Below are 115,343 nucleotides of genomic sequence, written 5' to 3'. Positions count from 1 at the left end.
TGGATGGCGGCGGACAGGACTGCCACGTCGCTGGTCGGCGACAAGCTCGCTCAGAGCGTTGACGCGGGGCAAATGGTGGCCGACCGCGTCGCCGACGGCATGATTCACGCCATCAACACGGATCTGGCGATGGTGCGCGCCATCCCCGCCACGTTGGCGGAAGTCGGTTTGCTGCGTGACGTGCTGCGAGCGACGGGGGGCGACGCCCCGGCGCCCGAGACCGTGGATCGTGCCAACGAATTTCTGCAAGGCGCTCAGGGATACTTCGGCGTTGACCGGGTGTGGCTGATCGACGCTCATGGCGTGTGCGTGGCCGCAAGCAATTTCCGCGATGAGCCGTCGCCGATCGGGCAGTCCGTGGCCAACATGCCCTATGTCACGAATGCCCTGTTGGGCGGACGTTTCGAGAGTTATGCCGCAGGCTGGGAGCATCAGGCGCCCGGCCTTTATTTCAGCGCCCCGGTGTATCGCAAGGGCGCGCTGATCGGTGTCGTGATGACCAAGATCGGACTCACGCGATTGCGTCATTGGGTGGGTAGCGGAGAGTCGTTCATCGTTGACGGCAATGGCGTGGTCATCATGGCGAACGACCCTCGTTTCGAGGATCGTTTCATGCTCGATGGCAAGCTGGGCAAGCTGTCCGAGGCCGAGCGCATGGCGCTGTACCAGCACGACGACTTCGCGCGCATGCCCATCTCCCCGTTCAAGCGCGCCCCCGGTCGTTCGAACGCCTGGGTGCCTCAGGAATTGCTCGACCGGATGTCGGCATTCGACGAGTCCCGGAAGCCGTTCGTGATCACGTCGCGTCCGAGTTCGAGCAATGACCTGACCGTCTACGCGGTGGAGGGTGTCGACGCCTGGGAGGCACTCACGCGCGAGCATGCCAAGGACCTGGTGTTGTGTTTCTTGCTGTATCTGGGCGGCGTCATCATCGTAACGCTCGCCGGCTGGACTTATTGGCGTGAGCGTGTGAAGCATCGCGAAGCCCGTCAGTCGAACGAGGTGCTGCGCGCGGCCAATCATCAACTGGCGTTCGAAGCCAGTTATGACGAATTGACGGGCAGCCTGACGCGACGCTACTTCTTCCATCGCTTCGAGCGGTTGCTGGAGAGCACGCAACGCAAGAACGAGCCGATGAGTCTTATCGTGGCCGATCTCGATCTCTTCAAGTCCATCAACGACACTTACGGGCATGCCATCGGCGATCAGGTGCTGTGCCGATTCGTGCTGGTGTGCTCGTCGACATTGCGCGGCGACGACCTGATCGGCCGCATTGGTGGCGAGGAGTTCGCGATTCTGCTGCCGGGGGCGAGCGAGCGCGATGCACTGCGCGTGGCGGATCGCATTCGTGAGCGCTGCAAGCGCGAATCGTTGGAAGGCAGTGAGCCGCCGCTGCGTTTCTCGGCGAGTTTCGGCATCACGGAGTGGCAGGACGGCGACTCGCCGATGACCATGGTCGAACGAGCCGACATGGCGTTGTACCGCGCCAAACGTGCCGGTCGCGACCGCTGCTGGGTTTTCTGATCGCACGGTTACCGATGTCACATTTGGTAACCAAAGATGATGTGCCCCATCACGCATTTCGCGGGAACATACCTGTCTAACGAGTCAAACGGGTGCTGCGAAAATCGATGAGCCGCTGACGGGCTGGCGTCGATCCGTTTCGCGCACGACTCGAACAGCTCATGCGGGAGACTTCATCGTGAAACGCTTACTTTGGCTGGCGGGCGGCGCTGCCGTCGCCCTGATGATGGCCGGTTGCGTGGCCGTGCCTTATGGCGCGCCGGCGTACGGCAACGCCTATTACGACGGTTATGGCTATGCGCCGGGCTACGCGGTTGCCCCCGCACCGGTCGTGACGTTCGGGATATCGGGCGGCTATTACGACGGTGGCTATGATCGCGGATGGCACGGCCGGGGCCGCGGATGGGGCTGGCATCACTGAGCCTGCACCGATCGGGCGGGCGCTATCGCACTCAGAACTCGGACAGCGCGAAATCCGCCTTCGCCACATCGCATTCCGGGCAACGCCAGTCGGCGGGCACGTCGGCCCAGCGCGTACCGGCCGCAAGGCCGTCGTTCGGTGCGCCTTCGGCTTCGTTGTAAATCCATCCGCAGATCAGGCAGATCCAGTTCTTGAAGTCGGTCGAGGTGTTCAGCGTGGTCGTCATGGTGTCGGGTCAACAGGAAGCGCTTAAGCGACCCGCATTGTAAGGCACACGCGGCGCAAGGTCCCGCTCACCCACCAAGGTGTCCGCACGCAACGTTAATCCAGATCCATGGATCGGCGCGGCAAGCGTGCAAATCAGGATTGAAGCGAAAGAAGGCGCATCGCGCCGGCGACGGCCGGCGCGACAAGCATCACCAGTGAATCTGGTTCAGAAAGATCGGTGCCATCTGCGCGAGCGAATTGATCAGCGAAATGGCGGTGTCGCGGTGCGACACTTCCCGCCACAAGCGGCTTTCCTTGACGACCCGATCACGGTCTTCCGCCGTTTTCACTTCAGGCGAGCGCAACTCGTTGATCAAGTCGATGACGGACGCGCGGTCGACCGTTTCCGTGACCGAGTGACGCGCGAGCAGATCGTCCAGATGGACGCGCTCCGCTTCGGTCGTGGACGCGTCGACAGGTGATGAGGCGGAGGTAACGGACGGCTTGTCGGATTGGGTCATACGAGACGTTCTCCCGGGGTTACTGGAAAGCGAAGCGGCCACTGACGTGCGGATCCGGCGAGGATCCCAAGTCATGCATGGCGAGGTATCGCGCAATTCCATCATAGGCCGATTCGCTTGTGCTGCGAACCCTTCCATGCGTGCGGGGACCCCGCTTTTCACACGAATTGCGGCGGGATTTTCCGCAGGCTTGCTTCACGTCAAAGGGTTTTGCCTGCGCACAGATGCGCGGTGAAACGTCAAGCTTAAAAAATTTATCCAATGCTGACGCTGAAACGGGCAATCCTCTTGACAGCGTGTAACGGCGGGCGTCTCGGCGGGCGAGTGCCCAGTTATCCAGTGGGTTATCCACAGAAGCTGTGGGTAACTCATCGGTCGTTGAGTGCGTAACGAGAAGGGCTCGCCGGTCATGGCTTGCAAGCCACACGAACACTTGACGAGGCGTCGTCAACGAAGCAGCGGGCGCAACATCAGCAACGCGAAGAACAGCGCGACGCCGACGGGGAGCAGACCGGTGAAGAAGGCGGGCCATGCCCTGCGTCCGCGGCGACGTGCGCCGAACGATGAGATCAGGCCGGCGCAAAGACACATCACACCGACGGCCCACGTGGGGTGTGGGCTTTTGAGTACCCAGGCGGCAGCGGCCAGCAAGCCGATCCAGGCGAGCGGCAGCGCGCCCGGTGGAGGCATGCCGTCGGCGGGCGAGCGGAGGGTGCCGCGCGACTTGTCAGAAGTGTTGGGCGTGTCGGGCCTGTTGGGCGTGTTGGCGGGCATTGAGGTTCCGGAAACTCTGGGGGCGCAACGACGTGGGCGTGCGAAAGACGCAGGATAGCAAACGTCGTGCGCCGCCGCTCAGGACGCGAGACCGCGCAAGGCGTGTGTCCCGGAAGGCTTGGCGGCCGCGTGCATGTCGCCTGCCGGCGCGTCCACATGCCAGGTGGAGGTCGCGTCGACATCGCGCGTCGGCGCGAACGCGGGCGGTGTTGCGCAGCGGTTGTCGAGGTCGACGTATTGCTTGCGTACCACGCGTCCTGCAGCCGGTGTCGTCGCGACGGTCCGAAGGGCAGCGACGCCGTGGCGCATACCGCGTGCTCCCGGGGCGGACGCTTCCGGCGAGGCGCGCACGGCGACACACGGTTGATGAAAGGGATCGGTGGGTGCGGCGCCGGCGGGCGGCACCGATTGCGCATGGACCCGTGGTGCGCCGGATGCGATCAGCACGCAGAGTGCGACGATGCCAAACCGAAGCAGCATCACGCGGCGCACGGCGGACGGGAAAACCGGTAGAACCGGTGGCGTAGCGTGTCTCGGCGGCATGGGTCGGCTCCGTCGGGGCGATCGTTGGGGACGCGAGCAGGGCGAGCATGGCAAGCGGCTGCACGGCGTTTTCACGAAGCTGAAGCCAATATCGTGCCGGAACTGGTAAGTGGTTGATTTTGTGAAGAATGTCGAGGTATGCGGGACCGTTTTTGGCGATGCCCCGGCATCAAGTGTTGCAGTTCCGAAACGCGCGCCTGAGAATCGACGCATGCGCGGACCCGAATCGATCTGGATCGATGCCGGTCATGACATGGGCAACTTACCGATTTCTTGTCTGCTGTATATAATCACAGTATTCCACTCCGCGGCGAGACAGAACCTCTCATGAAAGCCAACTATTCCATCGCCGAAATCGAGCAGGCGATCAACTACTGGACGGGCCGTCAGGCCGCCGACAGCCACTGGTCGCTGTGCCAGTCGGCGCGCGCGCTGGCCAACATTTATGGCCAGATGATCTACCGCCGTGAGACGAGCATTGGCGCCGATGCGCTCGACGCCGAGCAAAGCCAGGCCATCGAGACGGCCCTGCATCAGATGGAACTCGGGCTCGCGCCGTGATTCCCGATGTTTCAGGCGGGGACGGGGTTCGGTGAGGGAGCGCGTGCCGACCATTGTTCGAGCCAGCGTTCGACGTCGACGGCCGACAGGGCGGGGGAGAACAGATACCCTTGCGCGACACGATACCCTTGCGCGAAGAGCAGCGCTCGCTGGGCTTCGTCCTCGACGCCTTCCGCCACGACCGTGAGGCGCAGATTGCGACCGATGCTGATGATGGCATTGGTCAGTGCCTGCACCGTTTCGTCGCGGGTAATGTCATGGACGAAGCTGCGGTCGAGTTTCAACTCCGAGACCGGCAGGCGGCGCAGATAACCCAGACTCGAGTAGCCGGTGCCAAAGTCGTCCATCGACAGGCGCACGCCCATGCCGTGGACTTCGTCGATGATGCGCAGCGTGGTCGGATTGTGGTCCATCAACACGCTTTCCGTGATCTCGATGGCGAGGCACGATGGTGGCAGATCGTGATCGGCCAGCGCGTCGGCAATCGTACGCGGCAGGTTGTGATCGTGGAAGTTGGTGGGCGACAGGTTGACCGACACATTGCCGATGCCTACGCCTCGCCGGCGCCAATCCGCCAACTGGCGACACGACTCGCGCAGCGTCCAGGTGCCGAGTTCCCCGATCAGGCCGCACTCCTCGGCCAGTGAAATGAAGCGCGACGGCGACACGTCGCCGTACTGCGGATGCGTCCAGCGCGTCAGGGCCTCGGCGCCGTAGACCGAGTCGTCGGACAGATCGATCTGCGGCTGATAGAAAAGCGCGAGCTTGCCGTGCCGCAGGGCGTCGCGCAGGGCGGTCTCCAGCTCGAGCCGCTCCTGCGCGTGGATGTTCATGTCTTCGTGATAGACGCGTACGCTGCCCGGGCTGGTCATCTTCGCCTGATACATCGCCATGTCTGCACGCTGCAAAAGCATGTCGAATTCCTTGCCGTGATTCGGATACAGACTGATGCCGAAGCTGCCCGACGGTGCGAGCGTCACGCCATCGATCTGGCATGGCGCGCGCAACGCGCTGCGCATGCGCTCGAGCGCAATATCGAGTCGCTCGGGATCGCACTCGGTGAGCATGGCCACGAACTCGTCGCCTGACAGACGCGCAACGATATCGGCGCCGCGCAGCGAGCGTCTCAAGCGCTGGGCGATCGTGCGCAGCAGGGCGTCGCCTGCCTGGTGGCCGAGCGAGTCGTTGACCTGCTTGAAGCGATCCAGGTCGATGAAGATGACGGCCATGCGCGCGTTCAGCTCCGCCGCGCTGGCAATGGCTTGTGCCGCGAGCACGCCGAGCATGCTTCGATTGGGCAGGCCGGTGAGGTTGTCCGAGAACGCCAGTTGGCGGATGCGCGTGCGCGACTCGTCGCGCTCGAAGGCCAGCTTGCACAGATGCACGCAGACGTCGACGAGTCGTTCATGCAGGGCGTCGGGGCTGCGCGGCGTGCGGTAATAGAAACCGAGCACCCCGAGGACCCGCCCGTCGTTCGCGATGATGGGCATGGCCCACGACGCGGCCAATCCGAATTCGGCCGCCATGTCGCGGAAATCGGCCCAGCGCGGGTCGTTCGCAATGTCGGTCACGATCACCGGGCGCGCATGAAACGCCGCCGAGCCGCAGGTGCCTACGTTCGGTCCAATGGCCAGGCCTTCGATGTTCTTGTGATACTGCGCGGGCAGGCTTGGCCCCGCTTGCGGGCGCAACCGGCCTTCCGAATCGACCCGCACCACCGAGGCCACGACCTCGGGCGCGATCTGCTCCAGTTCGCGGCAGATGAGCGTGAGCACTTCGACGAGGGGCGCATCGCGCACCATCGCGGCGAGCGCCTTGTGTTGCAGCACTTCCTGAATCTTCGATTGCGTGATGTCGGTGAAAAGCACCACGGCGTTGAGGAGTTTGCCGTTCGCGTCGAGCATCGGGTTCGTCACGACGGAGACCCACAGCGGCTGGCGCTGCAGCGTGCGCACGAGCACTTCGCTGTGGCAACTGCGGCCGTCGCGGGCGGCGACGAGGCAATGCGCAAGGGCCTCCTTGATATCGACGGCCGATGCACTGTCGGCGACGTCGCCCGTCGCGGTTTCCCCCAACGGCAGCCGGGTGGACTGGCCGACGACCTCATTCGCAGCGTAGCCGAACATGCGCGTGAACCCGGCGTTGACGTAGCACACGCAACCCTGTGCGTCGGTGATGAGCACGGCGTTGTCGGTCTCGTCGACGCCGAGCGAGAGCAGGTGCAGGCGGGCGTCGTCGGCCGCCTGGCGCTCCACGCGCGCGGTCACGTCGACGGCGAGCTTGATCACGAAGGCGAGATTACCGTCGTCGTCGATGACGGGGTTGTAAGTGGCTTCGAGCCAGATCGGGCGACCGTCGCGGCGGCGACGGCGAACTTGTCCGGTGTGCGAGCGCCGGGTGCTGGCGACGTGGGCCAGGGCATTGCCGCATGTGGGATCGCCGGGTTCGCACAGTAGTGCGTGCGGCTGGCCAAGCAGGTCGGCGCGCGCGTAACCGAACATGCCGAGCAGCTTGTCGTTGACATCGACGACGATGCCATCCGGCGTGAGCGTGAGCATGCCCAACGAGTGGTCGAGCGCCGCGAGCAGCGCCTCGCGCCCCGGCGCGGTGCCGGCGACGGACGGTGAACGGGGCACGACCATCGCAACGGCCTCCTCGGACGTCCTGTGGACATTGTCGGGTGTGACTTGGGCTGACACGCCAAAAACCGCTTTTAAGTATAGCGGCCTGCGGGGGCAGGCTCACATGGGGGAAACCGGGTATCAAGCCGCCTTGACGCGAATGCGAACACCGTCGACCGAAACGGTCTGACCGGCGCGGATCTTGCAGGTCTTGCGGGTCTCCTGCCGTCCGTCGACGCTGACCGCGCCGCTGGCTACCATCACTTTGCCCGCGCCGCCCGAATCCACGAGGCCGGCGAGCTTGAGCAAGTCGTTCAGGGCGACGAATTCGCCCGTCAGTTCAAAGGTTACGTTTTGCATGATGGACCGGATACTACGTAAAAACGCGATGCGCGTCGACTGCCACCGTGCTTGCGAGTCCGCAGCCCTATGACTCGATTACCTGTTCGATCCGGCGATCCGGGATCAGCCAGACGGCGGCGACCACGGCATAGAGCACGAGCGAGAGTGCCGGCATCACGAATGCCAGTCCGATGGCCAGGGCGTAGGCCACGACCGACAGCTTGCCCTTGACGTCGCGCCCCACGGCGGCGGCGAGCTTTGCATTTCCTCCTGCGCCATGCACGGCGAGCAATGCTCGCGTGAGGAGGTAGTACGCCACGGCCGCCATGAACAGCACCACGCCGTAGAGCGCCGTCGGCCAGGCGGTGAAATGGTTCTCCCCGAGCCAGCGCGTGACGAACGGCACCAGCGACAGCCAGAACAGCAGATGCAGGTTGGCCCACAGTACGCTGCCCGAGACTCGCTGAACCACATGGAAAAGGTGGTGATGGTTGTTCCAGTACAGGCCGACGTAGATGTAGCTCAGGATGTAGGTGAGGAACGTTGGGGCGACCGGCAGGAGATCGGACAGCTCGCTGCCGTGCGGTGCTCTCATCTCCAGCACCATGATCGTGATGATGATGGCGATCACGCCATCGCTGAAGGCTTCCAGTCGGCTCTTGCCCATTGTGTTCGTTGTTGTTGTCGGTCGCGGGTGGGGGTCACATCACGGCCAGGCGGTTGCGCCCGGACTGTTTGGCCGCATACAGCGCGCGGTCGGCACGTTGCAGCAAGGTGCCGAATTCGGCGTCGTCCGGGGTGAGGCTGCCGATACCGATGCTGGCGGAAAAGCGGATGGGTCCGCTGGCGCCGCTACTGGGTCCGGGCACGCTGGCGTTGCCGATCGCGACGAGCAGGCGTTCGGCGGCCTGCATGGCGCGTTGGGCGTCGGCCTCGGGCAGTAGCACCGCGAACTCCTCGCCGCCCAGACGGCCGATCGGCGTGCCCTTGCGCAGCGTGGCGCGCAACACCTGCGTCAACTCCACGATGACGCGATCGCCGATGGCATGGCCCCACGCGTCGTTGATCCGCTTGAAATGGTCGAGGTCGAGCATCAGCACGGATAAGCGGCGTTGCTGAGCGCGTGCGGTGGAAAACAGGCGTTCGGCCTGCATCAGGAAGGCGCGGCGGTTGAGTGCGCCGGTCAGCGCGTCGCGCATGGCCATCTCGCCAAGCACTCGATTGACGCGACGCAGCTCGAGCGCGTCGACGACGAGCGCCGACAGATCCGCGAGCAGCGCGCGCTTCTCGTCGTCGAGCATGCGGGGGCGGCGGTCCATCACGCACAGGGTGCCCAAGCGATGCCCTTCGGGCGTGCGCAGCGGCGCGCCCGCGTAGAACCGGATGTTGGGTTCTCCCGTGACCAGCGGGTTGTCGGCGAAGCGCCGGTCGGCACGGGCGTCGGTCACGACGAGCACATCGTCGCCGAGAATCGCGTGCGCGCAGAAGGCCATCGAGCGCGGGGTCTGCGGCGTGTCGATGCCCTGGCGCGCCTTGAACCACTGGCGCGACTCGTCGATCAGCGAGACGAGCGACATCGGTGCGCCGAACAAATAAGACGCAAGACGCACGATGCGATCGAACGCGGGCTCGGGGGGCGTGTCGAGAATTTCGTAACGACGCAGCGCCGCGAGGCGTTCGGCCTCGTCAACGGGCGTGTCGGGTATCGGCCCATGCCGCGGCGTGGAAGCGGGGGCATGCGATGCGTGGAGGTCGGCTTCGGATGCGGTCATGTCGCGATGGGTGGACGCCAAAGGCGACTCTCGATCGATGATGTCGGTGACGGCGTCAATTCTGCCCCGCCTGTCGTCACTTGGCAAATGCGACGACGTGGAACCCGTCGTGCCGTGTGTGCGCCAGAGCGCGTGGGCGGTCTGCGCGATCGCTTGAGTGACCTCGTCGGCGCTGCGATGGGCGCTGTCGTGCGCACTTCCCACGGGAACGGTCGGGCCGTGATTGAGCGGACGATAAGCTTTTGAGCGTTCGACGGGCAGGCGTTCGGTCATGGCGGGCACTCGGCGGGCGTAACGGGATGACAGGCGTGATGGCAATTGGCCCATGATAGCGTGGCCGAGAACCTGCCGATGGCACCGGTGACGAAAACGGGGATCCGAAAAAGGCGACCCGCAGGGTGAGCTGCGGGCCGCATAAACGGCACGGTGCGGGGAACGCGTGCCGGATCAGATCAGCGCGCAGTATGGCAGTCGTTCGTCCCAGTCCAGTCCCCATCCCCGACATGCGCGCTAGCCCTATACTGGCGCGACGCAACCCAACGAACGCGACGCTTGCCGCCACGGGAGGATTTGGCATGAGCCGAGTGAAATCGCACACTGCGGGGCAGGCTGATTGGCTGACGCCCGACGCCTCCGACGCCTCGACAAGCGTCGCGACGGCTGGCCAGAATGTGTACATCGGCACGGCGTCGTGGACGGACAAGTCGCTGATTGCGTGCAAGCGGTTCTATCCGCCGGGGCATGCGTCGGCCGAGGCGCGGCTTCGCTATTACGCGAGCCAGTTTCCGATGGTCGAGGTCGATAGCAGCTACTACGCCATGCCGTCGGCATCGAACACGCAGCTTTGGGCCGAGCGCACGCCGCGCGCGTTCGTCTTCAACATCAAGGCATTCCGCCTGCTCACGGGGCACCAGACGCCCCGCATTGCGCTGCCCAGGGATTTGCAGGCCGAGCTACCGCCGGGCCCGCGCGCGAACGTGTATTACAAGGACATTCCCGACGCGCTCAGAGACGAGATCTGGCGGCGCTATCTCGAAGCGCTCGCGCCGTTGCGGCAGGCGGGCAAGCTGGGGCTGGTGCATTTTCAGTTTCCGCCCTGGCTGACGGGGAATCGCGAGAGCCGCGCGCACGTCGAGGCGTGCGCGCAACGGATGCGGGGTTACGGTGTGGCGGCAGAGTTTCGTCACCGCGGCTGGTTCGACGGGGCGCACGGCGAGGCCACACTGGCGTGGCTGCGCGAGTTGGGCTGGGTCAACACCGTGGTCGACGAGCCGCAGGGTTTCGCCAACAGCATCCCGATGGTCTGGGCGACGACCACGCCGCTCGCCGCTGTCGTGCGCCTGCACGGGCGCAATCAGGCGACATGGAATGTGCGGGATAGCACCGCCGCGTCGGACCGCTTCAACTACGATTATCGCGACGCGGAACTGGTGGCGCTGGTTGATCCGATTCGCGTCATCGCCAAGGAAGTCGCCCGCGTGTATGTAGTGTTCAACAACAATTACGAGGATCAGGGGCAGCGCAATGCCAGGTCGTTGATGAGCATCCTCGGCTCTGATGCCGTCGCGCCGTGAGGGTGTCAGTCAGAGATGGGTCATGAGCGCCCCCGATGGCGCTTTGCTTGCTTGCTGAATAACGCAGCCAATAACGCGACGAACTCCTATCCTTGAAGCGTCCTTTCGGACACATTCAAGGAGAACGACGATGCGAATGCTTCTCAACATACGAATACCTCACGAGCCATTCAACAGTTTTGTGCGCGATGGCTCCATCGGAGAATTAATAGAGAGGGTTCTCGCAGAGATGAAACCGGAAGCAGCCTACTTCACCGAGCAGAACGGTACACGCGGAGCAATCCTCGTCGTGAACCTTGAGGAGCCGTCGCAGATTCCAAAATTCGCGGAGCCGTGGTTTCTTACGTTCAATGCCGACTGTGAGTTTCGCGTGGTGATGGTGGCAGATGACCTCAAGAAAGCTGGACTCGAAACGCTTGGCTCGAAGTGGAAATAGGGCGCGCGGCACGGCGTGCGAGCGAGGCTAACCGCTCCCATGCCGTGGTGTGCTAACCCGGGACAGGCACATCACGCTGCCGCACAGCAGGAGCGCCGTGAGTACTGCGTTCAAAAGAAGGCGCCGATAGTCGACGTTGCCATGCCGGCGGCGCGACTTCCCATAGAATGGAACGTCACCGTCCACAACGAGGCGCTACTGCAATGAGCACGTACCTGATCAAAAGCGAAGACATCGCCGGGATGGATGGCGTCACGAAAACGCATTTCCGGAACCCGAATGCAATACGTACCAACAAATCGCTGGGCGACGCGACCGGGCTTAGCGGGTTCGGATTCCACATTGTTGAAGTCGAGCCGGGCCGTGAAACGACGGAGTACCACCTCCATCATCACGAAGACGAGTGCGTCTATGTGTTGAGTGGAACGGCAACCGCCGTGATCGGGGATGAGGCATTCGCCATTGGCCCGGGGGATTTCATCGGTTACCGGAAGGGCGGTCTGGCGCATTCGATCCGAAATACCGGTTCCGAGACCTTGCGTTGCATCGTCGTCGGCGAGAGACTTCCCCACGATGTTTGCGACTATCCCCGCCAGAACAAACGGATGTTCCGCAATCCCGGTATCGGGATGCCCTCGAATCTCGTGGATCTTTCAGCGATTGAGGTGGTGGGCGGTAGCGTCGGCAAGAAATGACGCCGTCCGCCGGTCACCCCAGGTTGGAGACCGGCCGATGCGAGGGCGGCTAGCGCCCCGCATGCGCCGGAGAAACGCTACACAATACTCTGCATTGCCTTGGCGAACCGGGCCACCGCGCCGTCGATGTCGTGCAGTTTGTCCAGACCGAACAATCCGATACGGAAGGTCTTGAAGTCGTCGGGCTCGTCGCATCGCAGCGGCACGCCGGGGGCGATCTGCAAACCGGCATCGGCGAATTTCTTGCCGGATCGAATGCCGTCGTCATCGGTGTAGCTGACCACGACCCCCGGCGCCTGAAAACCTTCGGCCGCCACGCTCTTGAATCCGTGCTCCGTCAGGAGCGCGCGAATGCGCGCACCGAGTTCAAGCTGTTCCGCTTTCACTTTGTCGAAGCCGTACGCCTCGGTCTCTTTCATGACGTCGCGCAATGTCGCAAGACTGTCCGTGGGCATCGTGGCGTGATACGCGAATCCACCGTTCTCATAAGCTTCCATGATCTGCAGCCATTGCCGAAGATCGCAGGCGAAACTGGTGCTCGTGGTGGTGTCGATCCGTTCGCGGGCAAGCGCACTGAGCATGACCATGGCGCAGCAGGGCGGCGCACTCCACCCCTTTTGCGGGGCGCTGATCAGCACGTCGACGCCGCACGCCTGCATGTCGACCCAGACCGTGCCGGACGCGATGCAATCCAGGACCAACATACCGCCGACGGCATGAATCGCGTCGGACACCGCGCGCAAATAGGCATCGGGCAACATCATGCCGGAGGCAGTTTCGACATGCGGGGCAAAGACCAGATCCGGCTTGTGTTCCCGGATTGCCGCGACCACCTCGTCGATCGGGGCCGGTGCGTAGGCCGCTTGCCTTCCCGGTTCGACGGGACGCGCCTTCAAGACCGTCGATTCCGACGGTATGCCGCCCATGTCGAAAATCTGCGACCAGCGGAAGCTGAACCATCCGTTACGAATGACGAGGCACTTCTTGTTCGTTGCAAACTGCCGGGCCACGGCCTCCATGCCGAACGTCCCGCTTCCCGGGACGATGACCGCCGACTTCGCGTGATAGACGCTTTTCAGCGTATCGGAAATATCGCGCATCACGCCTTGAAAGCGCCGCGACATGTGATTGATGGAACGGTCGGTATACACGACCGAATATTCGAGGAGTCCCTCGCGGTCGACATCGGGAAGTAGTCCTGGCACGTCCGCCTCCGACAATAGACGAGTATGAAAATCAAGAACAGGGGCTCACAAAAGCCACCTGCAGGTGAGCGGGAAGCCGATTTGCGTCGCTTCAGCGGTATCAAATCATAAATGCGGCTCGCCCGGGGAACAGTTTCGTTCGTTATCTTCGCACGCGGGCGCCGGACCTGTCGGCCAGCGCCCGACGCGATGCAGTAAGATTTCCCGAAATCCGACGGCGGTCGCCTGGGCCCCTTGCCGACCCGGACATGCCGCTCCCCCTGGCGCTGGACTGGAGACAAGCCCATGACGACTGATCGACGCATCACGTTCTATCACGCCCCCAACACGCGCTCGTCAGGCGTTTTGGTGCTGCTCGACGAACTGCAGGCCGAGCACGATCTTCATCTGCTGCGTTTCGCCACCGGCGAGCAACGTGGCTCGGAGTATCTGGACGTCAATCCGATGGGCAAGGTGCCGGCCATCCGTCATGGCGATGCGATCGTCACCGAACAGGCGGCGGTCTACATGTATCTCGCCGAACTGTATCCAGAGAAAGGACTCGCGCCGATGCCGGGCGATCCGCGCCGCGGCGCCTATCTGCGCTGGATGGTGTTCTATGGTTCGTGTGTCGAGCCGGCGGTGGTCGACAAGTCGCTGGGGCGCGACGGCGCCGAGCGCTCGCGCTCGCCGTATGGCGACTACGATGCCGTTATGTGGACGCTGGAGCGGCATCTGGCGCAGAACGACGGTCCGTGGTGGTTGGGCGAGTCGTTCACGGCGGCCGATGCGTTGTGGGGCAACGCCATGCACTTCCTCACGCAATTCAAGCTCGTGCCGCCGACCCCGGCCGTGATGAGCTACGTGGAACGCTTTCGCGCCCGCGACTCGTTCGTGCGCGCGCAGCAGCGCGATGCCGAACTGGCGAAACAACTCGCGGCGTAATGACCGGCCGAACCGGGGGCGGGCAACCCGCCACCCCGCTCATCCGCATCACGCCATCACGCCATCACTCAGGCAACACGTCGATGCGTGGCTCGCACTCGATGGGGAAGTTGACCGAATTGGCGATGTAGCACTTCGCGTGGGCCTGATGATGCAGTTCGGCCGCCAGCGCGGCGTTACTGCCCGCCCGGAGCGTTACGTGCGGGCGCAGCGCGATCCGCGCGAAACGGCCTTCCTGCGCGGTGTCGATCATCGTGCCCAGGGCGTGGTCGGCGTATCGCTCGACGATCACACCCGCTTCGGCACACAGGTGCAGATACCAGAGCTTGTGGCAGGCGCTCGCGGACGCGACCAGCAAGTCCTCGGGGTTCCAGCGCGCGGCGTCGCCACGGAAGGCGGGGTCGGCGGAGCCGGGGATCGTCGGCTTTCCATCGGCGCGAATGTCGTGATTGCGCCCGTACGCGCGGTAGCCCGACGTACCGCTGCCCTGATTGCCGGTCCACTCGACGTCGACCTGATATTGATGTTCGCCTGATGCCACGAAGTATCTCCCTGGTAGGCCAGCGTGAGTTACGCCAGCGGTTCTGTCGTCAGCGCCCGTGTAAGGCCATGCATCGGGCGGCGCATCGCGACGTCGAAAGGGTTCGTCTGCGGGCCGATCAACTCGGCCTGACGCCGCAGCAATTCCACCACCATCGGCAGACGATCCTGCGACAGCCGGGCGGCGAGCGTGCCCACGCTCAGCGCGGCCACCGCGTGCCCGGTGCGGTCGAACACAGGAACCGCCACCCCGGCCATGCCGTCGAGCACGCCGCTGTTGCTGCCCGCATAGCCCAATTGACGCACACGCTCGATTTCGGTGCGCAAATAGACCTCGTCGAGCACTCCATACCCGCGCAAACGCGGCACGTTAAAACGAATGATCTCTTCGCGCTCGGCCTCCGGCAGGAAGGCGAGAATCGCCAGACTCCCCTGGCCGACGCCCAGCGCCACGCGACCGCCGATGTCGCCGGTGAACGAGCGGATCGGGAAGGGCCCTTCGCACATATCGAGGCACACGGCATCGAAGCTGCTGCGCACCAGCAGGAAGATGGTGTCGCCGAGGCTCGCGCAAAGCCGCAGCAGCGACGGACGGCACAGCGTGCGCATGCCGCTCGGGTTGCCGGCCTGCGCCGCCATCGCGAAGAAGTCGATGCTGAGCCGGTAGAGCTTGGAGGTCTCGTCCTGTTCCACGACCTGCTCGGCGATGAGCGCATGCAGAATTCGGTGCACCGTCGCCTGACTGAGGCCCACTGCCTTGGCTAGGTGGGTCACACGCTCGCCCTCGGGCTTGGCGTCGCCCAATGCGCGGATGACGGCAAAGGTGCGTTGCAGAATGCCCGCGCCAGCCGCGTCCGACGACGGCGACGTCGGCGTGCGGGGTGAATCGATGGTGTTCATTACTGTCTCGAATATTCCGTCAAACGGAATACTAGCGTAAGCCGATACCTCTTGAAAACAGGTGCGATCCGCCGAAACTGTAAAAAACATCCAATATTCGCGGTAAGTTAGGGATTGTACCGAGGTGGTGACGCGAAATGAATTCATGTGTTCATTCGTCAAATATTCCGTCAAACAAAATAATCTGAATATTTATCTCATTTCACGGAATCGTTATCTTGCGGCGGGCAATTTGGCTCGCTACTGTTCGATGCAATTGCATTTCTTGCGGCGCGCAAGTGCCCGAAGGTCGTAACCATGTCTTTTCTGACTTTGACGGATGTTTCCAAGACGTTTGGCGAGCTGAACGCCGTCTCGAATGTCAACCTCTCGGTGGAGAAGGGCGAGTTCGTCTCGCTGCTTGGCCCCTCGGGCTGCGGCAAGACCACCACCTTGCAGATGATCGCGGGCTTTGTGGAAACCACCACCGGGCGCATTACCCTCGATGGGCGCGACATCACGCACATGCGTCCGAACAAGCGCGGCCTGGGCATTGTGTTCCAGAGCTACGCACTGTTCCCGCATATGACCGTGGCGGATAACGTCGGCTTCGGCCTGGAGATGCGCGGTATCGACAAGGCCGAGCGTCAGGCGCGCATTCGCGAGGCGCTGGCCCTCGTGCGCCTCGATGCGCTCGGTCATCGCTTCCCGCGCGAACTCTCCGGCGGTCAGCGCCAGCGCGTGGCAATCGCGCGCGCGGTCGTGATCGCGCCGCCCGTGCTGCTGCTCGACGAGCCCATGTCGAACCTCGACGCCAAGCTGCGCGAAGACATGCAGTTCGAGCTGCGCGCGATTCAGCGCAAGATCGGCACGACCACGATCATGGTCACGCACGATCAATCGGAAGCGCTGTCGATCAGCGACCGGGTCGTGGTGATGGAGGCCGGGCGCATCACCCAGGTCGACACGCCGTATCGTGCCTACGAGCGTCCGCAAACGCCGTTCGTCTCGAAGTTCATCGGCAAGGCCAACATGCTGGCCGGCCGTGTGGCGGCGCGCGACGACGAGCACCTGCATGTCGAGATAGGCGCGCAACTGACCCAGCGCGCGCGGCTGTCCGACCTCTCGCCGCGTGAGCGCGTGATGGCCGTGGGGGACGCAATCACGCTGTGTCTGCGTCCCGAAAAGGTTCGTCTGTGCGCACCCGCCGACGGCCGGATGGCGGCCACGGTCACGAGCCGCTTCTTCCTCGGCAGCCAATGGCTGTACCGCGTGGACAGTCCGCTGGGCGAAGTGCTCGTGTGTTGTCAGAACGAAGGCGGCGAGCCGCTCGCCGAAGGCGCGCCGGTCGGCCTTGACTGGCAGGCCGAGGCCGTGCGCTTCATTACGCCGAACGCGGGAGAGCACGCTCATGGCTGAGACATTGCAGGTGGCTAGCCCCGAGACGGCGCCGGCGACGCGTGCACCCTGGCATGCGTATCTGCCGATGTGGTTGATGAGCGCTCCGGCCATGCTGCTGTTCGTGGCGCTGGTGCTCATTCCGCTGCTCATGACGCTCGCGCTCACGTTCTATCAGTTCGATCCGTCGAGCGGCCCGATCGCGGCGTTCCAGTTCGGTAACTACGCCGAGGTACTGTCCGACGCGTACTTCCACACGATCTTTCTGCGCACGTTCGGCATCTCGCTCACCGTCACGGCGGTGTGCGCCGTGGTGGGCACGTTCGAAGCCTATGTGCTTTCGCGCATGGGCGACCCGTGGCGTTCGCTCTTCTTGCTGGTGATTCTCTCGCCGCTGCTCGTGTCGATCGTGGTGCGGGCGTTCGGCTGGAGCATGCTGCTTGGCTCGGGCGGCCTGATCAATCAGACGTTCGGCCTCCTGGGCATGGGCCCGTACAAGCTGGAATACACCCACTTCGCGATCATCGTCGCGCTGGTACATGTGATGCTGCCGTTCATGGTGATTCCTGTGTGGACGTCGCTGCAACGGCTCGACCCTCAGACCGAGAACGCCGCGCTGTCGCTGATGGCATCACCGGCCACGACGCTGCGCCGCATTGTGTTGCCGCAACTGGTGCCGGGCATTCTGTCGGGCAGTCTGATGGTGTTCGGCCTGTCGGCGAGTGCATTCGCGATTCCGAGCCTGCTAGGCGGACGCCGCCTCAAGGTCGCCGCGACCGCCGTATACGACCAGTTCCTGAGTTCGCTGAACTGGCCGCTGGGCGCGACCATCGCCGTGCTGCTGCTCGTAGCGAACCTGATCGTGATGCTGACGTATTACCGCCTGCTCGATCGCCGCTATTCGCGCAGCATGGGCTAAGGCCAGGACACGGTCTCCCGCAGAACAGAACCCACTCGCCATCATGCGTAAAAACAGCCCCCTGGCGCTCGCGTTCCATACGCTCGTCATTCTCTTCGTCCTCGCGCCGATGATCATCGTCGTGCTGGTCGCGTTCACGCCCGAGCAAACGCTCTCGCTGCCCACGCGCGGCGTGTCGCTGCGCTGGTTCCGCGCGATTCTCGACTACCCCGACTTCATCGCGTCGTTCTTCACTAGCCTGAAGCTGGCGTTCCTGTCGGCAACGCTCTCGCTGGCGATTGCGTTGCCCGCCGCCCTGGCCATCGGCCGCGCGCGCTTTCCGGGACGCAACTTCCTCAACGGTTTGCTGCTGTCGCCGCTGGTGATTCCGGGCCTCGTGCTCGGCATTGCGCTGCTGCGCTTCTTCGCCATGCTGGGCGTGAGCGGCTCGTTCGCGGCGCTGACCTTCGCGCACATGATCGTCGTGACGCCGTTCATCATGCGCCTCGTGCTGGCGTCGATCAGCGGACTCGACCGCAGTGTCGAGCATGCGGCAGCGTCGCTCGGCGCGGGCGCATGGACGACCTTCCGCCGTGTGACCATGCCGATGATCCTGCCGGGCATTACCGGCGGCTGGCTACTCGCCTTCATCAACAGCTTCGACGAGCTGACGATGTCGGTCTTCATCACCTCGCCGCAGACGGTCACGCTCCCCGTGCGCATGTACATGTATGCGACCGAGTCGATCGATCCGATGATGGCGTCCGTCTCCGCGCTTGTCATTGCAGTGACGCTGGGCGCGATGTTGCTGCTCGACCGTGTCTACGGCCTGAACCGCATCCTGATCGGTCAGCATTGAACGTGCGCTCCAAGAAGAATCTCATGTCTCACGCTTCCCATGCTTCCCGCGCGTCGCAAGACACCTGCGCGCCGGGACATCCGCAACTGGCGCGCCTGGTCGAGACGGCGCGCGCGCCCGTCACGTTTTATCTCGACGGCGCCCCGGTGCAGGCACTCGCTGGCGACACGCTGCTCACGGCCATCCTCATGCACCAGCGCCATGTCCGGATAAGTGAATTCGGCGGCGCACCGCGCGCGGGTTTTTGCCTGATCGGTGCATGCCAGGATTGCTGGGTGCGCTGCGAGACGGCGTCTGGCACCGGTGGCGATGCCCAACTGACGCGTCTGCGCGCCTGTTCGACACCGGTGCAAGCCGGCATGCGGATTCTCACGCGGGCGCCCGATGCCGACGAAGCGCACGGAGGCTCGCATGTTTGAGCACGCTGAGATCGTGATCGTCGGCGCCGGTCCTGCGGGCATTCGCGCTGCGCAGACGCTGGTGGCAGCGGGGCAGCGTCCGGTGGTGCTCGACGAAAACATGCGCTGGGGCGGACAGATCTACCGACAGCCGCCGGCCGGCGCGGGCTTCACACGGACCAAGCAGGCGCTGTACGGCTTCGAAGCGGCCAAGGCCGACGCCATCCACGGCGTCATGGCCGCGCTCTTGCTTCAGGTCGACTATCGACCCGCGACCCTCGTGTGGGCTTGTGATCCGGCGCGGCTCCATACGATCCACGACGGCCGGGAAAAACCCGTGCCGTTCACGCATTTGATCATTGCCAGCGGTGCGACCGATCGCGTCTTGCCGCTGCCGGGCTGGACGCTGCCGGGCGTGTACACGCTGGGCGGCGCGCAAGTCGCGCTCAAGGCACAGGGGTGTGCGATTGGCGAGCAGGTGGTGTTCGCGGGCACGGGGCCGTTGCTGTATCTCGTGGCCTACCAGTACGCGAAAGCGGGCGCGAACGTGGCCGCGGTGCTCGACACGAGCGCGTTTGCCGGTCAGGTCAAGGCCACGCCGCGGCTGCTGAATCAGCCCGCCACCCTCGCCAAGGGGCTCTATTACGTGGGATGGCTGCGCGCGCATGGGGTGCGCATCGAGCATGGCGTCACGCTCGACGGCATTGACGGCGCCGCCGGGGTGCGCGCGATTCGCTGGCGGCGCGACGGCCGCGAACACACGTTGGCGTGCAGCGCCGTGGGGCTGGGCTTCGGCCTGCGTCCCGAGACGCAACTGGCCGATTTGGCCGGGTGCCGTTTCGTCTTCGACGACCTCAATCGTTGCTGGCTACCTGAGCGCGACGCCGCCGGTCGCAGTTCGCAACCCGGCATCTATGTGGCGGGAGACGGCGCGGGTATCGCCGGCGCCGACGCGGCGGAACTCGCCGGCCGTCGTGCGGCGCTGGCTTTGCTCGAGGATCTCGGCATCGCCGCTCCGGCAATGCCCGACGTGCCCGACGCCGACGCCATCGAACGCAAGCTCGCGAGCATTGGGCGCTTTCGTGTGGGGATCGAGCAGGCGTTTGCGGCGCCCGACGATCCGTCGGCGCGTTGGCCCGACGACATGATCGTGTGTCGATGCGAGGAAGTCGATGCGCGCACGCTGCGCGACTGCGTGCGGGAGGACGGTGTGACCGACATCAATCGGCTCAAGGCGCTCACGCGTGTCGGCATGGGGCGCTGCCAGGGCCGCATGTGCGGCGAGGCGGCCTGCCATCTGCTCGCGCGCGAGAGCGGCCAGACGCTGGCACAAGCGGGGCGTCTGCGGGCGCAGGCCCCGATCAAACCGATTCCGATCGCGCCGATGTTGTTCGATGAAAACGTTGCGGCCATTCCCGAGGAGGCGCGCGATGAGTGAGACCCTGCATTACGACGTTGTCGTCGCCGGTGGTGGGCTGGTCGGCGCCTCGGCGGCGCGTGCGCTGGCCGAGCGTGGTTTGCGTGTGGCGTTGTTCGAGCGGCGTTATTGCGGCGCGCAGGCCAGCGGCGTGAACTACGGCGGCGTACGCTGCCAGGGCCGCCCGGAAGAACAACTGCCGCTCGCCATGCGCGCGCGCAAGTTATGGGATCGCCTGCCCGAATTGATCGGGATCGACGGCGAATTCGTGCGCTCGGGACACTTGCGTCTCGCTCGTCGCGAGAGCGATCTCGAACCGCTCGACGCCTGGTCGGCCATGGCCAGCCGCTACGGTCTCGCCTCGACTGTGCTGCGTGGGGCGGCGTTTCGCGAGCGTTTTCCGTGGCTGGGCGACGGCGCCGTCGGCGGCTCGCTGTGTCTGAGCGACGGCCACGCGAACCCGCGTCTCGTATCGCCCGCGTTTGCGCGCGCCGCCCGCGCGCTCGGCGCGCACGTGCGCGAACGTACGCCGATCACCTCGGTGGCGCACGATGGCGTGCGCTTCCAGCTTGCGGCAAAGCCAGTCGACGGCGAGCCATTGCACCTGAGCGCCGACTGGCTGCTCAATACCTCCGGCGCGTGGGCGAATCACATCGCGGGCACGTTCGGCGAGCGGGTGCCGATGCATGCCATCTATCCGAACATGTGGGTCACCGAACCGCTGCCGAAGTTCATTGGCCATAACCTCGGCGTGTACGGCGGCGGCGTGTATGCGCGGCAAGTCGAGCGCGGCAACTGTGTGATCGGCGGCGGACGCGGCACCGGCGACGGCGAGTACGCCCAGCCGTCGGCCGATACCACGCGCGCCGTGATGCGCGAGGCCTGTGCATTGCTGCCGGCGCTGCGCCATGCGTTGCTCATTCGCACCTGGAGCGGCGTGGAGGGCGAGACGCCCGATAACAATCCGATCATCGGCATGAGTCGCACCACGCCGCATCTGGTGCATGCCTTCGGCTTCTCGGGGGGCGGCTTTCTGCTGGCCCCTGGCGTAGGCGAAGTGCTGGCGGATCTGGTCACGCACGGCGAGACGGCGACACCGATCGAGGCGTTTGCCGTCGACCGGTTCGCGCCGGTCGCGGCCGATGCGTGATCGGCAAATGCATCCCGTACGTCCCGAGTTCGTCACAACACTACCTTCCTCACACCCAGGAAACACAAGGAGAACCACGATGAAGCTATCCCGAAAGGTCGTCATGTGCGCTGCGGCGCTGGCATTGGGCGCGAGCAGCGCGGCCTGGTCGCAGTCCAAAACGTTGTACGTCGGCATGAATGGCGGCTCGATGGAAAAGGCCTATACGACGCAGGTCTTCCCCGAGTTCGAAAAGGCCAACAATGTGAAGGTCGTGGTGGTGCCGGGAACGTCGTCCGACGTGCTGGCCAAGCTGCTCGCGAATCGAAACAGCCCGCAGATGCACGTGGTGTTCCTGGACGATGGCGTGATGGCGCGCGCGATCAGCATGGGGGTGTGCCAGAAGCTCGACGATTCGCCCACGCTCAAGGAGCTGTATCCGTTCGCGCGCGTGAAGGACGACATGGCCGCTGGCGTGCAGCTGGGCATGACCGGTATCGGCTACAACACCAAGATCTTCAAGGAAAAGGGCTGGGCCGCGCCGACGTCGTGGAGCGATTTCGCCGATCCCAAGTACAAGGGCAAGGTGGTGTTCCAGTCGGCGTCGAGCAGCACGTTCGGCTTGCATGGTTTCCTGGCCCTGAACCGCATCTGGGGCGGTAGCGAGACCAACGTCGAGCCGGGCTTCAGCAAGTGGGCGACCACCGTGGGCCCGAATGTCGTCGAGTACATTCCGAATTCGGCCAAGCTCTCGGAAATGATCCAGACCGGCGAAGCCGCGATCTTCCCGCTGACGCCGACGGCCGTGAGCGAGCTGCAGGACAAGGGCATTCCGGTGGCGTACGTGGCCCCCAAGGAAGGTGCCGTGCAGTTGCTGGTCGACCTGTGTGTCGTGAAGAACAGCCCGGATAACGCCATGGCGCAGAAGCTCGCGCAATTCCTGCTCTCGGCCAAGGGGCAGACGCTTGCCGCCGCGGCGGGTGCGTACATCCCGACCAATCCGCACGCCACCGTGCCGCCCGCGATGCAGAAGCGTCTGGGCAAGATCGACGAACTGGTGAAGAACATCACGACCGTGGATTGGGACGCCATCAATCAGCGTCGCGCCCAGTGGGATCAGCGCTGGAACCGTCAGATCGAGCAGTAATCTCGATGCCATGCCCCTGGCGCATGTCCAGCATGCGCCGGGAAGACGGAAAACGCCGGGCCGCTCATGAAAGGCACCCCGAAAGTTGGATGGATGTCCGACGTTTGGGGGGGGGGCATCAGGGCGCCCGGCGTTTTTTGCTCGGGTGCCAGATGAGTCACATCGCGTCTGACTTGGCAGCGAGTGCGGCAAAGGCGCCGACAAGGTCGGCGTGGTCGGCGGGGATCATCAGGGCCTGCAGCGCGTGGGCGGGCTGGTCGAGCATCAGGTAGCCCAGGCTCCACGTCGGAAATGCGCCGGGCGTGTGCGGCGTGCCATCGAGCAACACCTGGATGTCGCGATGGTGACGCGATGCCTCGATGCGCTGGCGTGCATCGGCAAGCGGTTCGCTCGGTCCTTCGATGTATTGATAGAACATCGTGCCATCGTAGAGCAGCACGCCGGTGATGCCGTAGGTGGCGTTGAACCCGCGTGAGTTGACGATGATCTTGGCGAGCTCCCGCAGATCGAGATCGGGCAAGGCTCGGCTCAAGTACGCGTAACACTCGATCATGCTTCGTTGTCTCCGTCATACAGGCTGGGCGTCGGCGCGCGATATTGGCGTGGACGCTGCGTCAGCGCGCATTAGAATACCGCATGTGCGAAGCCTGAGACTCACGCGTCATGCCGATTAAATTTCTACGTGGATTCACCCAGCCGGTGCGCACCGATGCCGCGAACCGGCGTCTGGGCTGCTCGCTGGCTTTCGTGGCGGGCGGCGCCAACGCGGGCGGCTTTCTTGCCGTCGGTCAGTACACGTCGCACATGTCGGGCATTGTCGCCTCGCTCTCCGACAATCTGGCGCTCGGGCAGCTCGTGCTCGTGTTGGCCGGATTCAGCGCCTTGCTGGCGTTCCTGCTCGGTGCCGCAACCTCGTCCATCCTCATTCATTGGGGGCGGCGCCATCAGACGCACAGCGAATATGCGGTACCGCTCATGCTCGAAGCGTTGCTCCTGCTGGCGTTCGGCGTGATGGGGGCCAATCTTGAAAATCGGCGGCTGTTATACGTGCCGGGCACCGTCGGGTTGCTGTGTTACGTGATGGGGCTGCAGAATGCCATCATCACCAAGATCTCCCGGGCCGAGATTCGCACGACACACGTTACCGGTCTGGTCACGGACATCGGCATCGAACTGGGCAAAATGAGCTACTGGAATCGGCCCGGGGTGGCGCGTCATCTGCCGCGCGTGGCCGGGGACCATCAGAAGCTGCGTTTGCTGTGCGCGTTGCTGGGCATGTTCTTCCTGGGCGGGCTGGCCGGGGCGCTGGGTTTCAAGCACCTCGGCTTCGTCGCGACGGTTCCGCTCGCAGGGATACTGATCGTGCTGGCCATCGTGCCGCTGCTCGACGATCTCGCACGAAGCCCCCACTGAACCCTGCACCGACGAACCCTGACGCCAGTCAGCGCTCAGTCGGCCATGGCGGGAATGGCCCCGTCCTGGAAAAGCACGCGCGGTGCATCCATCGTGCCGTCTTCCTCGTCGACCAGCACTTCGTAGGCGGCAATGCCCGCGAAGCCGGAGGCCATCGATTGCGCGATGCGCACGGCGCCGAATTCGGTGCTCGCCTGGCGCAACTCGCCGGGCTGCAAGACGCCGTCTTTGTTCTTGCGATAGGGCACGACGATGAACTTGATGGATTTGGCGTCGCTCATGGTGTCACTCAAGATGAAATGGCATGATCGGAAATGTAGCATGAGTACTGTATAAAAATACAGTGTATTTTTGAAGTCATTCCAGCGCTCTTGGCCCTTGGGGGCGTGCATGCCTAGGCGGGCTGTCGTCGGCCCGGTCAGGTCCGGCGGGGCGGCCGAGTCCAAACAACATCCCGTAATGTCTACATAACTAGTAAATGGTCGTATCTTCGCGCGCGGCTTGATAGCCTGCGGGTCGAATCGCGAGTTGCGACCAAATGATGACAAGCATTGAGAGCGTTGAATGAATGCAGGCAATCTGATTTCGGCAAACCGGCTGCAAGACGGCCTGGTCGTTTGGCTGGACAAGCAGCATAACTGGGTCGATGACCTGGCGCAGGCACACGTGTTCGACGCGCAGGAACTCGAGCCGGCGCAAGCGGCTGCGAAAAGCGCGCTGGCCGCCAATCTGATCGTCGATCCCATGCCGCGCCCGGCGCAACTGAGCGACGCCGGCCCGGTGCCGGAAGATTTCCGGGAACAACTGCGCTCGCGCGGGCCGTCGGTGCGTGAAGATTTGGGCAAGCAGGCCGAGCAGGGCGGTGAGCCGGCGGCGCTGGTGCATGCGCCGGCATTGACCGTTGCCCCGGAGCACGCCGGCATCTATCGCTACGACCCGTCCGAGCGCGAGTTCCTCAAGGACCGCGCCAACGAGTTCGGTCAGAAGGTGGCGCGACGCCTGTCCGGCGAACTCAGCGAAGACGATTTCAAGGTCTATCGCCTGATGAACGGTCTGTACCTGCAACTGCACGGCTACATGTTGCGCGTTGCGATTCCGTACGGAACGCTGAGCGGCATTCAGATGCGTCAGCTCGCCTATGTGGCGACCCGCTACGACAAGGGCTACGGCCACTTCACCACGCGCCAGAACCTTCAGTTCAACTGGCCGACGCTCTCCGACTCGCCCGAAATCCTGTCGGCGTTGGCCGACGTGGACCTGCACGCCATCCAGACGAGCGGCAACTGCATTCGCAACGTGACGACCGACCAGTTCGCCGGCGCCGCGAAGGACGAAGTCCTCGACCCGCGCGTGTATGCCGAGATCTTGCGTCAATGGTCGACCGACCATCCGGAATTCACCTATCTGCCGCGCAAGTTCAAGATCGCGATCACGGGTGGCCAGGCCGACCGTGCCGCCGTGCGCTTTCACGACATTGGCATTCTGGCGCGTACCAACGATCGTGGCGAAGTGGGGTTCCAGATTTATGCGGGCGGTGGCTTGGGACGCACGCCGATCGTCGGCACGCTCGTGCGCGAGTGGTTGCCCGAAGCAGATCTGCTGCGTTTCGTCGAGGCGATCCTGCGGGTGTACAACGCGCTGGGTCGACGTGACAACATCTATAAGGCGCGCATCAAGATCCTCATCAAGGAAATGCAGCCCGCGAAGTTCATCGAGATGATCGAGGAAGAGTTCGCGCGCATTGCGCTCACGCATCGGCCGTTGGGCGATGCCGTCGTCGAGGGGATTCGCGAGCGTTTCATCGTGCCCGAGTTCGAGACGCTGCCGAGCGAGTCGACGGCGTTTGCGCAATCGTACGAGCGCGATATCGCGTTCCGTCACTGGGTCGATACCTGCACGCACGAGCACAAGGTGCCCGGCTATATCAGTGCGGTCGTCTCGCTCAAGCCGGCCGGCGGTATTCCGGGTGACGCCAGTGCGCAGGAGATGCTGGTGCTGGCCGATCTGGCGGAGCAATATTCGTTCAACGAATTGCGCGTGACGCATGAGCAGAACCTGGTGTTGCCGCACGTCAAGCGTGACGAACTGCATGCGCTGTGGTCGCGCCTGAAGGCGGCCGGTCTGGCGACGGCCAACATCGGCCTGATTTCGGATGCGATCGCTTGCCCGGGCCTGGATTACTGCGCGCTCGCCAATGCGCGTTCGGTACCGGTGGCGCAACGCATTGCGCTGCGATTCTCCGAGGCGCAGCAACGCGATATCGGGCCGGTGACGCTCAATGTATCCGGCTGCATCAACGCCTGCGCGCATCACCACGTCGCGCACATCGGTATTCTCGGTGTCGACAAGGCGGGCAAGGAGAACTATCAGATCACGCTGGGCGGCTCGGCCGACGAGAATGCCGCGGTCGGCAAGATTCTCGGCCCGGGCGTCAGCTATGAGGACGTGCCGCAGGTGATCGAGAACATTCTCGGACGATATCTCTCGTTGCGAAACGAGGGCGAGCGCTTCATCGATACGCTCGGACGCGTTGGGGCAGAAGAATTCAAGGGAGCTTTGAATGTTGATTGATCGAAACGGACTGCCGGCGGCAGACGTCTGGACTTATCACGGCGCCGACGCGTCGGCCACGGCGGCGCTGCCGGGCAACAAGGACGTGTTGCCGCTCGACGCCTGGCTTGCCGCGAACGAGAAGGGCGTGGCGCCGGCCGGTGTGCGCGTGCAGGGGCACGACGATGCGGCACGTATTGCGCCGCTGTTGCCGCAACTCGACCTGATCGTGATCGAATTCCCGAAGACGCGCGACGGGCGGGGATTCACGCTGGCGAAGCTGCTGCGGGACAAGTGGCAATTCGAAGGGGCGATTCGCGCGGCGGGTCCGTTGCTGCCGGATCAACTGGCGATGTTGTGGGCGTGCGGCTTCGATAGCCTGCTGTCGCCGTCGGACGTGCCCACGGCACGCTGGCATGAGGCCGCCCAGGCGGCAGTGGGTCGCGCCTCGCGTCCCCGCACGCTGCTCGAGCGTCTGTCGGCCTGAGGACCACGCTCTGAAGTTCCTGCGGCCGGCACCGTCCGGCCGCGGTCCTTGATGGCGGGCGTGCGCCGCCGTCGGACACCGCAAAATTCACCCCTGCGTAGAACTCCTACGAGACACGCCAAGTCAGATATCGGGCGTCGTCGACTGTCCGGGTGTGCTACACCATCATCGGGTGTCCAAATGACAAAACCCGCACAGTCAATGACTGTGCGGGTTTTAATCTGGTCGGGGCGAGAGGATTTGAACCTCCGACCACCTGCACCCCATGCAGGTACGCTACCAGGCTGCGCTACGCCCCGTGAGAAATGCGTCGTCTAGATGCATTGCTCGAAAGAAGGCGAGTATAGCAGAGCTTCGCTCGGGAAAGAAAGAGGACGTGCGTGTCGTGCGCATATTTTTTTGCATCCGGCACGCGCAGCGCGACGTCTACCGTTGGCGAAACCCCATGATGGTTATCCCGAATGTTGCATTCGGAGGGCCACACGATAATGGAATTCTGCCTAATCCTGCCCTTGGGGGCTCGGAGACAAGCGATGCCGCAAATCCTGGGATTCGAGGCCGCGCGCGACCTGCTGCTCGCCCAGCGCGCCCACTACGACGTGGCGTACCGTGATTTCCGTTGGCCCGTCCTCTCGCATTTCAATTGGGCGCTGGATTTCTTCGACCCCCAAGCCCAGGGCAACGACCGTCCGGCCCTCTGGGTCGTCGAAGAAGACGGACGCGAGGCACGGCTGTCATTTGCCGAAATGTCGCGGCGCTCCAATCGCGTCGCCAATTTCCTGCGAGCGCAAGGCGTGTCGCGCGGTGACCGCGTGTTGCTCATGCTACCCAATCAGGTCGAACTCTGGGACCTCATGCTCGCCTGCATGAAACTCGGCGCCGTCATGATTCCCGCGACAACGCTGCTCGCCGCGGGCGACCTTGTCGACCGGCTCGAACGGGGCCGTGTGCGTCACGTCGTCACCACCGCACGCGATGCCGTCAAGTTCGCCGCCTTGCCCGGCGACTATCGGCGCATCGCCGTTGGCGCCAACCCGCCCGAAGGATGGACGCCCCTCGCGCCCGCCTATCAAGCCTCAGACCACTTCACCCCCGACGGTGCCACGCTCGCGACCGATCCATTGCTGCTCTACTTCACGTCCGGGACCACGTCGCGCCCGAAGCTCGTGCTTCACACGCACCAGAGCTATCCGGTCGGCCATCTCGCCACGATGTACTGGCTTGGCCTGCAACCCGGCGATATCCACTGGAACATCAGCTCGCCAGGCTGGGCGAAACACGCGTGGAGCTGCTTTTTCGCGCCGTGGAACGCGGGCGCCACCATCTTCGTCTACAACTTCTCGCGCTTCGATGCGCGTGCCGCGCTCGAGACGGCCACGCGTTGCGGCGTCACGACGTTGTGCGCGCCGCCCACCGTCTGGCGCATGATGATTCAGGAAGATCTCACTCGCCATGCGGTGAAATTCCGTGAACTGATCGGCGCGGGCGAGCCGCTCAATCCCGAAGTGATCGACCAGGTCAAACGCGCCTGGCACATCACGATTCGCGACGGCTATGGTCAGACCGAAACCTGTTGCCAGATCGGCAACTCGCCGGGGCAGCCCGTCAAGGCGGGGTCGATGGGGCGCCCCATGCCAGGCTATCGCGTCGTACTGCTCGATCACGACGGCGCCGAAGCCGACGAAGGCGAAATCGCGCTCGTGTTGTCGTCACGCCCGACGGGTTTGATGCAAGGCTACGAGGACGACAGCGAGAAGACCGCCGACGCCATGCGCGAGGGCTACTACCACACGGGCGACGTGGCGATGCGCGACGAGCACGGCTACTTCACGTACATCGGACGCGCGGACGATGTCTTCAAGGCGTCCGACTATCGCATCAGCCCGTTCGAGCTGGAAAGCGAACTCATCAAGCACCCGGCCGTCGCCGAAGCCGGCGTGGTGCCGAGTCCCGATCCGGTGCGGCTTGCCGTGCCGAAAGCCTTCATCACGCTGCGCACCGGTTTTCACGCCGACGAAAAGCTCGCCCTCGACATCCTGCGTTTCTGCCGCGATCACCTCGCCCCCTACAAACGCATCCGACGCATCGAGTTCTGCGATCTGCCGAAGACCATTTCCGGAAAGATTCGCCGCGTCGAATTGCGGCGTACGGAAGCGGGGCGCACTCTGGAAAGCCGCCGCGAGATGGAGTTCTGGGACGTCGATTTCAACGATCTCAAGTGATGCCGCGTGGCCCCGGCCTGCATGACCCCGCGAGGGCCCCGCCGAGCGTTGCGCTCAGCGCAGGTGCTGAATCACCAGTTCGGCACCGAGCATGGCGAGACCCACGAAGAAGCACCGGCGGAAGACGGACGCACTGACGCGCCCTCGCACCCACTGCCCGAAGTACATGCCGCCCAGTGCGGGCGCCAACGCCAGCAGCGACACGCCGATCGCATGGCCGTGGAAGATGCCGTCGCGCGCCAGCCCGGCGGCGAGCGCCACGGTCGACACGGTAAACGACAGGCCGAGCGCCTGCACGAGATCGTCGCGCTCGAGATCAAGTGCCTGGAGGAACGGCACCGCGGGAATGACGAACACCCCGGTCGCCGCCGTGACCAGTCCGGTCACCACACCCATGCCCGCGCCGAGCGCGCTCACGCGCGCGGCGGACCAACGCTTGGGCACATGCAGCCGCACCGCCGCCAGCCCCAATGCCGCATAAACGAGAAGCGCGATGCCCAGCGCCATGCCCGCAACGTTGCCGCCGTTGGCCAGCCATCCGCCACCGGCCCATGTGCCGACGCAGATGCCGACCAGCATCGGCCACAGACGCCCGGCCAGCGCGGCAAAGCGCGGCCCCGCCAGCAATTGCCAAACATTGGTCACGAGCGACGGCACGATCAGGAGCGCCGCGGCCTGCGCCGTCGGCATCGCCAATCCGAGCAGCCCCACGGCCACCGTGGGCAGGCCCAGCCCGATCACGCCTTTGACGAAGCCCGCGAGCACAAAGGTGGCAAGCCCCAGGAGGAGTAGGGGGATGAGGTCGGTGAGGTGTTGAGTATTCATCATGGCGTCAGTATCGATGTGCCATGCTGGAACGCCAATGCGGCATTCGCGCAGGCGGGCTCTGGCAGGCGCTGAGGCTGCGATGTCGGGCCGAGGTGGCGTCCGGCGCGCTTTGGCGTTTTCAGTTATGCTCAGGCCAAATTCACGCCGTGCCAAAGCATCGCGCCAGTCCAGAGGGATGGAAGTTGGAAAAACAGAATCGTCAACACGAACACACCGCACACACCGGGCCGCATGCCGCTCACGCGCCGCTTGATCGGCGCCTGGCGCTCATCATGCAGCCCGATCATCTCGCGCTGCTCGGCGAAGGTCTGTCGGGCATCGAACGGGAAACCCTGCGCGTCGAAGACAACGGCGCGCTCGCGCTGACGCCGCATCCGCGTGCGCTCGGCTCGGCACTGACCAACGAAGAGATCACCACCGATTATTCGGAATCGCTGCTCGAGTTCATCACGCCGCCGCAGCGCGATGCGGCCGACGTCATCGCCCGCCTGGACGAAATTCATCAGTTCGCCTACCGCAAGCTCGGCACGGAATTGCTATGGAGCGATTCGATGCCGCCCGCGCTGCCGCCGGAAGCAGTGATTCCGATCGCCGACTACGGCACGTCGCACATCGGCAAGCTCAAGCATGTCTATCGCCGCGGCCTCGCGCTGCGCTATGGCAAGCCGATGCAGTGCATCGCAGGCATTCACTACAATTTTTCGCTGGCCGAACCGTTGTGGACATTGTTGCGCGAGCACGAGGGCGCAACGCAGTCCGCACGCGATTATCAGTCGGCGCGCTATGTCGCGCTCATCCGCAATTTTCGTCGCTACAGCTGGCTGCTGATGTACCTGTTCGGTGCGTCGCCGGTGCTGCACGCCGAATTCCTGCGCGGACGCGAGCACGGCCTCGACGCTTTCGACGAAGGCACGCTCGGGCTGCCCTATGCGACCAGCTTGCGCATGAGCGATCTGGGCTACCAGAACAGCGCGCAGTCCGAAGTCTCGCCCTGTTACGACTGCCTGCCCAGCTATATCGACGCGCTTACGCAAGCCGTCAGCCAGCCGCATCCCGCCTACGAGGCGCTCGGCACCCAACGCGATGGCGAATGGATTCAGCTCTCGACCAATCTCCTGCAAATCGAGAACGAGTTCTACGCCACGATTCGCCCGAAGCGGGTGACGTATAGCGGCGAGCGCCCGGTGCAGGCGCTCGCGCGTCGCGGGGTCCAATACGTGGAAGTCCGCTGTATCGACATCGATCCCTTCCAGCCGGTCGGTATCGACGTCGACACGGCGCGCTTCATCGACGCCTTCCTGCTGTTCTGTGCGCTCGACGACAGCCCGTCGTGTTCGGACGCCGAGAACCGCGAGAATCGCGATAACTTCGCTCACGTGGTCAAGGAAGGCCGGAAACCGGGGCTCGTGCTGCATCGCGGTGGCGAAGCGATCACGCTGTTCGATTGGGCCGAGACATTGCTCGATCGCATCGACCGAACGGCGGCGGCATTCGACCTGCAGCGTGGCGGAGCGCATTACGCGCATACGATGGCGCTGCAACGTGCCAAGGTACAGGATGTGTCGCTTACGCCGTCCGCCCGTGTGATGGTCGCGCTCGAACCACTGCGCGGCACGACGGGGGGCGCGTTCCAGGCGTTCGCGCTCGCGCAGAGCCAGCGTCATGCGCAGACGCTGCGCGACATGCCGCTCGATGCGCGCGTTGTCGAGCACTTCGAAGCACTGGCCCGGAAGTCGCTCGACGCCCAAGCCGAACTGGAACGCACGCAGGTCGGCGACTTCGATGCATTCGTCGCCGATTACCTGGCAGGCACGCTAGGGGCTGCCACCGCCTGACGGACAGTCCGCAGGTACACGAAAAAGCGCCTCATGCGAGGCGCTTTTTTCATGGACGACGCGAATGACGCGAGCGGTGCCTGTCAGCCCAATACCCCGAGCTGCCACGTAAAAAAGACGGCCAGCCCGACGCCGATGGTGAGCAACTGGTGACGCGTCGCGGCGCAGACGGCGATGGCCACGAGGGCCGCGACGAGTTGCGGATTACGCCACGTCAGCTCGAGACCGTTGCCATGCGGCGCCAGCGTCATCGGCACAATGATTGCCGTGAGTACCGTCACAGGGACGAACGACAACGCCTCGCGCAGCCACTCGGGAAACCGCACGCGGTCGCCCAGCAGGAAGATCCCGGCCTTGACGGCAAACGTGACGGCGGCCATGCCGCCAATCGCCACGACATAATTCATTGCGCACCCCCGCGACGCTTCGCGTGCAGCGCCAGCATGCCCGACGCAATGCCGAGTGCCACGGCCACCAGCAAGCCGAGCTTGTAAGGCAAGCCATGACACAGGAACGCGGCCACCCCGGCGACAATTGTCGCGATGGCCCACGGCATGCGGGCCATCTGCGGCACGATGATCGCGATGAACGTAGCGACCATCGCGAAGTCGAGGCCCAGCGTTTGCAGACGCGGAAACGCGGCGCCGAACAGCAACCCGGCAAGCGTCCACACTTGCCAATTCATGTACATCGACAGACCTGAGCCCAGGAAGTACCAGTGGCCCATCGGATCGTCGGGGTGGCGATGGAAATGGCTACTTGTCACCGCGAACGTCTCGTCCGTCAGCAGGAATCCCAGCAGGGCACGCCACCGCAAATTCAGATGCCCCACATGCGGCAACAGGTTGGCCGCATACAGCATGTGCCGCAGATTCACGATCAGCGTCGTTGCCCACAGCACGAGATAGCCCACGCCCGTCGCAAAAAGGCCGGCAGCAATGAACTGACTGGATCCAGCGAAAACGGTGAGCGACATGAGCTGGCCGTGCCACGTCGCCAGCGGTGTGGTCGCCACCAGGGCACCGAAGATCAGGCCGAACGGGGCCGCGCCAACGATCATCGGCAGGGTGTCACGGGCACCTGCGGCAAAACTAGCCGCACGGGTCGGAGCCAGCATGGAGGCGCTTTCCTGAAGGTAAAGAGTTGAAGACGGAAACGGGCGAAGGCGTGAGCATAGCCGCTATATCGGGCCGCACGCTTGTACGTTCTTGCGCTTTGGGCGTGAAGGCGGCTCGACAGTGAAAAGCGGCCACCCGTTGGGTGGCCGCGCATTGTGGCGATGCGGGCCCACGTCAGCCGCTTGCGCGGGCTGACGTGGGCCAAGCGTCACGGGTGCTTGAACATGTCGAGAATGCGCGCTTTCTCGCGAGCGTCGACACCGCCCGGCGACGGGGGCTGACCCTCGGCGGGCGGCGGGGCGGCAGGCGAGGGCGAATTGCTCCCGAAGAACGGCAACGAGAATCCGCTGCTGCTGTCGTCGATCCCGATGCTCGCGACAAACCCGTTGCCCGGCATTTTGCTGGACTCATAAAGCTCGCCGTTCACGACGCTGACCCCTTCGGGCATCGCCATTTGTTGCTCAGGCACGCCGTTGAGCGCCACGCCCATGTACTTGGTCCACACTGGCAACGCCAATTGCGCGCCGAACTCACGGCTACCGAGCGTCTTGGGTTGGTCAAAGCCGAGCCATGCCACGGCAACGAGCGAATGCTGGTAACCGGCGAACCAGCCGTCGAGGGCATCGTTGGTCGTGCCGGTCTTGCCAGCCAGGTCGGTGCGCTTGAGCACGTTCGTGCCCGCGCCGGTGCCGCGTTGCGCCACCGATTGCAGCAGGCTGTTCATGATGTACGCGTTCGGCGCGGAAATCGCGCGGGCGGCGTTTACCCCGGCGACCACCGGCGTGGCCTTGTTGAGCAAGTTGCCGCGCGCGTCGCGAATCTCGCTGATCAGGTACGGGGCGACGCGATACCCGCCGTTCGCGAACACCGCGTAGGCGCCGGCCAGTTGCAGCGGTGTGGTCTGCCCGGCGCCCAGCGCCATCGGCAGATACGGCGGCACCTTGTCGGCGTCGAAGCCGAAGCGCGTGGCGTAATCCTGGGTGTACTGCGTGCCGGCAAACTGCAGCAGACGAATCGCCACAAGGTTCTTCGAGCGTTGCAGCCCTTCGCGCACCGTCATCGGGCCGCTGAAAGCGTCGTCGTCATGCGGATCCCACGCCTGCCCGCCGGTCTGCGCGGGCGGCAGGTTGAGCGGGCCGTCCATCACCATCGTCGCCGGGCTCACGCCTTTCTCGATGGCTGCCGAGTACACCACCGGCTTGAACGTCGAGCCCGGCTGACGCCATGCCTGCGTTGCCCGGTTGAACTTGCTCTGATTGAAGTCGAAGCCGCCGACCAGCGCGCGGATGGCGCCGTCGTCCGGCGAGAGCGAGACGAGCGAGCCTTGCACTTCCGGCAACTGCGTGATGCGCCACTTGCCGCGTGCATCTTTCATTACACGGATGATCGCGCCCGGACGGATGCGGATCTTTTCGCTGGCCTTCGCCGAGAGTGCCGACGCGGCAAAGCCAATGCCGTCGCCGTTGACGACCACGGTGTCGCCCGAGAGCGGCACGGCCGTGACCTGAGACGTGCTGGCGGCCACCACCACGGCGGCGACCAGATCGCCGTTGTCGGGATGTTCGAGCAGCGTGTCTTCGATCGCCTGCTGACGATCGGGCATCGCGGCGGGCAGTTCCACGAAGCCCTCGGGGCCCCGATACGCATGACGGCGCTCGTAGTCGAGCACGCCCATGCGCACGGCTTCGTACGCGGCCTGCTGTTTCTTCGAGTCGAGCGTCGTGATGACGGTCAGGCCGCGGGTGTAGGTGTCTTCCTTGTATTCGTCGTACACGGCCTGACGCACCATTTCGGCGACGTACTCGGCATGCACGTTGTACTCGTTGCCGGACGTGCGCGTGCGGATCGACTCGTGCAGGGCATCTTCGTACTGACTGCGCGAAATGTAGCCCAGATCGAGCATGCGCTTGAGAATGTATTCTTGACGAATCTTCGCGCGTTTCGGATTGACGATCGGGTTGTAGGCCGAAGGCGCCTTGGGCAGGCCAGCCAGCATGGCCGCCTCGCCGAGCGTGATGTCCTTCAGATCCTTGCCGAAATAAATGCGTGCAGCGCTTGCGAAGCCGTAGGCGCGTTGACCCAGATAGATCTGGTTCATGTACAGCTCGAGAATCTTGTCCTTCGACAACGCCGACTCGATCTTGTACGCCAGCAGCATTTCGTAGATCTTGCGCGTGGCCGTCTTCTCGCGCGAGAGGAAGAAGTTGCGCGCGACCTGCATCGTGATCGTACTGGCGCCCTGCGCGGCTCCGCCGTGCAGTACGTCTGAAACACCGGCACGCAGAATACCGATGAAGTCGACGCCGCCGTGATCGTAGAACCGATAGTCCTCGATCGCGAGCACGGCCTTCTTCATGACGTCCGGAATCTGATCGATGGTGACCAGGCTGCGGCGCTCTTCGCCGAATTCGCCGATCAGCACGTTATCGGACGTATAGACCCGCAGCGGTACCTTCGGCCGGTAATCGGTGATGACGTCCAGCGGCGGCAGGTTCGGGCGCATGACGATCAACGCATAGCCAACGAGCAGCGCGCCCACGAGCGCCAAGCCTACCAAAGTGGTAAAGATGACGGCGAGCGTGCCGAAACCGCGTTGACGACCTGGGGCGAGCTGCGAGGCGGCGTGTGCAGACGGCGCCTGGGGCGTGACGACGGGGGACTTGGGAGGCGCCGAATGAGACGGCGCACGAGGCGGCAAACAATGCTTCAAGGACATACCCAACGAAAATTGCAGGATGGGAACAGGCCGGCCGGCCTAGCGCTGCGTGGATCCCCGCCGCGCGGCGAAATCGGAGCAGTATGCCACGCCCGGCGCGAACACGCGCGTTTCGGGCGATCACCCACTCGCCAACGACAATCACGGTGCGCTTCGGCGATCCTGTGCGGGGTCGGCGCACCCAGCGCACCACTCACCCGCCAGGCCGCACCATACCACGCTAACCGGGGACTCGCCCGATGTGTGACATCGGGCGGGCGATACAACGTCAACCCAAGCGTTTGAGAAAGACCGTCATTTCCTTTTCCGCCTGACGGTCCCCGTGCGCCTGTGCGGCGGCAATCCCACGCGTCCACGCGTCGCGGGCACCCTCGCGATCGCCCGCGCCGTGTCGCGCTTTCCCCAACAGCTTCCACGCGGCCGTGTAGGCCGGATCGAACGCCACGCAACGGGTCAGGTGATCGGCCGCGACCGGGAAGTTCTGCGCATCCAGATAGGCCTTGCCGAGCCCGAAACGCAACAGCGCGTTGTCTTTGCCGGCCGCCAACAACTTTTCGAGTCCCTCGATCATAATTCGAATATATCAGATGGATATATAAAAAATGTCATAAGATCATGCCCGGTTCCCACGCCATCGGCTTGGTGCGAAAGACTCGGAAAGAGGCTCGTATACCCGCGGGACGCTAAAGTCGGGGTCTCGCCACGCCGATGACATAAATAATACCGGCCCGACAGAGGCCGTACAGGGACCCGAACCCACGACACAAGACGGAGACGACAGTATGTTGCGTAGCTTTTCCATCAAGGCGCGCCTCGGGATGACGATGGCGCTGTTGGCGGCGTTACTGATTCTGTTGGGCGCGCTCGGCATTGCGGGCATGACGCGCACGGGCAACGCGCTTCGCGAGACGTACGCCAATCACCTCGCCGCCACGGTGGCGCTCGGCAAAGACAACGCCACGCTGGCGCGCACCCGCGCCATTCTCGATCGCGTGGTGCTGCATCCGGAATCGCCGGATGGGGACAAGATTGCCACACGTGCACGCGGCATGATCAAGGACGCGAATGCGGCATGGGCCGCCTATCAGGCGTTGCCGCGCGGCCCCGAGGAACAGCGGATGGCCGACGAGGTCGCCGCCCGGCGCGCCACCTTCTTCGAGCAGGGCATGAATCCGATGCTCACCGCCATCGACGCGCGCGATCGTACGGCCATGGACGAGATCACGATGAACGTGCTGCCCAAGCGTTACGCCGAGCTTACGAAGGCCAGTGACGCGCTGGCCGCGTACAAGCTGAAGCTCGGGCACGACACGTACGAAGCGTCGATGGCGGAGCTGGCGGCATTCCGCTGGCTGAGCATCGGCGCAACGGCGCTGGGCGTGCTCATGGCCATCGCCTGCTACTTCTCGCTGCGCGGCGCGATCATGCGGCCGCTTGGCGAAGCACTGGCACATTTCGAGCACATATCGGCAGGACAACTCGACAATCCGGTGCACGCGCGCGGCAAGGACGAAATGTCGATGCTCATGCGCGGTCTCGAGGCGATGCAGTCGCGTCTCGCGGACACGATTCGCGGCGTGCGCCGCAGTTGCGATGCGATGGCGACCGCCACGGCCGAAATCTCGGCGGGCAATACCGACCTGTCGGCGCGCACCGAAGAGCAGGCCGCCTCGCTGGAGGAGACGGCCTCGTCGATGGAGCAACTGACGGCCACGGTCAAGCAGAACGCCGACAACGCACGTCAGGCGAGCCAACTGGCGGTCAATGCGTCGGATATCGCATCGCGCGGCGGCCAGGTGGTGGCGCGGGTGGTCGACACGATGCAGGGCATCTCGACCAGTTCGTCGCAAGTGGTGGACATCATCGGCGTGATCGACGGGATTGCATTCCAGACCAACATCCTCGCGCTCAACGCTGCCGTGGAAGCGGCCCGTGCCGGCGAGCAGGGCCGCGGGTTCGCCGTGGTGGCGGGCGAGGTGCGCACGCTGGCACAGCGCAGTGCCACGGCCGCGCGCGAGATCAAGGCACTCATCGAAACGTCGGCGCAGAAGGTGGCCGACGGCTCGACGCTGGTGGCCGAAGCGGGGCGCACGATGAACGACATCCTGCAAGCCGTGCAGCGCGTGACGGACATCATGGGGGAGATCTCGGCGGCGTCCGACGAGCAGAGCAGCGGCATCGAGCAGGTGAATCGGGCGGTCACGCAAATGGATGCCGTCACGCAGCAGAATGCCGCGCTGGTGGAGCAAGCGGCGGCGGCGGCCGCGTCGCTGGAAGATCAGACACATACGCTTCGCGAGGAAATGGCGCGATTCCGATTGGGCGACGAAAGTCAGGCGAGCGGCGCGGCAAGACGTCCGGCCTTGCATGCCGTGGAAACATCGCCCCTTTCCCTGGCGGCCTGAGCGGTGTGGCCGGTCACCGCCCGTTAGCTCGATGGGGGCGTGGCGTGGGCATGGAATGGGTGTGTTCGTGGCGGCCGTGGGCCGAACCGGGTAACATTGCCCATCTTTTGCTCAGTTGAGGGTGGCGAAGTATGAAGCGAGTGGCGCTGATGGCAGCGGTGGCCGTGCTGGCCGGGGGAGTGGCAGGGTGTGGCCCGGTCAACCAGATGAGCGTGCCCGATCCGGCCGCAGGACGACTGCTCGATCAGGGGACGGGAGCCGATCGCTTCATGGTGCTCAACTGCATTTATCACGGCTGGAGCGAGTTGTCGCCGAACGTCGAATCGACGTCGTACGCCCGTCAGGGGGCCGACCGTGTGCGTGTCTATCGCGGTCAGGGCGCCGACGGCAAAGCCGTCTACAACCCGTACGTCGACGTCATGCAAGGCGGCTTCGGTGCGCGTTTGCAATACTTCGAAGTTCCCGGCAGCCACCTGCCGCGCGACTACGAAAAGACGGTCAGGCGCTGCATGGTGCCGTATTCGGGCAGCAACGACTGACGTTCGGCCGCCTGACCAGGATCGCTCAAGCGCGATCATGAAAAACGCCACGGGAGACCGTGGCGTTTTCGTTGGTGCCGGCGACGAGGCCGGCGAGTGCCTGCAACGGGGCCGCGATGACGGCGCTCAGCCGTGGAAATCCTCGCGCGCTTCGACGACTGCCTTGACCACACCCCGACGCACGAGGAAATCACCGAATTTCTCACCGGCATCGCGCATCTTCGCGTATTGCGCGAAGAGCGGCGTGAGTTCGGCCACGATCTGATCTTCGTTGAGCGATTCCTTGTACAGCTTGTTCAAACGCTGCCCGTGGAAACCCGCGCCGAGGTACAGGTTGTACTTGCCGGCCGATTTGCCAACCAGGCCGATCTCGGCGATGTAGGGACGGGCGCAGCCGTTCGGGCAGCCGGTCGTGCGAATGGTGATCGGTTCGCCTGCAAGCCCCGCATCGTCGAGCACCTTCTCGAGTCGCGTGACCAGGCCGGGCAGGGCGCGCTCGCTCTCGGCCAGCGCGAGACCACACGTCGGGAAGCCGACGCAGGCCATCGAGTGGATGCGCAGCGCACTTTGATGCTTGCCGTCGAGCAGGCCGTATTCCTTCACGAGGGCGTCGATCTGCGGCTTGGCGGCGTCGCTCACGCGTCCAATGATCAGGTTCTGGTTGCCGGTGATGCGGTAATCGCCCTGATGCACCTTCGCGATTTCGCGCAGCCCGGTCATCAGGCGGTAGTCGTCCCAATCCTTCACGCGACCGTTCTGGATGAAGAGCGTGAGATGCCAAAGATCGTCCGCGCCCTTGAGCCAGCCATACTGATCGCCGTTGGTCGTGAACGCAAACGCCCGCTCGGGCGCCAGATCCCAACCGAGATATCGGTTGAGGGTTTCCTTGAACCACGCCACGCCACGGTCGTCGAGGGTGTATTTCAGACGCGCATGCTTGCGATTGCCGCGGTCGCCGAAGTCGCGTTGCACGAGTAGCACCTTCTCGGCGACGTCGACGATGCGATCGGCCGGCGTATAGCCGATGACGGTCGCCGTGCGCGGGTACGTTGCGGCGTCGCCGTGCGTCATGCCCATGCCGCCACCGACCGTCACGTTGAAGCCTTCGAGCTTGCCGTCGTCGCCCACGATGGCGATAAAGCCCAGGTCGTTGGCGTAGAGATCGACGTCGTTGTTCGGCGGTATCGCGATGGCGATCTTGAACTTGCGTGGCAGATAGTGCTTGCCGTAGATCGGCTCGTGATCCTCCTTGCCCGCGCCCAGACGCTTGTCGCCCAGCCAGATCTCGCGATACGCCGTGGTCTGCGGCAACAGGTGCCGATCGATCTTCAGGCACCAGTCGAGCGCCTCGGCATGGGCGGGCGAATGGTGCGGATTGTTCGAGACGAGCGTGTTGCGATTGACGTCGCCGCACGCGGCAATGCTCGTCATCGCAACTTCATCGATGCCCTTGATGAGGGGGCGCAACTGGTGCTTGAGCACGTTGTGATACTGCACCGTCTGCCGCGTGGTCAGGCGAATCGTGTTGCCGCCGTACTTCTGGGCGAGATCGTCGAGCTTGAGCCATTGCTCGGGCGTGCACACGCCGCCCGGCATGCGCAGCCGGATCATGAACTGGTAGGCCGGTTCGAGTTTCTGCTTCTGCCGTTCGCTGCGCAGGTCACGGTCATCCTGCATGTAGGAGCCGTGAAACTTCAGCAATTGGGCGTCCTTCTCGAAGATCGCGCCGGTGAGCGGGTCGGCCAGACCTTCGGCGATGGTGCCGCGCAGGTAGTTGCTGGCGTCCTTGATCTTCTCGACTTCGGAGCGCGGCGCCGTCGAGGCGTCGCCGGCTTGCGTGGGTTGCGTCATGGGCTCGGCTCTATCGGTCAGCGCGGGATGCCGCGCGGGTTTTGTCGGGGTAGACGGCGAAACGCGGTCGGAATCCGCGGCATCCGCGATCAGTACACATCGCGCTGATAACGCTTTTCGCGCTGCAACGTCTTCACATACTCGGCGGCGGCGTCCGGCGTCAGCCCCCCGTGTTGCGTCACGATGTCGATGAGCGCGGTGTTCACGTCGCGCGCCATTGCGTCGGCATCGCCACATACGTACAGGTGCGCACCTTCCTGCAACCAGGCATACAGTTCCTTGCCTTGTTCACGCATGCGGTGCTGTACGTAGACCTTGTCTTGCGTGTCGCGCGAGAACGCGAGGTCGATTTTGGTGAGCGCGCCGTCCTTCACATAGCGTTGCCATTCTCGCTGATAAAGGAAGTCGGTGCGGAAGTTCCGGTCGCCGAAGAAGAGCCAGTTCTTGCCGGGGGCGTCGAGCGCCTGACGTTCCTCGACGAACGCCCGGAATGGGGCAATGCCGGTCCCGGGACCGATCATGATGACCGGTGCGTGGCTATCCTGCGGCAGCTTGAAGTTACGGTTCGCCTCGATATAGATCGGCACCGTCTGTCCTTCGCGGGCGATGTCGGCAAGGTAAGTCGACGCCACGCCGCGACGCGCGCGGCCGTGGCTGTCGTAGCGAACGGCGCCCACGGTGATGTGCACCGCGCCCGGATTGGCGGCCAGACTCGACGCAATCGAGTACAGACGCGGCTGAAGCGTGCGCAGCGTGCCGACGAACTCGGCCGCCTTCACCTTGCGGGCCGGGAACTGGCGCACGACGTCGATCACGTCGCGGCCATGGAGATAGTCGCGCAGTGCCGTTTCGTTGCCCGCGCCAAGCAGGGCCTTCAGTTCGCTGGATTCCGCCAGCGCCGCGTATTTTTCGAGGAACGCGCGCGAGAGCGTTGTGATGTCGTAGGCGCGCAGGAAGGCGTCGCGCAGCGACAGTGTGCGGTCCTGCGTCGTCGTGGTGGCCTGCGGGTCGAGCGCTAACGTGTCGATCAGCGTGTCGACGAGCGCCGCGTCGTTCTGCGCGACCACGCCCAGCGCGTCGCCCGGCTCGTACGTGAGGCCCGAGCCTTCCAGCGAGAGTTCGACGTGATGGACTTCCTTGGAGGAGCCGCGTCCGGAGAGCGTGACGTTCTCGATCACGGCGGCATCGAATGGATGCTTGCGGCTGTATTGGCTCGATGCTGCGGCCGGTGCGATGCTGCTCGCAAGCGCGGCGAGGCTGAAACCTTCCGTCACGCCGGCGCTCTTGCCCGCGGCGGCCGGGGCCGCCACCCGCGACAGCGCTTCGACGGCCTCTTCGACCCAGCGCTCGGCCGGCGCGTCGTAGTCGACGTCGCTGTCGACGCGGGGCACGAGCCGTTGCGCACCCAGCGCGGCCAGCCGTGCGTCGAAGTCCTTGCCGGCCTGGCAGAACTTCTCATAGCTCGAATCGCCCAGGCTGAGGACCGCGAAGCGGGTGCCTTCGAGTTGGGGCGCCTTCGCGCCGTGCAGGAATTCGTAGAAGTCGCGCGCATCGTCGGGCGGCTCGCCTTCGCCTTGTGTCGACACGGCAACGAGCAGCAACTTGTCGTTCTTCAGGCGCGAGGCCTTGTAATCTCCCATCGCGAACAGATCGACCTTGAAGCCTGCGGCGACGGCGCGCGCCTTGGCGTGCTCGGCGACTTCCTGGGCGTGCCCGGTCTGCGAGCCATACAGAATCGTCACCGACGGGGCGGCAGGCCCGGCCGTTGCCGCGACCGGCGCCGGCGCACCGGCGTGTCGCACAGAGTGATTGATGCCCGCGAGAAATCCTCGCACCCAGGCGAGCTGCTCGCCGGAAAGGCCCTCGACCAGTTGGCTGAGCATCTGGGCTTGCTGAGCGGAAAGCGGTGTCGTCTCTTGCATGTCGTTCATGACTCCAGGGGCCGGACCTGGACGGACGCCGTGGCGGGGCCTACCCGTCGGGCGCCCCCAGACAGACCGGCAAGGGGATACTCACCACGATATCGGCTGGCTCTTAGAAATTAAAATAATAAAATTTAATTTTTATATATCTAATTCACATATGGGCATAAGGCGCAGGCGGGCTGGCGCAGCGCGAACCTGCGACGCATGCGGCGGTTACGTCGCAAGTCCCCGTGCGACGGCTTTCCGGGTCGGTGGGCGCTGGGAAAACGTGCTATGCTCCTCGCCGTGATTTATCAGGTCCTTCCAAGCACCACTTGATTCTCGCAATCCGCTAATCGGTCAGGCCGTGTCGCGGAAGGTTTCGTAACCCGCTATTTCTCGAGACACTCGTAGAAAAGGTGAGCGCAAAATGAGTTTGATGGAACAATTCCAAACGAACTCGTACCTCTTCGGCGGCAATGCCCCCTACGTTGAAGAACTGTACGAATCGTATCTAGACAATCCGGCTTCCGTGCCGGACAACTGGCGCCAGTATTTCGACGCGCTGCAAAACGTTCCCGCTGTTGATGGTTCCAACGCCAACGACGTGGCTCACGCCCCGATCGTGGAGTCGTTCGCCCAGCGCGCCAAGGCCAATGCCTTCGTGCCGCGCGCTGGCGCCTCCGACCTGGCCGTGGCCCGCAAGCAGGTGCACGTGCAGTCGCTCGTCGCCGCCTACCGCTTCCTGGGCGCCCGCTGGGCCAATCTGGACCCGCTCAAGCGTCAGGAACGTCCGGCCATTCCGGAACTGGAACCCGCGTTCTACGACCTGACCGAAGCGGATATGGACAGCGTGTACTCGGCCGAGAACACGTACTTCGGTTTCGAACAGGCCAGCCTGCGCGACCTGCTCAAGTCGCTGCGCGACACGTACTGCGGCTCGATCGGCGCCGAGTACATGTACATCAGCGACCCGGTGCAAAAGCGCTGGTGGCAAGAGCGTCTGGAGAAGGTGCGTGCCACGCCCAACTTCACCGCTGAAAAGAAGAAGCACATCCTCGAACGCCTGACCGCCGCTGAAGGCCTCGAGCGTTACCTGCACACCAAGTTCGTCGGCCAGAAGCGCTTCTCGCTCGAAGGCGGCGAATCGTTCATCGTGGCGATGGACGAACTCGTCCACCACGCTGGTGCCAAGGGCGTGCAGGAAATCGTGATCGGCATGGCCCACCGCGGCCGTCTGAACGTGCTGGTCAACACCCTGGGCAAAATGCCGGCGGACCTGTTCGCCGAATTCGAAGGCAAGCACGTCGACGATCTGCCGGCCGGTGACGTGAAGTACCACAAGGGCTTCTCGAGCGACGTTTCGACGGGCGGTGGCCCGGTCCACCTGTCGCTGGCGTTCAACCCGTCGCACCTGGAAATCGTGAACCCGGTGGTCGAAGGCTCGGCCAAGGCACGTATGGACCGTCGTGGCGAAGCCGACGCGGCCAGCGTGCTGCCGGTGCAAGTTCACGGTGACGCCGCATTCGCGGGGCAGGGCGTCGTGATGGAAACGCTGAACCTCGCGCAGACGCGCGGTTACGGCACGCACGGCACGGTGCACATCGTCATCAACAACCAGATCGGCTTCACCACGTCGGATCCGCGTGACGCCCGTTCGACGACGTACTGTTCGGACGTGGTCAAGATGATCGAAGCGCCGGTGCTGCACGTGAACGGCGACGATCCGGAAGCGGTCGTGCTGGCCATGCAACTGGCCCTGGACTTCCGTCAGGAGTTCAAGAAAGACGCCGTCGTGGACATCGTTTGCTACCGCAAGCTGGGCCACAACGAGCAGGACACGCCGGCGGTCACGCAGCCGCTGATGTACAAGAAGATTGCCCAACACCCGGGCACGCGCGCGCTGTACGTCGAGAAGCTGGTCACGCAAGGCGTGATTACAGCCGAGGAAGGCAACGCGTTCGTCGCGGCCTACCGCAAGGCCATGGACGACGGCCACCACACCGTCGACCCGGTGCTCTCGAACTACAAGAGCAAGTACGCGGTCGACTGGGTGCCGTTCCTGAACAAGAAGTGGACCGATGCCGGCGATACGGCCGTGCCGCTGAACGAACTCAAGCGTCTGGCCGAGCGCATCACCACGATCCCGGCGAACTTCAAGGTTCACCCGCTCGTCGAGAAGGTCATCAACGACCGTCGCAAGATGGGCGCGGGCGAGCAGCCGCTCGACTGGGGCATGGGCGAGCATCTGGCCTTCGCCTCGCTGGTCTCGTCGGGCTTCGCTGTGCGCCTGACCGGTCAGGATTCGGGCCGCGGCACGTTCACGCACCGCCACTCGGTGCTGCATGACCAGAACCGCGAGCGTTGGAACGACGGCACCTACGTGCCGCTGCAACACGTGGCCGACGGTCAGGCCACCTTCACGGTGATCGACTCGGTGCTCTCCGAAGAAGCCGTGCTGGGCTTTGAGTACGGTTACTCGACGGCCGAGCCGAACACGATGGTGCTGTGGGAAGGCCAGTTCGGCGACTTCGCCAACGGTGCGCAGGTCGTGATCGACCAGTTCATCTCGAGCGGCGAAGTGAAGTGGGGCCGCGTGTCGGGCCTGACGATGCTGCTGCCGCATGGCTACGAAGGCCAGGGTCCGGAGCACTCGTCGGCGCGTATCGAACGCTACCTGCAACTGTGCGCCGACACGAACATGCAAGTGGTCCAGCCGACCACGCCGGCACAGATCTTCCACCTGCTGCGTCGTCAGATGATCCGCCAGCTGCGCAAGCCGCTGATCGTGTTCACGCCGAAGTCGCTGCTGCGCCACAAGGAAGCCGTGAGCGACCTGTCGGAACTCGCCAAGGGCGGCTTCCAGACGGTGATCGGCGAAACCGATGCTTCGATCGACGCCAAGAAGGTCAAGCGCGTCGTCGCCTGCTCGGGCCGCCTGTACTACGACCTGATCGCCCGCCGTCGTGAAGACAAGTCGACCGACGTTGCGATCGTGCGTGTGGAACAGCTCTACCCGTTCCCGCACAAGGCGTTCGAGAACGAACTGAAGAAATACGAAAACCTTACCGAAGTGGTGTGGGCCCAGGACGAGCCGCAAAATCAAGGTCCGTGGTTCTACATCGAACACCACCTGATCGAAAGCATGAGCGCCGGTCAGAAGCTGGCTTACGCGGGTCGCGCGGCTTCGGCCTCGCCTGCCGCGGGCTACTACGCCAAGCACTACGAACAGCTCAAGCAGCTGCTCGATACGGCTTTCGGTCGCCTCAAGGGCGCGACCGTGGTGCAGTAACCGGTTAGGTCTTACAGCGGTCGTCCTCCCCCTGGGGACGGCCGCTGCCGTATTTCCGAATTGAACGTTTATCGAATCCAGGATCCAGAAATGGCCATTGTTGAAATCAAAGTCCCCCAATTCTCCGAGTCGGTTTCTGAAGGCACGCTGCTCGACTGGAAGAAGAAAGTCGGCGAAGCCATCGCCCAAGATGAAACCGTGATCGAAGTCGAAACCGACAAGGTCGTGCTGGAAGTGCCGGCGCCCGCCGCCGGCGTGCTCGTCGAAGTGACCGCCGCCGCTGGCGACACCGTGACGTCCGAGCAAATCATCGCGAAGATCGACACGGACGCCAAGGCAGGCGCCGCCGCACCGGTTGCTGCCAAGCCGGCAGAAGCCGCCGCGCCGGCCGCTGCCGCCTCGAGCGCGGCGCCCGTCGCCGGTGGCGCATCGGGTGGCATCGCCAGCCCGGCCGCTGCCAAGGTGCTGGCTGAGAAGAACCTGTCGACCACGGACGTGGCCGGCTCGGGCCGCGACGGTCGCGTGACCAAGGGCGACGCCCTGGCCGCTGGCGCCAAGCCGGCTGCCGTCGCATCGTCGATCCCGGCACCGGCCCCGCGCGCCGCGCTGCCGTCGGTGGCCGCTTCGGTGGGCCGCGACACGTCGCTTGAAGGCCGTCCGGAACAGCGCGTGCCGATGTCGCGCCTGCGCGCCCGTATCGCCGAGCGCCTGCTGCAATCGCAACAGACCAACGCCATTCTGACCACGTTCAACGAGGTCAACATGAAGCCGGTGATGGATCTGCGCAACAAGTACAAGGACAAGTTCGAGAAGGAGCACGGCGTGAAGCTGGGCTTCATGTCGTTCTTCGTCAAGGCCGCGGTCCACGCGCTCAAGAAGTACCCGGCCGTGAACGCCTCGATCGACGGTAACGACATCGTCTACCACGGCTACTTCGACATCGGTATCGCGGTCGGTTCGCCGCGTGGCCTGGTGGTGCCGATTCTGCGCAATGCCGACCAGCTGAGCCTGGCCGACATCGAGAAGAAGATCGCCGAATACGGCAAGAAGGCGGCCGACGGCAAGCTGTCGATCGAAGAAATGACCGGCGGTACGTTCTCGATCTCGAACGGCGGTGTGTTCGGTTCGATGCTGTCGACCCCGATCATCAACCCGCCGCAGTCGGCCATTCTGGGCGTGCACGCCACGAAGGACCGCGCGGTCGTGGAGAACGGCGAGATCGTCATCCGCCCGATGAACTACCTGGCCATGAGCTACGACCACCGTATCATCGACGGTCGCGAAGCCGTGCTGAGCCTCGTCGCCATGAAGGAAGCGCTGGAAGATCCGGCGCGCCTGCTGCTCGACCTGTAAGCGATAGCGCGCATTGCGCGGCGCTGCCCGGCCATCTTCGCATGGCCGGCGCGCCGCGCCTCCCCCTGCCGTCTACCTTCAGTGAGTCACAATCAAAATGGCAAAAGAATTTGATGTAGTCGTAATCGGCGCCGGCCCCGGTGGTTATATTGCCGCCATCCGCGCCGCCCAACTCGGTTTCTCGGTCGCTTGCGTCGAGAAATGGACCAACCCGGCCGGCAAGATGGTGCTCGGCGGGACCTGCCTGAACGTGGGATGCATTCCGTCGAAGGCGCTGCTCGCCTCGTCGGAAGAGTTCGAGAAGATCGGTCATCACCTGGCCGATCACGGTATCACCACGTCGGACGTCAAGATCGACATCGAGAAGATGCTCTCGCGCAAGCAGGGTATCGTCGACAAGATGACGGGCGGTATCGAATACCTGTTCAAGAAGAACAAGATCACGTGGCTCAAGGGTCACGGCACGATCATTGCCAAGAACGACGGCGGCTATCAGATCGATGTGAAGGGTGCCGAGGCCGAGTCCGTCACGGCAAAGAACATCATCATCGCTACCGGTTCGAAGGCGCGTCATCTGCCGGGCATGCCGGTCGACAACAAGCTCATCTCGGATAACGAAGGTGCTCTCTCGTTCGACACTGTGCCGAAAAAGCTGGGCGTGATCGGCGCCGGCGTGATCGGTCTGGAACTGGGTTCGGTATGGCGCCGCCTGGGTGCCGAAGTCACCGTGCTCGAAGCCATGCCGGAATTCCTGGCGGCGGCCGATGCCGGCGTTGCGAAGGAAGCGGCCAAGCAGTTCAAGAAGCAGGGACTGGACATCAACGTCGGCGTGAAGGTCGGCGAGGTCAAGACCGGCAAGAACAACGTCACGATCAGCTACACGGACAAGGACGGCAACGCCAAGACGCTCGACGTCGATCGTCTGATCGTGTCGGTCGGCCGCGTGCCGAACACCGATGACCTCGGCCTGGGCAACATTGGTTTGGCGACCGATGAGCGCGGCTTCATTCCGGTGGACGACCACTGCCGTACCAAGCTGCCGAACGTGTACGCGATCGGCGACGTGGTGCGTGGCCCGATGCTCGCGCACAAGGCCGAAGACGAAGGCGTGCTGGTGGCGGAAGTCATCGCTGGCCAGAAGCCGCACATCGACTACAACTGCATTCCGTGGGTGATCTACACGTCCCCGGAAATTGCCTGGGTCGGCAAGACCGAGCAGCAATTGAAGGCCGAAGGCCGTGAGTTCAAGCCGGGTCAGTTCCCGTTCGCGGCCAACGGCCGTGCGCTGGGCATGGGCTCGTCGGACGGTTTCGTGAAGGTGCTGGCCGATGCCAAGACCGACGAGATCCTCGGCGTGCACGTGATCGGCCTGAACGCTTCGGACCTGATTGCCGAAGCCGTGGTGGCGATGGAGTTCAAGGCGGCGTCGGAAGACATCGGCCGTATCTGTCATCCGCACCCGTCGCTGTCGGAAGTGATGCGTGAAGCCGCCCTCGATGTCGAGAAGCGCGCGCTGAACAAGTAAGTCGCTTTACGCTGACAGTACGATCAAAGGCGAGGCAACTCGCCTTTGTTTTTTCCCCGATTTCCTCTGCCCCCCGGCCGGTCGCCGCACCGCATGAACGTTCGCGAATACTATCAACAGGAACTGGCCGCGCGCGGCTACGAGCCCGATGAGGCGCAGGAGCGCGCCGTCGAGCGTCTGCAACAGTGCTACGACGAATGGGCGGCATACAAGGCCAGGCGTTCGAGCACCCTCAAGAAGTGGCTCGTGCATCCCGATCTGCCCAAGGGCGTGTATCTGTGGGGCGGGGTGGGCCGTGGCAAGAGCTTCCTGATGGACAGCTTCTACTCGGTGGTGCCGCTGCAGCGCAAGACGCGTCTGCATTTCCACGAGTTCATGCGTGAGGTGCATCATCAGTTGCAGGCGCTCAAGGGGCAGCCCGATCCGCTCGACGAATTGGCCAAACGCATCGCCAAGCGGTATCGCCTGATCTGCTTCGACGAATTCCACGTCTCCGATGTGGCCGACGCCATGATCCTTCACCGCCTGCTTGCCGAGCTGTTCAAGAACGGCGTGCAGTTCGTGATGACGTCGAACTATCGTCCCGACACGCTGTACCCGGACGGCTTGCATCGTGATCGCGTGCTGCCTGCGATCCGGCTGCTTGAAGAGAAGCTTGACGTGCTCAATGTCGACGCCGGCATCGACTATCGACGCCGCACGCTGGCGCAGGTGCAGGTCTATCACTATCCCCTTGGCAACGAGGCGAATCGAGCGCTGCGTGCGGCGTTTGCCGAGATCGCCGGGGTTCCCGACGAGAGCCCGGTGCTGCATATCGAGCAGCGCGAGCTGAAGGCCCTGCGTCGCGCGGGCGGCGTGGTGTGGTTCAACTTCCATATGTTGTGCGGGGGCCCACGTTCGCAGAACGACTATCTCGAACTGGCCAACCGCTTCCACACCGTCGTGCTATCGGACGTGCCGAAGATGACGCCGCGCATGGCGTCGGAGGCGCGCCGCTTCACATGGCTCGTCGACGTTTTCTACGACCACAAGGTCAAGCTGCTGATGTCGGCGGAAGTCGCGCCCGAGGAGTTGTACGTGGAGGGCACGCTCGCTAACGAGTTTGCTCGGACGGTGTCGCGTCTGGTGGAGATGCAGTCATTGGAATATCTTGAAGCTCCGCGTCGCGTGGTGGATACGTCGCTCACCTGAGCGTTGCGCGCGGCGTGTAGACCGCTCGCGGGTTTGCGCTCAGCGTGAACGCGTGCCGCGATCGCCATGATCGCGCCCACGCGGGGCGTCGGCGGGCGGTGGCGGGGGCGCTTGCCGCTGTTCGCGCAGATGGTTGTAGATGTCGCCGCGCAAGTCGCCCTGCGGCCGTACGGCCTGAGGCGGCGGCCGTGACGGTTCAGGCCGTGCGCCGCCGCGGTGATTGCCGCGTCCGTCGGGGCGCTCGGCGCCCTGTGCAAACCAACTCTGGAAAAACCGGCTGTTCGACCACGGATGTGCCGTTGCGCCATGGGCGGTGACGGCCAGCATGACGCAACACGTCATCCGGACAAGTCGGGCGAGCCGCATGGTGCCACCTCCTTGTCGGTTGAACTGCCGCGTACCCTGCACGTACCATGCTCTGCCGAGTGGGCGAGCGCCGGAACGTGTCACGTATTTGCGGCCACGTTTCCAGAGTAAAAGGGCGCGGCGTCGCTTGCTGTAAAGATTTGTAAAGCAATGTAAGCCAGCAGGGGAGAGTTGCAGTACGTCGCCTACCATGCGCAGTTTGATTGACGGAGTTTTGCCATGCGTAAGCTGTCAAGGATCGCGATATCCCTCGGGGCACTGATTGTCGTGCTGGGTCTACTTTTCGGCACGCCGTATTACACGTTGTGGCGGGCGCGCGACGCGGCCGATGCGCGCGATGCGGCGGCGCTGTCGTCGTACGTCGACTATCCGGCCGTGCGTGAAAGCCTGAAAACGAGTCTTCACGACGAACTCTCGCGTCAGATGGACAAGCAGCGTGGCAACGCCTTCGGGGCCCTTGCCCTCGCGCTCGGTGGGTGGGTGTCGGATCGCGTTGTGGAGGCGTTGCTCACGCCGGAAGCGGTGGCGGCCATGCTGCGGGGTGACAGCACCGGATTGCCGCCAGCGCCCGGAGCGCCCGCGCCGCGCGATGCGGCACCGCAGGCGCAGGACAGCGCCCCGCTGGCGGCTCCGCCGGCCGCAGCCGACCCCTATGCCGCCAACTTGCCCGACGCGCGCTCAGGTGATGCGTCGCCGTCGTCGGGCAACACACCGCCGCGCACCACCACGCGGACCGAGTTTCAGGACTTCAATCATTTCCTTGTCCATGTGTCGCGCAGCGACCGTCCGACGCGCATCGTGACGTTCACGCTGACGCGACGCAATCTCGTGCAGTGGCGTCTGACCGCGATTGCCTTGCCGCCGTTGTAATCGTCGACGGCGGGCGGGCGCTCGGCGCGCGCGGCGATTTCGGCTAGAGGACTTCCTCAGCACGGCGTTACGCCTTTGGCGTAATCTGCAAAGCGACTCGCGCGAGTAGCGGTGCGGTGATGACGGCTATCGTGAGTCCTACGACAATCAATTCCGTATCCGGGAGGATGACAATCATGAAGCAAATTTCGAACGCGACGTCGTGGCGACGTCTGGGGGCGCACGCGCTCGTTGCAGTGGCATTGTTGGGTGGCGTTGCCAAGGCGGCAATCGCGGCCAATGACATGTCGCCGGTCGGCGTATGGAAGACCATCGACGACAACACCGGCAAGCCGAAGGCGCTTGTCACGATCTCGGAAAAGGACGGTGAATACGTGGGCGTCGTCACCAAGGGCCTTGGCGAAAACGACGATCCGGCGCGTGTGTGCACGGCCTGCACCGACGCGCGCAAGGGACAGAAGATGCTGGGCATGCAGATCATTCGCGGCATCCGCAAGGATGGCGAAGTGTATGACGGCGGCAAGATCCTCGATCCGGAAAATGGCATGGAGTACAGCTGCAAGATCACCGTGATCGACGGCGGCAAGAAACTCGACGTGCGTGGCTACCTCGGGATTTCGCTGCTCGGTCGCACGCAGACCTGGATCCGAGACCAGTAATCGGCGTCGCGTCGGGGGCGTTGCTACGATTCTTCTGCACCGCCACTGCGCGATAGGCAGATTCGGCAGGACGCCCAAGGCAAGAAGACCCGGACGAGTACTCGTCTGGGTCTTTTTTGTTGGCGTGCGAGCGCGACGCTAACGCAACACGCAACAACGTCACAGCGCGGTGGCCGCAACGTGTCATGAGATCGCCGACCTCGACGACTTCGATCACGTTCACAGCCGTCTGTCGGAATGAGCGACCGCTCGACGCCAGACACGGCAAAGCCCGGCCAGTGTCGCTTCACTGTCCGGGTTTGCCGTCGTCATTGGGCCTGCACCCCGCCGACGTTCCCCCCTCTCGCGATCTTGCGACGCTTCGGTACGTCGCGCTACTCTCCCATCCCCTGTCTCGTCACTGTCCCGCTGCCGTCTAGCTTTATTTGGCCACGCCGCCCAGCAGTCCCGTCACCGGCGCAAGGAGGCCGCTTGCGCCGCCCGTGCCGCTCGTGCTACCGGAACCGACGCTGGCCAGCGTCGCAAGCGGCGCAGTGACCGTGTTCAGCAGCGCCGTGACGGGGGCCAGCGCAGTGCCAGCACCGCCGCTGGCGCCCGAGGGACTCGTCACACCGCCCAACAGGCCCGTGACGGCCCCCAATGGATTGCTGCCGGACGCGCCCGTCGCACTCGACAGCCCGCCGAGCAAACCGGTGAGCGCGCCCAGCGGATTGTTGCCGCTCGCCGTGGTCGGCGTCACCGTGGTGTTCCCCACGTTGGCGAGCACGTTGCCGAGCGCATTCGGTTGCGTCGCGCTGGTGCTCCCTGAGAGCAGGCCGCCCGCACTCGTGACGGTGTTGCCCAGCGCCATGAGCGGATTGCCAAGGCTTGCGACAGCGGCGTTCGGTGCGGCCGCCTTGACCTGCGCGCCGGTCGAATTCAATGCGCCGCCCAGTGTGCCGAGCAGACCGGCCGCCGGAGTGCCCAGACCGGTGGTGTTGCCGAGCGTCTGCGTTGTCGTCGTGAGCGTATTGGTGATCGGTGTGATGGCCGACGAGAGGGCCGTCGTCGCTTGAACGACGGGGGCGCTCGTCAGTGCCTGAGTGAGTGCCGAACCGCCTTGCACGCCCCCCTGGCCAACGGTCGCGACGGCGGTGCCCAGCACGCCCGTGAGCGTGTCGATCGGTGTGTTCGCCAGCGGGCCACTCTTGCCGATGCCGGCAACGCCGCTGCCGAACAATACCCCGGCATTGCCGAGATCGGACACAACACCGCCCGTGCTCGCGAGCGTGGTGCCGACCGGGTTCGTGCCGGACGTGCCGAGCTGGCCCAGTCCGCTACCCACGCCTATGCCCAGGTCCGTGACGGCATTACCCGTTTGCGTGAGCGCGCCGCCGAAACCCTGCGTGGCTTGCGTGGATACACCCGGCACCGTCGTGCCGGCGACCTGATTGCCGAGCGCGCTCACCACCGAGCCGACCGAACTGACGACACCGGCGCTGCTCGTGGTCGGATTCGTGGGGTTGGTCGGCGTGACGGGATTTGTCGGGTCCGACGGGTTGGTCGGCGTGTTCGCCGTGGCGCCGCTGCCGCCGCCCGAACTGGAGCAACCGGTAACACTGACGATGCTCGCCACCAGCACGGCAAGCATCGTGGGACGCAAAAGCTTCGACATGAGTTTTCTCCTCGTTGGGGTCGTGGTCATCGAGGTGCGCTCAGACCTTGGTCGACGCACTTCGGCCATTGGCGACCAGACCGGCGATGTCCTGATCGGCCTCGAAGCGAAGACGGAAGGTTTCGCTCTTCAGGGTGCGGATGCTCTGCACCAGGAAATCGTGAATCGCGGCGAGTTCGCTCTGGTCGTATGCCGCGCTGACCGCCGTGAGTTCGCGCGAGACTGAGGACAGGAACTGTTCGATCTGAGCGCAACGCTCTTCGATGGGGTGGATCATCACCATGCGCCGGTCGTGCGGGTTCTTCTCCCGCTCGACGAAGCCCGCGCGCTCGAGCCGATCGATGACCGTGGTGATGCCGCCCGAGCTGACGCCCATGAGTTCGGCGAGCTGGCCCGCGGTAATCGACTCGATTTCAAGGATGAGATCGAGCGCGTTCAGGTCGGTGACATTCAGGCCGAGCTGCTCGGCAAGCGCTGCGTGATACAGCGCCGTGTACACGGCGAGCCGGCGTCCGAGCGAGCGGACGATGCCGGCGACGAGATCGTTACGGTTCGTGTGTCGGTCGCTCATGGTGCCGTGCGATGTGTTGAGCGGGGAGGCCGTCGACGTCGCCCCGGAGGCGGCGCCCGAATCGACGCCGTATGTGTTGTGGCGGTGGCCGGCGGCGAACCCGTTGCCGGTGTCGCGCATGGCGACGGGTTCGGAAAGTTGCGGGGCGCAATCGCCATGACCGCGCATCAGAACGCTGGTGTCGGGAATGAAGCGGGCCATGGCATCTCCTTATCGATGAATCACGTGGTGCGCGCGCGATTCGCGCGACGCACCATTGGACTGGCGATTACTTGCCGACGCTGGCCACACTGCCGAGCAGGCTGGTGACCGGTGCGAGCAGTCCCGTCAGACCGCCCGTTGCGCCGCCCGAGCTACCGCCAGCCGTGCTCGTCACACCGGAGAGCAGGCTCGTGACCGGGGCCAGCGGGCTGCTGCTGCCGCCCGACGTGGCGCCACTCACCCCGCCGAGCAGGCCGGTGACCGGCGCGAGCGGGCTGCTGCCCGAACCGCCGAGGCCGCCGAGCAATCCCGTGACCGAGCCGAGCGGGTTCGACGAACCGCCTGCGGTCGTCGTGCCCAGGTTGCCCAGCAGCGATCCGAACGGATTCGCCGAGCCGGTGGAGGTGCTGCCGTTCAGGAACGTGCCGACGCCACCCACGGTGTTGCCGGTGGCAATCACCGTGTTGCCGAGTGCGGTGACGACCGGGTTCGACGACGTACCCTGCATCGTCGTGCCGACCGTGGCGACGCCGCCGCCGACCGTCTGCAGCAAGCCCTGTACCGGACTGCCCAGGCCCGTGGTCATTCCCACGGTGCGGGTGGTGTCGGACACGACATTGGTGATCGGCGTGATGGCCGACGAGAGCGCCGTGGTGGCCTGAACCACCGGGCCGCCCGTGAAGGCCTGTTTCAGGATCGCACCGCCGGCGATGCCACCTTGGCCGACGGTCGCGACCACGTTGCCAAGTGCCCCGGTCAGCGTATCGACGGGCGTGCCTGCCAGCGGACCGCTCTTGCCGACACCGGCGACGCCGCTGCCCAGCGACACGCCCGCCTGACCGAGGTCGGTCACGACATTGCCCGTGCTCGCGAGCGTGGTGCCGACCGGATCCGCCGAGGCACCCGTTTGGCCGAGACCGCTGCTCACGCCGTTGCCGAGGGCGGTGACGGCGTTGCCGGTCTGCGTGAGCGCACCGCCGAAGCCCTGCGACGCTTGCGTGGACACGAGCGGCAATTGGGTGCTGGAAACCTGATTGCCCAAGGCGCTGACGACGTTGCCGGCGGAACTCACGACGCCGCCTGCGCCGGTGGCGGTCGTGCCGACGGCATTCGGGGTGCCCGAGGTGCCGCCCGAAGCGCCGCTCCCGCCGCCGCCGCTGGAGCAGCCGGTGAGGGCGATGAGGCCGATGGCGGCCGAAGCCAGGAGGGTGCGTTGAAGTGCGTTGGTCATGATGTCTATCTCCCTAGATCGTTCTGGATGGATGCCTGGTTACTTCTTGGCGCCGAGCAAGCCGCCGAGCAGATTGGTCACCGGCGCGAGCGGGCCGCTGCTGCTACCCGAGCCTGTGGCTCCGCCGACCGTGCCTGTCACGGAACTGAGCAGCGCCGTCACCGGGGCCAGAGCACCGCCTGCCGCCGTGCCACCCGTCCCCGTCGAAGCGCCGCCGGTGGCGGTGCCAAGGGCACCGGTCAGGCCAGAGACGAGGCTCGTGACCGGAGCCAGCGGATTGCTGCCCGAGGCGCCGCCGGTAGCACCGCCGGTAGCACCGCCGAGCGCGCCCGTCAGGCCGGAGACGAGGCTCGTGACCGGAGCCAGCGGATTGCCGCCCGAGGCGCCGCCCGTGGCACCGCCGAGCCCGCCGGTCAGGCCCGAGACGAGGCTCGTGACCGGAGCCAGCGGATTGCTGCCCGAGGCGCCGCCCGTGGCACCGCCGAGCCCGCCGGTCAGGCCCGAGACGAGGCTCGTGACCGGGGCCAGCGGGTTGCTGCCCGAGGCGCCGCCCGTGGCACCGCCGAGCGTGCCGGTCAGGCCGGAGACGAGGCTAGTGACGGGCGCCAGCGGGTTGCCACCCGAGGTGCCGCCCGTGGCACCGCCGAGCGTGCCCGTCAGGCCGGAGACGAGGTTCGTGACCGGAGCCAGCGGGCCGGCGCCAGCGCCACCACCGAGGCCACCGGGCAGCCCGCCAAGGAGCGAGGTGAGCGGGGCGAGGGGGTTGGTGCTCGTCGGGGTGCCGTGGACCGCGCCGCCCAGGCTGGCCACCGTGTTACCCACGCCCGCCACGATGCCGCCGACGTCCGTGGCCACCGGATTGTTGAGCTGACCGGCGATCTGCGTGCCGACACCGGCCAGGCCGCCGCCGATTTGCGCCAGCAGTCCGGAAACCGGCGTGCCGAGGCCTGTCGTGTTACCGACCGTTTGCGTGGTATTGGTCACGACGTTCGTGATCGGCGTGATGGCCGACGAGAGCGATGTGGTCAGTTGCTGCACCGGGCCGCTCGTGATCGTCTGCGTCAAACCGCTGCCGAGGCTTTGGCCTGCCATGCCTACCGACGTCACGACACCGCCAAGCAGCGTAGTTACGCCATTGACCGGCGTATTAGCCAGCGGACCGGTCTGCCCGAGGCCGGCGACGGCGCTACCCAGTTGCGTGCCGGCCGTGCCGAGGTCGGTGACCGCGCCGCCCACGCTGGCGAGCGTCGGATTGAGCGGATCGCTCACCGAACCCAGCTTGCCGAGACCGTTCGTGAGGCCATTGCCAAGGGTCTGCACAGCGTTGCCGGTCGAGACGGCGGCGCCGGCGAGACCACTTTGCGTTTGCGTGCTGACCAGCGGCAGTTGCGTGCCGGCCAGCGTGGTGCCCAGATCGCTAACGGTCTTGCCGACTTGCGTCACGACACCCGTGCTCGCAGTGGCGGCCACGGTGCCGATCGGGTTGGTCGCGGCGCTGCTTCCGGTGCCGCCGTTCCCGCTGCCGTCTCCATTGCCGCCGCTTCCGTTCCCACTTCCGCCGCCGCCATTGCCGCTGAGGCCCGAACCGTCGGTCACCGTGCCGGCGCCCGTTCCGCCGCCGCCGCCGCCGGTGCCGGCGCTGGTGCCGCTATCGCCGAGCGACCCGCTGGTTCCGCCGGAGCCCGAACTCGCGCAGCCGGTCATCGTGACGATCGCGAGCAGGCAGGCGGAAGCGAGAAGATGGCGTTGAATGTTTTTCATGATGATGTCCTCTGGTCTGTATCGTTGGTCAGGCGAGCGCGTCTTGCGCTGCCAATCGGCTGTTCATGCGTTGTGCGATGAGTGCGAACAGGAGCGCGTTGACGATCGCGCTATCGGGGCCCGTCATCGCGTGGGCCGAATGCGTGTGGTCGGCGCGAGCGGCGATGGGCGAATCGGTCGGTGTGGCGGTGGCGCGTACGCCACCGCCTTCTGCACCGCCCCTCCCTGGGCTTGCGCCTCTACGATCGTTCTCGGCAGCAGCGCTGCGCTGCGTTGCCGCGATGCGTTGCTGACCGCCAGACAGGGCGGCGGGGCGCGGCATCGTTTGATTGGTATTGCCAATGATCATGGTGTCCCCCGGTGATCTTCAGCGTTGCGATGCAGGGATATCCGCAAGAGCTGTGCCAATCGCCAAGGCTGGGTTTGAATAAAACTTCTAGTTTTTCCGGAGGCGGGCTGGAAAGCCTGTATTTACTTGCGTTTCGGAAAACAAGAATCTTTCGGATCGAGAGATCGACCGTCTTCGGAAGGGGGATGGGGCAGGGTTAACGCCATCGAAAAATGAGCGGTTTTCGTCGAAATGCCGTTCCCGTTACGGGGGTGTTACGGGGAACGTTACGTAACGTTCCCGGCGAGACCGGTGTCGGTGTCGTGTAGAAATACGAAGTAAATTGCCAAGCCATGCGACGCTTGAGCGTGCAAGGCGCGCAAAGGCTGGATGCTGGCGTGTCGCGGCGCTGGCGAGCCGAATCTCGTTTCTGGGCGAGGCGCGTGTCGGGGGATGTCGCGAGGCGGGGGTGTTGAACGAAGTGCAACGGTGATCAACAGCGACAACACGGGGTGAATCCGTTGAATCAGATGAATCGATATTTAGCGGCGTGCTACAGGTATTGCGCGTGCACGTGTGGCGTGACACCCATCATGGTTTTCCCTCGCGGGCGTTGGATTATCTGGATTTGGAGTATTGTTTGATCCATCGATGTAACGCTTTCTTACATTCTCCAGGGTGATTGGAAGCAAGACTCTAGTTTTTGTTTGCAGGTTTAAATTAGCATCGAAAAAAAGCGTACGCCGCGACAAAAGCGGTATCGACAAGCGTAGAAATATTGGCGTACAACGCAAAAGGGGTTCGCAAGCCTGATGGCGCAACGAATCCGAGGCCGAACTCAAGCATTGATAAGCGATATGGCGCACGTGCGTCGGCGACCGAGAGGCCGTTGATGTCCCGTTGTGTCCGAACGGGCGCTTGGCGCCTTTTTAGTGGGAGCGTGATATGAAACTCGGCAATCGCATTCGACTGTTTGCTCGCGACGAACGCGGGGTCACGGCACTGGAGTATGGCATTCTCGCCGCGATCGTGGCCGTGCTGATCGGTGGCGCGGTTTATACGAACCTGTCAGGGGTATTCACGTCGGTATTTACGAAGATCACGTCGGTCGTGACGAACGTCGGTTCGTGACGTTCCGGTATCGCGACCTGTTTGGTGCCGGCGTGAGTGTGGTGGCACGGGTGTCAAGATTATGGTTGGTAATATTGGGAAGGACACCGTAATTTTCTGGCGTCCTTCAGGGTGGCGGGCGGCAGTATTCGCGAGGACGCGAATCATGCGGGCAAAGCGAACAGGGGAGGCCGGACGGCAGCGCAGCCTGTCCCGGCAGACAGGGGTCACGGCGCTGGAGTACGGCATTCTGGCCGCCATCGTCGCCCTCTTGGTCGGCGCGACGGTGTTCACCAATTTGACGACCGTGCTCACGAATGTGTTCAGCAACCTCACGTCGGTCGCAACGTCCGCCGTGAATCACTGACGCGAGACGCAACGTGCTCACCTTGCTGTGGCTGTTGTGCCTGCCGATCGTGATCACCGATCTGGTTGCGCGCCGTATCCCGAATGTCTGGCTGTTGGGCGTGGGAGGGCTGGCACTGATCTGGATTGCATGGCGAGCGTGGCATGGCGAGCCTCGGGTCATGTGGGTTCACGGGCTCGGCGCGCTGTTGGGATTGATCGCACTGCTACCTTTCTGGTGGCGCAACGTGATGGCGGCGGGCGATGTCAAGCTTTTCGCGCTGATTGGGCTGGTGGCAGGATATTCCGCGCTGCTGCCGGTTTGGTGCCTGGCCAGCGTGGCGGCTGGGGGGCATGCGCTGGTATTGTTGACCTTGCGGTTGAAGTGGCTATCGCGATGGTGCGATGGTCTGAGCGCTTCCACCGCCTGGCAACGCGTTCTGCAGTGGCGAGCCGGACGCATCGGATTGCCCTACGGGGCCTATCTGGCAGCGGCGGCGCTTGTAGTGCGGTAAGTCCCGTAAGTGCGGTCGTAACAAAGGTTGCATTGAGTCAGGCAGCGGCAGGTCGTGCGAGTCTCCACGACACCTGCCACAGGTGAAGACAGGCAATGACGAGTGCGGCGGCAAGCGGCACCGAAATAACGAGAGGCGCGGGCGACGCCGCGCAAATTAGTATGACCAATGCGTCGCCAAACACGGCCACACAGTGCCGTGAGCGACGGGGAGCATCGTCATGAAGCGGTTTGGGGCACGGGCAGGGTCAGGGTTGCGAGGCACGCGCTCGCGTGGCGTCGCCGCGCTGGAATTCATGCTCATCCTGATGATCCTGCTGCCCGCGTTCTATGTTGCCGTCGCGTTCTCCATCACCATTCTTGCCCGGCAGATGCTGACGCAGGCCGCCTCCGAGGCTGGCCGCGCCATGCTGCGCGCCGGCACCATGGCGCAGCGCCAGGGATACGCCACGCAGGCGATCAACACCACGTTGACCTGGCCGTCGGCGTCGGCGGTGAGCACCGGTTTTACGCCCGACGCGACCTACCCGTGTCCGGCGTCGGGCACCAGCGCCAGTTCGCAATGCATCGTTCACGTCACGTTGACGCTGACCCAGCCGATGACCGTCAATTGGCCGGGGCTGGGAGCGCTCGTGCCGCAAAACATTGTCGGGACGGCCGCGATTACGCTCGACACATCGACGTTGGGCGGCAGCTAAATGAGGGACGCGAGCGTTACAGGAGAGCGGCGCGCAGGTGCCACGAACATTCACCCCGAGCGCCCAAATGAGATGTGCGGTTATGCCAGGTTGTCATGCTGCCGGTTCGCCGGCGTCCTGCAAGTTGTGACTGAACGGCCTTCAGGCCCCAAGCCATGAACAAAGCCACCAAGATTCTTGCTGCTGTGTTGGTTGTCGCCGGTGTGTTGCTCGCGCTGTTCGCGCTGCGTCTCGGCACGTCCAACGCGCCGGCGCCGGCCGCGACGCCTTCACCGGTAACCCAGACGCTCACGCAGCGCTATCCGGCCGTGGTGGCGGCCAAGGCGCTCGCGCCGGGCCAACCCATCGCAGCAGACGGCGTGAAGCTCGTCTCGTTCGATAGTCAGACCGCGGGCGGCTTCGCCAACCCGGCCGACGTCGTGGGCCGCGTGCCCCTCATTGCCCTCGCGGCCGGCGTGCCCGTTACGCAAAACGCGCTCGCTCGCGGCCTCGCCCTGCAGCTCGCGCCGGGCGAGCGGGCCGTGGCCATTCCGGTCTCCGAGACCGTCGGCGTGAGCAACCGCATCCGTCCGGGGGATTACGTCGACGTCTTCTTCACGATGAAAACCAATCGACCGGCAGGACCGGCGGTGGGCTTGGTTGATGACACGCAAGCGCGTCTGCTGGCCTCCCGTGTGCGGGTGCTGAGCTATGGCAACGCATCGCTCGACGATGTGTCGCCGCCGCCGGCCACGCCGAGCGTCGCGTCCAGCGTGCAAGCCGCCACGACCGCCGCCCCGGCGCCTGCGCAACCGGCCATCAATGCGCAGGCGCCCATGCCGGCGACTGCCGCGGTCGTGGCCGTGCCGGTGGCCGACGTCAACCGGGTGGTGCTTGGCACACAGCAGGGCAAGATCACGCTGGCGCTTCGCAACCCGGGGGACGACGCCAAACCCGACCCGTCGCTGTTCCCGGCGCCACCGCCCGTGCTCGCGGGCAAGGCCGGACTCAAGGCGGACGACAAGGCGGCGCTCGAGACGCCCGAGAACCAGGCCTATGCCGGCATTGCCGCGACGGGGCTCGCGGGTGCACCGACGCGCGCGCCGGCGGGGACCCCCCATATGGCGGGTGCACGGGGGAGCGGCGGCGCCACGATCGAAGTCGTTCGCGGCGCGCAGCAAAGCACCGCCGCTTATTGACGCCGCCGATGCCTACAGATTCGACCCGAAACGCTACGCCAGTTCACCCACACAGTGACCGATATCGCCACGCCATGATCAGAAGCCAGGTTCGCACTGCCAGACGACAGACCCGACGCGTGACGGGCATGCTGTTGTGCTTAGCCGCGCTGCTCGCGTGCGCCGCCACAGTGTCGGTGCGTCTGGCCGATGCGGCCGACACCGGATCGGGCGCCGGATCGCGCTCGCTGACGCTGGGGGTTCACGAGCAACGCGAACTGCAAGTGCCCGGCGCGCTCGAGCGCGTTGCCGTGGCCGATCCGGCGGTGGCGGATGTCGTCGTGCTCAAGGGCTCGGGCGGACGACGCGGCTCGGTGCTGGTCGTCGGCAAGCAGGCGGGCACCACGCAAATCGCCGCGTGGCCGCGTGGCGGCGAGCCGGTGCGTTGGGAAGTGCATGTAAAGGGCAGTCTGCAGGGCGCCCTGGGCGATACCGGCACGGCCAGCGTGGATGCGCGTGGTGGCGCGGCGCTCATCAAGGGGCATGCGAATACCGTCATCGAGCACAGCGCACTGCAATCGGCGGCGCTCGATGCGGCGGGCAAGGGCGGCATCGTCGTCGATCGCTCGACGGTCGGGGACACCGGGGTCGTGCAGGTCGACGTGAAGATCGTCGAGATCAATCGCAATATTCTCAATCAGTTGGGGGCGCGCTTCGGCGCGTCGAAAAAGACCGGGTCGGGCACCTTCGGCGTGAGTTCAGCGCTTAACTCCGCCTTCGGTGGCGCAGGCGGGACGAGCGCCGTGCCGAACTTCGGTTCGTTCTTCGGCTCGGTTACCCGTGGCGCGTTCAGCATGGCGGCGGAGATCGATCTGCTGCAATCGAATGGTCTCGGCCGGGTGCTTGCGGCGCCGACCCTGGTGGCTCTCTCTGGCCAGAGCGCGAGCTTCCTGGCGGGTGGCGAGATTCCGGTGCCGCAGTCGGGTGGCCTTGGCACCACCACCATCGTCTACAAGCCGTTCGGCGTCGGGCTCACGGTCACGCCGACGATTCTTGCGCCGAACCGCATTGCGCTGAAGGTGGCGCCCGAGGCGTCGGACATCGACTATACGAATGCCATCGTGACCGACTCGACGCAGATTCCCGCCATCACGACACGTCGTGCGGACACGACCGTCGAGTTGGGCGACGGCGAGAGCTTCGTCATCGGCGGCCTGATTTCGCGCACCACCACCGCCGCCGTCGACAAGGTGCCGCTGCTCGGCGACCTGCCGCTCATCGGCGCATTTTTCCGCAATCTGAAGTACAACAGCGCCGAGAAGGAGCTGGTGATCGTCGTCACGCCCCATCTGGTCAAGCCGGTGGCGAAAGGGGTGGCGATGCCGTTACCGGGCGATACGCGCGAGCGTCGCCCGGGCCCCGTGTGGGGCGCCTACTTGATGGGTGTAGCAAGCGACAGCGAACTGCCAGGTTTTTCGAAATAACGTCGATACGGGTACCAAGAGGGTACGGAGCGGCGCAGAGGCGAGAGCCCGGGGCAGGGAAGTCAGGAGTGCATAAATGAACGCACCGACGCGAATACTGGACACCATGACAGAGTTGCATCGCTTCCTCTTTTGCAGCGCGCATGCGGGCCACGGTCAGTGGCTCTCGGCGGCGTTGCGCGACGAGGGCGTGGTGTTGCAGGAGGCGGGCCGTCCGGCACAATTGCAGCAGCGCATTGGCGATCTCGATCCGCAGGTCGTGCTGCTCGATTTCTCCGGCGAACCGACCGGCCATGCCGACGACGCCGCCGACGGCGGCTTCGCCGGTGCCATCGAACTCGCGCACATGCTCAAGCGCGTGGCGCCCAAATTGCCTCTGGTGGCGGTGGGCTCGATGGTGCGGGCCGACGGCATGAAGGCGGCCATTCGCGCCGGGGTCCACGATTTTATCGATATGCACTCGACGCACGAGGAGGCGCTCGACGTCATTCGCCGGGTGGTCGATCAAACGCCACCGCCCAGTGTCGTCGCGCCTCAACGTCACGGGCGCTTCGTGGTGCTGCTCGGCGCGCGCATCGGTGTGGGGTGCAGCACGCTCGCCGCGCATCTGTCGCAACTCGGGCAGGAGATGGTCGTGGGCGCGCATCCCGACAAGGCGGTCCGGGCGGCGAAGGTGCCGGCGAACAAGGACGATAAGTTCGATGCCTCGCTACTCGGTCATGTGGCGCTGCTCGATCTCGGTTTGCCGTCCGGTGACGGCCTGCTGTATCTCAACACGCAAAGTCAGTTCAGCTTCGCCGAAGCGGTGCAGAATCTGCGTCGCTTCGATGAAACGCTCGTGCATACGGCGGTCTCGCATACGCCAAGCGGCCTTGCGGTGTTGCCGCTGCCGCTCGATCTCGGCGACATGCGTAGCGTGGCGGCGGCCGATGCGCTGGCGCTGACCGACCGTCTGCGGGCGTTCTTCGATCTGATCGTGGCCGACCTCGGCGGCTTCTCGAATCCCGCGTTCGTCGCGAGCCTCGTGCGCGCGGCCGACGAGGTCTGGCTGGTCGTCGACCAGAGCGTGGGCGCGATCGTCTCGCTCGCGTCGATGTTGCGCGATCTCGAAGAGAAGAGCGTAGAGCGCCATCACCTGCAGCTCGTGCTCAATCGCTACGACCCGCGTTACGGCATGGCGGCCGATCAGATCGCCAAGCGCTTCGAGATTCCGCTGCTCGCCACACTGCCCGATCGTCCCTTGGCCATGCTCTCGGCCACCAATCAGGGCAAGCTGATTCTCGATACCGCGCGCGGCGATCCGTACGTGCGCGCGTTGCAACCGCTCGTCGAACGACTGATCAGCGCGCAACATGCGGGGGCGGCAGCACAACGTCATTCGTCGGGCTGGCTGGGCCGATTCATGGGAAAGCACTGATATGACCGACTCCATCGAATTTGCCGACGACAAGCGCGCGTTTGCCAATTCACAGCAGTTTCAGGACATCAAGACGGCAGCGCACGAACACCTGCTCGCGCGGATCGAGGAACTCGGTGCCGAATTCGGGCGCTGGAGCCGCAGCGCGATTCAGCAGTTCGTCGATCTGGAGATGGACGGCTTCGTGCGACTGCGCCGCATCCCGATCAACGAATCGGAATTGCGCCAGATCTCCGATGCGCTCACGAAAGAGCTGGCCGGCTTCGGACCCATCGAGGATCTGCTCGCGGATCCTGCGGTGGAAGATATTCTGATCAACGGGTACAACGACGTGTATGTGTCGCGCGAGGGTGTGCTTGCGCGTGAAGCGTTGCGCTTTTCGGACAATCAGCATCTGCTGCGCATCGTGCGACGCATTCTTGCTCCCATCGGGCGCCGTCTCGACGAGTCGAACCCTATGGTCGACGCGCGCCTGCCCGACGGTGGGCGCCTGAACGTCGTGATCGAGCCGTTGGCCGTCGACGGGCCGGTGGTCTCGATTCGCAAGTTTCGCAAGGATCCGCTCAAGCCGTCCGACCTGCTCGCGCTCGGCAGCTTCAACGAAGAGATTTACGCGCTGCTCGACGCGGCAGTGCGCTCACGCTGCAACATTCTTGTCTCCGGCGGGACCAGCTCGGGCAAGACGTCGTTACTCAACGCGCTGGCCAGTTTCATTCCGGCTAACGAGCGCGTGGTGACGGTCGAGGATACGGCCGAACTCTCGCTCAACCACCCGCATGTGGTGCGGCTCGAATCGCGTCAGGGCGGCTTCGACGGCGCGGGCGAGGTGTCGATTCGCGATCTGATTCGCAACAGTTTGCGCATGCGTCCCGACCGCATCATCGTGGGCGAAGTGCGCGGGTCCGAAGTGCTGGAAATGATGCAGGCGATGAACACCGGCCACGAAGGCTCGATGGCGACGATCCACGCCAACTCGCCGCGTGAATGCCTCTATCGCCTGGAGATGCTGGCGGGCTTCGCCGGGTTTCAGGGCAGCGAGAGCAGCCTGCGCCGGCAGATCACGAGCGCGCTCGATTTCATCGTGCAGATCGGCCGTCTGTCGAGCGGGCGCCGACGCATTCTGTCGATTACCGAGGTGACCGGGGTGTCGGATACGGTGATTTCGACGCAGGAGCTGTACCGTCACGAATCGGTCGTGGGGCCCGACGGCGAAGAGAAGGATCGTTGGGTCTCGCTCGGCCTTCAGCCGCACTCGCCGAAATTGCAGCGGTTCAAGGAGCAGACGCGCCATGCGGCGGCCGCCGCAGCAGCGCAATCGCAAAGCAACACGCCGCCGGATTCGGGCGGCGGTGGTGGCTTCTTCGGACGCCGTCGATGAATGCCATCGTGCTGTGGGTCATTGGCATCGCCCTGCTGCTGATCGCCGCAGGGTTGGAGCTATGGCGCCGCACGCACCAGCGCGTGAGAGCGCAGGCGACGCGCGCGTTTCTTGAACGGCAGCTCGCCCAGAGCGCGCCGCGGTTCGCGGCGAGCGAGAGCGACGCCGCGCGCGCGCCGCGTCGCAAGTCGTTGCCGTGGGAGTTTTTCTTCGAGCGCGCGGGCGTGCAGACCGATCCGATGTTCTACACGATGCTGGTCGCGCCCGGCCTGCTGCTGGTGATGCTGTTCTGGATGTGGCACGGGCCGCTCTCGGCCATCGTCGTACTGTTGATGTACGCGGTCGGCACGGTACTGCGCTACTGGTTCAAGGCGGCGCGCCGGCATCGCAATATCGTGCGGCAGTTGCCGATCTTTCTCGACGGCATGGTGCGGATGCTGACCGTCGGCAATAGCCTGCCGGCCGCGTTCCAGACCGCCGCGGGCAATGCCGACATGCCGCTGCGCGAGCTGCTCGACCGTGCCGTGCGACAGGTGCAGGCAGGTGTGGATCTCGACGTTGCGCTCAAGCAGATCGCACGTGTCTATCACGTCGAAGAGATTTATCTGTTCGCGTCGGTGGTCGACCTCTCCACCCGGTTCGGGGGACGCGCCGACCAGATCCTGTCGCGCATGGCGGGCTTCATGCGCGATCGCGAGCAGGCGCAAGCGGAACTGTACGCGTTGTCGTCCGAGACACGGCTATCGGCATGGGTGCTGGCTGCGCTTCCGATCATCGTCAGTGCCGTGCTGATGTTGCTCAATCCGAGATTCTTCGAGCCGATGTTCCAGGAGGCGTCCGGTCAGCGGCTGCTCGCGATCGGCCTGGGACTGGAAGTCTTCGGCGGCTTCCTGTTGTACCGGCTCGCCAAGTCGCTGTGAGCGAGAGGGACTGACCGATATGCGCCTCGCCAACTCGCACCTGTGGATGATGCTGGGCCTGTTGATGGTCGCGGCCGGGCTGTTGCTGGCGGCGTCGGCGTTGCTGTTGCGTGCGATGCGTCAGGGACGCAGTGAACGGATGATCGATCAGGTGCTGGCTAGCCGCCAGCAACAGGCGCTGGCGGCACTGCGTGAGGCGAGTACGCCGGGCGGGCGTCAAGCGGGGCCTGACGACGACACGCTGGCGACCCATGAGGGCCGACGGCGCGGCTGGCGCGCGTTGTTCGACCGTGCCGCGGCGCTGGGCAAGCAGTGGTCGGAAACGCGGCTGGGTCAGCATCTGATTGCCGCCGAGGATCGCCTGCTGCTCGCGCAATGCGGCTACGACAGCGTGCGGGCCAAGTCGCTGTTCCTGTTCACACGGGTGGCGCTCGCGGCGGTGTTGCCGCTGCTCATCTGGTTGTGGTTCCCGGGCAGCGGGGGTGTTGGCACGATGCTGCGCCTGATCGGTGCGGCCGGAGCCGGACTGCTCATGCCGAAGTTCTACGTGCAACGCAAGGCGACCCAGCGCCGTCGCGAACTGATCGAGGAGCTGCCATTGCTCATCGACTTGCTGCGGTTGCTGCAGGGGGTGGGCCTGTCGATGGATCAGAGCCTGTATGTGCTGGTGTCGGATTTTCGCGAAGTGCTGCCGATCCTGTCCAAGGAATTCGACAACGCCAATCGTCAGCACGCTTCCGGGCGTGGTCGCGAGGCGTCGCTGGGCCGCTTGCGCGAGGTCTACGACAACGACGATTTGCGCGCGCTGGTGCGGCTCATCGTGCAGGTCGAGCAGCATGGCGGGGCGGTGCAGGAGCCGCTGCAACAGTTCAGCGATCGCTTGCGCGAACAGCGCCGGCAGACGATGAAAGAGCGCATCGGCAAACTCACGGTGAAGATGACGCTGGCGATGATGCTGACCCTGTTACCCGCGCTGATGCTGGTGGTGGCGGGGCCGGCGATCCTGTCGCTAACGAAATCGATGGAGGCTATGCGGTGACCCGACGAATTCAGACACGACGCCTTGCCCGGGCCGCTGCCGCGACCCGCGTCCCACCGCCACCGCGCGCCCGTCGCGCGATGGCCGGCTCGCTGATGGCCGTGCTGTGCGCGGCGGCGCTTGCCGGGTGCAGCGGGCCGCGTATCGGCGGCTACGGTGCGCCGTCGGCGGCGGCGCTCATGCAGGCCGAGCAGAACGACGAGGCCATGGCCAAGGCGGCCAAGCCCGACACACGCGGGTTGTATCTGTCGATGATTCGCCAGATGCAGGAGCAGGGCGCGTATTTTGCGTCGCTGGCGCATATCGACGAATTTCGGATGCAGTACGGCGCGGCGCCGGACATCGACATTCTCCGGGCCGATGCCTTGCGTGAGACGGGGCAGCCCAACGCCGCAGAGCAAGCCTACCGCCCGTTGCTGATCGGGAGCGAAGCGGCGGCGGCGTGGCACGGCATGGGGCTGGTGGAAGCGCAACGCAAGGATTACGCGGCGGCGGCGCGGGCGCTGCACGAGGCCGTGACGCGCGCGCCTACGCAGGCGTTCTACCTGAGCGATCTCGGTTTTGCGCTGTTGCGCAGCGGCGATACGGGGGCGGCTCGGGTTCCGCTCGCTCAGGCGGCCGAGCTGCGGCCTGACAGCCGCAAGGTGTTGAGCAATCTGGCGGTGTATCTCGTGGTGACGGGCGAGCGCTCGCGGGCCGATGAGGTGATGACGCGCGCCGACATGCCTCAGGCGACGCGCGACGCCATCGACAAACTGGCCGCCGACATCCGCGCCGAGGGACAGGCGCGCCGGGCGGCTGCCGATGCAGCGGCGGCACGCGCCGCCGCGCAGGCCGCGGCATCGATTCCGGCACCGCTGGCGCAGGCCCGGCTTGCACGTGCCGCGGTGGCGGCCGATACCACCGATGGCACCGATGGCACCGATGGCACCCGCAGCGACATGCCGATGTCGCTGATGGACCGTTTCAGCCGCTCGCAGTGATGCGGTGGCTTCCGCCTTCATGCATGGCCCAGGGCGCACGACGAGAATCACGCAATATCAGGGAGACGGGATGATGGCAGGTCAGAAACCACACGGAACATCGGGCGCCTGGCCGCGGCGGGTGGCGCAGCTCGTTGCCGCCGTGCTCACGCTTTGGGCGGGCGCGGTCGCGGCGCAACTCAATGCGCCGATCACGGGGTCGATGGGCGGCGCTGACGCACGCAATGTCGCCGCGCCGGCACCGGCACCAGCTGTCTCGGCAACCCCCGCAGCGCAAACGGCGGCAGCGCCTGTAGAACAAACGAGGCGTGTGCCGCACAACGTCGTTCGGCGCGATACGGCACTGCGTGTCGGCGAGCATGCCCGCGACGGTATGCTCGGCGACGAAACCGAAGCGTTGCTCGCGCTGCAGGCCGGCAACCTGGCCGCCGGGCCGGGGCTGCCGATGCTCGGCTCAACGGCGTCGCGTGCCTACAAGCGCTATCTGGATAGCTTCACGTATCCGATTCCTCAGTTCTATCCGGCGATCGTCCAGGGCGATACGGGGACCGGCAACAATGGCGGGGGCAGCGCGGGCGCTGCGCCTGCCACAGCGGGGGCTGGCGCGAGCCAGTAACGTGTCATGACTGTGCGTGCGCGTTTGCGCCGAACGAATCTTATGGCCTCGTCACGTGGGGCGCAGCGGGGATCGGTTCCGATTCTTGCCTTCGTCTTCGTGATCGTGGCGCTGATTCTGGCGTTCGCCATCGATGTGGGCTATGCGTTCATGCAACGACGCGATCTGCAGCGCGCGGCCGACATGGCTGCGCTCGCCGGTGCGCAGACGCTGCCGGGATGCGCCAACGCCACGTCGTATGCGAGCGTCGCACAGGCCAACGTGACATCGAACATGGGCAGCAGCGTCACCGGCTTGCAGGTGACGACGTCGTGCGGCATCTGGACATCGCCGTCGGCCTCGGCGACCGGGCCGGGCACGTTCGTCGCGACCAATGCCGGCAATGCGGCGAGTGGAAATGCAGTGTCGGTGAAGTTGTCGTTGGGGGTGCCGTCCTTCTTCCAGCTCGCCGGCACCCGAACGATCACCGCCACCGCGATTGCACGCAAGGCGCCAGCGGTGGTGACGTTCACGGTCGACTCGGGACTGCTGGCGCTTAATACGAGCAACTCGGTGCTCGCGCCGCTGCTTCAGTCGGTCGGCATCTCGCCAACGCTCTACGTCGCCGCAGCACAGCAGCTAGTCGGCGTCAATATCACGCCGCAGGGATTGTTGCAGGCGCTTGGGGTTCCGGTGACCGGCGATGTCAGCGTGGCGTCGCTTTCGGGCGTGGCCGCGGTGAAGAACCTGACCGTCGGGCAATTGCTGAGTGCGACGAATATCGCGCTGGCAACGCAGAACGGTGCGCTCTCGGCGTCGGTCACGGCGATGAACAATCTCATCAATGTGTTCGCGGGAAGCCCGGTGCTGAATCTGCCGATCAACTTGCTGGGCACGGCGACGACGCCCGGCCTCATCGCCAACATCGACGCGGCGGGGGTGAGCGCAGCGAACGCGCTCACGGCCAATATCGGTGTCGCCGATCTGATTTCCGCAGCCGTCGTCGGCGCTAACGGCAGCAACGCCGTGGCGATTCCGTCGCTACCGATTCTGGGCGGTACGGTGTCGGTCGTGGCTCGGGTCATCTCGCCGCCACAGGTTGGCGTGGGCGGTGTCGGGGCGACAGCGACGACCGCGCAATTGCGGCTGTTCGTGACTGTGAACTCGTCTGCAGGTACGCTGGGTGGGCTGCTCAATGGGCTGGGGACGCAGTTGAATTTGCCGCTCGTGCTGGAGGCGGCACAGTCGACAGCGACAGTGACGGCCTTGCAATGCGGTGCGACCCCTTCCGCGACTCTCCAAATCAATTCCGGGCTGGTGAATGCCTGTGTGGGTGGCACGGCCAGCGGCGTGAACATCGCAAACGATGCAGCGAGCTGCACCACCCTCATGACGCAGCGCACGAACATTGCGACGTTGCTGGGATTGATTAACGTGGGTGGAAACGTCAACCTTTCGCTCGTGACCAATTCGCCCGCGCCGCTGACGTTTACCGGACCGTTTCCACAAACCGTCGGGCCGGTCGGCTCGAGCGTGAATCTGAGCCAGATCGTCAGCGCGTTGGTCACTGGCCTGTCGCTCGACGTGAGTGCGTCTGGGGCGGCGTCATCCAATACGATCGGTACGGGTCTCGTTGGCAGCGTGCCAACAGCGGCCGTGGGCGCCACCGTCTCGACGGTCAACCTGTTTCTCAGTACTGCCGCCGCAGGGCTCACCACCACGACCAATGCGCTCGGCACCACGTTGGGTGGCGTCGCCACCCTCGACCTGCCCCAAGTGGTCGGTGGCGTGGACGGCCTCATCACTGGGCTGGTCAATACGCTTGGCTCAATCGTGAACGGTTTGCTGGGCGGCGTTTCGGATCTGGTGTGCAATCTGTCGGGCAGCGGGGCAAATCAGTGCCGCGTCAATGCCGTGTCGGGGTCGATCGGTAGCGCCGACGTCTCGCCCGTGCTCGGCAGTGTGGTCTATACCTTGCTCAATCCGCTGCTAGGGCCACTGAGCACGCTACTCAACACGTTACTCACGTCGCTCGGCATCACGCTCGGTACCACCACGGTGACAGTCGACAGCATCAACTGCCAGAACGGACTCGTCCAACTCGTCTATTAGCGAAGCGGCACGATCGCGCAAGCGAACCGGAACAGGAGCGCAACAGCGAGGCCCCACAGCGGGCGACGGATATCAGGACTGAAATTCACCATGACGGGCGCCTGGCGCGACCGGCAACCAGCGGACAAGCATGAAAAGCAAGCCAGTACGTGAAGATCTCGATGTGTACGTGTGGGAGGGCAAGTCGGATATTGCCGACCGCGTCGCGCATTGCCTCGCGAGCTTCGACATGGAAGTCATTCGTGCCGACGGCGTCGACCTCTCGCGCGAGCGCACCAAGGCGCGTCCATCCATCGCCGTGGTCAGCGTGTCGGTGATCGAAGGCGCATCGACCAATGCCCAGGAGTGGCAGTTGGGCCACGGCATGCCTGTCATCTGGGTCGCGACCACGCCGCGCGAGAACGATCCGCGCGTCTATCCGCCCGAGTACAGCAATATCCTCACGCTCGACTTCTCCGGCGCGGAATTGCGCACGCTCATCTTCAAACTCTCGGGCGCCATCGCGGAAGCCGACCGCGCCCCCGCGCCGGTGGACCCGCTGGTTGCGCAGTCGAGCGCCATGCTGGGCTTGCTCGCGGAGGTCGACGCCTTCGCCGATTGTGATTCGAACGTGCTCATTCACGGCGAGACTGGGGTGGGCAAAGAGCGCATCGCGCGCCTGCTGCACGACAAGCAAAGTCATTACGGGCAAGGCCCCTTCGTGGCCGTGAACTGCGGTGCGATTCCCGATGGCCTGTTCGAGTCGCATTTCTTCGGCCACGCCAAAGGTGCGTTTACGGGGGCGCTCTATTCGCACAAAGGCTATTTCGAGCAGGCCAACGACGGCACGCTCTTCCTCGACGAAATCGGCGATCTGCCGTTGTATCAGCAGGTCAAGCTGTTGCGGGTGCTGGAGGACAGCGCGGTGACGCGTCTGGGGTCGGCGCAACCCGTGAAGCTCGACTTTCGGCTCGTGGCGGCGACCAATAAGCACCTCAAGACGATGGTGCGCGACGAACTGTTCCGTGCCGACCTGTTCTACCGTCTCGCCGTGATCGAGTTGCATATCCCGAGTCTCGAGGAGCGCGGCCCCGTCGACAAGCTCGCCGTTTTCACGACCTATCTCGGCAAGGTCGTCGGCGACAGCGAGGTCGGCGCGCAAGTGCCGCCGTGGCTGCGCGAACTGGTCGAGGGCGGGGTGTTTCCCGGCAACGTGCGTGAAATGCGCAACATCGCCGAGCGTGTCGGCATCATCTATCGGCAATTGGGGGGCTGGGACGAGCGGCGCATCCGCCCGATTTTCGACGCGCTTTCCATGGGCACCCCCTCACGCAGTGATGACGGCGCACGAGGCGCGGTGCTCACCGATCGCGCCCGTTGGGATGCCACCGAACGCGCACGCATCGTCGCGTCGCTCGACGCCAACGGCTGGCGACGCCAGGACACCGCCAATGCCCTGGGCATCAGCCGCAAGGTGCTGTGGGAAAAAATGCGCAAGTATCAGATCGTTGGCAACGATTCGGAACTGGCCGGCGAGTTCGAGGCGGGCACCGGTAGCGATCGCTAGTGCGCCGTGACCGGACGGCATTCGGCGCGCCTGGTTGGCAAACCGAAGGAAACGACTGAAAAGCCAGCGGCGGTCCGAGAGATGCCATCCGCCCCTCGCCATGGGATCGTGCCCCGATATCGCCGCGTGTTGCGTGGGCAATTCCTCGATTCGTCCCTAAATGACGGGATTTGTCTGACATCGAAGTTCCGTCCAGGAGAACTCGCACGGTGTGTGGAGTTGCGCGGTATCAACAGATGAATTCAGGCGGGCACAATAACGCATTCGGCGCTTGGAAGCGGGCGCGTCAATGGATAGAATTGGCGGCTATTGCGGGCGTGCGGTTATCATTCCACAAATACGCAGGTCTCAGATCCTCGGGGCGGAGTCCGGAGGGGCGAACGAATGCGGCGAACAAGGATCGTGAAACGGTCCGGTCGATAAGAGGAAAACAGATCAGATGAAAATCAGTGATTGCCGGGGGCGGTATTGGTTGGGCGTGGGGGTGGCATGCCTGGCAGCCTGGGGAACGCCAGCGGGGGCGGCGGACGCAGTGAAGGACGTGACGGGCGCATCGCCTGCCCAACTTGCGGCGCCGACAGTGCCTGCGCAGTCGGCCAACGCGCCGGCGGCGGCCTCGGGGACGATCCAGGAACTGCGCGATCGCATTCAGAACAAGGAAGTCTCCGAACTTCGCACAACTTACAACGGCCGCTATGGCGCGAGCCTGTTGTTCTATCCGCAGACGCTGGGCTATTACGTCGCACTGTTCCATGAGGGCCAGTTCTGGCGCGTCGTGAAGCTCGGCAACGAGAAGAAGGCGGAAGCACTTTATGGCGACTTCGTGCGCCAGACGCAGGTGCTCGCCGACGTCGAAATCCGTCGCATCAAGCTCGAAGCGCAAAAGGCGCTGATGGAGCGCCAGCTCGCCGCGAGTGAAGCGCGCCTGAACGCGGTGCAGAACGACCTGACGATTCAACGCCAGCAGGAACAGGCGCTGGCCGAGAACCAGCAGGCAGTGCGCGAACAGGCCTCGGCACTGGAAACCGAACGTACCGCAGCGCGTCTGCGCCTGAACGACCTGCAAGGCCAGATCCGCTCGCTTGAAGCCGAGCAGAACAGTGCCGATTCGAGCCTCGTGCGCTCGGTCAAGAGCCCCGCCCATCGCGGCAAGGCAACGCGTCATCGTTAAGGCGATGACCTGCCGGACATCGTTCGGTCGACGGCTCAAATGCTGGGAAAACCGCCTTCGGGCGGTTTTTTTATGGGCCGCCGCGCCAGCGCTTCGCCGCCGGCGGCGGTGTCGTGCGTGGTGCACCGGTACACGCAATTGGCGGAGCTGTCGACTCGTGAATGCGCATGCCGGGCATATGTCGCGCATTTGCAACTCGAAACGCGGCGCCGCTCGCCCAATCCCAGGGTGCGCCGGGGTGGCAAAACCCTTGTCGCGCCGCACTGGTCACGGCGCACGGCTCGAATTATCCTAGCGTAGCCTGCCATGTCAGACGTCCGGCACTCAGCACCTGTCCGGACTGGCGAGGGAACCGGCGCCCAGTTAGAATAGCGCCCATTTTGTGCAGCGCAATAAAGCGATTACCCAAACCTTATGACGCAAAACATACGACACGGGCAGCGCCCTCAGGCTTTGCCCGCGCTCATGGTGGCGGCCATCGGCGTGGTCTTCGGCGATATCGGCACCAGTCCGCTCTATGCGCTCAAGGAATGTTTCGATCCGCAACACGGCATTCCGTTTACCCAGCAAGCTGTGTTCGGCATCATCTCGCTGCTGTTCTGGGCCCTGGTGATTGTCGTTTCCTTGAAGTATGTGCTGTTCGTGATGCGCGCGGACAACCGCGGCGAGGGCGGCGTGCTCGCGCTCATGGCGCTCAGCCTGCGCAGCGTGCGGAGCGGCAGCCGATGGGCGGCGGTGCTGATGATGCTGGGCATGTTCGGCGCCTGTATGTTCTATGGCGATGCGGTCATCACGCCGGCCATTTCCGTGCTGTCGGCGGTCGAGGGGCTAGAGATTGCCGCCCCGTCGCTCGCGCGCTTCGTGCTGCCGATCACCATCGTCATCCTGATCGTTCTGTTCTGGATGCAGAAGTCAGGCACGGCCAAGGTCGGACGCCTTTTCGGCCCGGTCATGGTCATCTGGTTTGTGATTCTCGGCGTGCTCGGCGTGTACAACATCATCGCCGCGCCCGAGATCGTTCAGGCGATCAACCCGTATTACGGCATCCGCTTCATCCATACGCACGCCCTGCAAGCCTATATCGTGCTCGGCTCGGTGTTCCTGGTGTTGACCGGGGCCGAGGCGCTCTATGCGGACATGGGGCATTTCGGCATTCGGCCCATCCGATTTGCGTGGTCGCTCCTCGTGTTCCCGGCGTTGACACTGAATTACTTCGGCCAGGGGGCATTGCTGCTGACGACGCCAAAGGCCATCGAAAACCCGTTCTTCCTGATGGCCCCGGACTGGGCGCTGGTGCCGTTGGTGATGGTGGCAACGGCGGCGACCGTGATCGCTTCGCAGGCGGTGATTTCCGGCGCATTCTCGCTGACCAGTCAGGCCATTCAGCTCGGCTATGTCCCGCGTATGAAGATCCTGCATACGTCAGATCGCGAAATCGGCCAGATCTACATGCCGGTGATCAACTGGGCGCTGTTGCTGGTGATCATCTGGATCGTGCTGGCCTTCAAGTCGTCGAGCAATCTCGCGGCCGCGTACGGTATTGCCGTGACCACGACGATGGTCATCACGACCATTCTGGCGTGCGTCGTCATGGTCAAGGTCTGGAACTGGAACAAGTTCCTGGTGGCGTTGATCATCACCGGCTTCCTCGTGGTTGACTTCGCCTTCTTCGGCGCGAACCTGATCAAGGTGGAAGAGGGCGGATGGCTGCCGCTAGCGCTGGGGGCTTTCCTGTTCTTCATGCTGATGACCTGGCACAAGGGGCGCCAATTGCTGCGTGAGCGCACGGCCGCCGACGGGATTCCGCTCGCGCCGTTCTTGCAGGGGTTGCTCGCGCATCCGCCGCATCGCGTGGCGGGCACCGCCATCTACCTGACGGGCGGCAACACGCAAGTGCCGGTGAGCTTGCTGCACAACCTCAAGCACAACCGCATCCTGCACGAGCGCACGATCTTCCTTACCTTCCGCACGGTCGATGTGCCGTATGTCGAAGATCTCAATCGCATCGAGGTCCAGGATCACTCCGGCGGCTTGTTCAGCGTAGTCGCAACGTTCGGTTTCAACGAGACGCCCGACGTCAAGGAAGTCCTGAATTTGCTCGAGGGCAAGACGGACATGCACTTCGAGCTGATGGACACGTCGTTCTTCCTCGCGCGCGAGACGGTGGTGCCGACCAAGTTGCCGGGCATGTCGATCTGGCGCGAACGTCTGTTCGCATGGATGCACCAGAACGCCGCCAAGCCGACCGACTTCTTCAGCATTCCCGCGAACCGCGTGGTCGAACTGGGGACCAAGATCGAAATCTGACGGCGAGTCCCGTGCCCTGAGGGGCCGGGCACGCTGCGCCGTTTGACATGGCCGTGCGTGAACTCGATGCAACGAACCCCCAAGGATTGGCGAGGCCGCCAGCCCTTGGGGGTTTGGCGTTTTGGCGGACCGAAAAAAAGCCCGCCTTCCGGAGAGGGCGGGCCGGTCGCAACGAGACGGGACGCGGCGCGAGGTAACGCTTGCGCGTGCGTCGGACTCGTGAGCGCTGGGGCTCGACTTAGCGCTTGAGCTTGGCGAACGCGGCTGCCATGGCGTTCACCGTCTCCGGTTCACGCTGACGTTGACCGCCGCCGCCACGTTGGCCGCCGCCATTGCCACCGTTGCCGCTGCGTGCGCCACCGCCGCTACTGCTCGGACGATCGGTCGCCCCCGCCACCGGCAGGTCGTCGTTCAGGCGCATCGTGAGCGAGATGCGCTGGCGGCGCGGATCGACTTCGAGCACTTTCACCTTCACGATGTCGCCGGCCTTCACGACCTCGTGCGGATCCTTGATGAACTTCGTCGACATCGCCGAGACGTGCACCAGGCCGTCCTGATGCACGCCAATGTCGATGAACGCACCGAAGGCCGCCACGTTTGTCACCACGCCTTCGAGCTGCATGCCCGGCTTGAGGTCGGTGAGCTTTTCGACCCCCTCCTGGAACGTCGCCGTCTTGAACTCCGGTCGCGGATCGCGGCCCGGCTTCTCGAGTTCGGTCAGGATATCCTTGACGGTTGGCAGACCGAAACGCTCGTCGACGAATTCGGTCGCCGAGACACTGCGCACGATCGAGCCGTTGCCCATCACGTCGCCAATGCTCTTCTTGATCTTCGCCAGAATGCGTTCGACGACCGGATACGCTTCCGGGTGGACCGACGACCGATCCAGCGGATTGTCGCCGCCGGTCACGCGCAGGAAGCCGGCGGCCTGCTCGAAGGTCTTGTCGCCCAGGCGCGGCACTTTCTTGAGCGCTTCGCGATTCGGGAACGGGCCGTTGCTGTCGCGGAAGTCCACGATGTTCTTTGCAAGCGTGCCGTTCAGGCCCGAGACGCGTGCGAGCAGCGGTGCCGAAGCGGTATTGACGTCCACGCCCACGGCGTTCACACAGTCTTCGACCACGGCGTCGAGCATGCGCGCCAGCTCGCGCTGGTTCACGTCATGCTGATACTGGCCCACGCCGATGGCCTTCGGCTCGATCTTGACGAGTTCGGCCAGCGGATCTTGCAAGCGGCGGGCGATCGACACCGCGCCGCGCAGCGACACGTCGAGGTCGGGGAATTCCTTCGCAGCGAATTCCGACGCCGAGTACACCGAGGCCCCGGCTTCCGAGACCACGATTTTCTGAAGCTTGAGCTCGGGATGGCGCTTGATCAACTCCAGCGCAAGCTTGTCCGTCTCGCGCGAGGCCGTACCGTTGCCGATACTCACGAGTTCCGCCCCGGTGGCAGCGGCGATCTTGGCGAGTCGCGAGAGCGAGCCGTCCCAATCGCGGCGCGGTTCGTGCGGGTAGATGGTGTCGGTGCCCAGCACCTTGCCGGTGCGATCGACCACGGCCACCTTCACGCCGGTCCGCAGGCCCGGGTCCAGACCGATCACGCCCTTCTGACCGGCCGGCGCGGCGAGCAACAGCGCCTTGAGGTTACGAGCGAACACGCGAATGGCTTCGCTCTCGGCACTCTCGCGAATTTGCGTGAGCAGTTCCGATTCGAGATGCGGCTGCACCTTTACGCGCCAGCACCAACGGCAGACATCGCCTAGCCACTTGTCGGCGGCGCGGTTCTGCTGGCGAATGCCGAAGTGCCCGGCAATCACGCCTTCGCACGGATGCGGGATTTGCGTGTCGAGTTCCTCGCCAAGGCCCAGCTTGACCATCAGAATGCCGAGGTTACGGCCGCGGAAGAGGGCCAGTGCGCGATGTGACGGCACGGCGGCGATCGGCTCGGCGTAGTCGTAATAGTCGCGGAATTTCTCGCCTTCCTCGCTTTCCTTGCCCTCGACGACCTTCGACGACACGACGCCCTGATGCCACAGATAGTCGCGCAGCTTGCCGAGCAACTCGGCCGTTTCGCCGAATTGTTCTGACAGGATGTCGCGGGCGCCGTCGAGCGCAGCCTTGACGTCCGCTACGCCTTTTTCGGCATCGACGAACTTTGCCGCCTCGGCCTGCGGGTCGAGTGTCGGGTCGGCAAGCAAGGCCTGCGCGAGCGGTTCGAGGCCGGCTTCGCGGGCGATTTGCGCGCGCGTGCGCCGCTTTTGCTTGTACGGGAGATAGAGGTCTTCGAGCGTCTGCTTCGTGTCGGCCGCCTCGATGGCGGTGCGCAGCTCGTCGGTCAGCTTGCCTTGCTCGTCGATGTTCGCGAGGATCGCCGCGCGGCGCTCTTCCAGCTCGCGAAGATAAAGCAGGCGTTCTTCGAGCGTACGCAACTGCGTGTCATCGAGGTTATCGGTGACTTCCTTGCGGTAGCGAGCGATGAAGGGCACGGTGGCGCCTTCGTCGAGCAGTTGCACGGCGGCGGCCACCTGACGCGGCTGCACGTTGAGTTCGTCGGCGATGCGTTGAACGATCTGAAGGGCTACGTTTTGCGTCATGAGTGTTGCGAGTTACCCAAGTGCCAGGAGCGGGGCATTTTGCCATAAACCGCGGGCGCGTCCGGGCAGGCAATGTTAAAATTTGGCATCACTCTGCTCAACCTCATGATTTCCTTCGCAAAATTGTTTTCGCGCCAGTCTTTGTGTCGCCATGCCGCGGTGGGCGCGTTCGGCATCGTGACGGCGGCCGCCGTCGTGCCGGGCACGTCGTTCGCGCAGGGGCTCTCGGCGACCGAGGCCGCAGGACGCACGACCGAACAGCTTCGCGTGCCGAAGGTGCCGTTCGATGCCACGGCCGATCGCACACCGTCGCCGGCCAGTGCGGCGAGTGCCGCCATCGCCGAAGATGACAAGCCGGTCGCGTACGACGACGCGCTCGATCTGCACCCCGCTGATGACGACTTCGCCGGCCGCCGTGCGGTGCTCGATCGGCAGCGCGCCTGGATCGACTATCGCTTCGAACAGGCGAAGTACGAGTGTGCGTCGAAGTTCTTCGTGAATTACTGCATCGACAACGCGCGTGACGATCAACGCGCGGCCCTCAAGGCCGTTCGCAGCCAACGGCTGGTGCTGGAAGACCAGGAGCGCAAGGCGCGGGCGCAGGAGCGTGACGAGCGTCTGGCGGAGAAGCGGGCGCAAACGGCGGCCGAAGCGCCGCAGCGCGCGGCGGAGCGTGCGCAGAACGTATCCAATTACCAGACCAAGCAGGCCGAGTATCAGCAGCGTGTGACCGAGCGCACAGGACAGGCGCCGCAGCGTGCCGCCAACGCCGAGCAGTACAATGCCAAGCAGTCCGGGCAGCAGCAGAAGCTCGACGACGCGAAGGCGACGGCAGCGCAAAAAGCGGCTGAGCGCGAAGACAACGTGCGCAAGTTCAATCAGAAGCAGCAGGACGCCATCGAGCGCCAGAAGAAGTCGGATGCGCGCCGCAACGAGTCGCAATCGGGCAGTTCGCCGGCACAGAAGCCGTTGCCGGGGCAGTGAACGCCAGCCCCGGAATCTTTTGAGAGTCGCAGGAGAGTGAGCACGATGCAGCAGGATCTTCACTCCGTCGGGCGCCGCATCATCGAGTTGCAGATCGAACACCGCGATCTCGACTTCCTGATCGACAAGTTGCTGACGGAACCGGCGTACGACGAACTCCGGGTCACACGGCTCAAGAAGCGCCGTTTGAAAATCAAGGACACGATCACCCTGCTGCAAGTGCAGCAAATGCCGGACCAGCCCGCCTGAGCGGGCGTCCCACGCAACGTTTGCGACACGCGTCCGACCGTCGGCGCGATTGCTTTTTTCATTGCCGGCGTCGCGAATCCACTCGATGCGATGCGCGGCACCTTTGAGTTTTCCTGCCGTTTTGACCGATTCCGCCGCCTCCAGCGATTTCCCTGACATCTCCCCGAGCCCCGCCGAGACGCCCACGTTCTATGGACTCAAGCCGCTTGCCGCCAAGCGCGAGCGCGAGTTGCAAGAGATCTTCGGCGACGGCGGGATGCTGGCGCGCACGATCGACGGTTATCGCTCGCGTGAACCGCAGACCGAGATGGCGCGCGCCGTGGCCGCCGCAATGGACACGCACGACACGCTGATTGCCGAGGCCGGTACCGGCACCGGCAAGACCTACGCGTATCTCGTGCCCGCCATGCTGTGGGGCGGCAAGACAATCATCTCGACCGGCACCAAGCACTTGCAGGATCAGATTTTCGCGCGCGACATTCCCACGGTGCGCAAGGCGCTCGCGGTGCCGGTGACGGTGGCCATGCTCAAAGGGCGCGCGAATTACCTCTGTCATTACTATCTCGAGCGCGCCCAGCAGGAAGGACGCTTCGCGTCACGTCATGAAGCGGCCCAGTTGCGCGAGATCACGACGTTCGCGCAAATCACGCACAGTGGCGACAAGGCGGAACTGGCCTCGGTGCCGGAGAATGCGCCCATCTGGGCGCAAGTCACGTCCACCCGCGACAACTGTCTGGGTCAGGAATGCCCGCGCTACAAGGATTGCTTCGTGATGCAGGCGCGCAAGGAAGCGCAGCAGGCGGATCTCGTGGTCGTCAATCATCACCTCTTTTTTGCGGACGTGATGTTGCGCGACACGGGGATGGCCGAGCTGCTGCCGAGCGCGAACACGGTCATCTTCGACGAAGCGCATCAGTTGCCCGAGACCGCCACGCTGTTCTTCGGTGAGACGGTCTCGACCGGGCAGATGCTCGAACTGGCGCGCGACTGCGTGGCTGAGGGGCTGATTCATGCGCGCGATGCGGCAGACTGGGTCAAACTCGGTGCGAACCTCGAGCGGGCGGCGCGCGATGTGCGTTTGACCTTCGGGCAGGACAATACGCGGATGTCGGTCGCACAATTGGCCGACGATCACGAGTTGTTCGGCGCGCTCGATAGCGTGGACGTCGCATTGCAAGACATGATCGAGACGCTCCAGCACCAGTCCGAGCGAGCCGAAGCCTTGGGGACTTGCTTGCGTCGCGCGCTGGAGTTGCATCAGCAGTTGGAACGTTGGCAGACCGGGGCAACGCCGCCCGTGCCAGGCGAGTCGCCGCTGCCGCTGCTGGATCCGGATGCACCGCGTGTCACCGACGGCAAACGCGAAAAGGCGGCCAAGGCGCGCGAGGCGGAAGCTGCGCGGCTGGCGGCCGACGCGAAGGCATCGGGCACTTCGACGGACGAGGGGGCGGCGGAAAAAAACTACACGCCCCCGGAGACGGTACGCTGGATCGAGGTGTTCTCTCAGGCGGTTCAGTTGCATCAGACGCCGCTTTCGATTGCGCCGATCTTCTCGAAACAGCGTGCCGGAGCGCCGCGGGCCTGGATCTTCACGTCAGCTACGTTGTCGGTGAAGGGCAATTTCATGCACTATGCGGCGCAGTTGGGGCTCGATGCGGGCAAGTCGCTCACGCTCGCTAGCCCCTTCGATTATCCGAATCAGAGTCTGCTGTACGTGCCACGCGGATTGCCACAGCCGTCAGCGCCGGGCTTCACCGACGCCGTGCTCGACGCCGCCTTGCCGGTGCTCGAAGTGAGTGGTGGCCGGGCGTTTGTCCTGTGTACGACGTTGCGCGCGGTCAACCGCGCCGCGGAACGTCTGCGTGAGGAGTTCGACCGCCGTGGCTGGCCGTATCCGCTGCTCGTGCAGGGCGAGGCGAGCCGCACCGAACTGCTCGATCGGTTTCGCGCGCTCGGCAACGCCGTGCTCATCGGCAGTCAGAGTTTCTGGGAAGGGGTCGACGTGCGCGGCGAGGCGCTCTCGCTTGTCATCATCGACAAATTGCCGTTCGCGCCGCCGGATGATCCGGTGCTGGCCGCGCGGCTCGACGCGCTCACGAAGAAGGGGCTCAGCCCGTTCGCCGTGCATCAGTTGCCGCAGGCGGTCATCACGCTCAAACAGGGCGCGGGACGGTTGATTCGTTCTGAACTCGATCGTGGCGTGTTGATGATTTGCGATCCGCGTCTGGTCGACAAGCCGTATGGCCGCCGGATCTGGCAGAGCCTGCCGCCGTTCAAGCGCACGCGCGAGCTACCCATTGTGCGCGGCTTCTTCGATGAGATCGCCGCCGACGCGGGCGACTGACTCGCCGACCCATTGCCGCGGCATTCGCCGGAATCGACCCGGCGCAGCTGCCACCAAAACAAAAAAGCCCTCGCGTGAGCGAGGGCTTTTCGATGGGGCAGACCGAAGCGACGTTTACCGCCAGAGCTGCCACCAGGACTTCTTGTCGCCGCTGTTGTCGGTGCGATGGCCGACCGTCAGATAACCGCTCTTAGGATAGGTCTTTTCCATCACGCGACGAGCGTCGTCACGCAGTTCGGTCATGCCGAGTTTGTCGTACGACTTGATCATGATGCCCAGCGCATCTTCGAGCGCCGGTGCCTGATCGTAGTCCTTCAGCGCGCTTTGTGCGCGATTCACGGCCGCCAGGTACGCACCGCGACGATAGTAGTACTCGGCGGCATGCACTTCGTGGGCGGCCATGGCGTTGACGGCGTAGCGCATGCGCAGCGCGGCGTCGTTGGCGTACTTGCTGCTCGGATAATGCTCGACCAGGTATTTGAAGCTGTCGTAAGCCGCGCGCAGTGCCTTCGGATCGCGCTCGCTGAGATCCTGTCCCGAGAAGCGGCCGAACAGGCCCAGGTCGTCATTGAAGTTGATCAGACCCTTGAGGTAATAGGCGTAATCGATCGACGGGCTGTCCGGATGCAGGCGGATGAAGCGGTCGATGGCGGTGAGGGCCTGCGCCGGCTCGTTGTCCTTGTAATAGGAGTAGGCCGTGTTGATCTGCGCTTGCTGCGCATGCGGGCCGAACGGATCGCGCCCTTCGAGCAGCTCGTAGTACTTGGCGGCCTTCGTGTAGTCGCCGCTATCGAAGCTGTCCTTGGCTTCCGAGTATAATTTGTTCGTCGACCAGCCGGCCGTTTCGTCGACCTTCTCCGGCAGAATGCCGCAGGCGGCAAGGCTGCCGACCACGATTGCGGCCAGCGTCAGGTGTTTGACAAGTTTCAGGGCTTGCATGCTCGTTAGCTTCACTTCTCGATGACCCATTCAATTCTGCCGGATTATAGCGTAACCGCCTCATTTGCCACGGAAAATGCAGAGGATTCGTCTGACGACGACCTCGATTCGCTTTCTGAGGCTTTTCCAACGGCAGCCGACGGCGCCCCTCCCGGTGCTCCCTTATCCGGTTCCGCCTTGTCGGGCGGGGCTGGCGTCAGCGCGCCGCTTGGCGCCACCTTACCCGAGTCGCTGGCCGGGGAGCGACTGGACAAGGCGCTCGCGCAATGTTTTCCCGAATACTCCCGTAGCCGGTTGCAGGCGTGGGTCGAAGACGGCCGCGTCACGCTCGACGGCGAGGCCGCCAAGGTGCGCCAGAAAGTGGCGGGCGGCGAGGCCGTCGTCATCACGCCGGCACCACTGCCCGATCAACTCGCGTTTGCCCCCGAGCCGGTGCCGCTCGACGCCGTCTACGAAGACGCAACACTGGCCGTATTCAACAAGCCGGCGGGCCTGGTCGTGCATCCGGCGGCGGGTAACTGGTCCGGCACCTTGCTCAACGGTCTGTTGTATCGCTATGGCCAAGCGGCCGCCGATCTGCCGCGCGCCGGTATCGTTCACCGGCTCGACAAGGAGACGTCGGGCCTGATGGTCGTGGCGCGCACACTGGTGGCGCAAACCGATCTGGTGCGCCAGTTGCAGGCCCGCACCGTCAAACGCCATTACGCCGCGCTGGTGTGGGGACGCCCGCCGCAGCGCACGGTTGTGGACGCTCCCATCGGTCGCGACCCGCGTGAGCGCACTCGCATGGCGGTCGTGCCCGGGCAGGGCGGTAAGCCGGCGCGCACGCGCGTCGTGACGGTCGCCAGCGCAGAATGGGAAGGTTCCCCGGTGTCGCTCGTGCTTTGCTCGCTCGATACGGGGCGCACACACCAGATCCGCGTTCATCTCTCGCACCTCGGCCATGCGCTGTTGGGCGATCCCCTCTACAAACCCCGTCACAAACGACCGGTGTTGCCGGGCGATTTTGCGCGTCAGGCGCTGCATGCCTGGCGATTGGGGTTGATTCATCCCGAGGATGGCCGTCTCGTGCACTGGCAGGCACCTTTGCCGGATGACCTGCGTGCGCTCGTGGCCGCGCTCGGGCTCGAGTTCGATTTTTCAACGCTCCCCGATTCGCTCGATGACTTCTTCCCTGCCTGAGTCAGACCTGATGCCCGCGGACTGGATCGTCCCCGACTGGCCCGCTCCGGCCAACGTTCGCGCCGTCTTCACGACGCGCGCGGGCGGCGTGAGTCAAGGGCCGCAAGCCACGTTCAACCTGGGGACCAAGGCGGACGACGAGCCGGCCGCCGTGCGGATCAATCGTGCGTTGCTCGCGTCGCGCACGGGCGTACCGTCGGCATGGGTGGCGCAGATCCACGGCCCGCGTGTGGTCGATGCGCGCGCGGCGCTCGAGGCGGCCGATGCCGGCGACCCGCTGCAGGCTGATGCCAGCGCGACGAGCGAGATTGGCCTTGCGAGCACCGTCATGGTGGCGGATTGCCTGCCGGTGCTTCTGTGCGACGCGCAAGGGCGTGCGGTGGCCGCTGCGCATGCCGGCTGGCGCGGACTTTGCGCCGGGGTGATCGAGCAGACAGTGCAGGCATTGCGAGCCCGCTTGCCGAAGGGCGACGCCGATGCGCCGGTCTTGGCGTGGCTCGGCCCTTGCATTGGGCCCCAAGCGTTCGAAGTCGGCCGGGAGGTGAGTGAGGCGTTTCTTGCCGCGGCAACGCCGGACGAGCGTGAAGCGACGCAGTCTGCGTTCGTCCCGCACGGCGATCCCGATGCGGGGAAGTCGTTGGCGGATTTGTGTGCGCTTGCACGGTTGCGACTGGCCCGTGAGGGCGTGACGCAGGTCTCGGGCGGGCAATGGTGTACGGTCGGCGATTCGGCGCGATTTTATTCCTACCGGCGCGACCGGACGACGGGTCGCATGGCGGCACTCGTGTGGCGCACGGCCTGACGCCGATTACCGCGCAAACGAGTCCGTCCGGGGTTCTGTCACGGCAACGGCGTGGGCGGCGAGCGCGGTGAGGCGTCGCGATCCGACGATGAAGGGACTTGCGCGACGGCGTCATCGGTTCGCGGCGGGCACGCCGGAGGCGGGCGCCTGCGATGTACAAACAGAGCATCGTCGGCGCGAGGCCACCGCAGACAAAGATGACGATACCCAGTGCGACGGACGGCGCGGTGATGGCGACCATCGCAATGACATAAAGCCAGCCAAGAATGACGATCAGCATTGGGGCAAACGCGCAGGCAAAAATAGGTGGGGCGACGGAAAAATGCACGCAAGACGGACGCTGCAAGCATTGACACACTTGCGCGCGCACGCAAGAATGCTTCGCAGGTGGGGCGTATCGCTAAGCAAGCGCTGCGTGCCGCCGCGTTTCGGGCGCTGGCCCGTGAACGCAACGAACGTGACACTCAGGCTATCATGAATCGCGCCAGTGCCAACTTCGATCCGGCCTCGTTGGCCGCCTCGTTCGCCAAGCAGTTTCCCTCCGCTTCGCTCTCCGCTCAGGACATGTCGCAGTGGTTCACGGCTGCCCAACAACTGTTCGGGGCGCTGCCGGGGGCTGCCGGCTCGTCATTCTCCGGTGCCCCTGGGACACCGTCCGCCGCAAACCCGTTCGCCGGGCTTTTCGATCTCATCGGCAAGGCCGGCAGCCTGCCGCCGCTGACGTCACCGCACGTCGATCCGGCGCGTCTGAATGCCCTTCAGACGGAATATGCGCGCGAATTTTCCGAACTTGTTGCCAGCTTCACGCAGCCCGGACTGGACACGGCGCCGGCCTTGGGAGACCGGCGCTTCGCGGGCGACGGTTGGCGTAATCCGTTCTACGCGATGCCCGCGGCGCTGTATTTGCTCAATGGACGCTTCTTGCTGCGCATGGCCGAACTGGTCGACGCCGACGCGAAAACGCGCGAGCGGATTCGGTTTGCGGTAGAGCAATGGGTGGCGGCCAGTTCGCCGGCCAACTTCATCGCGACCAATCCGGACGCGCAGCAGCGCCTCGTGCAAACGAAAGGCGACAGCCTGCTCACCGGCATGCAGCACCTGCTTGCCGACATGGGCAAGGGCAAGGTGTCGCAAACCGATGAGGCCGCGTTCGAAGTCGGTCGCAACGTGGCGACGACCGAAGGCGCCGTGGTCTTCGAGAACGACCTGATCCAGCTCATCCAGTACAAGCCGCTCACGCCAACGGTGCATCAGCGGCCGCTACTCGTCGTGCCGCCTTGCATCAACAAGTACTACATCCTCGATCTGCAGCCGGAGAACTCGTTGATCCGCTATGCGATCGAGCAGGGCAATACCGTGTTTGTCGTGTCTTGGCGCAATCCCGACGCATCGCTCGCTCACAAGACCTGGGACGACTACGTAGGCGAAGGGCCGATCGCCGCGATCGACGTGGTGCGTGAGATCAGCGGGCAACCGCAGATCAATGCGCTCGGCTTCTGCGTGGGTGGCACGCTGCTCTCCGCCGCGCTCGCCGTGCTGGCCGCGAACGGCCAGAAGGGTGCCAAGTCGCCGGTCGCCAGCGTGACCTTGCTGACCACGCTGCTGGACTTTTCCGATACCGGCGTGCTCGACGTCTTCATCGACGAGCCGCATGTGCAATTCCGCGAGCAGACGATCGGCGGCGGCGCCGGGCATCCGCCGGGCCTCATGCGTGGCGTGGAGCTGGCGAATACGTTCTCGTTCCTGCGCCCGAACGATCTGGTCTGGAATTATGTGGTCGACAGCTACCTGAAGGGCAATGCGCCCCAGCCGTTCGACCTGCTTTACTGGAACGGTGACGGCACCAATCTGCCGGGGCCGATGTTCTGCTGGTATCTGCGCCATCTCTATTTGCAAAACGAACTGAAGCGCCCGGGTGCGGTGCGAACGTGCGGCGTGCCCTTGGATCTGGGCGCCATCGACGCGCCGGCATATGTGTTCGGCTCACGCGAGGATCACATCGTGCCGTGGACGTCGGCGTTCCGTTCGCTGCCGTTGTTGGGCGGCGAGCGACGCTTCGTGCTGGGCGCTTCCGGTCACATCGCGGGCGTGGTCAATCCGCCGGCCAAGAAAAAGCGCAGCTACTGGCGCAACGACGACGTGGGTACCGATGCCAACGACTGGCTGGCCGGCGCGACGGAGCACCCCGGCAGTTGGTGGAGCGACTGGAGCGAGTGGCTTGCAGGCTACGCAGGAAAACGCGTCAAGGCGCCAAAAGCGTATGGTAATGTTGTTTATGCCCCTATCGAACCGGCGCCCGGTCGCTACGTGAAGGCCAAGGCCTGAACGGGCGGCACCCACGGGCATCCCCCGCGGGTTCGACTCATTTGGAAACGAGGAAAGAGACATGACGGATATCGTGATTGTGTCGGCTGCGCGTACCGCAGTCGGTAAATTTGGCGGCTCGCTCGCCAAGGTGGCGGCGCCGGATCTGGGCGCCATCGTGATCGACGAGGTGCTCAAGCGCGCCAAGCTCAAGGGCGAGGACGTGAGCGAAGTCATCATGGGTCAGGTACTCACGGCCGGCTCGGGTCAGAACGTGGCGCGACAGGCTTCCATCAAGGCGGGTCTGCCTGCGATGGTGCCGGCCATGACCATCAACAAGGTGTGCGGCTCGGGCCTGAAGGCCGTGATGCTCGCCGCGAACGCGATCACCGCGGGCGAGGCCGATATCGTCGTGGCGGGGGGGCAGGAGAACATGAGCGCCGCGCCGCATGTGCTGCCGGGCTCGCGTGACGGCTTCCGCATGGGCGACGCCAAGCTGATCGACACGATGATCGTCGACGGCCTGTGGGACGTGTACAACCAGTTCCACATGGGCATCACGGCGGAGAACGTCGCGAAGGAATACGGCATCACCCGCGAAATGCAGGACGCATTCGCCGCCGCTTCGCAGAACAAGGCCGAGGCCGCGCAAAAGGCGGGCCGTTTCGACGCCGAGATCGTGCCGGTCCTGATTCCGCAGCGCAAGGGCGATCCGCTGGTGTTCAACACCGACGAATTCGTTCGCCATGGCGTGACGGCCGAGTCGCTCGCGGGTCTGAAGCCAGCGTTCGCGAAAGACGGCACGGTGACCGCGGCGAATGCGTCGGGGATCAACGACGGCGCGGCCGCTGTCGTCGTGATGTCGGCCAAGCGCGCCGAGCAACTGGGGCTTACGCCGCTCGCGCGCATTGTCGCGTACGCGAACGCGGGCGTGGATCCGAAGGTGATGGGCATCGGCCCGGTTCCGGCATCGCAGCGTTGCCTCGCGCGTGCGGGGTGGAAGGCCAGCGATCTGGACCTGATGGAAATCAACGAAGCCTTCGCGGCGCAGGCACTGGCCGTGAACCAGCAGATGGGTTGGGATACTTCCAAGATCAACGTGAACGGTGGTGCGATCGCCATCGGACACCCGATCGGGGCGTCGGGCTGCCGTATTCTCGTGACGTTGCTGCACGAGATGGCGCGCCGGGATGCGCGTCGCGGCCTGGCATCGCTGTGCATCGGCGGTGGCATGGGCGTCGCGTTGGCGCTCGAGCGCGTCTGACGCGCATCGGCGAGCGTTCGAAAAAAATCGAATCGGTATCGTCCGTGCGTGCAGTGCGCACGGGCGCACGCTGAAGTCGGCAGGAGACGAAAGGCGCGCGCGGGAACGCGCGGCTTGTGCGTCAGTCAATTGGCAGTCGCAACAGGCGGCAGAGATGCCGCTATTTTGGGGGAAGCTTTCCATGACTCAACGCATTGCATATGTGACAGGTGGGATGGGCGGTATTGGTACGTCCATTTGCCAGCGGCTGCACAAGGATGGCTTCAAGGTGGTGGCGGGTTGCGGGCCGAATTCGCCGCGCCGCGTGAAGTGGCTGGAAGACCAGAAGGCGATGGGGTTCGACTTCATCGCGTCCGAAGGTAACGTTGGCGACTGGGAATCCACGACGGCCGCGTTCAACAAGGTCAAGGCCGAGGTCGGCGAGGTCGACGTGCTGGTGAACAACGCGGGCATCACGCGCGATGTCGTCTTCCGCAAGATGACCCGCGAGGACTGGGATGCCGTCATCGACACCAACCTCACGAGCCTGTTCAACGTGACCAAGCAGGTCATCGAGGGCATGTGCGAGCGTGGTTGGGGCCGCATCATCAACATTTCGTCGGTCAACGGGCAAAAGGGGCAGTTCGGTCAGACCAACTACTCGACGGCCAAGGCCGGTATCCACGGCTTCACGATGTCGCTGGCACAGGAAGTGGCGACCAAGGGCGTCACGGTCAACACGGTGTCCCCGGGGTATATCGGGACGGACATGGTGCGCTCGATTCGTCAGGACGTGCTGGACAAGATCGTGGCCACGATTCCGGTCAAGCGCCTGGGCGAACCGGGTGAGATCGGGTCCATCGTGGCGTGGTTGGCATCGGAAGACTCCGGCTTCTCGACGGGGGCGGATTTCTCGCTCAACGGTGGCCTGCACATGGGCTAAGCGGGATCGGGGCGTAGGGGGCGCGACGGGCGACACCCGCGCCGCGCGCCCCGTTGCGGGTTAGGGCTTTGCCGCATAGCAGCAAACGTCCTAGAATCGATAATATGTGACTAACCCCGACCGCCGGTCGGGGAAGTCCTTCATAAAAGCAGGAAACCCACCGCATGGCCGCGAGCAAGAAGACTGACGAACGCCTGATCAAAAAGTATCCGAACCGGCGTCTGTACGATACCCAGACCAGCACGTACATCACCCTTGCCGATGTGAAGCAATTGGTACTCGAGACCGAGGAGTTCAAGGTCGTCGATGCCAAGTCGGGTGAGGATCTGACGCGCAGCATTCTGCTGCAGATCATTCTGGAAGAAGAAACCGGTGGCGTGCCGATGTTCTCGAGCGCCATGCTGTCGCAGATCATTCGTTTCTATGGGCATGCGCTGCAGGGCATGATGGGCACGTATCTCGAGAAGAATATCCAGACGTTCATCGAAATTCAGAACAAGCTGGCCGATCAGTCGAAGGGCATCTACGAAGGCGCGTCCTTCAACCCGGACGTCTGGGCGCAATTCATGAACATGCAGGCGCCGATGATGCAGGGCATGATGACCAACTACATCGAGCAGTCGAAGAACCTGTTCGTGCAGATGCAAGAGCAGATGCAGACCCAGGCGAAGTCGATGTTCAATACGTTCCCGTTCCCGGGAGCGCCGGGCGCTCCGGGCGACCCGAACAAGAAGCCCTGACGGTTTGGCCGACGTTGCGATGGGGCACGGGGCGCGCAACGTCGCGATCGGCAACATAGTTGGAACGCCCCACGGGCGAACAGGGTAAAATACGCGGTTGTTCGCCGCGAGGGACTTCTTGCGGCGGTTTCGGCGGCAGGCAGGATCTGCGTCTCGCGCGGTGTTTCGGCATTGTGGGGGATGCGCCAGGAGTGGCTGAGGTCGCTGTTTCGCCGGTCGATCGTTCCCCGTATTTTCTAGATCAGGATTTCGCCCCATGTCCCGCCCATCGCCCGCCGGCACCCCCAAGGTCGGCTTCGTTTCGCTCGGATGCCCCAAGGCGCTGGTCGACTCCGAGCAAATCCTGACGCAACTGCGTGCCGAAGGTTACGACATCGCCGGTACCTATGACGGTGCCGATCTCGTGGTGGTCAATACTTGCGGCTTCATCGACGACGCCGTTCAGGAAAGCCTCGACGCCATCGGCGAGGCGCTGGCCGAAAACGGTAAGGTGATCGTCACCGGTTGCCTGGGCGCCAAAAAGGATGCCGCCGGTCAGGACATCGTAACGGCCGTGCACCCGAAGGTGCTGGCCGTCACCGGTCCCCACGCCCTGGGCGAAGTGATGAGCGCGGTGCATACGCATCTGCCGAAGCCGCACGACCCCTTCTCCGATCTTGTGCCGCCCGCCGGCATCAAGCTTACGCCGCGTCATTACGCGTATCTGAAGATCTCCGAAGGCTGCAACCATCGCTGCACGTTCTGCATCATCCCGTCGATGCGCGGCGATCTCGATTCGCGCCCGGTGGCCGAAGTGATGCTCGAGGCCGAGAACCTTTTCAAGGCCGGTGTGAAGGAGCTGTTGGTGATCTCGCAGGACACCAGCGCCTATGGTGTCGACGTGAAGTACCGCACCGGTTTTTGGGCGGGGCGTCCGCTCAAGACTCGCATGACCGAACTGGTCACGGCGCTGGGCGAACTGGCCAAGCAGTACGGCGCCTGGGTGCGGTTGCATTACGTCTACCCGTACCCGCACGTCGACGAGATCATTCCGCTGATGGCCGAAGGCCACATCCTTCCGTATCTCGACGTGCCGCTGCAACACGCCCATCCGGATGTGCTCAAGCGCATGAAGCGCCCGGCCTCGGGGGAGAAGAATCTCGAGCGCATTCAGGCGTGGCGCAAGCTGTGCCCGGATCTGACGATCCGCAGCACCTTCATCGCAGGTTTCCCGGGTGAAACCGAGGCCGAGTTCGCGTATCTGCTGGACTTCCTTCGCGAGGCCGAACTGGACCGCGTGGGTTGTTTCGCCTATTCGCCGGTCGAGGGGGCCAAGGCCAACGAATTGCCGGGTGCCTTGCCAGACGAAGTGCGCGAGGAGCGCCGCGCGCGCTTCATGGAAGTGGCCGAAGAGATCTCGGCGCAGCGCCAGCAGCGCAAGGTCGGCACGACGATTCAGGTCATCGTCGACGAGATCAATCAGGACGGTGGGGTGGCGCGCTCGGCGGCCGACGCCCCCGAAATCGACGGCCTCGTGTACATCGAGCCCACGCCCACGGCGGCCAAGCGCCTGAAGGTCGGCGAGTTCGTGAACGTGACGGTGACTGGCGCCGACGGCCACGATCTGTGGGGCGAGGTGGTCTGATGGCGCTCACGCATACGTCAACAGGTCCGCAAGTGCTGGCCATGGGCGAAGCCATGGTCGAGTTCAACCAGTCGCCCGACGACCCCCGCCAGTATTTGCAGGGCTTCGGCGGCGACACGTCCAACTTCGCCATCGCTGCGCGTCGCCAAGGCGTCAACACGGGCTTCGTGAGCGCGCTCGGCGACGACCGCTTCGGTCGCATGCTGCTCGATTTGTGGCGTGAGGAAGCCGTCGATACGGACGCCGTTCGCGTCGATGCGCAGGCTCCGACCGGCGTCTATTTCGTGTCCCACGACGCGAGCGGGCACCATTTCGACTATCTGCGCGCGGGCTCCGCCGCGAGCCGTTACCGGCCCCAGGATCTGCCGCGCGAAGCGTTGGCGAGCGCATCTTTCCTGCACCTGTCGGGGATCAGCCTGGCGATCAGCGCGAGCGCTTGCGACGCCGCTTTCGAGGCGATGTCGACGATTCGCGCCGCCGGCGGCAAGGTGTCGTTCGATACGAATCTGCGCCTCAAGCTGTGGCCGTTGGCCCGCGCCCGCGCCACCATGCGCGAAGCCTTCAGCCTGACCGACGTCTGCCTGCCGAGCTGGGACGACGTGACGGCGGTCACTGGGCTGGACGATCGCGATGCGATCCTTGACGCACTGCTCTCGTATGGCGTGAAGGTCGTGGCGCTCAAGCTGGGTCGCGAGGGTTGCTATGTCGCCACGCCGGACGAGCGTCGTATCGTCGCGCCATATCCGGTAAAGGCCGTTGACGCCACCGGGGCCGGCGATTGCTTTGGCGGCGCTTTCGTGGCCCGTCTGGCGCTGGGCGACGATCCGTTCGCGGCGGCGCGCTACGCCAACGTCTGCGCAGCGTTGTCGACAACCGGTTACGGCGCAGTCGCGCCCGTACCGCGCGCCGAGCAGGTGCTCCAGACACTGGCGGGCTGATCCGCATCAATGCTTGACCTACCGGGGCACGTCGATGCTCCGGTTTCCCCTCGCTTCGCTTTCCCCCGACTTCCGTCGCTTGCGCCACTTCCCGCCACTTCCCGCCGCGTCCCGCCGCAGCGCAATGCGCGGCACCCGACACGGCCGCCGCCCCCGCAAGCTCGCTCATCGAAGTTTCCCTCCACTGCGTCTGCCATCGCGGTAACCCCTGCGGCGCTATACTCATTGCCAACTGAAATTCACCCGGAGAAGAGACATGCAACGAGAAGTCGTGATCGTCAGCGGTGTGCGCACCGCGATTGGAGATTTTGGCGGCAGCCTGAAGGATTTCGCGCCGACGCAGCTCGGTGCCATCGTCGCCCGCGAGGCCATGGCGCGCGCCCAGGTGGGCGGTGACGACGTCGGCCACGTGGTGTTCGGCAACGTCATTCATACCGAACCCAAGGACATGTATCTGGCTCGCGTGGCGTCCATCGAGGCGGGCGTTAGCCAGCATGCGCCCGCGATGACCGTCAATCGCCTGTGCGGCTCCGGTCTGCAGGCGGTCGTTTCTGCCGCGCAGTCGATTCTGCTGGGCGACACCGACGTGGCGATGGCGGGCGGCGCGGAGAGCATGAGCCGCGCGCCGTACGTGATGCCGGGTGCCCGCTGGGGCACGCGCATGGGCGAATCGCGTCTGGTCGACATGATGCTCGGCGCGTTGCACGATCCCTTCGCCAATATTCATATGGGCGTGACGGCAGAGAACATCGCGAAGAAATGGGGTATCACGCGCGACGATCAGGATCGTCTCGCGGTCGAATCGCATCAACGCGCCGCGCGCGCCATGGCTGCGGGCTATTTCAACGACCAGATCGTCCCTATCGCGATCAAGTCGAAGAAGGGCGAGGTGTCGTTCACCGCCGACGAACATGTGCGTGCGGAAGTGACGCTGGCCGACATGGCGAAGCTGCGCCCCGTGTTCGAGAAGGACGGCACCGTCACGGCCGGGAACGCCTCGGGGCTTAACGATGCGGCCGCCGCGCTGATTCTGATGGAACGCGCCGAAGCCGAGCGTCGCGGCGCCAAGCCGCTCGCGCGCCTGGTCAGCTACGCCCACGCCGGGGTCGATCCGAACTATATGGGCATTGGTCCGGTGCCAGCGTCGCGCAAGGCGTTGGAGCGCGCCGGGCTCAAGGTTGGCGACATCGATGTGGTGGAAGCCAACGAAGCATTCGCCGCGCAGGCGTGCGCGGTCACGCGCGACCTCGGGTTCGATCCGGCCAAGGTGAATCCGAACGGTTCCGGCATTTCGCTGGGCCACCCGATCGGCGCGACTGGTGCCCTGATCACGGTCAAGGCGTTGCACGAGTTGCAGCGTATCGGCGGGCGCTATGCACTGGTGACGATGTGCATCGGCGGCGGCCAGGGCATTGCCGCCGTGTTCGAGCGCGTGTAAGTTACTCCCGGGGGCCGGTGTCGTTGCCGGCCCGAGTCTTTCCGGAGCCGTAATGACGCAAGACAACCGTAAGCCCCTCGACACGCCGGAAGCCAATGGCTGGCATTGGCAAACCAATATTCTGCATACGGACACCCACGTGCCGGCCGGTTTCGCCGCGATGCCGGTGCCGGTGGCCCGCGCATCGACGGTGATCTTCCCCGATCTGGCCGCCATGCGCTCGCTCGACTGGAAGAACGACAGCCAGTGGCGCTACGGTCTGCATGCCACGCCCACATCGATGGAGTTGATGCGGCGCTTGGCGGCGCTCGAAGGCGGCAAACACTGCCTGCTGTTCCCGTCGGGACTTGCCGCGATCTCCAATGTGTACTTTGGCCTCGTCAAGAGCGGTGACGATGTCCTTATTCCAGACAACGCCTACGGTCCGAACCGAGAGCACGGTGACTGGCTCGCCGAGTCGTTCGGCATCACCGTGCGCTACTACGATCCGATGATCGGTGACGGTATCGGCGCGCTGATTCAGTCCAACACGAAGGTGATCTGGCTCGAGGCCCCGGGCTCGGTGACGATGGAAGTCCCCGACGTGCCGGCCATCGCGCGCGTGGCGCGCGAGCGGGGCGTACTCACGGCCATTGACAATACATATTCCGCCGGCCTGGCATTCCGTCCGTTCGACCACGGGGTGGACATCTCGGTGCAGGCCCTCACCAAGTACCAATCGGGCGGCAGCGACGTGCTGATGGGCTCGGTCGTGACCGTCGACGATAACGTGCACCACCGTCTGAAGCAGGCGCGCATGCGCATGGGCGTGGGCGTGTCAGCCGACGATTGCAGCCTCGTGTTGCGCAGTCTGCCGAATATGCAGCTACGTTTCGAGGCGCACGATCGTGCCGCGATGACGCTGGCGACGTGGCTGGGCACCCGTCATGAAATCGCGGCCGTGCTGCATCCGGCATTCGAGGATTGCCCCGGTCATGCGCATTTCCATCGCGACTTCACGGGCGCGGGTGGTCTGTTCTCCGTGGTGTTCGACGAGCGCTACACGCCGGCGCAAATCGACGCATTCATCGAAGCGCTTCGCTTGTTCAAGATCGGTTTCAGTTGGGGGGGCGCGCACAGCCTGGTGGTGCCCTATCGCGTGCTGTCCATGCGCTCGGCAACGCCGTGGCCGCATAAGGGCGCGCTGGTGCGCTTCTATGTCGGTCTCGAAGACGTGCGCGATTTACAGGCCGATATCGAAGCCAGTCTGACGGCGCACCTCGGCGCCTGAGGAAGGGAACGCGCGCCCACGAAGGGCGCTGCATCGTCGGCGCATCGCGCCGGCGATGTCAGTCCTTGCGGAACAGCGAGAGCAGGGCGTCCAGACCTGCGTAATTCAACGCGACAGACGCCTTCTCCCGCACCACCGGTTTCGCGCGAAACGCCACCGACAGCCCGGCGATGGCCATCATCTGCAGGTCGTTCGAGCCATCGCCCATGACGATTGCCTGAGCAGCGCTGACACCGAGATGTGTCGCCACTTCGGTCACGGTGCGCGCCTTGACCTCGGCGTTGACGATCTCGCCGAGCACTCGGCCCGTGAGCTTGCCGTCGACGATCTCCAGCGTATTGGCGCGGGCGACATCCAGGTTCAGACGCGCCTTCAGTCGCTCCGTGAAGAACGTGAAGCCGCCGGACACCAGCAGCGTGCGGATGCCGAGTGCCTGAACGCCGCGCAACATGGTTTCGGCGCCGGGCGAGAGTTGCAGGCGCTCGTCGAAGACCTTTTCCAGGGCGCTCGCGTCAAGTCCCTTGAGCAGCGCCACGCGCCGCGTGAGGCTCTCGTTGAAGTCCTTGATCTCGCCGCGCATGGCGGCTTCCGTGATGGCCGAGACTTCCGCCTTCAGCCCACAGTAGTCGGCAATTTCGTCGATGCACTCGATGGTGATGAGCGTCGAGTCCATGTCCATGGCCACGAGCTTGAAGTCTGTGAGGCGTCGGTGGCTGTCGACGAGCACGGTGTCGACTTCGTGCTGCTGTGCGAACGCCCCCATCGCCGCGCGCAGGGCGGGCGTGTCGACGACATCGGCAATACGCGCCGCGCCTGGCGTGAACGTGACGTTGGCGCCGGGTACGAAGGCGCCGACGGCCGCCTGCAGATGCGGCGGGAAGGTCGTGGCGGGTGCGGTGGGCGTAGTGGACGTAGTGGGCGGGGTGCCGCCCAGAATGACGAGATCGTTGGCCATCTTGAAGTCGAGAGTCTTGCGTTTTGCGTGCGATCGACATTCTACCGGGTTGCGGCGAGCCGACGCTGGTTTCCCGACGTTTCCCCACGATGTCCCGCCATATCGGGCTTCGCGCATCTCCCGGATGCCTTGCTTCAGCCGTCGTGCGCGATACGGCGTGCGTGGCTCGGCGGGAGTGCATCGAACTTGTGCCAGACGCGTCGCAGATGTCGGCTCGAACCAAAGCCGGTGCGCTCGGCGATATGTTCCAGGTCGAGCTGGCTGTTGCCGAGCATCTCGCGCGCGAGCGCGATGCGCAGCCGATGCAGGTAATCGATGGGCGCGACGCCGGCGTGCTCGCGAAAGAGTCGCGTCACGTGCCGTTCGCTGGCGCAGGCGATGTCCGCCATCGAGGCGAGTGTCCAGTCGTGCGCGGGATCGGCGGCGATGGCATCCTGCACGCGATGCAACGCTGGGTGCAAATGGTTGCGGCCTTCCAGCCACGGCGACAACTGCGGGTCGGCGCCCGCGCGCCGGGCGTAGACGACCATCTGCCGCGCGACGGCCGCCGCACACAACGGGCCGGTGGCGTCGGCGATGAGCGTCAACATCAGATCCAGGCCGGTCGTGACACCGGCACTCGTCCACACGTTTGCGTCATGCACGTAAAGTCGATTGTCGGCCACCCGGGCGCTGGGGGCCAGCGCGCGCAGGGCGTCGCAACTGCCGTGGTGCGTGGTGCAGGCGCGGGCGTCGAGCAGTCCTGCGCGCGCGGCCAGCAAGGCGCCCGTGCAGATGCAGGCCAATTGATGCGTGGGGCGCACGACCCGCCGAAGCCACGCGATGGCAAGGGATTCGGCGTCTTCGGTGGGCGCCGCGGAATGGTCAGGTGTCGTGCCGCCGTCCGCCGCCCATACCGGCAGTGGCTTCTCGACGGTTCCCGTGACGACCAGCCAGGCGTCGTCGGGCACGTTGTCCGGCAAGATGTCGAGCGGCGAGACGTACAAGCCGATCGAGGTGGCGACTGAGCGCTGCGTGCCGACGTAGTGCAACACGAAGCGCACGTCGTCCTGCTGGTGATTGGCCATGCGCAAGGCTTCGGCGGGGGCCGCCACGTCGAGCAGCAGCGCGTCGGGCATGACCAGCAGGTAGACGGGTTGCAGTCGCGGCATGGCGGCAGGCGTTCAGGTCAGATTCGGACAGCGGGGGCAAGGCGGGTTGATCACGACATTACACCGCGGCGAGCGCTTCCTCAACCGTCACGATGCGTGCGAAGCGATCGACGAGCACCGTTTCCGTGCGCTCCTTCAGCTCGGCCACCGACAGCTCACGCCCGGTGCGCGGGTGCTGCATCGGGAACGTGAGGGTGGCTTCGGTGACGAAGTCCACGGCGTAACCCGCGTCGGACGCCGCGCGCGTGGTTGTCTCGCAGCATTGCTCGGTACGGATGCCGGAGACGATCAGGCGCGTGATGCCATGCTCGACGAGCCACGCGCCGAGCGTGGAGCCGGCCAGGGCACTATGCTTGACCTTGTCCACCGTTAACGCCGGGGCGATATGGAGTTCTTCGAGCGTGCGAACGAAGCCGGAATCGCGCGAGAACGCGCCCGACCCGATGTGGAAGACCTGCACGATCGGCACGCCGCGCGCCACGGCACCGTCGACGAGGGCCTGCTGACGGTCGAAATACGTGGCGAGATCGTCTTCACGCCAGTACGGGCGTTGGCGAAACGACTCCTGGGCATCGATGACGAGCAGGGCGGTACGGGCGGTGTGGGCAGCTTGGCTTTGCGACATGAGGGACTCTCCGTGAGGTGGGAACCGATGGCACCATCTTACGGCGTCCCCTGACGCCTCGACAGGCCGCCTCCAGACCGGAACCGGACCGATCCGGACATTGTGTTTGGCGGCCCCGTCGCCCTCGTGGGCTGACGTTGTCAGCGGCGCGTCGGACCTTCAGATCGCGGCGCTGGTGCCAATGCCTGCGGCTTGCGCGCGTTGATAGAGGGCGGCGGCAAGGGCAACGTCCTGCGCGCCCATGCCAAGCGACTTGAAGACTGTGACGGCTTCGGCATCGGTGCGCCCGGGATGATGGCCAATGACCAGCTCGCCGAGTTCCGCGAGCAGATCGGCCGGTCCGATGCTGCCCGCGGCAGCGGCGGCGAGATAGTCGCCGGATTCGTTGATCGTCGACTCGCGCCGGTCGACGAACAGTTGCGCGCGCGCCATGAGCGCCGTGTCGGCCTCGCGGTGACGCGGCGTGCTGCTGCCCACCAGATTGACGTGCGTGCCCGGCGCGATCCAGTCCGCTTGCAGCACCGGTTCCGTGGCGTTGGTCACCGTGACCACGATGTCGGCGTCTCGCACGGCTGCTTCGACGCTCTGCGCGGCTTCGAGGCGAAAATCATAGTTCGGCTGCTCCTTGTCGACAAACGCCTGTGCGGTGGCGAGCGAGCGGCTCGCCACGCGCACGTGCTGCAGCTCGCGCGCCGCGGCGAGTGCCGCGAGATGCCAGTGGGCCTGATGACCGGCGCCGATCAGCGCGAGACGGCTGGCGTTGTGGCGGGCGAGCCGACGTGTCGCGAGCCCCGTCACGGCGGCAGTGCGAATGCCCGTGATCTCCGCCGCGTTCATGACCGCGAGGAGTTCCCCCGTCAGCCCGCTCATCAACAGCACGCACCCTTGATGTGGATCTTTGCCTTGGGCGCTATTGCCGGGAAAGAAGGTGCCGACCTTCGCGCCGTAGACTGGTATGCCGGACGCCGTGCCACCCAGGAACGCAGGCATCATACCGAGCATGCCCTTGGCCCCGAGCGCTTCCGGTGGGCGAATGATCTGACGCAACGGCAGGTGAATCTGCTCGCGGGCCAGCGCGCCGAACATATCGGACATGACGGGAATCGCGTCGGCCACGGGCATGAGCGCGGCGATTTGCGTGGCGTCGAGCAGCAAGACAGGCGGCGTGGGGGAGGTGGCGGACATGCGAAATCCTGGTGACGTTGCTGGAAAATGCCGGAAGCAGCCGCAGGCCAAGCGACGACGCGACCGTCGGGTCGCGTCGGGGTGCGGCTGCGGCGTGATGCCGTGCGAAGGCAGCGCGACGCCGCTCAGCCGTTCGCTTCCGCCGCGAGGGCGGCTTCGATGTGCCGGTTGAACGTTGCCGTGTCGGTATTGGTGCCGCACAGCAGGACGCCCACGCGTTTGCCCATGAGCTTTTCGCGCAGGGGCCCCATCAATGCGGCGGTGGCAGCGGCACATGCCGGCTCCACGGCGAGCTTCAGTTGGCGGAACAGCGTGAGCATGCCCGCGCGCATCTCGTCGTCGGTGACGGTGACCAGTTCGTCGATATGGCGTCGGCACAGCGTGTAGCTGTACAGCTCGGTGTGCGGCGCCATCAGGCTGTCGGCAATGCCGCTCATCGGCCCCATCTTGACCGGACCGCCTGCGGCGAAGCTCTGAGCCATCGCATCGGCACCCGCCGGCTCCACGCCATACACCTGCACGTGCGGGGCGAACAGCTTGAACGCTGTCGCCACCCCGGCAATCAGCCCGCCGCCACCGATGGGCACGATCACGGCGTCGAGGTCGGGGGCTTGCTGCGCCCACTCGTAACCGAGCGTGGCCGTGCCCAGCACGGTGCGGTAACCGTTGAAAGGATGCACGAAGTAACGGCCTTCCTCCTGCTCCACGCGCTTGACCACCTCGAACGCTTCATGCACGTTCTCCGCCAACATCAGATCCGCGCCGTATTCGCGGCACAGGGACGAGCGTGCCGGGCTGGCGGTCTTGAGCATGACCGTCTTGGCCCCGACACCCATCGCGCGCGCGGCATAGGCGACCGCCACGGCATGATTGCCGGCGGATACGCACGTCACGCCCGCTTCGCGCTGCGCTTCGTCGAGCGAGAGCAGGTTCGAGAACGCGCCGCGCGCCTTGAACGTCCCCGACGCCTGCAGCAGCTCGTACTTGAACGTCACCCGCGTGTCGCCCAGCGTCGGAAAGTCGTTGCGCGTGAACACTGGCGTGGTTCGCACATAGGGGCGCAGCTTTTCGTGGAGTTCGGCAATGGCGTCCCGGGTCGGAACGGGTTGCGTGTCGATGGTTTCGGCGTGCGGGGCAGGGGTCAGTTGCGTCACTTGGACAGGGTCTCCGTAGTCGTGGAATCCCCGGGGACGGGCGCACACCGGTGAACGCATGTGCGCCTCGGCGCCCGGGGGGCGCTGGGCCGTCGCTGAAATCAGCGCAGGCCGAGCTTACGGGTGCGCAGCAGCGCGGTAATGCTGATAAGGGCAGCGAAAATCAGATAAAAGCTCGGCGCGAGCTTGTTGCCGGTAGCGCCGATGAGCCACGTGATGATGAACGGGGCGAAACCGCCGAACACCGTTGCTGCGATGTTATACCCGAGCGAGAGGCCGGTGGTGCGCACCTGCACCGGAAACAATTCCGTGAGCAGGGCGGGCAGGGCGCCGAAGTACGTTGTCATCAGCAGGCCGAGCACGATCTGGAACACCATCAGCGCGCCGAACGTCGGGTGCGCATCGAGCAGGCTGAACATCGGGTAGACCAGTACCAGCAATGCCACGGCGGCCGTGAGCATCGGTTTGATCCGGCCATGCGTATCCGACCAGTGGCCGACGATGGGCGCCACGATCAGTTGCACCACGCCGGTGAGCAGTACCGCCGAGAACGCGGCCGACGACGGCAGGCCCAGTTGCTTCACGGCATACGTGGGCATGTAGAGCACCAGGTACGTCGCCACGGTGGCCATCACAACCACGCCAATGGCGAGCAGCAGCCGTTCCTTCTGACTCGCGAACGTGTCGCGCAGCGGGCTTTGCGTGGGCTCGATGTCGAGGAACTCGGGCGTCTCGTCCAGACGGCGGCGAATGTAATACGCGACCGGGCCGATCAGCAGGCCGAAGAAGAACGGCACGCGCCAGCCCCACGACATCATGGCCTCCGGCGACAGATTACCGGTCAGCAGCGCGCCGAACCCCGCGGCGAGCAGCGTGGTCAGCCCTTGCGAGGCGACCTGCCAGCTAGAGAAGAAGCCGCGGCGTTTCGGTGCGTGCTCGGCGAGAAACGCAGTGGCGCTGCCGAATTCGCCGCCCGCCGAGAAGCCCTGCACCATGCGGGCGATGACGATGCCGACCGGTGCCAGCACGCCGATGGTGGCGTACGTGGGCATGAGCGCGATGAGCAGCGTGCCGACCATCATCATCAGAATCGACAGGGTGAGGGCCGCCTTGCGACCGGCGCGGTCGGCATAGGCGCCGATCACAATGGCGCCCAGCGGCCGCATGAAGAACGACACGCCGAACGTACCGAGGGTGAGCAGCAGCGATACCGTGTCGTTGCCGGTCGGGAAGAACAGTTTGGCGATGGTCACGGCGAAAAAGCCGTACACCACGAGATCGAACCACTCGAGCGCATTACCGATCGAGGCCGATACGATCACACGCCACGCGTGCGGGGAAGTGCGGGCGGCCGGGGCCGTCGCGTTGGGGGATGCGCTTGCGCTCATGGGCGAGATCTCCAATACCTGTCTGGCGTACGTGATTGTTATCTTGCGGAGGAATGTCCTGTGCGCCCTTGCGATAGGCGTCTGCTACTGCGTAAGGCATGTTGCAAGGCAACGGGCCGCATCCGGCAGTCGGAATACGGCCCCGTCAAACGTTCGTCGACGCGCCGGCCTGCGCGAGTCGGGCGTGGGTTCAGACGCCGACGGTGTTGCTGTGGATCAACTTGCGCAGGAACGATTCGCACTGCGCGATCTGTTCGAGCGACACGAACTCGTTGGGCTTGTGGGCTTGTTCGATATTGCCAGGGCCGCACACAATCGACGGCACGCCTGCGCGTTGGAACTGACCGGCTTCGGTGCCATAAGCGACCTTGCGCTTGTCGGTGTCCTTGGTCAGCGCGCGCACGAGTTGCGTGATCGCGTCCTGCTCCGAAGCGTCCAGTGCCGGGGCCGCGGCAATCCGCTTGAACTCGATACCCGCGTTCGGGTGCTCTTTCTGCATCTTCGGGATCAACTCGTCCGTGGCGTATTGCTGAATGCGCTGGAAGATCCCGTCGGCATCCACGCCCGGCAGGTTGCGGTATTCGAAGACGAACTCGCACAGCGCCGGAATCGTGTTGAGGGCGATACCGCCCGAGATCGTGCCCGTCTGCGCCGTGGTGAACGGCACGTCGAACAACTCGTCGAACGGACCGTTCTGCTTGAAGTGATCGGCCAGATCGCGGATGTAGCAGATCAGGCGCGCGGCGTATTCGATCGCGTTCGAGCCCTTCGGCGTGAGCGACGAGTGCGCCGCATGACCGCGCACACAGCACTGGTAGGCGTTGATGCCCTTGTGAGCGACGATCACGCGCATGCTCGTCGGCTCGCCGACGATACAGCCGTCCGGGCGAATACCGCGCTCACGCAATGCGGCGAGCATGACCGGCGCGCCCACGCAACCGATTTCCTCGTCGTAGGAGAACGCGAAATGGAACGGCGTCTTGAGTTTGGCGTCGCGCATTTCCGGCAGCAGCGTCATGACCGAGCCGATGAAGCCCTTCATGTCGCACGTGCCGCGGCCGTACAGGTTGCCGTCGCGCACCACTGGCTTGAACGGATCGGTGTCCCATGGCTGACCGTCGACCGGCACCACGTCGGTGTGGCCCGAGAGCACGATACCGCCCTGGGTGTTGCCATCCGCGGCCGGCAGCGTCACGAACAGATTGGCCTTGCGCTGGGTGGCGTCGTAAGACAACCACGGCTCGACGCCAGCGTGCTTGAGGCTGTCGCGCACCGTCTCGATCAGGCCGAGGTTCGATTCGCGGCTGGTGGTGTCGATGCTGACCAGCTTCGTGATCCAGTCGAGCGATGCCGGCTGGGCCTCGTTGGCAACCTGCGGGGCGATGGCTTGGGGGGAAGCGCTTGTCATTCGAATCTCCGGGAATCTCCAGTCATACGTCGCTACGTACCGGTACTGGGGAAATATTACTCAAAAACAATTTAGACGTAAAAGGTTGAGTGAACAACCATTCCCGCCTTGTGGGAAAAGACGCGCCGGGCTTGGGTTGCCCCGGGGCATGCGAGCGTCAGGCCGCTTTGGCGTTCGGCGTGCCGAGCGCGCGCAGTGTCTCCTTGATCGCGCGGACGCGATCGGTCAGTTGCACGTGCTTTGCTTCGATGCGCAGCTTGTCCTGTCCCGCGAGCTTGATATGGCGATGCGTCTGCACCAGCGCGATGATGCGCATCGGATCGACGGGCGGTGTCGGCTCGAATTGCAGGGCGATGGCGTCTTCGCTCGCGTCGATCTTGACGATACCCAGTGGCTTGGCGAGCAGTCGCAGGCGGTGCGTCTCGATCAGCGCCTGCGCCTGCTGCGGCAGCTTGCCGAAGCGATCGACGAGTTCTTCCTGGATCGTGTCGATGGCGTCGGCGTGGGTGCCGTTGGCCAGGCGCTTGTACAGCGAGAGGCGCTCCTGTACGTCGCCGCAGAAGTCGCTCGGCAAGATGGCCGGGACATGCAGATTGATCTCGGTGGTCGCCGAGAGCGGCGCGGTGAGATCCGGTTCGCGTCCGGCTTTCAGTGCGCTCACGGCGTCGGCCAGCATGTCGGTGTAGAGCTGGAACCCGATGTCGTGAATTTCGCCCGATTGCTTGTCGCCCAGCACTTCACCCGCGCCGCGAATCTCTAGGTCGTGCATCGCGAGATAGAAGCCCGCGCCGAGTTCTTCCATCTGCTGAATCGCTTCGAGACGCCGCTGTGCCTGCTTGGTCAGCGCCTTCGGATCGTGGACGAGCAGATAGGCATAGGCCTGGTGGTGCGAGCGCCCGACGCGCCCGCGCAACTGGTGCAATTGCGCCAGACCGAACTTGTCCGCGCGATGCATCAGAATCGTGTTGGCGGTCGGCACGTCGATGCCGGTCTCGATGATGGTGGTACACAGCAGCACGTTGGCGCGCTGCGAGACGAAGTCGCGCATCACGCGTTCGAGATCGCGTTCGTGCATTTGTCCGTGCGCCACGACGATACGGGCCTCGGGCACCAGGGCTTCCAACTGTGCCTTGCGGTTCTCGATGGTTTCGACTTCGTTGTGCAGGAAGTACACCTGTCCGCCGCGCTTGAGTTCGCGCAGCATGGCTTCGCGGATGACGCCATCCTCTTCGCGGCGCACGAAGGTCTTGATCGCCAGACGCTTCTGCGGTGCGGTCGCGATGACCGAGAAGTCGCGCAGGCCTTCGAGCGACATGCCGAGCGTACGGGGAATCGGGGTGGCGGTCAGGGTGAGCACGTCCACCTCGGCACGCAGCGCCTTGAGGGCTTCCTTCTGCCGCACGCCGAAACGATGTTCTTCGTCGATGATGACGAGGCCCAGACGTTGGAACTGGATGTCGTTCGACAGCAGCTTGTGCGTGCCGATCACGATATCGACTTGTCCCTCGTTGATGGCCTTCACGCTCGCGTTCACTTCCTTGGTCGTCTTGAAGCGCGAGAGTTCGGCGATGCGTACCGGCCAGTCGGCAAAACGATCGGAGAAGGTTTGCGCGTGCTGTTCGGCGAGCAGCGTGGTCGGGGCCAGCAAGGCGACCTGCTTGCCGTCGAGCACGGCAATGAAGGCGGCGCGCAAGGCCACTTCGGTCTTGCCGAAGCCGACGTCGCCGCACACGAGGCGGTCCATCGGACGGCCGCTCGTCATGTCGCTCATCACGGCCGCAATGGCGGCCGCCTGATCCGGCGTTTCCTCGAAGCCGAAGCTATCGGCGAACTTCTCGTAGTCGCGCGGCGACAGTTCGAACGCGTAACCGGAACGCGCGGCACGACGGGCGTACAGGTTGAGCAGTTCGGCCGCGGTATCGCGAATCTGCTGCGCCGCCTTGCGCTTCGCCTTTTCCCATTGGCCCGAGCCCAGCGAGTGCAGCGGTGCGGTATCGGGATCGGCGCCGCTGTAGCGCGAGATCAGATGCAACTGCGAAACGGGCACGTACAGCTTGCTGTCGCCCGAGTATTCGAGATGCAGGAATTCGGTCTCGCCTTCGCCGAGATCCATGCTGACCAGGCCCTGATAGCGACCGATGCCGTGCTGGCTGTGAACGACCGGGTCGCCCACCTTGAGTTCGGCCAGATCTCGCACCATCGAGTCGACCGACGTTGCCTGCTCCTGGCGGCGCTTGCCGGCGCGGCGTGCGAGGCCTTCGTAAAGCTCGTTCTCCGTGATGAAGGCGAGATCTTCCGTCGGCAGCAGGAAGCCTGCGGCCAGCGGGGCGATGCCGATGGCAAAGCGAGCGTCTGATGTCAGGAAGTCTTCGAACGACTCGACGGACGATGGGCGCAGGTCATGGTCATGCAGCAGTTGCAGCAGCGTCTCGCGCCGGCCGGCCGAGTCGGCGCACAGCAGCACGCGGGCTGGTGTGCGGGCGAGGTAGGCGCGCAGGGCGGCCAGCGGGTCGTCGGCACGACGGTTGATGGCCAGTGTCGGCAACGGGATGGCCCAACTGCCGTCGCTCGGCGTAGGCAGCGTCAGGCGGGCGAACGGCTTGGCGAGCGTGAAGAAGTCCTGATCGAGCAGGAACAGTTGCTCGGGCGGCAGCACCGGCCGCTCGCGATCGTGCGACAGGAAGTTGTAGCGTTGACGCGTGTCGTTCCAGAAACGGTGGATGGCCGCGTCGAGATCGCCCACGAACACCAGTTGGGCGTCGGCGGGCAGATAGTGGAACAGGGTGGCCGTTTCGTCGAAGAACAGCGGCAGGTAATACTCGATGCCGGCCGACGGCACGCCGCTGCCGATGTCCTTGTAGATCGGGCTGCGGGTCGGGTCGCCTTCGAACACTTCGCGCCAGCGCCCGCGAAAGGCGGTGCGGGCAGCGTCGTCGAACGGGAATTCGCGCCCGGGCAGCAGGCGGACTTCCTTGACCGGATACAGGCTGCGCTGCGTGTCGGGGTCGAATGCGCGAATGCTGTCGACGGTGTCATCGAACAGATCGAGACGATACGGCAGGGCGGAGCCCATCGGGTACAGGTCGATCAGTCCGCCGCGCACACAATACTCACCGGGCCGCATCACTTGGCTCACATGCTCGTAGCCTGCCAGCGTCAGTTGCGACTTCAGGCGTGCTTCGTCGAGCCGCTCGCCCTGCGTGAAGAAGAACGTGTAGGCCGCCATGAAGCTCGCGGGGGCCATGCGGTAGAGCGCAGTGGTGGCGGGCACCAGAACGATGTCGCAGCGCTTCTCCCCGAGGTCGTGCAGGGTGGCGAGCCGTTCGGAGACGAGATCCTGATGTGGCGAGAACGTGTCGTACGGCAGCGTTTCCCAGTCGGGCAGCAGCCGTACTCGGGCGTCGGGCGCGTACCACGTGAGTTCCTGCTGCAGGCGCAGGGCATCGGTGGCCTGGGCGCACACGACGGCGAGCAACGGCAGGCGCTCGCGGTTGTCGTTGAAATAGCGGGCGATGAGCAGGGCGTCGCTCGACGCGTGCAAGCCTGCAAAGGCGTAACGCTGTCCCGCTTTCACGAGCGGCACAGGCGCGGTATTACGGGATAGAGCGTTGGCGGCGGACATAGAGGAACGTTGCAGAAATGGCAAAGCACGGGGCTCCTTTCGCATGGGGCCCCGTGACAGTCAGCGTCTATTATAAAATCCCTGCTTTCCTCTTACCTGCGTTTTATTGTGAGCGACCGACTTTTTGCCGTCATCCCGTGTGCCGGGGCGGGCGTACGCGCCGGGGCCGACGTGCCCAAGCAATACCGAAGCGTGGGCGGACGCGCCATGCTGCACTATGCGCTCGCCGCGTTTGACGCCTGCTCCGAGTTCGCTCAGACCGTGCTGGTGCTGGCGCCCGACGACAATCATTTCGACGGCAGGCGCTTCGGCCCGCTGCGTTTTGCGGTGCGACGCTGCGGCGGGCCGTCGCGGCATGCGTCGGTGCTTGGCGGGCTGCAGGCGCTCACCGAGTTCGGGGCGCAGGACAGCGACTGGGTGCTGGTGCACGATGCGGCGCGTCCCGGCATTACGCCGGCGCTGATTCGCGCGCTGGTCGAGGCGCTGCGCGACGATCCGGTCGGCGGCATCCTGGCCTTGCCCGTGGCCGATACGCTCAAGCGCGAGCAGGCGCCGACGGCGAAGGGTGGGTTGGCGGCCGTGCTGGCGACCGAGTCGCGCGACGGCCTTTGGCAGGCGCAGACCCCGCAGATGTTTCGCCTCGGCATGCTGCGTCACGCGCTGGAAGACGCGCTCGCCTCGGGGGCCGAAGTGACCGACGAAGCCAGCGCCATCGAACGGATCGGCCACGCGCCGAAGCTCGTTCGCGGCAGCCTGCGCAACTTCAAGGTGACCTATCCCGAAGATTTCGCGCTCGCCGAGGCCTTCCTCGGCGCTGCCAAGTCCGTGTGAGGGCTCGGCATGCGCCGCAGCTCCGAAACGACACCCCGCATTCTTTCGCATTTGGCGACTCTCCATGACTGAACAAGCTGTTTCTCAATCCCCGCTCGCGATGTTGTCGAAGCTGCGTATCGGCCAGGGCTACGACGTGCATGCCCTCGTGCCGGGGCGCCCGCTCGTGATGGGGGGCGTGACCATCCCGTTCGATCGCGGCCTGCTCGGCCATTCCGACGCCGACGTGCTCCTGCACGCCATCACCGATGCCGTGCTCGGCGCGGCGGCGCTGGGCGACATCGGACGCCACTTTCCCGACACCGATCCCACGTTCAAGGGCGCGAACAGCGTGGTTTTGCTCCAGGAAGCCATGCGGCGCGTGCGTGAGCAGGGCTACGAGGTCGTCAACGTCGACTGCACGGTGATTGCGCAGGCGCCGAAGCTCGCGCCCCATATCGGCGCGATGACGCAGTCGATTGCCGACGCGCTGGGCGTCACCGTCGGTCAGGTGAACGTGAAGGCGAAGACGAACGAAAAGCTGGGCTATCTCGGCCGTCAGGAAGGGATTGAAGCGCAGGCGGCAGCCCTGCTCGTGGCCAGCTGAGGCGATAGCGGCGCTGCACGCAACGCGGTGACGCGCGGGCAGCACAATCCATCACGCACAACGGCGCTACCGGTTGAACCCGGTAGCGCCGTTGTCGCTTTGGCGGTTTGCGCCGGCCTCGGCGCATGGGAGCTTCAGCGCTTGCGGACTCAGGCAGCCTCGGCGGCGATGACTTGGGCGGCGGCATTGACGACGGCGGCGATACGGCCGACGTCACGCAGTTGCGCGGTACTCATCCCGTGTTCGGCGGCGAGCAGGTGGGCGTGCGACTTCACACAGAAGTGGCACTTGCCGATGATGGATGCCGCCAGTGCATACATCTCGAAACGACGTTGATCGACGCCCCCGCGCGTGGCGTAGCCGTTCATGCGAAGCTGGGCCTTCTCGTTCTTCAGTTCGGCGTTGTCGGCCATCTCGAGATACGGATACCACGTGTTGTTCATGCCCATGAGCGCGGCAGCGGTCAACGCGCCTTCAAGCTCTTCGGGAGCGAGTACGCCCGATTCGCGAATCGCCTTGATGATCGGCTGGCTCTTGGCTGCAAAGGCGGCGGCGAGGGCCACACCAACGGCATCGTTGCCTTCCAGCGAGGAGCGGGCGATGGTGCCGTCGAGGTTCAGGCGGATGTCCTTGGCATAGTCAGGGATTTGCGCCTTAATCGCGGTGATGAATTCCATAAATTTCTCCTATTGCTTTGGGCTGAAAAAGCCCGCTTTCGCGGGCTTCACAAGACGACGCTTACAGCGTTGCACCGCCAACAGCGCGGTTGCACGGGCAGAGTTCGTCCGTTTGCAGACCGTCCAGAATACGCAGCACTTCTTCCGGGTTGCGACCGACGTTCAGGTTGTTCACCGAAACGTGCTGGATGACGTTGTCCGGGTCAACGATGAACGTGGCACGCAGGGCCACGCCGGCGGCCTTGTCGCGCACGCCGAGTTGGTCGATCAGGGCACCGGTCGTGTCGCCGAACGAGTAGTGATTCAGCTTGTTCAGGTCCTTGTGCTCACGACGCCATGCCAGCTTCACGAATTCGTTGTCGCCCGAACCGCCGAGCAGGACAGCGTCACGCTCTGCGAAGTCGTTGGCCAGCTTGCCGAACTCAACGATTTCGGTCGGGCACACGAAGGTGAAGTCCTTCGGGTAGAAGTAAATGATCTTCCACTTGCCGGGGAACGAGGCTTCGGTGATCGTTTCGAAAGCCGAGACGCCGTTTTCTTCGTGGTTGTTGAAGCCAGGCTTGGCAGCTTCTACCGAGAATGCTTCGAGTTTGTCGCCGACAGTCTTCATCGATTGACTCCTAAATTAGTGCGGTTTAAGTCGAGATGTCGCTGGGACATCGCAACCAGCAACTGACCGAAATCTGCTGATCCCGATCAACCTATGCATCATACGCTATCGAATAATCGACAGCAATAGTTTATTTTTATTTTGGGGATAGTTAAAACAAATCCCGTCGATAGGATCGTGCTCAACATTGGGCAGGCAAGCCTTGAGCATAGACAAAATTCCGCAAACCGTTATTTAGCAAGCGGAAATGACACGGTGATTTCAAGGCCGGGACCCGGCCGTACATTGTGCAGCGAGGCGTGACCTTTGTAGCGTGTGGCGATGCGCTGAACGATCGCCATGCCGAGGCCGGTGCCGTCTGCCTTCGTGCGGGCGGTGTCCACCCGATAGAAGGGGCGGAAGACCAGAGTGAGTTGGTCCTCGGGAATGCCCGGGCCGGTGTCGCGCACGCGCATCTCGACGCGTTCGCCGAGAATGCGCGTCGTGATGTGGACGTTGGCGACATTGGTGTCGGCGTCGCGGCCATATTTACGCGCGTTCTCGATCAGGTTCGTGAGCAGACGCTTGAGGTCGGTGCGTTCGGCAAGTACCGGGGCGGCGTCGGCGAGTTCGGTGCTCAGGTTCAGGTCTTCGCGGCCCTCGAAGGCGAGTGCCGTATCGCGGACGATGTCCGACAGATCGAGCGACTGCATCGTTCGCGATGCCGGCCGGGCGTAATCCAGGAATCGGCCGATGATGTCGTCCATCTGTTCGATGTCGCTGATCATGTCGCGCTTGACCGATTCGTCGGACGGACTCATCTCCGTTTCCAGTCGCAGCCGTGCCAGCGGCGTGCGCAGATCGTGCGAGATGCCCGCGAGCATCAGCGCCCGGTCGGCGTCGAGGCGTTCGAGTTCCTCCACCATCTGATTGAAGCTGCGGTTGGCCTCGGCGGCCTCGCCCATACCGCGCTCGGGGAGCGGGTCGGGGCGTTGTCCTTCGCCGATGGCGCGGGCTGCGTGGGCAAGCCGGGCGAAGGGTCGGTTGACGAGCGCGGTGATAAACGCGGCGCCGATGAGCGAGAGGGCCAGCGCGAACGTTCCCCAACTGAAGAGTTGAAGGCCGGTGGCCGTGTCGATCCGGTCCTGTTCGATGGCGACCCAATAGTCGTCTTCATCGATCTTGAAGCTGATCCACATGGCTGGAATCTCGTTGACCGAGGCAGCGATGACGGTGTCTGTCCCCAGCCGGCGCTGCACGTCGCGCACGATCAGGTCCTGGACCACGCCGCCCGGCTGTTTCTCGATCTTGTCAACCGGCTCGCGTGGGTACACGCGAATCCCTTCGTTGCTCTCGAGATCCTGCAGTAGGGCGCGACGCAGATCGGGCTCCGAGTAGAGCAGCGCGGTGCGCGTCAGCTTGACGATCGATACGAGCTGCTGCGCGACACGTTGCGCGCGCGGCTCACGCTCGATCACGCGAAAGCTCTGGTACCAGGCGGCCAGGCTGACGCCGATGAGCAGGGCAATGAGGAAGAAGGTACGCCAGAACAGACCGCCGAACAGCCCGCGTACCATCCGGATCGGATGCATGGGGTTGCTCCGTCTAAAGCGTGACTTGCGCGAGTCGGCAGACCCGACGTGCTGGATGGCGAGTGTCCGGACGAGAGACGCGGTACGCCGTTGGATGCGGCGTGAGACGCGACGCAACGCCGGTGGGCGAGCGTGTCGCGACCGGCGTTGTTTTGCTGCTTGAGACGCAATGGCGGAGGATCACGCGCCGCCGTCCGGAATGAACACGTAGCCGAGGCCCCACACGGTCTGGATAAAACGTGGGCTGCCCGGATCCGGTTCGATCAGCTTGCGCAGACGCGAGATCTGCACGTCGAGGCTGCGATCGAACACTTCGTATTCGCGCCCGCGTGCCAACTCCATCAGCTTTTCGCGCGACAGCGGCTGGCGCGGATGACGCGCGAATACCTTGAGCACCGAGAACTCGCCCGTCGTGAGCGCGATCTCCTGGCCGTTCTTCGTGAGCGTGCGCGTGGCGAGGTTCAGGGAGAAGTCGCCGAACTCGAACGTTTCCATGGTTTCACTGGGCGCGCCGGGGAGTTCGGGCGGTGCCTGACGGCGCAGCACGGCGTGAATGCGCGCGACGAGTTCGCGCGGATTGAAGGGCTTGGGCAGGTAATCGTCTGCGCCCATCTCGAGGCCGACGATACGGTCGACATCCTCGCCTTTGGCCGTTAACATGATGATCGGCGTGCGGTCGTTGGCGCCGCGCAGGCGGCGACAAATCGACAGACCGTCTTCACCGGGGAGCATCAGATCGAGCACGAGCAGATCGAAACGCTCGCGCACCCAAAGCTTGTTCATGGCCGTTGCATTTTCCGCCACGAAGACATTGAAACCCTGTTCCCCGAGGTAACGACGAAGCAGGTCGCGCAGTCGCGGATCGTCGTCGACAACCAGAATTTTGGGAGAGTTTTTGTTTTCCATGCCACGTATCTTAGCCCGAAATGTTACGAACTGATGGGGCCGCCAAAGCGGGTTACAAAGGGTTACACAATTTACCCTACAGCTTGCGCGCTGACCATAGGCTGTGGGTACACTTGCACCCCTGCCAGGGGGAAAACCTGCCGCACGGCATGAAGGACATACGCACAAGATGAGATGGGCTGCTGAGTGGACGCTACTGATCGGGGGAATCATGCTCTGGGGACACCTGGGCGTGACGTATGCCCGTCCTGTCGCGCATTTCAGTGCGCAGCTGCATCGGGTGAGCGCCCCGCGCTTGCACCACGCGGGGCCTGCGCCGTCGCCCCGCAATCCGACGAAGCGTGAGCCGTCGCAGAACGATTCCGGTGCTGCGCGCCGCAACGACGAATTTCCCCCCGCGCCGCCGGGCCGCCGTCCCAATGGTCATATGTCGCCGGAAGACCGGCGCCTGCTACGGCAACATATTCAGGACGCCGTGCGCGAGTTGTACACTCACTAACGATAAAGACGCGCGCGCTCATGGCTGATGGTTCATGGATCAAGAGGGCACCGCAGCGTCGCCAAACGCTTCCCAAAAACGCCAATGATGTCACGATGACGCGAGCGTCCCATGAAGCCCACCCCAAACTTGCCAGCCTGCGTCGACGCCGGCTTTTTTTGCGCCTGCCGAAAGGGCATTGAGGCGACGAACGGTGTCACGGCGATGATCGCCGTGCTGCGTCGCCTGCCGTCGTCAATGTCGTGGATGCCTGGGCGGCTGACGTCTGGTGTGCTTGCCATCCTGTGGCTGGCGTGGCCGCTCGTCGGTCACGCGTTGTCGACGCGGCCTGCCGGCGCGGCGCATGCGGCGAGTGCGACGGCGCCACGCGCAACCGGGGCCGCCGGTGCTGCCGATGCATTTGCCGATCGCGCGACGCGCCCGCTCACCGCCGGCGACGCGCGCTACTTGCTCACGCGCACCGGCTACTCGCCTGACGCGCGCGAACTCGCCCCGTTCGTTGGACGCACGCGTGCGCAAGCCGTCGATCTTCTGTTGTCGCGAGCGCGCCGCATGGCCGTGACGCCGCCGCCCGCCTGGGTTGAAGATCCGCCGCTGTATGGCGCGCCGGTCAAGTCCATGACGGCCGAGCAGCGTCGCGAGCTGAACCAGCGACGCAACCGTATGGCGGCGTCGCTGGCGGCATGGTGGGCACAGGAGATGGCCACGACGCCGTCACCGCTCACGGAGCGCATGACGATGTTCTGGCACAACCACTTCGTGTCGAGCGACGACAAGGTGCGTGAGCCCGTCATGCTTTATCGGCAGAACGTCTTGCTGCGCGCGAACGCGCTCGGCAACTTCGGGACGCTGCTGCATGCCGTGTCGAAGGATCCGGCCATGCTGGTTTATCTCGATGGCGCGGGCAGTCGGAAGGGGCGGCCGAACGAGAACTTCGCGCGTGAAGTCATGGAGTTGTTTACGCTCGGCGAAGGACATTACACGGAGCAGGATGTGCGCGAGGCGGCGCGCGCCTACACCGGCTGGGGCATCGATCGGGCGACGATGACGTATGTCTGGCGCCCCAACCTTCACGATGCGGGCACGAAGACGGTGCTGAACCAGACCGGCGACTTCGATGGCGACCAGATGCTCGACATCCTGCTGGCGCGTCCGGAGACGGCGACGTTCATCACTGGCAAGTTGTGGCGCGAATTCGTGTCACCGACTCCGGATCCGGTGCAGGTGGCGCGTATCGCGAACCGCTTTCGCGCGAGCGGCTACGACATTCGCGTGACATTGCGTGCGTTGTTGCTGACCCCCGCCTTCTGGGACGCCCGAACCCGCGGGACGTTGGTCAAATCGCCGGCTGAATTCGTGACCGATACGGTGCGCGAGTTCGACATCGGCTACGACGATCCGCTGCTGCTGGCGCGACAGATGCGTGTTCTCGGGCAGGACCTGTTCCGTCCTCCCAATGTGAAGGGATGGCCGGGCGGCGACGCGTGGATTGACAGCACCACGTTGCTTGCGCGCAAACAGTTTGTCGAGCGCATGTTCCGCGCGACGGAGAACGCGAATGCGGGAGGGGCGTCGATGGTGTCGCCGACCGTGTCGATCTCTGCGCGAACGGGTGTACAGCGCATGGCGTTGGGAGCGGTGCCATCGATGCCGAGAACGGTAGCGGGGGTGCGCTTCGATCTGTCGCGCTGGCTGCAACCTTACGCGCTGGAGCCGGTCGATGTTCCAGACGCGGCGTCGCGCGAGGCGTTGCAGCGGGCCGTGCTGCCCCTCAAGCCTGCGGCGCTGCAACCCGCCGGCGTGAACAGCACGGCCTACTTGCAGGGGTTGTTGATGGACCCCGCGTATCAGTTGAAGTGATGACGTGATAGCGCGTGGTAGGGCAGGCGCGTCACTCAACGACCGCTCCGCAGGGTTGCGAAGTGGGCCGAGTGGCGTGAGGAGAGCCGTGACGAGTGGCGGGACGAGAAGTGGGCCGAGAGAGGTGTGAGATGCGTCGACGCAATTTTCTGACTTTTGCAGGGGGGCTTGGTGCGGCGTGGCTGGCGCCGATGCCCGTGTTGGGCGCTGCACCTAACTTGTCCGGGACACGGACGGGCACCGGCGGTAACTACGGCAATCTGCTGATCCTTGTCGAACTCAAAGGCGGAAACG

Annotated in this window: 100 protein-coding genes, 1 tRNA gene and 2 pseudogenes (1 of these 103 cut by a window edge); 62 read left to right on the top strand and 41 right to left on the bottom strand. The window is 64.5% G+C overall.

Annotated features, from left to right (window positions below; genetic code table 11):
- Positions 1–1,524: the 3' portion of a sensor domain-containing diguanylate cyclase gene (locus BGP02_RS03475; RefSeq protein ID WP_083902261.1), read on the top strand. Its footprint begins 60 nt before the window's first position; 1,524 of the gene's 1,584 nt are visible here — the last part of the coding sequence; its start codon lies off the left edge, out of view; the stop codon is at positions 1,522–1,524.
- 178 nt (positions 1,525–1,702) lie between these two features.
- Positions 1,703–1,945: a hypothetical protein gene (locus BGP02_RS03470; RefSeq protein ID WP_017233329.1), complete on the top strand. Its 243-nt coding sequence runs from the start codon at positions 1,703–1,705 to the stop codon at positions 1,943–1,945.
- A gap of 31 nt (positions 1,946–1,976) precedes the next feature.
- Here BGP02_RS03470 and BGP02_RS03465 read toward each other — a convergent pair whose 3' ends face one another.
- The 4 genes from BGP02_RS03465 to BGP02_RS03450 form a co-directional block, all read right to left on the bottom strand.
- Entirely contained in the window at positions 1,977–2,171 is a 195-nt protein-coding gene (locus BGP02_RS03465; RefSeq protein WP_017233330.1) for a rubredoxin, read from the bottom strand.
- A gap of 190 nt (positions 2,172–2,361) precedes the next feature.
- Positions 2,362–2,673, bottom strand: coding sequence for a hypothetical protein (locus BGP02_RS03460; RefSeq protein ID WP_017233331.1), 312 nt, complete (start codon positions 2,671–2,673; stop codon positions 2,362–2,364).
- A 447-nt stretch (positions 2,674–3,120) separates the two neighbouring features.
- A complete protein-coding gene (locus BGP02_RS03455; RefSeq protein WP_017233332.1) occupies positions 3,121–3,447 on the bottom strand; it encodes a hypothetical protein in 327 nt (108 codons plus the stop codon).
- 78 nt (positions 3,448–3,525) lie between these two features.
- A complete protein-coding gene (locus BGP02_RS03450; RefSeq protein WP_261938426.1) occupies positions 3,526–3,990 on the bottom strand; it encodes a hypothetical protein in 465 nt (154 codons plus the stop codon).
- A gap of 327 nt (positions 3,991–4,317) precedes the next feature.
- Between BGP02_RS03450 and BGP02_RS03445 the strand changes: the two genes are divergently transcribed.
- Positions 4,318–4,551 (top strand): DUF3717 domain-containing protein, encoded by a 234-nt coding sequence (locus BGP02_RS03445; RefSeq protein ID WP_017233334.1) that lies wholly within the window; start codon positions 4,318–4,320, stop codon positions 4,549–4,551.
- Positions 4,552–4,562: 11 nt separating this feature from the next.
- Here the strand turns inward: BGP02_RS03445 and BGP02_RS03440 are convergent, their stop codons facing one another.
- The 4 genes from BGP02_RS03440 to BGP02_RS03425 all read right to left on the bottom strand — a co-directional run bounded on the left by BGP02_RS03440 (position 4,563) and on the right by BGP02_RS03425 (position 9,559).
- On the bottom strand, positions 4,563–7,193 hold the full coding sequence (locus BGP02_RS03440) for a sensor domain-containing protein (RefSeq protein WP_286797740.1): 2,631 nt from the start codon (positions 7,191–7,193) through the stop codon (positions 4,563–4,565).
- 120 nt (positions 7,194–7,313) lie between these two features.
- On the bottom strand, positions 7,314–7,532 hold the full coding sequence (locus tag BGP02_RS03435; RefSeq protein ID WP_017233336.1) for an RNA-binding S4 domain-containing protein: 219 nt from the start codon (positions 7,530–7,532) through the stop codon (positions 7,314–7,316).
- A 67-nt stretch (positions 7,533–7,599) separates the two neighbouring features.
- Complete coding sequence (locus BGP02_RS03430; RefSeq protein WP_017233337.1) at positions 7,600–8,181, bottom strand: TMEM175 family protein; 582 nt, start codon at positions 8,179–8,181, stop codon at positions 7,600–7,602.
- Between the two features lie 34 nt (positions 8,182–8,215).
- Positions 8,216–9,559 (bottom strand): GGDEF domain-containing protein, encoded by a 1,344-nt coding sequence (locus tag BGP02_RS03425; protein WP_286797738.1) that lies wholly within the window; start codon positions 9,557–9,559, stop codon positions 8,216–8,218.
- Between the two features lie 302 nt (positions 9,560–9,861).
- Between BGP02_RS03425 and BGP02_RS03420 the strand changes: the two genes are divergently transcribed.
- The 3 genes from BGP02_RS03420 to BGP02_RS03410 all read left to right on the top strand — a co-directional run bounded on the left by BGP02_RS03420 (position 9,862) and on the right by BGP02_RS03410 (position 11,991).
- Entirely contained in the window at positions 9,862–10,860 is a 999-nt protein-coding gene (locus BGP02_RS03420) for a DUF72 domain-containing protein (protein ID WP_286797737.1), read from the top strand.
- A gap of 130 nt (positions 10,861–10,990) precedes the next feature.
- Complete coding sequence (locus BGP02_RS03415) at positions 10,991–11,296, top strand: panthothenate synthetase (RefSeq protein WP_268566452.1); 306 nt, start codon at positions 10,991–10,993, stop codon at positions 11,294–11,296.
- A 203-nt stretch (positions 11,297–11,499) separates the two neighbouring features.
- Entirely contained in the window at positions 11,500–11,991 is a 492-nt protein-coding gene (locus BGP02_RS03410) for a cupin domain-containing protein (protein ID WP_017233341.1), read from the top strand.
- Positions 11,992–12,068: 77 nt separating this feature from the next.
- On the opposite strand, the gene BGP02_RS03405 is transcribed toward BGP02_RS03410, so the two are convergent.
- Complete coding sequence (locus BGP02_RS03405; RefSeq protein WP_026131832.1) at positions 12,069–13,196, bottom strand: aminotransferase class V-fold PLP-dependent enzyme; 1,128 nt, start codon at positions 13,194–13,196, stop codon at positions 12,069–12,071.
- Positions 13,197–13,481: 285 nt separating this feature from the next.
- Between BGP02_RS03405 and BGP02_RS03400 the strand changes: the two genes are divergently transcribed.
- Entirely contained in the window at positions 13,482–14,120 is a 639-nt protein-coding gene (locus tag BGP02_RS03400; RefSeq protein ID WP_017233343.1) for a glutathione S-transferase family protein, read from the top strand.
- 64 nt (positions 14,121–14,184) lie between these two features.
- Here BGP02_RS03400 and BGP02_RS03395 read toward each other — a convergent pair whose 3' ends face one another.
- Together BGP02_RS03395 and BGP02_RS03390 are read right to left on the bottom strand one after the other, a co-directional pair.
- A complete protein-coding gene (locus BGP02_RS03395; protein ID WP_017233344.1) occupies positions 14,185–14,661 on the bottom strand; it encodes an OsmC family protein in 477 nt (158 codons plus the stop codon).
- A gap of 29 nt (positions 14,662–14,690) precedes the next feature.
- Positions 14,691–15,560: an IclR family transcriptional regulator gene (locus BGP02_RS03390; protein WP_017233345.1), complete on the bottom strand. Its 870-nt coding sequence runs from the start codon at positions 15,558–15,560 to the stop codon at positions 14,691–14,693.
- 297 nt (positions 15,561–15,857) lie between these two features.
- On the opposite strand from BGP02_RS03390, the gene BGP02_RS03385 reads away from it, so the two are divergent.
- The 7 genes from BGP02_RS03385 (at position 15,858) to BGP02_RS03355 (ending at position 22,785) form a co-directional block, all read left to right on the top strand.
- A complete protein-coding gene (locus tag BGP02_RS03385) occupies positions 15,858–16,958 on the top strand; it encodes an ABC transporter ATP-binding protein (RefSeq protein WP_017233346.1) in 1,101 nt (366 codons plus the stop codon).
- Entirely contained in the window at positions 16,951–17,856 is a 906-nt protein-coding gene (locus BGP02_RS03380; RefSeq protein WP_017233347.1) for an ABC transporter permease, read from the top strand. The genes BGP02_RS03385 and BGP02_RS03380 overlap by 8 nt, the downstream gene beginning before the upstream one ends.
- 43 nt (positions 17,857–17,899) lie before the next feature.
- Positions 17,900–18,694: an ABC transporter permease gene (locus BGP02_RS03375; RefSeq protein WP_017233348.1), complete on the top strand. Its 795-nt coding sequence runs from the start codon at positions 17,900–17,902 to the stop codon at positions 18,692–18,694.
- A 23-nt stretch (positions 18,695–18,717) separates the two neighbouring features.
- On the top strand, positions 18,718–19,113 hold the full coding sequence (locus BGP02_RS03370; RefSeq protein ID WP_017233349.1) for a (2Fe-2S)-binding protein: 396 nt from the start codon (positions 18,718–18,720) through the stop codon (positions 19,111–19,113).
- A complete protein-coding gene (locus tag BGP02_RS03365) occupies positions 19,106–20,530 on the top strand; it encodes an FAD/NAD(P)-dependent oxidoreductase (protein WP_017233350.1) in 1,425 nt (474 codons plus the stop codon). The genes BGP02_RS03370 and BGP02_RS03365 overlap by 8 nt, the downstream gene beginning before the upstream one ends.
- The gene (locus BGP02_RS03360) at positions 20,523–21,659 is read left to right on the top strand and encodes an NAD(P)/FAD-dependent oxidoreductase (RefSeq protein ID WP_017233351.1); all 1,137 of its coding nucleotides are present in this window, start codon (positions 20,523–20,525) and stop codon (positions 21,657–21,659) included. The genes BGP02_RS03365 and BGP02_RS03360 overlap by 8 nt, the downstream gene beginning before the upstream one ends.
- Before the next feature lie 79 nt (positions 21,660–21,738).
- The gene (locus tag BGP02_RS03355; protein ID WP_026131833.1) at positions 21,739–22,785 is read left to right on the top strand and encodes an ABC transporter substrate-binding protein; all 1,047 of its coding nucleotides are present in this window, start codon (positions 21,739–21,741) and stop codon (positions 22,783–22,785) included.
- Positions 22,786–22,942: 157 nt separating this feature from the next.
- On the opposite strand, the gene BGP02_RS03350 is transcribed toward BGP02_RS03355, so the two are convergent.
- Entirely contained in the window at positions 22,943–23,338 is a 396-nt protein-coding gene (locus tag BGP02_RS03350; RefSeq protein ID WP_017233353.1) for a BLUF domain-containing protein, read from the bottom strand.
- Positions 23,339–23,448: 110 nt separating this feature from the next.
- Between BGP02_RS03350 and BGP02_RS03345 the strand changes: the two genes are divergently transcribed.
- Positions 23,449–24,198 carry a YoaK family protein gene (locus tag BGP02_RS03345; protein WP_017233354.1) on the top strand — a complete coding sequence of 250 codons (750 nt, stop codon included), beginning with the start codon at positions 23,449–23,451 and terminating at the stop codon, positions 24,196–24,198.
- Between the two features lie 35 nt (positions 24,199–24,233).
- Here BGP02_RS03345 and BGP02_RS03340 read toward each other — a convergent pair whose 3' ends face one another.
- The gene (locus BGP02_RS03340) at positions 24,234–24,479 is read right to left on the bottom strand and encodes a hypothetical protein (RefSeq protein ID WP_017233355.1); all 246 of its coding nucleotides are present in this window, start codon (positions 24,477–24,479) and stop codon (positions 24,234–24,236) included.
- A gap of 283 nt (positions 24,480–24,762) precedes the next feature.
- Here BGP02_RS03340 and BGP02_RS03335 point away from each other — a divergent pair, with 283 nt between their 5' ends.
- Entirely contained in the window at positions 24,763–26,769 is a 2,007-nt protein-coding gene (locus BGP02_RS03335) for a DUF2849 domain-containing protein (protein ID WP_017233356.1), read from the top strand.
- Positions 26,759–27,235, top strand: a complete 477-nt coding sequence (locus BGP02_RS03330) for a DUF934 domain-containing protein (RefSeq protein WP_017233357.1) — start codon at positions 26,759–26,761, stop codon at positions 27,233–27,235. The genes BGP02_RS03335 and BGP02_RS03330 overlap by 11 nt, the downstream gene beginning before the upstream one ends.
- A gap of 222 nt (positions 27,236–27,457) precedes the next feature.
- Here BGP02_RS03330 and BGP02_RS03325 read toward each other — a convergent pair.
- Positions 27,458–27,534: transfer RNA gene (locus tag BGP02_RS03325), tRNA-Pro, on the bottom strand.
- A 234-nt stretch (positions 27,535–27,768) separates the two neighbouring features.
- Here BGP02_RS03325 and BGP02_RS03320 point away from each other — a divergent pair.
- Positions 27,769–29,457 (top strand): AMP-binding protein, encoded by a 1,689-nt coding sequence (locus tag BGP02_RS03320; RefSeq protein WP_286797730.1) that lies wholly within the window; start codon positions 27,769–27,771, stop codon positions 29,455–29,457.
- A 54-nt stretch (positions 29,458–29,511) separates the two neighbouring features.
- On the opposite strand, the gene BGP02_RS03315 is transcribed toward BGP02_RS03320, so the two are convergent.
- On the bottom strand, positions 29,512–30,285 hold the full coding sequence (locus BGP02_RS03315) for a sulfite exporter TauE/SafE family protein (RefSeq protein WP_286797728.1): 774 nt from the start codon (positions 30,283–30,285) through the stop codon (positions 29,512–29,514).
- A gap of 260 nt (positions 30,286–30,545) precedes the next feature.
- Here BGP02_RS03315 and gshA point away from each other — a divergent pair, with 260 nt between their 5' ends.
- Positions 30,546–32,120 (top strand): glutamate--cysteine ligase, encoded by a 1,575-nt coding sequence (gene gshA, locus BGP02_RS03310; protein WP_286798167.1) that lies wholly within the window; start codon positions 30,546–30,548, stop codon positions 32,118–32,120.
- 83 nt (positions 32,121–32,203) lie between these two features.
- Here gshA and BGP02_RS03305 read toward each other — a convergent pair whose 3' ends face one another.
- The 4 genes from BGP02_RS03305 to BGP02_RS03290 form a co-directional block, all read right to left on the bottom strand.
- Complete coding sequence (locus BGP02_RS03305; RefSeq protein WP_017233361.1) at positions 32,204–32,527, bottom strand: AzlD domain-containing protein; 324 nt, start codon at positions 32,525–32,527, stop codon at positions 32,204–32,206.
- The gene (locus BGP02_RS03300; RefSeq protein ID WP_017233362.1) at positions 32,524–33,237 is read right to left on the bottom strand and encodes an AzlC family ABC transporter permease; all 714 of its coding nucleotides are present in this window, start codon (positions 33,235–33,237) and stop codon (positions 32,524–32,526) included. Before BGP02_RS03300 ends, BGP02_RS03305 begins: the two co-directional genes overlap by 4 nt.
- 209 nt (positions 33,238–33,446) lie before the next feature.
- A complete protein-coding gene (locus tag BGP02_RS03295; RefSeq protein ID WP_083902263.1) occupies positions 33,447–35,954 on the bottom strand; it encodes a penicillin-binding protein 1A in 2,508 nt (835 codons plus the stop codon).
- A gap of 268 nt (positions 35,955–36,222) precedes the next feature.
- The gene (locus BGP02_RS03290) at positions 36,223–36,525 is read right to left on the bottom strand and encodes a hypothetical protein (protein ID WP_017233364.1); all 303 of its coding nucleotides are present in this window, start codon (positions 36,523–36,525) and stop codon (positions 36,223–36,225) included.
- Between the two features lie 211 nt (positions 36,526–36,736).
- Between BGP02_RS03290 and BGP02_RS22375 the strand changes: the two are divergent.
- The 3 genes and pseudogenes from BGP02_RS22375 to BGP02_RS03280 all read left to right on the top strand — a co-directional run.
- Positions 36,737–37,270: pseudogene (locus BGP02_RS22375) on the top strand (Tar ligand binding domain-containing protein); the annotation flags it as partial.
- A 9-nt stretch (positions 37,271–37,279) separates the two neighbouring features.
- Positions 37,280–38,359: a methyl-accepting chemotaxis protein gene (locus BGP02_RS03285; protein WP_442796495.1), complete on the top strand. Its 1,080-nt coding sequence runs from the start codon at positions 37,280–37,282 to the stop codon at positions 38,357–38,359.
- A 131-nt stretch (positions 38,360–38,490) separates the two neighbouring features.
- Positions 38,491–38,898 (top strand): hypothetical protein, encoded by a 408-nt coding sequence (locus BGP02_RS03280; protein WP_017233366.1) that lies wholly within the window; start codon positions 38,491–38,493, stop codon positions 38,896–38,898.
- 126 nt (positions 38,899–39,024) lie between these two features.
- Here BGP02_RS03280 and BGP02_RS03275 read toward each other — a convergent pair whose 3' ends face one another.
- Positions 39,025–40,749 carry an NADPH-dependent assimilatory sulfite reductase hemoprotein subunit gene (locus BGP02_RS03275; protein WP_017233367.1) on the bottom strand — a complete coding sequence of 575 codons (1,725 nt, stop codon included), beginning with the start codon at positions 40,747–40,749 and terminating at the stop codon, positions 39,025–39,027.
- A gap of 89 nt (positions 40,750–40,838) precedes the next feature.
- Complete coding sequence (locus tag BGP02_RS03270; RefSeq protein WP_268566385.1) at positions 40,839–42,680, bottom strand: assimilatory sulfite reductase (NADPH) flavoprotein subunit; 1,842 nt, start codon at positions 42,678–42,680, stop codon at positions 40,839–40,841.
- A 403-nt stretch (positions 42,681–43,083) separates the two neighbouring features.
- Between BGP02_RS03270 and BGP02_RS03265 the strand changes: the two genes are divergently transcribed.
- The 4 genes from BGP02_RS03265 (at position 43,084) to zapE (ending at position 50,014) form a co-directional block, all read left to right on the top strand.
- Positions 43,084–45,945: a 2-oxoglutarate dehydrogenase E1 component gene (locus BGP02_RS03265; RefSeq protein WP_085982684.1), complete on the top strand. Its 2,862-nt coding sequence runs from the start codon at positions 43,084–43,086 to the stop codon at positions 45,943–45,945.
- A 90-nt stretch (positions 45,946–46,035) separates the two neighbouring features.
- Positions 46,036–47,298: a 2-oxoglutarate dehydrogenase complex dihydrolipoyllysine-residue succinyltransferase gene (gene odhB, locus BGP02_RS03260; RefSeq protein ID WP_286797721.1), complete on the top strand. Its 1,263-nt coding sequence runs from the start codon at positions 46,036–46,038 to the stop codon at positions 47,296–47,298.
- 97 nt (positions 47,299–47,395) lie between these two features.
- Positions 47,396–48,823 carry a dihydrolipoyl dehydrogenase gene (gene lpdA, locus BGP02_RS03255; protein ID WP_017231547.1) on the top strand — a complete coding sequence of 476 codons (1,428 nt, stop codon included), beginning with the start codon at positions 47,396–47,398 and terminating at the stop codon, positions 48,821–48,823.
- A 93-nt stretch (positions 48,824–48,916) separates the two neighbouring features.
- Complete coding sequence (zapE, locus tag BGP02_RS03250; RefSeq protein WP_017231548.1) at positions 48,917–50,014, top strand: cell division protein ZapE; 1,098 nt, start codon at positions 48,917–48,919, stop codon at positions 50,012–50,014.
- A 39-nt stretch (positions 50,015–50,053) separates the two neighbouring features.
- Here the strand turns inward: zapE and BGP02_RS03245 are convergent, their stop codons facing one another.
- Positions 50,054–50,341 carry a hypothetical protein gene (locus BGP02_RS03245; RefSeq protein WP_157211310.1) on the bottom strand — a complete coding sequence of 96 codons (288 nt, stop codon included), beginning with the start codon at positions 50,339–50,341 and terminating at the stop codon, positions 50,054–50,056.
- A 258-nt stretch (positions 50,342–50,599) separates the two neighbouring features.
- Here BGP02_RS03245 and BGP02_RS03240 point away from each other — a divergent pair, with 258 nt between their 5' ends.
- Both BGP02_RS03240 and BGP02_RS03235 read left to right on the top strand, forming a co-directional pair.
- Positions 50,600–51,250 carry a DUF2939 domain-containing protein gene (locus BGP02_RS03240; RefSeq protein WP_017231550.1) on the top strand — a complete coding sequence of 217 codons (651 nt, stop codon included), beginning with the start codon at positions 50,600–50,602 and terminating at the stop codon, positions 51,248–51,250.
- Positions 51,251–51,426: 176 nt separating this feature from the next.
- Complete coding sequence (locus BGP02_RS03235; RefSeq protein ID WP_017231552.1) at positions 51,427–51,909, top strand: DUF2147 domain-containing protein; 483 nt, start codon at positions 51,427–51,429, stop codon at positions 51,907–51,909.
- A 421-nt stretch (positions 51,910–52,330) separates the two neighbouring features.
- Here BGP02_RS03235 and BGP02_RS03230 read toward each other — a convergent pair whose 3' ends face one another.
- From BGP02_RS03230 to BGP02_RS03210, 5 genes are all read right to left on the bottom strand, one after another.
- Positions 52,331–53,563, bottom strand: coding sequence for a collagen-like triple helix repeat-containing protein (locus BGP02_RS03230; RefSeq protein ID WP_261938442.1), 1,233 nt, complete (start codon positions 53,561–53,563; stop codon positions 52,331–52,333).
- 40 nt (positions 53,564–53,603) lie between these two features.
- Positions 53,604–54,335, bottom strand: coding sequence for a MarR family winged helix-turn-helix transcriptional regulator (locus tag BGP02_RS03225; RefSeq protein ID WP_017231554.1), 732 nt, complete (start codon positions 54,333–54,335; stop codon positions 53,604–53,606).
- 67 nt (positions 54,336–54,402) lie between these two features.
- Entirely contained in the window at positions 54,403–55,566 is a 1,164-nt protein-coding gene (locus tag BGP02_RS03220) for a collagen-like triple helix repeat-containing protein (protein ID WP_286797716.1), read from the bottom strand.
- Between the two features lie 39 nt (positions 55,567–55,605).
- Positions 55,606–57,327 carry a collagen-like triple helix repeat-containing protein gene (locus BGP02_RS03215; RefSeq protein WP_286797714.1) on the bottom strand — a complete coding sequence of 574 codons (1,722 nt, stop codon included), beginning with the start codon at positions 57,325–57,327 and terminating at the stop codon, positions 55,606–55,608.
- A gap of 28 nt (positions 57,328–57,355) precedes the next feature.
- Positions 57,356–57,676 (bottom strand): hypothetical protein, encoded by a 321-nt coding sequence (locus BGP02_RS03210; RefSeq protein ID WP_150564478.1) that lies wholly within the window; start codon positions 57,674–57,676, stop codon positions 57,356–57,358.
- A 924-nt stretch (positions 57,677–58,600) separates the two neighbouring features.
- Between BGP02_RS03210 and BGP02_RS03205 the strand changes: the two genes are divergently transcribed.
- The 16 genes from BGP02_RS03205 (at position 58,601) to BGP02_RS03130 (ending at position 76,431) form a co-directional block, all read left to right on the top strand.
- Positions 58,601–58,786 (top strand): Flp family type IVb pilin, encoded by a 186-nt coding sequence (locus BGP02_RS03205; protein WP_150607829.1) that lies wholly within the window; start codon positions 58,601–58,603, stop codon positions 58,784–58,786.
- Positions 58,787–58,931: 145 nt separating this feature from the next.
- Entirely contained in the window at positions 58,932–59,132 is a 201-nt protein-coding gene (locus BGP02_RS03200) for a Flp family type IVb pilin (protein WP_017234999.1), read from the top strand.
- 13 nt (positions 59,133–59,145) lie between these two features.
- Positions 59,146–59,625 carry a prepilin peptidase gene (locus tag BGP02_RS03195; RefSeq protein ID WP_017234998.1) on the top strand — a complete coding sequence of 160 codons (480 nt, stop codon included), beginning with the start codon at positions 59,146–59,148 and terminating at the stop codon, positions 59,623–59,625.
- Between the two features lie 220 nt (positions 59,626–59,845).
- Entirely contained in the window at positions 59,846–60,322 is a 477-nt protein-coding gene (locus BGP02_RS03190) for a TadE/TadG family type IV pilus assembly protein (RefSeq protein WP_026132154.1), read from the top strand.
- A gap of 155 nt (positions 60,323–60,477) precedes the next feature.
- The gene (cpaB, locus tag BGP02_RS03185; protein WP_286797705.1) at positions 60,478–61,500 is read left to right on the top strand and encodes a Flp pilus assembly protein CpaB; all 1,023 of its coding nucleotides are present in this window, start codon (positions 60,478–60,480) and stop codon (positions 61,498–61,500) included.
- 128 nt (positions 61,501–61,628) lie between these two features.
- Entirely contained in the window at positions 61,629–62,963 is a 1,335-nt protein-coding gene (locus BGP02_RS03180) for a type II and III secretion system protein family protein (protein ID WP_286797704.1), read from the top strand.
- A gap of 76 nt (positions 62,964–63,039) precedes the next feature.
- Positions 63,040–64,380, top strand: coding sequence for a MinD/ParA family protein (locus BGP02_RS03175; protein WP_017231743.1), 1,341 nt, complete (start codon positions 63,040–63,042; stop codon positions 64,378–64,380).
- Position 64,381: 1 nt separating this feature from the next.
- Complete coding sequence (locus BGP02_RS03170; protein ID WP_150564474.1) at positions 64,382–65,758, top strand: TadA family conjugal transfer-associated ATPase; 1,377 nt, start codon at positions 64,382–64,384, stop codon at positions 65,756–65,758.
- Complete coding sequence (locus tag BGP02_RS03165) at positions 65,755–66,678, top strand: type II secretion system F family protein (protein WP_261938447.1); 924 nt, start codon at positions 65,755–65,757, stop codon at positions 66,676–66,678. The genes BGP02_RS03170 and BGP02_RS03165 overlap by 4 nt, the downstream gene beginning before the upstream one ends.
- Before the next feature lie 19 nt (positions 66,679–66,697).
- Positions 66,698–67,717, top strand: coding sequence for a type II secretion system F family protein (locus tag BGP02_RS03160; protein WP_268566380.1), 1,020 nt, complete (start codon positions 66,698–66,700; stop codon positions 67,715–67,717).
- Positions 67,714–68,700, top strand: a complete 987-nt coding sequence (locus BGP02_RS03155) for a tetratricopeptide repeat protein (RefSeq protein ID WP_286797700.1) — start codon at positions 67,714–67,716, stop codon at positions 68,698–68,700. Before BGP02_RS03160 ends, BGP02_RS03155 begins: the two co-directional genes overlap by 4 nt.
- A 70-nt stretch (positions 68,701–68,770) precedes the next feature.
- Positions 68,771–69,316 (top strand): DUF3613 domain-containing protein, encoded by a 546-nt coding sequence (locus tag BGP02_RS03150; RefSeq protein ID WP_286797698.1) that lies wholly within the window; start codon positions 68,771–68,773, stop codon positions 69,314–69,316.
- A gap of 42 nt (positions 69,317–69,358) precedes the next feature.
- Positions 69,359–71,407, top strand: coding sequence for a pilus assembly protein TadG-related protein (locus tag BGP02_RS03145; RefSeq protein ID WP_286797696.1), 2,049 nt, complete (start codon positions 69,359–69,361; stop codon positions 71,405–71,407).
- 130 nt (positions 71,408–71,537) lie between these two features.
- A complete protein-coding gene (locus tag BGP02_RS03140; protein WP_286797695.1) occupies positions 71,538–72,953 on the top strand; it encodes a sigma 54-interacting transcriptional regulator in 1,416 nt (471 codons plus the stop codon).
- Positions 72,954–73,392: 439 nt separating this feature from the next.
- Positions 73,393–74,124, top strand: coding sequence for a DUF2968 domain-containing protein (locus BGP02_RS03135; RefSeq protein ID WP_083902309.1), 732 nt, complete (start codon positions 73,393–73,395; stop codon positions 74,122–74,124).
- Between the two features lie 414 nt (positions 74,125–74,538).
- On the top strand, positions 74,539–76,431 hold the full coding sequence (locus BGP02_RS03130; RefSeq protein ID WP_039830364.1) for a potassium transporter Kup: 1,893 nt from the start codon (positions 74,539–74,541) through the stop codon (positions 76,429–76,431).
- 238 nt (positions 76,432–76,669) lie between these two features.
- On the opposite strand, the gene BGP02_RS03125 is transcribed toward BGP02_RS03130, so the two are convergent.
- Positions 76,670–79,021, bottom strand: coding sequence for a Tex family protein (locus tag BGP02_RS03125; protein WP_268566377.1), 2,352 nt, complete (start codon positions 79,019–79,021; stop codon positions 76,670–76,672).
- 141 nt (positions 79,022–79,162) lie between these two features.
- Here BGP02_RS03125 and BGP02_RS03120 point away from each other — a divergent pair, with 141 nt between their 5' ends.
- The 3 genes from BGP02_RS03120 to BGP02_RS03110 all read left to right on the top strand — a co-directional run bounded on the left by BGP02_RS03120 (position 79,163) and on the right by BGP02_RS03110 (position 82,598).
- The gene (locus BGP02_RS03120) at positions 79,163–80,005 is read left to right on the top strand and encodes a hypothetical protein (protein WP_157211471.1); all 843 of its coding nucleotides are present in this window, start codon (positions 79,163–79,165) and stop codon (positions 80,003–80,005) included.
- Between the two features lie 45 nt (positions 80,006–80,050).
- The gene (locus BGP02_RS03115; protein WP_017234055.1) at positions 80,051–80,254 is read left to right on the top strand and encodes a YdcH family protein; all 204 of its coding nucleotides are present in this window, start codon (positions 80,051–80,053) and stop codon (positions 80,252–80,254) included.
- A gap of 85 nt (positions 80,255–80,339) precedes the next feature.
- Positions 80,340–82,598, top strand: coding sequence for an ATP-dependent DNA helicase (locus BGP02_RS03110; protein WP_039830365.1), 2,259 nt, complete (start codon positions 80,340–80,342; stop codon positions 82,596–82,598).
- Positions 82,599–82,712: 114 nt separating this feature from the next.
- Here the strand turns inward: BGP02_RS03110 and BGP02_RS03105 are convergent, their stop codons facing one another.
- Positions 82,713–83,537: an outer membrane protein assembly factor BamD gene (locus tag BGP02_RS03105; protein WP_150564466.1), complete on the bottom strand. Its 825-nt coding sequence runs from the start codon at positions 83,535–83,537 to the stop codon at positions 82,713–82,715.
- Between the two features lie 21 nt (positions 83,538–83,558).
- Between BGP02_RS03105 and BGP02_RS03100 the strand changes: the two genes are divergently transcribed.
- The 10 genes from BGP02_RS03100 (at position 83,559) to BGP02_RS03055 (ending at position 96,021) form a co-directional block, all read left to right on the top strand.
- Positions 83,559–84,719, top strand: a complete 1,161-nt coding sequence (locus BGP02_RS03100) for an RluA family pseudouridine synthase (protein WP_083902310.1) — start codon at positions 83,559–83,561, stop codon at positions 84,717–84,719.
- Positions 84,700–85,521: a peptidoglycan editing factor PgeF gene (gene pgeF, locus BGP02_RS03095; protein WP_157211472.1), complete on the top strand. Its 822-nt coding sequence runs from the start codon at positions 84,700–84,702 to the stop codon at positions 85,519–85,521. Before BGP02_RS03100 ends, pgeF begins: the two co-directional genes overlap by 20 nt.
- 564 nt (positions 85,522–86,085) lie before the next feature.
- Positions 86,086–87,846, top strand: a complete 1,761-nt coding sequence (gene phaC, locus BGP02_RS03090) for a class I poly(R)-hydroxyalkanoic acid synthase (RefSeq protein WP_442796494.1) — start codon at positions 86,086–86,088, stop codon at positions 87,844–87,846.
- A gap of 61 nt (positions 87,847–87,907) precedes the next feature.
- Positions 87,908–89,089, top strand: coding sequence for an acetyl-CoA C-acetyltransferase (locus BGP02_RS03085; RefSeq protein WP_017234062.1), 1,182 nt, complete (start codon positions 87,908–87,910; stop codon positions 89,087–89,089).
- A gap of 181 nt (positions 89,090–89,270) precedes the next feature.
- Positions 89,271–90,011 carry a 3-ketoacyl-ACP reductase gene (locus tag BGP02_RS03080; protein ID WP_026131972.1) on the top strand — a complete coding sequence of 247 codons (741 nt, stop codon included), beginning with the start codon at positions 89,271–89,273 and terminating at the stop codon, positions 90,009–90,011.
- Between the two features lie 164 nt (positions 90,012–90,175).
- Entirely contained in the window at positions 90,176–90,751 is a 576-nt protein-coding gene (gene phaR, locus BGP02_RS03075; RefSeq protein WP_017234064.1) for a polyhydroxyalkanoate synthesis repressor PhaR, read from the top strand.
- Between the two features lie 256 nt (positions 90,752–91,007).
- Positions 91,008–92,375 (top strand): 30S ribosomal protein S12 methylthiotransferase RimO, encoded by a 1,368-nt coding sequence (rimO, locus tag BGP02_RS03070; RefSeq protein WP_017234065.1) that lies wholly within the window; start codon positions 91,008–91,010, stop codon positions 92,373–92,375.
- The gene (locus tag BGP02_RS03065) at positions 92,375–93,313 is read left to right on the top strand and encodes a sugar kinase (RefSeq protein ID WP_017234066.1); all 939 of its coding nucleotides are present in this window, start codon (positions 92,375–92,377) and stop codon (positions 93,311–93,313) included. Before rimO ends, BGP02_RS03065 begins: the two co-directional genes overlap by 1 nt.
- A 256-nt stretch (positions 93,314–93,569) precedes the next feature.
- A complete protein-coding gene (gene bktB, locus BGP02_RS03060; RefSeq protein ID WP_017234067.1) occupies positions 93,570–94,751 on the top strand; it encodes a beta-ketothiolase BktB in 1,182 nt (393 codons plus the stop codon).
- A gap of 52 nt (positions 94,752–94,803) precedes the next feature.
- Positions 94,804–96,021, top strand: a complete 1,218-nt coding sequence (locus BGP02_RS03055; protein ID WP_268566375.1) for a cystathionine beta-lyase — start codon at positions 94,804–94,806, stop codon at positions 96,019–96,021.
- A 58-nt stretch (positions 96,022–96,079) separates the two neighbouring features.
- Here the strand turns inward: BGP02_RS03055 and serB are convergent, their stop codons facing one another.
- The 8 genes from serB to mfd form a co-directional block, all read right to left on the bottom strand.
- Complete coding sequence (gene serB, locus BGP02_RS03050) at positions 96,080–96,976, bottom strand: phosphoserine phosphatase SerB (RefSeq protein WP_268566374.1); 897 nt, start codon at positions 96,974–96,976, stop codon at positions 96,080–96,082.
- 134 nt (positions 96,977–97,110) lie between these two features.
- Complete coding sequence (locus BGP02_RS03045) at positions 97,111–98,127, bottom strand: GlxA family transcriptional regulator (protein ID WP_268566373.1); 1,017 nt, start codon at positions 98,125–98,127, stop codon at positions 97,111–97,113.
- A gap of 58 nt (positions 98,128–98,185) precedes the next feature.
- Entirely contained in the window at positions 98,186–98,752 is a 567-nt protein-coding gene (locus BGP02_RS03040) for a cysteine hydrolase family protein (RefSeq protein ID WP_017234071.1), read from the bottom strand.
- A gap of 159 nt (positions 98,753–98,911) precedes the next feature.
- On the bottom strand, positions 98,912–99,937 hold the full coding sequence (locus BGP02_RS03035; protein WP_261938458.1) for an ornithine cyclodeaminase family protein: 1,026 nt from the start codon (positions 99,935–99,937) through the stop codon (positions 98,912–98,914).
- Between the two features lie 125 nt (positions 99,938–100,062).
- A complete protein-coding gene (locus BGP02_RS03030; protein ID WP_017234073.1) occupies positions 100,063–101,091 on the bottom strand; it encodes a threonine/serine dehydratase family protein in 1,029 nt (342 codons plus the stop codon).
- A gap of 101 nt (positions 101,092–101,192) precedes the next feature.
- Positions 101,193–102,479: an MFS transporter gene (locus BGP02_RS03025; protein WP_268566372.1), complete on the bottom strand. Its 1,287-nt coding sequence runs from the start codon at positions 102,477–102,479 to the stop codon at positions 101,193–101,195.
- Positions 102,480–102,669: 190 nt separating this feature from the next.
- Positions 102,670–103,887 carry an acetylornithine deacetylase gene (gene argE / locus BGP02_RS03020; protein WP_017234075.1) on the bottom strand — a complete coding sequence of 406 codons (1,218 nt, stop codon included), beginning with the start codon at positions 103,885–103,887 and terminating at the stop codon, positions 102,670–102,672.
- Positions 103,888–104,044: 157 nt separating this feature from the next.
- Complete coding sequence (mfd, locus tag BGP02_RS03015; protein WP_286797683.1) at positions 104,045–107,509, bottom strand: transcription-repair coupling factor; 3,465 nt, start codon at positions 107,507–107,509, stop codon at positions 104,045–104,047.
- A gap of 108 nt (positions 107,510–107,617) precedes the next feature.
- Here mfd and ispD point away from each other — a divergent pair, with 108 nt between their 5' ends.
- The gene (gene ispD, locus BGP02_RS03010) at positions 107,618–108,340 is read left to right on the top strand and encodes a 2-C-methyl-D-erythritol 4-phosphate cytidylyltransferase (protein ID WP_261938461.1); all 723 of its coding nucleotides are present in this window, start codon (positions 107,618–107,620) and stop codon (positions 108,338–108,340) included.
- Between the two features lie 100 nt (positions 108,341–108,440).
- Positions 108,441–108,926 (top strand): 2-C-methyl-D-erythritol 2,4-cyclodiphosphate synthase, encoded by a 486-nt coding sequence (gene ispF / locus BGP02_RS03005; RefSeq protein ID WP_286798163.1) that lies wholly within the window; start codon positions 108,441–108,443, stop codon positions 108,924–108,926.
- A 149-nt stretch (positions 108,927–109,075) separates the two neighbouring features.
- Here ispF and BGP02_RS03000 read toward each other — a convergent pair whose 3' ends face one another.
- The 4 genes from BGP02_RS03000 to ompR form a co-directional block, all read right to left on the bottom strand.
- On the bottom strand, positions 109,076–109,603 hold the full coding sequence (locus tag BGP02_RS03000; protein ID WP_017234079.1) for a carboxymuconolactone decarboxylase family protein: 528 nt from the start codon (positions 109,601–109,603) through the stop codon (positions 109,076–109,078).
- 61 nt (positions 109,604–109,664) lie between these two features.
- Positions 109,665–110,213 carry a peroxiredoxin gene (locus tag BGP02_RS02995; RefSeq protein WP_017234080.1) on the bottom strand — a complete coding sequence of 183 codons (549 nt, stop codon included), beginning with the start codon at positions 110,211–110,213 and terminating at the stop codon, positions 109,665–109,667.
- 230 nt (positions 110,214–110,443) lie between these two features.
- Positions 110,444–111,784 (bottom strand): ATP-binding protein, encoded by a 1,341-nt coding sequence (locus tag BGP02_RS02990; protein ID WP_261938462.1) that lies wholly within the window; start codon positions 111,782–111,784, stop codon positions 110,444–110,446.
- A gap of 180 nt (positions 111,785–111,964) precedes the next feature.
- The gene (gene ompR, locus BGP02_RS02985; RefSeq protein ID WP_017234082.1) at positions 111,965–112,690 is read right to left on the bottom strand and encodes an osmolarity response regulator transcription factor OmpR; all 726 of its coding nucleotides are present in this window, start codon (positions 112,688–112,690) and stop codon (positions 111,965–111,967) included.
- Between the two features lie 169 nt (positions 112,691–112,859).
- On the opposite strand from ompR, the gene BGP02_RS02980 reads away from it, so the two are divergent.
- The 3 genes and pseudogenes from BGP02_RS02980 to BGP02_RS02970 all read left to right on the top strand — a co-directional run.
- Positions 112,860–113,189, top strand: a complete 330-nt coding sequence (locus BGP02_RS02980) for a hypothetical protein (RefSeq protein WP_039830366.1) — start codon at positions 112,860–112,862, stop codon at positions 113,187–113,189.
- Between the two features lie 111 nt (positions 113,190–113,300).
- Complete coding sequence (locus tag BGP02_RS02975) at positions 113,301–115,049, top strand: DUF1800 domain-containing protein (protein ID WP_286797678.1); 1,749 nt, start codon at positions 113,301–113,303, stop codon at positions 115,047–115,049.
- A 131-nt stretch (positions 115,050–115,180) separates the two neighbouring features.
- Positions 115,181–115,343 (top strand): annotated as a pseudogene (locus BGP02_RS02970) (DUF1501 domain-containing protein); the annotation flags it as partial.

Origin of the sequence: Pandoraea sp. 64-18, from assembly GCF_001899225.1 — a bacterium.
GTDB classification, from domain to species: domain Bacteria; phylum Pseudomonadota; class Gammaproteobacteria; order Burkholderiales; family Burkholderiaceae; genus Pandoraea; species Pandoraea cepalis.
This window is presented reverse-complemented; position numbering and strand designations above follow the sequence as displayed.

Coding starts and splice junctions, on each gene's coding strand:
- BGP02_RS02975 (WP_286797678.1), top strand. CDS start 113,301: ATGAAGCCCACCCCAAACTTGCCAGCCTGCGTCGACGCCGGCTTTTTT.
- BGP02_RS02995 (WP_017234080.1), bottom strand. CDS start 110,213: ATGAAGACTGTCGGCGACAAACTCGAAGCATTCTCGGTAGAAGCTGCC.
- BGP02_RS03215 (WP_286797714.1), bottom strand. CDS start 57,327: ATGAAAAACATTCAACGCCATCTTCTCGCTTCCGCCTGCCTGCTCGCG.
- BGP02_RS03145 (WP_286797696.1), top strand. CDS start 69,359: ATGGCCTCGTCACGTGGGGCGCAGCGGGGATCGGTTCCGATTCTTGCC.
- BGP02_RS03330 (WP_017233357.1), top strand. CDS start 26,759: ATGTTGATTGATCGAAACGGACTGCCGGCGGCAGACGTCTGGACTTAT.
- BGP02_RS02980 (WP_039830366.1), top strand. CDS start 112,860: ATGAGATGGGCTGCTGAGTGGACGCTACTGATCGGGGGAATCATGCTC.
- phaR (WP_017234064.1), top strand. CDS start 90,176: ATGGCCGCGAGCAAGAAGACTGACGAACGCCTGATCAAAAAGTATCCG.
- BGP02_RS03190 (WP_026132154.1), top strand. CDS start 59,846: ATGAAGCGGTTTGGGGCACGGGCAGGGTCAGGGTTGCGAGGCACGCGC.
- BGP02_RS03205 (WP_150607829.1), top strand. CDS start 58,601: ATGAAACTCGGCAATCGCATTCGACTGTTTGCTCGCGACGAACGCGGG.
- BGP02_RS03045 (WP_268566373.1), bottom strand. CDS start 98,127: ATGCCGCGACTGCAACCCGTCTACCTGCTGGTCATGCCCGACGCGCTG.
- BGP02_RS03220 (WP_286797716.1), bottom strand. CDS start 55,566: ATGACCAACGCACTTCAACGCACCCTCCTGGCTTCGGCCGCCATCGGC.
- zapE (WP_017231548.1), top strand. CDS start 48,917: ATGAACGTTCGCGAATACTATCAACAGGAACTGGCCGCGCGCGGCTAC.
- BGP02_RS03200 (WP_017234999.1), top strand. CDS start 58,932: ATGCGGGCAAAGCGAACAGGGGAGGCCGGACGGCAGCGCAGCCTGTCC.
- odhB (WP_286797721.1), top strand. CDS start 46,036: ATGGCCATTGTTGAAATCAAAGTCCCCCAATTCTCCGAGTCGGTTTCT.
- BGP02_RS03320 (WP_286797730.1), top strand. CDS start 27,769: ATGCCGCAAATCCTGGGATTCGAGGCCGCGCGCGACCTGCTGCTCGCC.
- BGP02_RS03035 (WP_261938458.1), bottom strand. CDS start 99,937: ATGTCCGCCACCTCCCCCACGCCGCCTGTCTTGCTGCTCGACGCCACG.
- BGP02_RS03280 (WP_017233366.1), top strand. CDS start 38,491: ATGAAGCGAGTGGCGCTGATGGCAGCGGTGGCCGTGCTGGCCGGGGGA.
- BGP02_RS03000 (WP_017234079.1), bottom strand. CDS start 109,603: ATGGAATTCATCACCGCGATTAAGGCGCAAATCCCTGACTATGCCAAG.
- BGP02_RS03450 (WP_261938426.1), bottom strand. CDS start 3,990: ATGCCGCCGAGACACGCTACGCCACCGGTTCTACCGGTTTTCCCGTCC.
- BGP02_RS03040 (WP_017234071.1), bottom strand. CDS start 98,752: ATGTCGCAAAGCCAAGCTGCCCACACCGCCCGTACCGCCCTGCTCGTC.
- BGP02_RS03175 (WP_017231743.1), top strand. CDS start 63,040: ATGAACGCACCGACGCGAATACTGGACACCATGACAGAGTTGCATCGC.
- BGP02_RS03305 (WP_017233361.1), bottom strand. CDS start 32,527: ATGAATTATGTCGTGGCGATTGGCGGCATGGCCGCCGTCACGTTTGCC.
- BGP02_RS03420 (WP_286797737.1), top strand. CDS start 9,862: ATGAGCCGAGTGAAATCGCACACTGCGGGGCAGGCTGATTGGCTGACG.
- BGP02_RS03140 (WP_286797695.1), top strand. CDS start 71,538: ATGAAAAGCAAGCCAGTACGTGAAGATCTCGATGTGTACGTGTGGGAG.
- argE (WP_017234075.1), bottom strand. CDS start 103,887: ATGACAAGCGCTTCCCCCCAAGCCATCGCCCCGCAGGTTGCCAACGAG.
- BGP02_RS03345 (WP_017233354.1), top strand. CDS start 23,449: ATGCCGATTAAATTTCTACGTGGATTCACCCAGCCGGTGCGCACCGAT.
- lpdA (WP_017231547.1), top strand. CDS start 47,396: ATGGCAAAAGAATTTGATGTAGTCGTAATCGGCGCCGGCCCCGGTGGT.
- bktB (WP_017234067.1), top strand. CDS start 93,570: ATGCAACGAGAAGTCGTGATCGTCAGCGGTGTGCGCACCGCGATTGGA.
- phaC (WP_442796494.1), top strand. CDS start 86,086: ATGTCGCAGTGGTTCACGGCTGCCCAACAACTGTTCGGGGCGCTGCCG.
- BGP02_RS03410 (WP_017233341.1), top strand. CDS start 11,500: ATGAGCACGTACCTGATCAAAAGCGAAGACATCGCCGGGATGGATGGC.
- BGP02_RS03265 (WP_085982684.1), top strand. CDS start 43,084: ATGAGTTTGATGGAACAATTCCAAACGAACTCGTACCTCTTCGGCGGC.
- BGP02_RS03210 (WP_150564478.1), bottom strand. CDS start 57,676: ATGATCATTGGCAATACCAATCAAACGATGCCGCGCCCCGCCGCCCTG.
- BGP02_RS03290 (WP_017233364.1), bottom strand. CDS start 36,525: ATGATCGAGGGACTCGAAAAGTTGTTGGCGGCCGGCAAAGACAACGCG.
- BGP02_RS03445 (WP_017233334.1), top strand. CDS start 4,318: ATGAAAGCCAACTATTCCATCGCCGAAATCGAGCAGGCGATCAACTAC.
- BGP02_RS03300 (WP_017233362.1), bottom strand. CDS start 33,237: ATGCTGGCTCCGACCCGTGCGGCTAGTTTTGCCGCAGGTGCCCGTGAC.
- BGP02_RS03435 (WP_017233336.1), bottom strand. CDS start 7,532: ATGCAAAACGTAACCTTTGAACTGACGGGCGAATTCGTCGCCCTGAAC.
- BGP02_RS03245 (WP_157211310.1), bottom strand. CDS start 50,341: ATGCTGGCCGTCACCGCCCATGGCGCAACGGCACATCCGTGGTCGAAC.
- BGP02_RS03105 (WP_150564466.1), bottom strand. CDS start 83,537: ATGCAAGCCCTGAAACTTGTCAAACACCTGACGCTGGCCGCAATCGTG.
- BGP02_RS03400 (WP_017233343.1), top strand. CDS start 13,482: ATGACGACTGATCGACGCATCACGTTCTATCACGCCCCCAACACGCGC.
- BGP02_RS03230 (WP_261938442.1), bottom strand. CDS start 53,563: ATGTCGAAGCTTTTGCGTCCCACGATGCTTGCCGTGCTGGTGGCGAGC.
- BGP02_RS03340 (WP_017233355.1), bottom strand. CDS start 24,479: ATGAGCGACGCCAAATCCATCAAGTTCATCGTCGTGCCCTATCGCAAG.
- BGP02_RS03430 (WP_017233337.1), bottom strand. CDS start 8,181: ATGGGCAAGAGCCGACTGGAAGCCTTCAGCGATGGCGTGATCGCCATC.
- ispF (WP_286798163.1), top strand. CDS start 108,441: ATGTTGTCGAAGCTGCGTATCGGCCAGGGCTACGACGTGCATGCCCTC.
- BGP02_RS03350 (WP_017233353.1), bottom strand. CDS start 23,338: ATGATCGAGTGTTACGCGTACTTGAGCCGAGCCTTGCCCGATCTCGAT.
- BGP02_RS02990 (WP_261938462.1), bottom strand. CDS start 111,784: ATGCATCCGATCCGGATGGTACGCGGGCTGTTCGGCGGTCTGTTCTGG.
- BGP02_RS03135 (WP_083902309.1), top strand. CDS start 73,393: ATGAAAATCAGTGATTGCCGGGGGCGGTATTGGTTGGGCGTGGGGGTG.
- BGP02_RS03235 (WP_017231552.1), top strand. CDS start 51,427: ATGAAGCAAATTTCGAACGCGACGTCGTGGCGACGTCTGGGGGCGCAC.
- BGP02_RS03055 (WP_268566375.1), top strand. CDS start 94,804: ATGACGCAAGACAACCGTAAGCCCCTCGACACGCCGGAAGCCAATGGC.
- BGP02_RS03460 (WP_017233331.1), bottom strand. CDS start 2,673: ATGACCCAATCCGACAAGCCGTCCGTTACCTCCGCCTCATCACCTGTC.
- BGP02_RS03355 (WP_026131833.1), top strand. CDS start 21,739: ATGAAGCTATCCCGAAAGGTCGTCATGTGCGCTGCGGCGCTGGCATTG.
- BGP02_RS03390 (WP_017233345.1), bottom strand. CDS start 15,560: ATGAACACCATCGATTCACCCCGCACGCCGACGTCGCCGTCGTCGGAC.
- BGP02_RS03065 (WP_017234066.1), top strand. CDS start 92,375: ATGGCGCTCACGCATACGTCAACAGGTCCGCAAGTGCTGGCCATGGGC.
- BGP02_RS03270 (WP_268566385.1), bottom strand. CDS start 42,680: ATGAACGACATGCAAGAGACGACACCGCTTTCCGCTCAGCAAGCCCAG.
- BGP02_RS03130 (WP_039830364.1), top strand. CDS start 74,539: ATGACGCAAAACATACGACACGGGCAGCGCCCTCAGGCTTTGCCCGCG.
- BGP02_RS03115 (WP_017234055.1), top strand. CDS start 80,051: ATGCAGCAGGATCTTCACTCCGTCGGGCGCCGCATCATCGAGTTGCAG.
- BGP02_RS03365 (WP_017233350.1), top strand. CDS start 19,106: ATGTTTGAGCACGCTGAGATCGTGATCGTCGGCGCCGGTCCTGCGGGC.
- BGP02_RS03295 (WP_083902263.1), bottom strand. CDS start 35,954: ATGTCCTTGAAGCATTGTTTGCCGCCTCGTGCGCCGTCTCATTCGGCG.
- serB (WP_268566374.1), bottom strand. CDS start 96,976: ATGGCCAACGATCTCGTCATTCTGGGCGGCACCCCGCCCACTACGTCC.
- BGP02_RS03285 (WP_442796495.1), top strand. CDS start 37,280: ATGGCGGAGCTGGCGGCATTCCGCTGGCTGAGCATCGGCGCAACGGCG.
- BGP02_RS03240 (WP_017231550.1), top strand. CDS start 50,600: ATGCGTAAGCTGTCAAGGATCGCGATATCCCTCGGGGCACTGATTGTC.
- BGP02_RS03425 (WP_286797738.1), bottom strand. CDS start 9,559: ATGACCGAACGCCTGCCCGTCGAACGCTCAAAAGCTTATCGTCCGCTC.
- cpaB (WP_286797705.1), top strand. CDS start 60,478: ATGAACAAAGCCACCAAGATTCTTGCTGCTGTGTTGGTTGTCGCCGGT.
- BGP02_RS03150 (WP_286797698.1), top strand. CDS start 68,771: ATGATGGCAGGTCAGAAACCACACGGAACATCGGGCGCCTGGCCGCGG.
- BGP02_RS03380 (WP_017233347.1), top strand. CDS start 16,951: ATGGCTGAGACATTGCAGGTGGCTAGCCCCGAGACGGCGCCGGCGACG.
- rimO (WP_017234065.1), top strand. CDS start 91,008: ATGTCCCGCCCATCGCCCGCCGGCACCCCCAAGGTCGGCTTCGTTTCG.
- BGP02_RS03315 (WP_286797728.1), bottom strand. CDS start 30,285: ATGATGAATACTCAACACCTCACCGACCTCATCCCCCTACTCCTCCTG.
- BGP02_RS03385 (WP_017233346.1), top strand. CDS start 15,858: ATGTCTTTTCTGACTTTGACGGATGTTTCCAAGACGTTTGGCGAGCTG.
- BGP02_RS03335 (WP_017233356.1), top strand. CDS start 24,763: ATGAATGCAGGCAATCTGATTTCGGCAAACCGGCTGCAAGACGGCCTG.
- BGP02_RS03360 (WP_017233351.1), top strand. CDS start 20,523: ATGAGTGAGACCCTGCATTACGACGTTGTCGTCGCCGGTGGTGGGCTG.
- BGP02_RS03160 (WP_268566380.1), top strand. CDS start 66,698: ATGCGCCTCGCCAACTCGCACCTGTGGATGATGCTGGGCCTGTTGATG.
- BGP02_RS03440 (WP_286797740.1), bottom strand. CDS start 7,193: ATGGTCGTGCCCCGTTCACCGTCCGTCGCCGGCACCGCGCCGGGGCGC.
- BGP02_RS03165 (WP_261938447.1), top strand. CDS start 65,755: ATGAATGCCATCGTGCTGTGGGTCATTGGCATCGCCCTGCTGCTGATC.
- BGP02_RS03080 (WP_026131972.1), top strand. CDS start 89,271: ATGACTCAACGCATTGCATATGTGACAGGTGGGATGGGCGGTATTGGT.
- pgeF (WP_157211472.1), top strand. CDS start 84,700: ATGACTTCTTCCCTGCCTGAGTCAGACCTGATGCCCGCGGACTGGATC.
- BGP02_RS03170 (WP_150564474.1), top strand. CDS start 64,382: ATGACCGACTCCATCGAATTTGCCGACGACAAGCGCGCGTTTGCCAAT.
- BGP02_RS03180 (WP_286797704.1), top strand. CDS start 61,629: ATGCTGTTGTGCTTAGCCGCGCTGCTCGCGTGCGCCGCCACAGTGTCG.
- BGP02_RS03465 (WP_017233330.1), bottom strand. CDS start 2,171: ATGACGACCACGCTGAACACCTCGACCGACTTCAAGAACTGGATCTGC.
- BGP02_RS03085 (WP_017234062.1), top strand. CDS start 87,908: ATGACGGATATCGTGATTGTGTCGGCTGCGCGTACCGCAGTCGGTAAA.
- mfd (WP_286797683.1), bottom strand. CDS start 107,509: ATGTCCGCCGCCAACGCTCTATCCCGTAATACCGCGCCTGTGCCGCTC.
- BGP02_RS03025 (WP_268566372.1), bottom strand. CDS start 102,479: ATGAGCGCAAGCGCATCCCCCAACGCGACGGCCCCGGCCGCCCGCACT.
- BGP02_RS03415 (WP_268566452.1), top strand. CDS start 10,991: ATGCGAATGCTTCTCAACATACGAATACCTCACGAGCCATTCAACAGT.
- BGP02_RS03455 (WP_017233332.1), bottom strand. CDS start 3,447: ATGCCCGCCAACACGCCCAACAGGCCCGACACGCCCAACACTTCTGAC.
- BGP02_RS03370 (WP_017233349.1), top strand. CDS start 18,718: ATGTCTCACGCTTCCCATGCTTCCCGCGCGTCGCAAGACACCTGCGCG.
- BGP02_RS03100 (WP_083902310.1), top strand. CDS start 83,559: ATGACCCATTCAATTCTGCCGGATTATAGCGTAACCGCCTCATTTGCC.
- ompR (WP_017234082.1), bottom strand. CDS start 112,690: ATGGAAAACAAAAACTCTCCCAAAATTCTGGTTGTCGACGACGATCCG.
- BGP02_RS03375 (WP_017233348.1), top strand. CDS start 17,900: ATGCGTAAAAACAGCCCCCTGGCGCTCGCGTTCCATACGCTCGTCATT.
- BGP02_RS03110 (WP_039830365.1), top strand. CDS start 80,340: ATGCGATGCGCGGCACCTTTGAGTTTTCCTGCCGTTTTGACCGATTCC.
- BGP02_RS03275 (WP_017233367.1), bottom strand. CDS start 40,749: ATGACGCAACCCACGCAAGCCGGCGACGCCTCGACGGCGCCGCGCTCC.
- BGP02_RS03125 (WP_268566377.1), bottom strand. CDS start 79,021: ATGACGCAAAACGTAGCCCTTCAGATCGTTCAACGCATCGCCGACGAA.
- BGP02_RS03225 (WP_017231554.1), bottom strand. CDS start 54,335: ATGGCCCGCTTCATTCCCGACACCAGCGTTCTGATGCGCGGTCATGGC.